107 protein-coding genes and 1 tRNA gene (1 of these 108 cut by a window edge) are annotated in these 112,852 nt (G+C 71.1%); 61 read left to right on the top strand and 47 right to left on the bottom strand.

Going from position 1 to position 112,852, the window contains the following annotated elements:
* Positions 1-1,398, top strand: partial view of a sensor histidine kinase gene (locus tag Raf01_RS00540; protein ID WP_203915661.1) — the 3' portion only. It extends 1,218 nt beyond the left edge of the window; 1,398 of the gene's 2,616 nt are visible here — the last part of the coding sequence; its start codon lies beyond the left edge, outside the window; the stop codon is at positions 1,396-1,398.
* A complete protein-coding gene (locus Raf01_RS00535; RefSeq protein ID WP_203915673.1) occupies positions 1,398-2,084 on the top strand; it encodes a response regulator in 687 nt (228 codons plus the stop codon). Before Raf01_RS00540 ends, Raf01_RS00535 begins: the two co-directional genes overlap by 1 nt.
* Positions 2,085-2,101: 17 nt before the next feature.
* Here the strand turns inward: Raf01_RS00535 and Raf01_RS00530 are convergent, their stop codons facing one another.
* Positions 2,102-2,374 carry a DUF2795 domain-containing protein gene (locus Raf01_RS00530; protein WP_203915660.1) on the bottom strand — a complete coding sequence of 91 codons (273 nt, stop codon included), beginning with the start codon at positions 2,372-2,374 and terminating at the stop codon, positions 2,102-2,104.
* Positions 2,375-2,621: 247 nt separating this feature from the next.
* Between Raf01_RS00530 and Raf01_RS00525 the strand changes: the two genes are divergently transcribed.
* Positions 2,622-2,999 carry a DUF2267 domain-containing protein gene (locus tag Raf01_RS00525; RefSeq protein ID WP_203915659.1) on the top strand — a complete coding sequence of 126 codons (378 nt, stop codon included), beginning with the start codon at positions 2,622-2,624 and terminating at the stop codon, positions 2,997-2,999.
* A gap of 18 nt (positions 3,000-3,017) precedes the next feature.
* On the opposite strand, the gene Raf01_RS00520 is transcribed toward Raf01_RS00525, so the two are convergent.
* On the bottom strand, positions 3,018-3,434 hold the full coding sequence (locus tag Raf01_RS00520) for an RpiB/LacA/LacB family sugar-phosphate isomerase (RefSeq protein ID WP_203915658.1): 417 nt from the start codon (positions 3,432-3,434) through the stop codon (positions 3,018-3,020).
* 197 nt (positions 3,435-3,631) lie between these two features.
* On the opposite strand from Raf01_RS00520, the gene Raf01_RS00515 reads away from it, so the two are divergent.
* Positions 3,632-4,852: a M20 metallopeptidase family protein gene (locus Raf01_RS00515; RefSeq protein WP_203915657.1), complete on the top strand. Its 1,221-nt coding sequence runs from the start codon at positions 3,632-3,634 to the stop codon at positions 4,850-4,852.
* 183 nt (positions 4,853-5,035) lie between these two features.
* Here Raf01_RS00515 and Raf01_RS00510 read toward each other — a convergent pair whose 3' ends face one another.
* Together Raf01_RS00510 and Raf01_RS00505 are read right to left on the bottom strand one after the other, a co-directional pair.
* On the bottom strand, positions 5,036-5,554 hold the full coding sequence (locus Raf01_RS00510; protein ID WP_203915656.1) for a DinB family protein: 519 nt from the start codon (positions 5,552-5,554) through the stop codon (positions 5,036-5,038).
* Positions 5,555-5,647: 93 nt separating this feature from the next.
* Positions 5,648-6,334 carry an ArsR/SmtB family transcription factor gene (locus Raf01_RS00505; RefSeq protein WP_239133266.1) on the bottom strand — a complete coding sequence of 229 codons (687 nt, stop codon included), beginning with the start codon at positions 6,332-6,334 and terminating at the stop codon, positions 5,648-5,650.
* Positions 6,335-6,592: 258 nt separating this feature from the next.
* On the opposite strand from Raf01_RS00505, the gene Raf01_RS00500 reads away from it, so the two are divergent.
* From Raf01_RS00500 to Raf01_RS00490, 3 genes are all read left to right on the top strand, one after another.
* A complete protein-coding gene (locus tag Raf01_RS00500; RefSeq protein ID WP_203915654.1) occupies positions 6,593-7,639 on the top strand; it encodes a cytochrome P450 in 1,047 nt (348 codons plus the stop codon).
* A gap of 81 nt (positions 7,640-7,720) precedes the next feature.
* A complete protein-coding gene (locus Raf01_RS00495) occupies positions 7,721-9,082 on the top strand; it encodes a M20/M25/M40 family metallo-hydrolase (protein WP_203915653.1) in 1,362 nt (453 codons plus the stop codon).
* Positions 9,079-10,953, top strand: coding sequence for a prolyl oligopeptidase family serine peptidase (locus Raf01_RS00490; RefSeq protein WP_203915652.1), 1,875 nt, complete (start codon positions 9,079-9,081; stop codon positions 10,951-10,953). Before Raf01_RS00495 ends, Raf01_RS00490 begins: the two co-directional genes overlap by 4 nt.
* Before the next feature lie 52 nt (positions 10,954-11,005).
* On the opposite strand, the gene Raf01_RS00485 is transcribed toward Raf01_RS00490, so the two are convergent.
* Positions 11,006-11,764 (bottom strand): AraC family transcriptional regulator, encoded by a 759-nt coding sequence (locus tag Raf01_RS00485; RefSeq protein ID WP_203915651.1) that lies wholly within the window; start codon positions 11,762-11,764, stop codon positions 11,006-11,008.
* A gap of 54 nt (positions 11,765-11,818) precedes the next feature.
* Here Raf01_RS00485 and Raf01_RS00480 point away from each other — a divergent pair, with 54 nt between their 5' ends.
* Both Raf01_RS00480 and Raf01_RS00475 read left to right on the top strand, forming a co-directional pair.
* Complete coding sequence (locus tag Raf01_RS00480; RefSeq protein ID WP_203915650.1) at positions 11,819-12,391, top strand: class I SAM-dependent methyltransferase; 573 nt, start codon at positions 11,819-11,821, stop codon at positions 12,389-12,391.
* Positions 12,392-12,439: 48 nt separating this feature from the next.
* Positions 12,440-12,808, top strand: a complete 369-nt coding sequence (locus Raf01_RS00475) for a VOC family protein (protein WP_203915649.1) — start codon at positions 12,440-12,442, stop codon at positions 12,806-12,808.
* Between the two features lie 19 nt (positions 12,809-12,827).
* Here the strand turns inward: Raf01_RS00475 and Raf01_RS00470 are convergent, their stop codons facing one another.
* Both Raf01_RS00470 and Raf01_RS00465 read right to left on the bottom strand, forming a co-directional pair.
* Positions 12,828-13,274 (bottom strand): protein-tyrosine phosphatase family protein, encoded by a 447-nt coding sequence (locus tag Raf01_RS00470; RefSeq protein ID WP_203915648.1) that lies wholly within the window; start codon positions 13,272-13,274, stop codon positions 12,828-12,830.
* Entirely contained in the window at positions 13,271-14,455 is a 1,185-nt protein-coding gene (locus Raf01_RS00465; RefSeq protein WP_203915647.1) for a hypothetical protein, read from the bottom strand. The genes Raf01_RS00470 and Raf01_RS00465 overlap by 4 nt, the downstream gene beginning before the upstream one ends.
* Positions 14,456-14,692: 237 nt before the next feature.
* Between Raf01_RS00465 and Raf01_RS00460 the strand changes: the two genes are divergently transcribed.
* Entirely contained in the window at positions 14,693-15,622 is a 930-nt protein-coding gene (locus tag Raf01_RS00460; protein ID WP_203915646.1) for an ADP-ribosylglycohydrolase family protein, read from the top strand.
* An 84-nt stretch (positions 15,623-15,706) separates the two neighbouring features.
* On the opposite strand, the gene Raf01_RS00455 is transcribed toward Raf01_RS00460, so the two are convergent.
* Together Raf01_RS00455 and lipB are read right to left on the bottom strand one after the other, a co-directional pair.
* Complete coding sequence (locus Raf01_RS00455; protein WP_203915645.1) at positions 15,707-16,561, bottom strand: RNA polymerase sigma factor SigF; 855 nt, start codon at positions 16,559-16,561, stop codon at positions 15,707-15,709.
* A gap of 252 nt (positions 16,562-16,813) precedes the next feature.
* On the bottom strand, positions 16,814-17,521 hold the full coding sequence (lipB, locus tag Raf01_RS00450; protein ID WP_203915644.1) for a lipoyl(octanoyl) transferase LipB: 708 nt from the start codon (positions 17,519-17,521) through the stop codon (positions 16,814-16,816).
* Positions 17,522-17,689: 168 nt separating this feature from the next.
* On the opposite strand from lipB, the gene Raf01_RS00445 reads away from it, so the two are divergent.
* The gene (locus Raf01_RS00445; RefSeq protein WP_203915643.1) at positions 17,690-18,130 is read left to right on the top strand and encodes a hypothetical protein; all 441 of its coding nucleotides are present in this window, start codon (positions 17,690-17,692) and stop codon (positions 18,128-18,130) included.
* A gap of 36 nt (positions 18,131-18,166) precedes the next feature.
* Here Raf01_RS00445 and Raf01_RS00440 read toward each other — a convergent pair whose 3' ends face one another.
* From Raf01_RS00440 to Raf01_RS00430, 3 genes are all read right to left on the bottom strand, one after another.
* Positions 18,167-19,270, bottom strand: a complete 1,104-nt coding sequence (locus Raf01_RS00440; protein ID WP_203915672.1) for an RNA polymerase subunit sigma-70 — start codon at positions 19,268-19,270, stop codon at positions 18,167-18,169.
* Complete coding sequence (locus Raf01_RS00435; RefSeq protein WP_203915642.1) at positions 19,176-19,952, bottom strand: SDR family oxidoreductase; 777 nt, start codon at positions 19,950-19,952, stop codon at positions 19,176-19,178. Before Raf01_RS00435 ends, Raf01_RS00440 begins: the two co-directional genes overlap by 95 nt.
* 85 nt (positions 19,953-20,037) lie before the next feature.
* Positions 20,038-20,508 carry a hypothetical protein gene (locus tag Raf01_RS00430; RefSeq protein ID WP_203915641.1) on the bottom strand — a complete coding sequence of 157 codons (471 nt, stop codon included), beginning with the start codon at positions 20,506-20,508 and terminating at the stop codon, positions 20,038-20,040.
* A 133-nt stretch (positions 20,509-20,641) separates the two neighbouring features.
* On the opposite strand from Raf01_RS00430, the gene Raf01_RS00425 reads away from it, so the two are divergent.
* From Raf01_RS00425 to Raf01_RS00415, 3 genes are all read left to right on the top strand, one after another.
* On the top strand, positions 20,642-21,331 hold the full coding sequence (locus Raf01_RS00425) for a response regulator transcription factor (protein WP_203915640.1): 690 nt from the start codon (positions 20,642-20,644) through the stop codon (positions 21,329-21,331).
* A complete protein-coding gene (locus Raf01_RS00420; RefSeq protein ID WP_203915639.1) occupies positions 21,328-22,611 on the top strand; it encodes a sensor histidine kinase in 1,284 nt (427 codons plus the stop codon). The genes Raf01_RS00425 and Raf01_RS00420 overlap by 4 nt, the downstream gene beginning before the upstream one ends.
* A gap of 106 nt (positions 22,612-22,717) precedes the next feature.
* Positions 22,718-23,215, top strand: coding sequence for a PepSY domain-containing protein (locus Raf01_RS00415; protein ID WP_203915638.1), 498 nt, complete (start codon positions 22,718-22,720; stop codon positions 23,213-23,215).
* A 54-nt stretch (positions 23,216-23,269) separates the two neighbouring features.
* Here Raf01_RS00415 and Raf01_RS00410 read toward each other — a convergent pair whose 3' ends face one another.
* Together Raf01_RS00410 and Raf01_RS00405 are read right to left on the bottom strand one after the other, a co-directional pair.
* Positions 23,270-24,121, bottom strand: a complete 852-nt coding sequence (locus Raf01_RS00410; RefSeq protein WP_505973659.1) for a DUF72 domain-containing protein — start codon at positions 24,119-24,121, stop codon at positions 23,270-23,272.
* A 385-nt stretch (positions 24,122-24,506) separates the two neighbouring features.
* A complete protein-coding gene (locus Raf01_RS00405) occupies positions 24,507-25,286 on the bottom strand; it encodes a TetR/AcrR family transcriptional regulator C-terminal domain-containing protein (protein WP_203915636.1) in 780 nt (259 codons plus the stop codon).
* Between the two features lie 67 nt (positions 25,287-25,353).
* Between Raf01_RS00405 and Raf01_RS00400 the strand changes: the two genes are divergently transcribed.
* The 5 genes from Raf01_RS00400 (at position 25,354) to Raf01_RS00380 (ending at position 30,655) form a co-directional block, all read left to right on the top strand.
* Positions 25,354-26,934 carry an MFS transporter gene (locus Raf01_RS00400; RefSeq protein WP_203915635.1) on the top strand — a complete coding sequence of 527 codons (1,581 nt, stop codon included), beginning with the start codon at positions 25,354-25,356 and terminating at the stop codon, positions 26,932-26,934.
* 242 nt (positions 26,935-27,176) lie between these two features.
* Positions 27,177-29,051 carry an ABC transporter ATP-binding protein gene (locus tag Raf01_RS00395; protein ID WP_203915634.1) on the top strand — a complete coding sequence of 625 codons (1,875 nt, stop codon included), beginning with the start codon at positions 27,177-27,179 and terminating at the stop codon, positions 29,049-29,051.
* Between the two features lie 108 nt (positions 29,052-29,159).
* Positions 29,160-29,372: a ferredoxin gene (locus tag Raf01_RS00390; RefSeq protein WP_203915633.1), complete on the top strand. Its 213-nt coding sequence runs from the start codon at positions 29,160-29,162 to the stop codon at positions 29,370-29,372.
* Between the two features lie 42 nt (positions 29,373-29,414).
* Complete coding sequence (locus tag Raf01_RS00385) at positions 29,415-29,873, top strand: MarR family winged helix-turn-helix transcriptional regulator (protein WP_203915632.1); 459 nt, start codon at positions 29,415-29,417, stop codon at positions 29,871-29,873.
* 128 nt (positions 29,874-30,001) lie between these two features.
* On the top strand, positions 30,002-30,655 hold the full coding sequence (locus Raf01_RS00380) for an SDR family NAD(P)-dependent oxidoreductase (RefSeq protein ID WP_203915631.1): 654 nt from the start codon (positions 30,002-30,004) through the stop codon (positions 30,653-30,655).
* A gap of 75 nt (positions 30,656-30,730) precedes the next feature.
* Here Raf01_RS00380 and Raf01_RS00375 read toward each other — a convergent pair whose 3' ends face one another.
* The 7 genes from Raf01_RS00375 to Raf01_RS00345 form a co-directional block, all read right to left on the bottom strand.
* Positions 30,731-32,191: a tryptophan 7-halogenase gene (locus Raf01_RS00375; protein WP_239133263.1), complete on the bottom strand. Its 1,461-nt coding sequence runs from the start codon at positions 32,189-32,191 to the stop codon at positions 30,731-30,733.
* A 20-nt stretch (positions 32,192-32,211) separates the two neighbouring features.
* A complete protein-coding gene (locus Raf01_RS00370; RefSeq protein WP_203915630.1) occupies positions 32,212-33,447 on the bottom strand; it encodes a cytochrome P450 in 1,236 nt (411 codons plus the stop codon).
* The gene (locus tag Raf01_RS00365) at positions 33,444-35,276 is read right to left on the bottom strand and encodes a non-ribosomal peptide synthetase (protein ID WP_203915629.1); all 1,833 of its coding nucleotides are present in this window, start codon (positions 35,274-35,276) and stop codon (positions 33,444-33,446) included. Before Raf01_RS00365 ends, Raf01_RS00370 begins: the two co-directional genes overlap by 4 nt.
* Positions 35,277-35,306: 30 nt before the next feature.
* Complete coding sequence (locus Raf01_RS00360) at positions 35,307-36,863, bottom strand: AMP-binding protein (RefSeq protein WP_203915628.1); 1,557 nt, start codon at positions 36,861-36,863, stop codon at positions 35,307-35,309.
* A gap of 22 nt (positions 36,864-36,885) precedes the next feature.
* Positions 36,886-37,128, bottom strand: coding sequence for an MbtH family protein (locus Raf01_RS49325; protein ID WP_239133262.1), 243 nt, complete (start codon positions 37,126-37,128; stop codon positions 36,886-36,888).
* A gap of 177 nt (positions 37,129-37,305) precedes the next feature.
* The gene (locus Raf01_RS00350) at positions 37,306-37,950 is read right to left on the bottom strand and encodes an HAD family hydrolase (protein WP_203915626.1); all 645 of its coding nucleotides are present in this window, start codon (positions 37,948-37,950) and stop codon (positions 37,306-37,308) included.
* A 2-nt stretch (positions 37,951-37,952) separates the two neighbouring features.
* Positions 37,953-39,056, bottom strand: coding sequence for a polyprenyl synthetase family protein (locus tag Raf01_RS00345; RefSeq protein WP_203915625.1), 1,104 nt, complete (start codon positions 39,054-39,056; stop codon positions 37,953-37,955).
* A 326-nt stretch (positions 39,057-39,382) separates the two neighbouring features.
* On the opposite strand from Raf01_RS00345, the gene Raf01_RS00340 reads away from it, so the two are divergent.
* The gene (locus Raf01_RS00340; RefSeq protein ID WP_239133261.1) at positions 39,383-40,558 is read left to right on the top strand and encodes a cytochrome P450; all 1,176 of its coding nucleotides are present in this window, start codon (positions 39,383-39,385) and stop codon (positions 40,556-40,558) included.
* Between the two features lie 32 nt (positions 40,559-40,590).
* Positions 40,591-41,523 carry a polyprenyl synthetase family protein gene (locus Raf01_RS00335; RefSeq protein ID WP_203915623.1) on the top strand — a complete coding sequence of 311 codons (933 nt, stop codon included), beginning with the start codon at positions 40,591-40,593 and terminating at the stop codon, positions 41,521-41,523.
* Between the two features lie 63 nt (positions 41,524-41,586).
* On the opposite strand, the gene Raf01_RS00330 is transcribed toward Raf01_RS00335, so the two are convergent.
* Positions 41,587-42,024 (bottom strand): hypothetical protein, encoded by a 438-nt coding sequence (locus Raf01_RS00330; protein ID WP_203915622.1) that lies wholly within the window; start codon positions 42,022-42,024, stop codon positions 41,587-41,589.
* Position 42,025: 1 nt separating this feature from the next.
* Positions 42,026-43,456 (bottom strand): cytochrome P450, encoded by a 1,431-nt coding sequence (locus Raf01_RS00325; protein WP_203915621.1) that lies wholly within the window; start codon positions 43,454-43,456, stop codon positions 42,026-42,028.
* A 240-nt stretch (positions 43,457-43,696) separates the two neighbouring features.
* Between Raf01_RS00325 and Raf01_RS00320 the strand changes: the two genes are divergently transcribed.
* The 10 genes from Raf01_RS00320 (at position 43,697) to Raf01_RS00275 (ending at position 55,276) form a co-directional block, all read left to right on the top strand.
* Positions 43,697-44,299, top strand: a complete 603-nt coding sequence (locus Raf01_RS00320) for a hypothetical protein (RefSeq protein WP_203915620.1) — start codon at positions 43,697-43,699, stop codon at positions 44,297-44,299.
* Between the two features lie 30 nt (positions 44,300-44,329).
* Positions 44,330-45,778 carry an aldehyde dehydrogenase family protein gene (locus Raf01_RS00315; protein WP_203915619.1) on the top strand — a complete coding sequence of 483 codons (1,449 nt, stop codon included), beginning with the start codon at positions 44,330-44,332 and terminating at the stop codon, positions 45,776-45,778.
* A complete protein-coding gene (locus Raf01_RS00310; protein ID WP_203915618.1) occupies positions 45,775-46,818 on the top strand; it encodes an LLM class flavin-dependent oxidoreductase in 1,044 nt (347 codons plus the stop codon). The genes Raf01_RS00315 and Raf01_RS00310 overlap by 4 nt, the downstream gene beginning before the upstream one ends.
* A complete protein-coding gene (locus tag Raf01_RS00305) occupies positions 46,815-47,837 on the top strand; it encodes an NAD-dependent epimerase/dehydratase family protein (RefSeq protein ID WP_203915617.1) in 1,023 nt (340 codons plus the stop codon). Before Raf01_RS00310 ends, Raf01_RS00305 begins: the two co-directional genes overlap by 4 nt.
* Before the next feature lie 115 nt (positions 47,838-47,952).
* A complete protein-coding gene (locus Raf01_RS00300) occupies positions 47,953-49,317 on the top strand; it encodes a condensation domain-containing protein (protein WP_203915616.1) in 1,365 nt (454 codons plus the stop codon).
* A 2-nt stretch (positions 49,318-49,319) separates the two neighbouring features.
* Complete coding sequence (gene rfaE2 / locus Raf01_RS00295) at positions 49,320-50,687, top strand: D-glycero-beta-D-manno-heptose 1-phosphate adenylyltransferase (RefSeq protein WP_239133260.1); 1,368 nt, start codon at positions 49,320-49,322, stop codon at positions 50,685-50,687.
* Between the two features lie 101 nt (positions 50,688-50,788).
* Complete coding sequence (locus Raf01_RS00290; RefSeq protein ID WP_203915615.1) at positions 50,789-52,354, top strand: carbamoyltransferase C-terminal domain-containing protein; 1,566 nt, start codon at positions 50,789-50,791, stop codon at positions 52,352-52,354.
* Positions 52,351-53,355 (top strand): GNAT family N-acetyltransferase, encoded by a 1,005-nt coding sequence (locus Raf01_RS00285; protein WP_203915614.1) that lies wholly within the window; start codon positions 52,351-52,353, stop codon positions 53,353-53,355. Before Raf01_RS00290 ends, Raf01_RS00285 begins: the two co-directional genes overlap by 4 nt.
* Positions 53,355-54,563: a radical SAM/SPASM domain-containing protein gene (locus Raf01_RS00280; protein WP_239133265.1), complete on the top strand. Its 1,209-nt coding sequence runs from the start codon at positions 53,355-53,357 to the stop codon at positions 54,561-54,563. Before Raf01_RS00285 ends, Raf01_RS00280 begins: the two co-directional genes overlap by 1 nt.
* A 20-nt stretch (positions 54,564-54,583) precedes the next feature.
* Entirely contained in the window at positions 54,584-55,276 is a 693-nt protein-coding gene (locus Raf01_RS00275) for an SDR family NAD(P)-dependent oxidoreductase (protein WP_203915612.1), read from the top strand.
* Here Raf01_RS00275 and Raf01_RS00270 read toward each other — a convergent pair.
* From Raf01_RS00270 to Raf01_RS00255, 4 genes are read right to left on the bottom strand one after another with little or no spacing between them, the layout of a single operon-like run.
* Positions 55,236-55,649 carry a hypothetical protein gene (locus Raf01_RS00270; protein WP_203915611.1) on the bottom strand — a complete coding sequence of 138 codons (414 nt, stop codon included), beginning with the start codon at positions 55,647-55,649 and terminating at the stop codon, positions 55,236-55,238. The genes Raf01_RS00275 and Raf01_RS00270 overlap by 41 nt on opposite strands.
* Before the next feature lie 16 nt (positions 55,650-55,665).
* Positions 55,666-56,286: a class I SAM-dependent methyltransferase gene (locus tag Raf01_RS00265; protein ID WP_239133259.1), complete on the bottom strand. Its 621-nt coding sequence runs from the start codon at positions 56,284-56,286 to the stop codon at positions 55,666-55,668.
* A gap of 38 nt (positions 56,287-56,324) precedes the next feature.
* Positions 56,325-57,227: a glycosyltransferase family 2 protein gene (locus tag Raf01_RS00260; RefSeq protein WP_203915610.1), complete on the bottom strand. Its 903-nt coding sequence runs from the start codon at positions 57,225-57,227 to the stop codon at positions 56,325-56,327.
* A complete protein-coding gene (locus Raf01_RS00255; protein ID WP_203915609.1) occupies positions 57,224-58,558 on the bottom strand; it encodes a hypothetical protein in 1,335 nt (444 codons plus the stop codon). Before Raf01_RS00255 ends, Raf01_RS00260 begins: the two co-directional genes overlap by 4 nt.
* Before the next feature lie 15 nt (positions 58,559-58,573).
* Here Raf01_RS00255 and Raf01_RS00250 point away from each other — a divergent pair, with 15 nt between their 5' ends.
* The 12 genes from Raf01_RS00250 to Raf01_RS00195 all read left to right on the top strand — a co-directional run bounded on the left by Raf01_RS00250 (position 58,574) and on the right by Raf01_RS00195 (position 70,910).
* Positions 58,574-59,887, top strand: a complete 1,314-nt coding sequence (locus tag Raf01_RS00250; RefSeq protein ID WP_203915608.1) for a glycosyltransferase family 9 protein — start codon at positions 58,574-58,576, stop codon at positions 59,885-59,887.
* Complete coding sequence (locus Raf01_RS00245) at positions 59,851-60,399, top strand: phosphopantetheine-binding protein (RefSeq protein WP_203915607.1); 549 nt, start codon at positions 59,851-59,853, stop codon at positions 60,397-60,399. Before Raf01_RS00250 ends, Raf01_RS00245 begins: the two co-directional genes overlap by 37 nt.
* On the top strand, positions 60,396-61,775 hold the full coding sequence (locus Raf01_RS00240; RefSeq protein ID WP_203915606.1) for a condensation domain-containing protein: 1,380 nt from the start codon (positions 60,396-60,398) through the stop codon (positions 61,773-61,775). Before Raf01_RS00245 ends, Raf01_RS00240 begins: the two co-directional genes overlap by 4 nt.
* A complete protein-coding gene (locus tag Raf01_RS00235) occupies positions 61,759-63,207 on the top strand; it encodes an AMP-binding protein (protein WP_203915605.1) in 1,449 nt (482 codons plus the stop codon). Before Raf01_RS00240 ends, Raf01_RS00235 begins: the two co-directional genes overlap by 17 nt.
* A 2-nt stretch (positions 63,208-63,209) precedes the next feature.
* The gene (locus Raf01_RS00230) at positions 63,210-64,700 is read left to right on the top strand and encodes an AMP-binding protein (protein ID WP_203915604.1); all 1,491 of its coding nucleotides are present in this window, start codon (positions 63,210-63,212) and stop codon (positions 64,698-64,700) included.
* 83 nt (positions 64,701-64,783) lie between these two features.
* Positions 64,784-65,206: a hypothetical protein gene (locus Raf01_RS00225; RefSeq protein ID WP_203915603.1), complete on the top strand. Its 423-nt coding sequence runs from the start codon at positions 64,784-64,786 to the stop codon at positions 65,204-65,206.
* The gene (locus tag Raf01_RS00220; RefSeq protein ID WP_203915602.1) at positions 65,203-66,033 is read left to right on the top strand and encodes a phytanoyl-CoA dioxygenase family protein; all 831 of its coding nucleotides are present in this window, start codon (positions 65,203-65,205) and stop codon (positions 66,031-66,033) included. Before Raf01_RS00225 ends, Raf01_RS00220 begins: the two co-directional genes overlap by 4 nt.
* Before the next feature lie 12 nt (positions 66,034-66,045).
* The gene (locus Raf01_RS00215; protein WP_203915601.1) at positions 66,046-67,155 is read left to right on the top strand and encodes a hypothetical protein; all 1,110 of its coding nucleotides are present in this window, start codon (positions 66,046-66,048) and stop codon (positions 67,153-67,155) included.
* The gene (locus Raf01_RS00210) at positions 67,152-68,309 is read left to right on the top strand and encodes a polysaccharide pyruvyl transferase family protein (protein WP_203915600.1); all 1,158 of its coding nucleotides are present in this window, start codon (positions 67,152-67,154) and stop codon (positions 68,307-68,309) included. The genes Raf01_RS00215 and Raf01_RS00210 overlap by 4 nt, the downstream gene beginning before the upstream one ends.
* Entirely contained in the window at positions 68,306-69,265 is a 960-nt protein-coding gene (locus tag Raf01_RS00205) for a methyltransferase (RefSeq protein ID WP_203915599.1), read from the top strand. Before Raf01_RS00210 ends, Raf01_RS00205 begins: the two co-directional genes overlap by 4 nt.
* 2 nt (positions 69,266-69,267) lie before the next feature.
* On the top strand, positions 69,268-69,645 hold the full coding sequence (locus Raf01_RS00200; RefSeq protein ID WP_203915598.1) for a VOC family protein: 378 nt from the start codon (positions 69,268-69,270) through the stop codon (positions 69,643-69,645).
* A gap of 2 nt (positions 69,646-69,647) precedes the next feature.
* Positions 69,648-70,910, top strand: coding sequence for a glycosyltransferase family 4 protein (locus Raf01_RS00195; protein ID WP_203915597.1), 1,263 nt, complete (start codon positions 69,648-69,650; stop codon positions 70,908-70,910).
* On the opposite strand, the gene Raf01_RS00190 is transcribed toward Raf01_RS00195, so the two are convergent.
* From Raf01_RS00190 to Raf01_RS00175, 4 genes are read right to left on the bottom strand one after another with little or no spacing between them, the layout of a single operon-like run.
* Positions 70,818-71,873, bottom strand: coding sequence for a serine hydrolase domain-containing protein (locus Raf01_RS00190; RefSeq protein WP_203915596.1), 1,056 nt, complete (start codon positions 71,871-71,873; stop codon positions 70,818-70,820). The two genes, Raf01_RS00195 and Raf01_RS00190, sit on opposite strands and share 93 nt — an antisense overlap.
* 12 nt (positions 71,874-71,885) lie before the next feature.
* Positions 71,886-73,070 carry a Gfo/Idh/MocA family oxidoreductase gene (locus tag Raf01_RS00185; protein ID WP_203915595.1) on the bottom strand — a complete coding sequence of 395 codons (1,185 nt, stop codon included), beginning with the start codon at positions 73,068-73,070 and terminating at the stop codon, positions 71,886-71,888.
* On the bottom strand, positions 73,067-73,954 hold the full coding sequence (locus tag Raf01_RS00180) for a sugar phosphate isomerase/epimerase family protein (RefSeq protein ID WP_203915594.1): 888 nt from the start codon (positions 73,952-73,954) through the stop codon (positions 73,067-73,069). Before Raf01_RS00180 ends, Raf01_RS00185 begins: the two co-directional genes overlap by 4 nt.
* A 25-nt stretch (positions 73,955-73,979) precedes the next feature.
* Positions 73,980-74,516, bottom strand: a complete 537-nt coding sequence (locus tag Raf01_RS00175) for an SLOG cluster 4 domain-containing protein (protein ID WP_203915593.1) — start codon at positions 74,514-74,516, stop codon at positions 73,980-73,982.
* An 83-nt stretch (positions 74,517-74,599) separates the two neighbouring features.
* On the opposite strand from Raf01_RS00175, the gene Raf01_RS00170 reads away from it, so the two are divergent.
* Together Raf01_RS00170 and Raf01_RS00165 are read left to right on the top strand one after the other, a co-directional pair.
* Positions 74,600-75,331 carry a creatininase family protein gene (locus Raf01_RS00170; protein ID WP_203915592.1) on the top strand — a complete coding sequence of 244 codons (732 nt, stop codon included), beginning with the start codon at positions 74,600-74,602 and terminating at the stop codon, positions 75,329-75,331.
* Positions 75,328-76,650 (top strand): PLP-dependent aminotransferase family protein, encoded by a 1,323-nt coding sequence (locus Raf01_RS00165; protein ID WP_203915591.1) that lies wholly within the window; start codon positions 75,328-75,330, stop codon positions 76,648-76,650. Before Raf01_RS00170 ends, Raf01_RS00165 begins: the two co-directional genes overlap by 4 nt.
* On the opposite strand, the gene Raf01_RS00160 is transcribed toward Raf01_RS00165, so the two are convergent.
* Genes Raf01_RS00160 through Raf01_RS00150 form a run of 3 tightly spaced genes read right to left on the bottom strand, consistent with a single transcriptional unit; the run spans position 76,639 to position 80,322 of the window.
* Positions 76,639-77,655, bottom strand: coding sequence for a Gfo/Idh/MocA family protein (locus Raf01_RS00160; RefSeq protein WP_203915590.1), 1,017 nt, complete (start codon positions 77,653-77,655; stop codon positions 76,639-76,641). The two genes, Raf01_RS00165 and Raf01_RS00160, sit on opposite strands and share 12 nt — an antisense overlap.
* Positions 77,639-79,393: a carbamoyltransferase C-terminal domain-containing protein gene (locus tag Raf01_RS00155; protein ID WP_203915589.1), complete on the bottom strand. Its 1,755-nt coding sequence runs from the start codon at positions 79,391-79,393 to the stop codon at positions 77,639-77,641. Before Raf01_RS00155 ends, Raf01_RS00160 begins: the two co-directional genes overlap by 17 nt.
* Positions 79,394-79,419: 26 nt before the next feature.
* The gene (locus tag Raf01_RS00150; RefSeq protein WP_203915588.1) at positions 79,420-80,322 is read right to left on the bottom strand and encodes a phytanoyl-CoA dioxygenase family protein; all 903 of its coding nucleotides are present in this window, start codon (positions 80,320-80,322) and stop codon (positions 79,420-79,422) included.
* A 113-nt stretch (positions 80,323-80,435) separates the two neighbouring features.
* On the opposite strand from Raf01_RS00150, the gene Raf01_RS00145 reads away from it, so the two are divergent.
* The 3 genes from Raf01_RS00145 to Raf01_RS00135 are packed head-to-tail and all read left to right on the top strand — an operon-like array spanning position 80,436 to position 83,728.
* Entirely contained in the window at positions 80,436-81,158 is a 723-nt protein-coding gene (locus tag Raf01_RS00145; protein WP_203915587.1) for a D-sedoheptulose-7-phosphate isomerase, read from the top strand.
* Positions 81,159-81,170: 12 nt separating this feature from the next.
* On the top strand, positions 81,171-82,580 hold the full coding sequence (locus tag Raf01_RS00140; protein ID WP_203915586.1) for an aldehyde dehydrogenase family protein: 1,410 nt from the start codon (positions 81,171-81,173) through the stop codon (positions 82,578-82,580).
* The gene (locus Raf01_RS00135; protein ID WP_203915585.1) at positions 82,577-83,728 is read left to right on the top strand and encodes a cytochrome P450; all 1,152 of its coding nucleotides are present in this window, start codon (positions 82,577-82,579) and stop codon (positions 83,726-83,728) included. The genes Raf01_RS00140 and Raf01_RS00135 overlap by 4 nt, the downstream gene beginning before the upstream one ends.
* A 57-nt stretch (positions 83,729-83,785) precedes the next feature.
* On the opposite strand, the gene Raf01_RS00130 is transcribed toward Raf01_RS00135, so the two are convergent.
* From Raf01_RS00130 to Raf01_RS00120, 3 genes are read right to left on the bottom strand one after another with little or no spacing between them, the layout of a single operon-like run.
* Entirely contained in the window at positions 83,786-85,216 is a 1,431-nt protein-coding gene (locus Raf01_RS00130) for an FAD-dependent oxidoreductase (RefSeq protein ID WP_203915584.1), read from the bottom strand.
* Positions 85,213-85,677 carry an NUDIX hydrolase gene (locus Raf01_RS00125; RefSeq protein ID WP_239133258.1) on the bottom strand — a complete coding sequence of 155 codons (465 nt, stop codon included), beginning with the start codon at positions 85,675-85,677 and terminating at the stop codon, positions 85,213-85,215. Before Raf01_RS00125 ends, Raf01_RS00130 begins: the two co-directional genes overlap by 4 nt.
* 3 nt (positions 85,678-85,680) lie before the next feature.
* The gene (locus Raf01_RS00120) at positions 85,681-86,697 is read right to left on the bottom strand and encodes a GDP-mannose 4,6-dehydratase (protein ID WP_203915583.1); all 1,017 of its coding nucleotides are present in this window, start codon (positions 86,695-86,697) and stop codon (positions 85,681-85,683) included.
* A gap of 202 nt (positions 86,698-86,899) precedes the next feature.
* Between Raf01_RS00120 and Raf01_RS00115 the strand changes: the two genes are divergently transcribed.
* The gene (locus tag Raf01_RS00115) at positions 86,900-88,120 is read left to right on the top strand and encodes a DegT/DnrJ/EryC1/StrS family aminotransferase (protein ID WP_203915582.1); all 1,221 of its coding nucleotides are present in this window, start codon (positions 86,900-86,902) and stop codon (positions 88,118-88,120) included.
* 3 nt (positions 88,121-88,123) lie between these two features.
* Here the strand turns inward: Raf01_RS00115 and Raf01_RS00110 are convergent, their stop codons facing one another.
* Positions 88,124-89,326 (bottom strand): glycosyltransferase, encoded by a 1,203-nt coding sequence (locus tag Raf01_RS00110; protein ID WP_203915581.1) that lies wholly within the window; start codon positions 89,324-89,326, stop codon positions 88,124-88,126.
* Positions 89,327-89,549: 223 nt separating this feature from the next.
* Here Raf01_RS00110 and Raf01_RS00105 point away from each other — a divergent pair, with 223 nt between their 5' ends.
* Positions 89,550-91,637: a B12-binding domain-containing radical SAM protein gene (locus tag Raf01_RS00105; RefSeq protein WP_203915580.1), complete on the top strand. Its 2,088-nt coding sequence runs from the start codon at positions 89,550-89,552 to the stop codon at positions 91,635-91,637.
* Between the two features lie 47 nt (positions 91,638-91,684).
* Here the strand turns inward: Raf01_RS00105 and Raf01_RS00100 are convergent, their stop codons facing one another.
* From Raf01_RS00100 to Raf01_RS00090, 3 genes are all read right to left on the bottom strand, one after another.
* Positions 91,685-93,028, bottom strand: a complete 1,344-nt coding sequence (locus Raf01_RS00100) for a UDP-N-acetylmuramoyl-tripeptide--D-alanyl-D-alanine ligase (RefSeq protein WP_203915579.1) — start codon at positions 93,026-93,028, stop codon at positions 91,685-91,687.
* 143 nt (positions 93,029-93,171) lie between these two features.
* Positions 93,172-93,633 (bottom strand): nitroreductase family deazaflavin-dependent oxidoreductase, encoded by a 462-nt coding sequence (locus Raf01_RS00095; protein WP_203915578.1) that lies wholly within the window; start codon positions 93,631-93,633, stop codon positions 93,172-93,174.
* A 1-nt stretch (position 93,634) separates the two neighbouring features.
* A complete protein-coding gene (locus Raf01_RS00090; protein WP_203915577.1) occupies positions 93,635-94,600 on the bottom strand; it encodes an RNA polymerase subunit sigma-70 in 966 nt (321 codons plus the stop codon).
* 577 nt (positions 94,601-95,177) lie between these two features.
* On the opposite strand from Raf01_RS00090, the gene Raf01_RS00085 reads away from it, so the two are divergent.
* Entirely contained in the window at positions 95,178-95,471 is a 294-nt protein-coding gene (locus Raf01_RS00085; RefSeq protein ID WP_203915576.1) for a hypothetical protein, read from the top strand.
* Here Raf01_RS00085 and Raf01_RS00080 read toward each other — a convergent pair.
* Complete coding sequence (locus Raf01_RS00080; protein ID WP_203915575.1) at positions 95,468-97,741, bottom strand: SEL1-like repeat protein; 2,274 nt, start codon at positions 97,739-97,741, stop codon at positions 95,468-95,470. The two genes, Raf01_RS00085 and Raf01_RS00080, sit on opposite strands and share 4 nt — an antisense overlap.
* Before the next feature lie 294 nt (positions 97,742-98,035).
* Here Raf01_RS00080 and Raf01_RS00075 point away from each other — a divergent pair, with 294 nt between their 5' ends.
* Positions 98,036-98,797, top strand: a complete 762-nt coding sequence (locus tag Raf01_RS00075; RefSeq protein ID WP_203915574.1) for an SDR family NAD(P)-dependent oxidoreductase — start codon at positions 98,036-98,038, stop codon at positions 98,795-98,797.
* Positions 98,798-98,817: 20 nt separating this feature from the next.
* Positions 98,818-99,189 (top strand): MerR family transcriptional regulator, encoded by a 372-nt coding sequence (locus tag Raf01_RS00070; RefSeq protein ID WP_203915573.1) that lies wholly within the window; start codon positions 98,818-98,820, stop codon positions 99,187-99,189.
* A gap of 125 nt (positions 99,190-99,314) precedes the next feature.
* Here Raf01_RS00070 and Raf01_RS00065 read toward each other — a convergent pair whose 3' ends face one another.
* The 5 genes from Raf01_RS00065 to Raf01_RS49320 form a co-directional block, all read right to left on the bottom strand.
* Positions 99,315-100,637 (bottom strand): serine hydrolase domain-containing protein, encoded by a 1,323-nt coding sequence (locus Raf01_RS00065; RefSeq protein ID WP_203915572.1) that lies wholly within the window; start codon positions 100,635-100,637, stop codon positions 99,315-99,317.
* Positions 100,638-100,777: 140 nt separating this feature from the next.
* Positions 100,778-101,272 carry an ArsR/SmtB family transcription factor gene (locus tag Raf01_RS00060; RefSeq protein WP_203915571.1) on the bottom strand — a complete coding sequence of 165 codons (495 nt, stop codon included), beginning with the start codon at positions 101,270-101,272 and terminating at the stop codon, positions 100,778-100,780.
* A 634-nt stretch (positions 101,273-101,906) separates the two neighbouring features.
* Positions 101,907-101,978, bottom strand: a tRNA-Arg gene (locus Raf01_RS00055).
* Between the two features lie 134 nt (positions 101,979-102,112).
* A complete protein-coding gene (locus tag Raf01_RS00050) occupies positions 102,113-102,751 on the bottom strand; it encodes a DUF305 domain-containing protein (protein WP_203915570.1) in 639 nt (212 codons plus the stop codon).
* A 3-nt stretch (positions 102,752-102,754) separates the two neighbouring features.
* Positions 102,755-103,726 (bottom strand): thioredoxin-like domain-containing protein, encoded by a 972-nt coding sequence (locus Raf01_RS49320; RefSeq protein WP_239133257.1) that lies wholly within the window; start codon positions 103,724-103,726, stop codon positions 102,755-102,757.
* Between the two features lie 120 nt (positions 103,727-103,846).
* Here Raf01_RS49320 and argS point away from each other — a divergent pair, with 120 nt between their 5' ends.
* The 8 genes from argS to Raf01_RS00005 form a co-directional block, all read left to right on the top strand.
* Positions 103,847-105,505, top strand: a complete 1,659-nt coding sequence (gene argS / locus Raf01_RS00040; protein ID WP_203915569.1) for an arginine--tRNA ligase — start codon at positions 103,847-103,849, stop codon at positions 105,503-105,505.
* A 59-nt stretch (positions 105,506-105,564) separates the two neighbouring features.
* A complete protein-coding gene (gene lysA, locus Raf01_RS00035) occupies positions 105,565-106,950 on the top strand; it encodes a diaminopimelate decarboxylase (RefSeq protein WP_203915568.1) in 1,386 nt (461 codons plus the stop codon).
* Between the two features lie 21 nt (positions 106,951-106,971).
* On the top strand, positions 106,972-108,249 hold the full coding sequence (locus Raf01_RS00030) for a homoserine dehydrogenase (RefSeq protein ID WP_203915667.1): 1,278 nt from the start codon (positions 106,972-106,974) through the stop codon (positions 108,247-108,249).
* Positions 108,250-108,333: 84 nt separating this feature from the next.
* Positions 108,334-109,383, top strand: a complete 1,050-nt coding sequence (gene thrC / locus Raf01_RS00025) for a threonine synthase (RefSeq protein WP_203915567.1) — start codon at positions 108,334-108,336, stop codon at positions 109,381-109,383.
* A gap of 104 nt (positions 109,384-109,487) precedes the next feature.
* Entirely contained in the window at positions 109,488-110,339 is an 852-nt protein-coding gene (locus Raf01_RS00020; protein WP_203915566.1) for an SPFH domain-containing protein, read from the top strand.
* A 10-nt stretch (positions 110,340-110,349) separates the two neighbouring features.
* The gene (locus tag Raf01_RS00015) at positions 110,350-110,565 is read left to right on the top strand and encodes a type II toxin-antitoxin system antitoxin (RefSeq protein ID WP_203915674.1); all 216 of its coding nucleotides are present in this window, start codon (positions 110,350-110,352) and stop codon (positions 110,563-110,565) included.
* Positions 110,566-110,611: 46 nt separating this feature from the next.
* Complete coding sequence (gene thrB, locus Raf01_RS00010; RefSeq protein WP_203915565.1) at positions 110,612-111,562, top strand: homoserine kinase; 951 nt, start codon at positions 110,612-110,614, stop codon at positions 111,560-111,562.
* Positions 111,563-111,846: 284 nt separating this feature from the next.
* Positions 111,847-112,852 (top strand): Rho termination factor N-terminal domain-containing protein (locus Raf01_RS00005; protein ID WP_203915564.1); only part of this gene is annotated, 1,006 nt, incomplete at its 3' end.

Here is a 112,852-nt window from a genome sequence, read left to right as displayed (position 1 = left end):
CCCAGCGACATCCTGCTGTACCTGGCGTGGGTCGTGGTCGTGGCGCTGGTCGGCGGCCTGTACCCGGCACTGTGCGCCGCGGTCGCCGGCTTCCTCCTGCTCAACTACTACTTCACTCCGCCGATCCACCTCTGGACGATCAGCCAGGGGGAGAACATCCTCGCGTTGTTCGTCTTCCTCGCGGTGGCGGTGGCGGTCAGCGTGACGGTGGACCGGTCCGCCCGGCGTACCCGCGAGGCGGCCAGCGCCCGGGCGGAGGCCGAGACACTGTCCACATTGGCCGGTAGCGTCCTGCGCGGCTCACGTCCGCTGCCGGCACTGCTCGATCAGCTCAGGGAGGCGTTCGGGTTCACCGGCGTGACCCTGCTGGAACGGCGTCCCGAGGCGCCGTCCAGCCCGGATCTGAGGCGGGACAAGGATTCCTGGCGGATCGCGGCGGCCACCGGCGACCAACCCTGCCTGACTCCGTCCGAGGGTGACGCGGACATCCCGGTGAACCAGGACATCGCGCTCGTCCTGCGCGGCCATCCGCTGGCCGCCTCCGACCGGCGCGTGGTTCAGGCGTTCGCCGCCCAGGCCGCCGTCGCGCTGCGACAGGAGCGGCTGGCCGAGCAGGCCGCCACCGCCGGTACCCTGGCCGAGGCCGACAAGCTGCGCACCGCGCTGCTGTCCGCGGTAAGCCACGACCTGCGTACCCCGCTGGCCTCGGCCCGCGCGGCTGTCACCAGCCTACGCAGCCACGATGTGGTGTTCGACGAATACGACCGGGACGAACTGCTCGCCACCGCCGACGAGTCGCTCGACCGGCTGGTGCGCCTGGTGGAGAACCTGCTGGACATGAGCCGGCTCCAGGCCGGGGTGCTGGGCACCGCGGTGCAGGCGATGAGCGTCGCGGAGGCGGTCGCGAAGTCGGTCGAGGACCTGGGGCAGGCCGGCCACGACGTCGGCATCCGGGTACCGGACGACCTCGCCGAGATCACCGCGGACCCGGCCCTGCTGGAACGGATCCTGGCCAACCTGCTGGCCAACGCGCTGCGGTACAGCCCGCGGGGTCGCCCGCCGCTGGTCACCGCGAGCGAGCACGGCGGGTACGTGGAGATCCGGATCGTCGACCACGGCCCGGGCATCCCGGTGGCGGACCGGGAGCGGGTGTTCCTGCCGTTCCAGCGGCTCGGCGACCGGGACAACGACACCGGAGTGGGGCTTGGCCTTGCCCTGTCCCGGGGGCTGGCCGAGGCGATGGGGGGCGACCTGTTCCCGGAGACGACGCCCGGCGGCGGGTTGACGATGATCCTGCGGTTGCCGGTAGCCGTACCGCCCCCCGCGGAGAACGCGGCGGATCCGGCCGCACTGGCCCGGATCGAGCAGTGGCGCCACGGTGGGGAGGAGACAGCATGATGACCCGGGTGCTCATCGTGGACGACGAACCGCAGATCCTGCGGGCGTTGCGCATCAATCTGACCGCCCGGCAGTACGAGGTGGTCACCGCGGCCGACGGCGGCGAGGCGCTGCGGGTGGCGACCGAGCAGCGTCCCGACCTGATCGTCCTCGACCTCGGCCTTCCCGACATGGACGGCGTGGACATCATTCACAGCCTGCGCGGCTGGACGCCGGTGCCGATCGTGGTGCTGTCCGGCCGCACCGACAGCCGCGACAAGGTCGACGCGCTGGACGCGGGGGCCGACGACTACGTGACCAAGCCGTTCAGCGTGGACGAACTGCTGGCGCGAATCCGCGCGGTGACCCGGCGCAAGGCGGGATCGGAGGAGGCCGGGCCGGCCGTCCAGATCGGCCGGTACACGGTGGACCTGGCCCGGTACAGCGCGTACCAGGCCGGTGAGCCGGATCACGGCGTGCACCTGACCCGTACCGAGTGGCAGCTGCTCGACATCCTGGTGCGCAACCCGGGCAAGCTGATCAGCCAGCGGCAGCTGCTGCAGGAGGTGTGGGGGCCGACGTACCTGGGGCAGACCCAGTACCTGCGGCAGTACATGGCGCAGCTACGCCGCAAGCTGGAGGACGACCCGGCCCGGCCGCGGCACCTGCTGACCGAACCCGGCATGGGCTACCGTTTCTCGCCCTGACGGCCGGTCTCCGCCGGTTACTGCTGGCGCAGGGGTTCCGTCACGTTCTGGTGCGTCTTGTCCCGTGCCTTGATCGCCCGCTCAGCCACGCCGACCTCCGGGTGCAGCTCGGTACCGGCGGACTTGAGCACCTCGTTGCGGTTGCCGTACTCCACCGGCGGCATGGCCCGCAGGGCACGCAGGACCTCACCGGGCGCGCCCTGGCGTTCGGCTTCCGCGACGATCGCGTCCTTCTCGGCCGGAAAATCGACCGTCTCCAGGTACTTGAAGACTTCCGCGTTGGTCACCATGTGTCCCGGCTACCCGTGGGGCTTTCGGTCAATCGCCTCGGGCCCTGTTTCCCCGCCCGAGCGCAGCCGGAGCCGGTTTGGTGGCGGAGCCCGTTTCCTCAGCCCGAGCGCAGCCGGAGCCGGTTTTTGGGCGGAGGCGAGCACGGGCACCGTCTCGCAGCCTCGGGCGCCCGGTCTGAGCGCGGCCCGAGCCGTTTCCGGTATCCGGCCGGGGGTAGGCAGCGGTTGTGGGCGAAGGGAGTCCGGCATGAAGTACGACGAGTTCGTGGACGCGGTAGCGATCCGTGCCGGGATGTCCCCGGCTGAGGCGGAAGTCCTGACTCACGCCACGCTCCAGACGCTCGCCGACCGGCTGACCGCCGGCGAGGCGCGGGACCTGGCGTCGCAGCTGCCGCGAGGGCTGCAGGAGTTTCTCCAGCCGCGCTACGAGAAGGCCGAGCCGTTCGGGCTGGAGGAGTTCGTCCGGCGGGTGGGCAACCGGGCGGGCGTGGACATGTCGATGGCCTGGCACGGCATGCGGGCGGTTCTCGCCACGCTGCGCGGCGGGGTGTCGGTGGGCGAGTTCCAGGACGTGATCGGCCAGCTGCCGAAGGAGTACCTGCAGGCTCTCCAGCCGACCCGCTGACCGGGCACCGGCAGCGACTCAGATGGCGTCGAGTGCGGCGATGTTTTCGGCCTCGTCCGGGTCCGCCTCCGCGGTGTCCAGGAACGCCGCGGTCACCTCGACGGCGACGTCCGGGGCCAGTCGCTTGAGGCTCATGGCGAGCACGTTGGCGTCGTTCCACAGCCGGGCACCCCGGGCAATCCACGGCTCCCAGGCCAGCGCGGCCCGTACGCCGGGCACCTTGTTGGCCGCGATCGCCGTACCCGTGCCGGTCCAGCACATCACCACGCCGTAGTCGGCCTCGCCGCCGGCAACCGCGCGACCCACCGCTGCCCCGATGTCGGGCCATTTGTCCGACGCCGTCGCGTTGACCACTTCGTGGCCCTGCCCGGTCAGGTACGCCCGGACGGCCCGGGTCGTGTCGTTTTCGTCGTCGGCCCCGTACGCGATTCTCATGGCACCCCTGCCCTCCCGGCGTCCGGCCTTGATCAGCACGCCGGCCGGCCTCGATCAGCACCGCCAGCCCTAGGCTACGTTGGGATGGCATCCCGGACCTGCGGCGGCGACCCCGGCGAGCGCCGGGATGCCGGACGTGGGTGGACCGAATCCACTCGGTACATGGTGGGAAGGTGCCAATGTCGCTTGACGAGGCCATGCGGAATGACACACGGGAAATCGCGCGGGAACTGACTGACCTGCGCCACCGGCTGCACCAGCATCCCGAGATCGGGCTCGATCTGCCGATCACCCAGCAGACGGTCCTGTCCGCCATCGACGACCTGGGTCTGGAAGTCACGCTCGGCAAGTCGGTTTCCTCGATCACCGCGGTGCTGCGCGGCGGGCGTGCCGACCAGCGGCAGGGACCGGTTCCCGCCGTGCTGCTGCGCGGCGACATGGACGCCCTTCCGCTGGCTGAGAAGACCGGGCTGGAGTACGCGAGCACGGTCGACGGTGCCATGCACGCGTGCGGACACGATCTGCACACGGCGATGCTGGTCGGCGCGGCCCGGGTGCTTGCCGCTCACCGAGAGTCGTTGGCCGGCGACGTGGTGTTCATGTTCCAGCCCGGTGAGGAGGGCTGGGACGGCGCGGGCGCGATGCTCAAGGAGGGCGTGCTGGACGCCGCCGGTACCCGGGTGAAATCGGCGTACGGCATCCACGTCATGGCGAATGAGATCAAGCCGGGCGTGTTCACCACCCGGCCGGGCACCTTGATGGCTGCCAGTGACGGGCTGTTCGTGACGGTCCGGGGCGCTGGTGGGCACGGCTCCGCGCCGCACATGGCCAAGGACCCGGTGACGGCCGCGGTGGCGATGGTGAGCGCGTTGCAGACGTTGGTCACCCGGCGGTTCGACGTGTTCGACCCCGTGGTGATCACGGTGGGTCAGTTCCACGCCGGTACCCGTCGCAACATCATCCCGGACGACGCCATGTTCGAGGCGACCGTGCGCAGCTTCTCCCCGCGGGCGCAGGAGCGCTTGATGGAGGAGACGGTGCGGCTGTGCCAGAGTATCGCCGCCGCCCACGGGCTGGAGGTGGACGTGCGGTACGAGGCGGAGTACCCGATGACCGTCAACAACGCGGAGCACGCGGCGTTCGTGGACACAGTGGCCGCCGACGTGTTCGGCGCGGAGCGCTCGGAACCGTTGGCGTTCCCGGTCACCGGTGCGGAGGACTTCTCCCGGGTGCTCGCGGAGGTCCCCGGCTGCTACACCTTCCTGGGCGCCGGTCCGGCCGACGGGTACGAGACGGCTCCCGACAACCACAGCCCACTGGCCACGTTCGCCGACTCGGTCATGCCGGACGGTGCGTTGCTGCACGCGCAGCTCGCGGTCCGCGCGCTGAACCGGGACTCGGCGGCCATGGCCGCCTGACCCGCGGCGGCCCGACGCATGCCGGCCTGACGCGTGCCAGCCTGACGCGCAGCGGCCCGATGCGTGACGGTCTGATGCGTAACGGCCTGACGCCTGACGGCCTGACGCGTGACGGCCTGACGACGGCCGGGTGTCCGGGTTCGGACGCCCGGCCGCGTCTGTCCATGATGGACGAACGAGCGGTCAGCCCATGGTCTTCTGGCCGTCGATGGCCTCACGGATGATGTCGGCGTGGCCGGCGTGCTGCGCGGTCTCCGCGATGACGTGCAGCAGCACCCGGCGCACCGACCAGCTGGCGCCCGGCTCGAACCACGGCGCCTGCGGAAGCGGGTGGGACGCGTCGAGGTCGGGCAGCGTCGCGACCAACTCGTCGGTCTCCCGGGCGACCTTGTCGTATGAGTCGAGCAGGCCGGCCAGCGTCTCGCCTTCGAGCATGCGGAACAGATCGGCCCAGTCGCCGAACTCGGCCGACCTGGCCTGCATGGCCTCGGCGCCGCCGACCGCGAAACCCAGCCACGCCGCCTCCGTGGCCGCCACGTGTTTGACCAGACCGCCCAGGGTCAGAGCGCTGATCGTGGTGCGCTGTGCCGCCTGCTCATCGGTCAGGTCGCGCACCGTGTAGCGGAGAAAACCGCGATGCCTCCCGAGGGACGCCAGGAGATCGGCGCGCTCACCGGTCAGGATCTGCTGGGTCATGCTCATGCGTCTGCCTCTTCTGCCAGCCCACTGCCCGGGCAGGTCGATGAGGAGAGACTACGGCCGACCACTGACAATTCCGGTGCTCGATGGTGGCGTTCAGGCGATGGCGGCGGGGTCGATGCCGAGCAGGTCCGCCAGCGCGACCTCGCCGGCCCGGGTGACCCGGACTGCCCGGCCGCTGCCGATCCGGTCCACCCAGCGGTGCTCCATCAGGTACCGGCAGATCCGCGCGCCCGCGACGCCGGCCAGGTGCGGCCGGCGCTCGGTCCAGTCCAGGCACGCACGGGCCAGCGGCCGGCGGGACTCGCGCAGCTCCGCCGCGGGGATGTCCAGCGTCTCCGTCAGCCAGGCCAGCCCGGCGTCGGTCAGTGCGAACCCGGTGCGCTGCTGCAGCAGGCCGGTGCGGGTCATCGCGCCGGTGATCTCGACGCCGAGACGGCCGGCCAGATGGTCATAGCAGGTGCGGCCGCGGGCGAGGGCGGCCGACGCGGTCGCCTGGCGCAGTGACCGGGCCGGCGGTCGGGGCGGGTCGAGGTGCGCGGTCAGCTCCTCCAGCAGCTGCGCGACGTCCGGGCTCGCCAGCTGGACGTACCGGTGCCGACCCTGCCGCGCCTCGACGAGCAGGCCGCCGTCGATGAGCCGGTTGATGTGCTCGGTGGCGGTGGACGGGGCGACTCCCGCGTACCGGGCCAGCTCGCCGGCGGTCCACGCCTGACCGTTGAGCAGGGCGAGGCAGAACGTGGCCCTGGTGTCGTCGGCGAGCAGCCTGGCCAGGCGGGCCAGGTGACTGCCGCCTCGGTCGGCCGAGCCGTCGCCCGGGGAGGCCGGGCCGCCGCCGAGAGGGGTCGGGTCGGCGCCCAGGGGGGTCGAGGCGCCGCTCGGGGAGATCGAGGCGGCGCCGGGGGAGTCCGGGCCGCCGCCCAGGGAGGTCGAGCCGCTGAACCGGGAGATCACGGCTCCCTCCTGCCGAAAGGTCATCTCACCATTGTTCCAGGCGTCCTTTCGGCGCCGGCCGAAGCGACGGCGCCCTAGAGTCGCCGCATGCCCGTCGCCACCCGCATCACCGTCCGCCGGCACGCAGAGGTCCGGGCCGTGCTGCTCGACCCCCGGTTCGGGGTACCGCCAGTCCCGCGCACCGCGGCCACCTCCGGGATCGCCTGGCTCCGGGCGCACGTCTCCCGGTTCAGCGCCGGCGCCGACCATGAGCGGCGGCGCGCCCTGGCAATCGACGAGCTGGTCCGGATCGGTACCGGCACCCTGCGCCAGCGAGCCGCACAGCGGACCGCGGCCGTACTGGCGGCGACCGGCGTACCGGTCGACCTGATGGCCACGGTGGCCCGCACGGTACCGGTCGGGGTGCTCGCCGAGGCGCTGGGCGTCACCGATTCCGACCAGTCTGGCTCGGCGCGTCTGGCGCCGCGCGACGACCCAGACCAGTCGGCCGACAAGTCTGGCTCGGCGCGTCTGGCGCCGCGCGACGACCCGGACCAGTCGGTCACCGCGGACGTGGCGCTCGTGTCTGGTGCGTACTTCCCGGGCAGCGACGCCGGCCCGTTGGTGGACGCCGCCGTCGCCCGGCTCGTCGCGTCGTTCGGCGGTGTCGCCGACGAGGCGACCGCGGCCCGCATCGGCCTGCTCGTCCAGGCGTGTGACGCGACGGCAGGACTCATCGGCAACACCGTGCTGGCGCTGTCCCGGCACCGGTACCCGGATCCGACCGACGCCGTGGTCGCCGAGACCCTGCGGTACGACCCGCCGGTACGGGCGATGAGCCGGGTGGCGCTGGCTCCGGCGTGGATCGACGGCCGGCAGGTACCGGCGGGCACAGCGGTACGGCTGGACATCGCCGCCGCCAACCGCGACCCGGACGTGTTCCGCGACCCGGATCACTTCGACCCGGCGCGCCCGGAACGGGCCCGGCACCTGACGTTCGGCGAGGGGCTGCGGCCGTGCCCGGGCAGCGGGCACGCGTTCGCGCTCGCGGTCGGCGTCGTGGACGCGGTACGGAATCACCAGCTCATCGAGGCCGGGGTGGACCTCGACCCGTCGGCGAACCTGCGAGTTCCGGACCGCGTCGTGATCACCTGAGCGGGCCGGGGCCCTTGACACCTGCGCCCGATGCGATAGCTCTTGAGGAGAGGATCGGATCGGCTCAGGAGGGGGAACGACGTGGATGTCACCGAAACGGCCGGTATGCGGGATACCGTGTACGGCCGTCAGGGCGAACTGCTCGACCTGCTCATCGACTACCTGCGGCAGCCCAGCGTCAGCGCGACCGGTGAGGGTTTCCCGGCCGCCACCCAGCGCGCGATGCGGGAGCTGGAGCTGGCCGGGTTGCGTGCCGAGGTGTGGGAGACGGCCGGCCGGCCGTGCGTGTTCGGCCGGGCCGACGGCCCGCCGGGTGCGCCCACGGTTCTCATCTACGGCCACTACGACGTGCAGCCGGTCGGGCCGTCGGACCTGTGGCGCACCACGCCCTTCGAGCCGGTCATCGACGCCGGGCGGATCTGGGCGCGCGGGTCGGGCGACAACAAGGGCCAGCACTACGCGCACCTGCAGGCCGTCCGGCTGCTGCGCGAGGCGCGCGGGGGCCTGCCGGTCACCGTCAAGATCATATTGGACGGTGAGGAGGAGGTCGGCAGCCCGAACCTGGAGGAGCTGGTCAGCCGGCAGCGGGACGCGCTCGCGGCGGATGTGGTCATCTACAGTGACGGGCCGGTGGACAACTCCGGGCAGTGGTGCGTGAAGCACGGCGTACGCGGCGTGCTCGGCATCGGGCTGCACGTGCGGTACGCCGACCGTGCGGTGCACTCGGGCAACTTCGGCAACGTGGTACCGAATCCGGCATGGACACTCGTGCGGGCGCTGGCCTCGATGCGCGACGACGACGGCAAGGTACTCATCGACGGCTTCTACGACGACGTCGTACCGCTGGGTGAGGCCGACCGGGAAGCGTTGCGCGGCCTGCCGCCGGACGACAGTACGCTCGCCGACTTCGGTGTGGCCGAGATGGACCCGGCGTACGGCGACCTCTCGTTCCAGGAGCGCCTGGCCGCGCTGCCGACGCTGACCATCAACGGGCTGCACAGCGGCGACCCGCAGCGCACCATCATTCCGCACGAGGCCCGGGCACGCATCGACATCCGGCTGGTGGACGGCCAGCGGCCGGAGGCCGTGCTGGAACGGGTCCGCGCGCACCTGGCCCGGCACGCCCCGGACGTGGTGATGACTCAGGAGATGGGGGTACCGCCGGCGCGTACCCCGATCGACAACCCGTTCACGCCGCGGATCGCCCGCGCGATGGCGGCGGTCACCGGCCAGCCGCCGCTGCTCGTCCCCGCGATGGGCGGCACGCTGCCGGTGTACGTGTGGAACCAGGTGCTCGGCGTTCCTGCGCTGGGCATCCCGTTCGCGAACGTGGACGAGAACAACCACGGGCCCAACGAGAACCTGGAGGTGAGCCGGTACCTCGACGGCATCGCCATCTCGATGGCCGTGCTGTCGGAGCTGGCCGGGACGGTGGCGCGGTGACCGCCCCCACGAGCCCGGTGCCGGAACGGATCGCCGCCGTCCGGCCGGCGCCGGGGCGGCTCGACCGGTTCGCGCTCACCGTGCTGCGGTCGGACGGGTACGAGTTCGCGACCTGGGACGGCCGGTCGGAAGACATCCGGTTCACCGGTATCGGCACCGACGGGTTCGGTCAATCCAGCTGGGTCTCCAGCGACGGGACCGCGATCCTGCGGCTGGTCGACGACAAGGGCGACGAGCTGGGGCACATCCACCACGTCCCGCTGGACGATCCGGCCGGAAGCCGGGACCTGACGCCGGGCTGGTCCCGCTACGTGGTACGTGGCGGTGAGGCCAGCGTGGCGAGCGACCGGCACGCCGTCGCGGTGGTGAACGCGGACGGGTTCTTCCTGCTGGTACTGCGGGCGGACGGGAGCGAGCCGGTGGTCGCGTACCACAGCCGGTCCGAGGCGTGGTACGGGCGCATCTCCGCGGACGGGACGCTGGCCGCCGTCGACACCACCGACCACAACCCGGGGTACCGGCGGTACGCCGTCACCGTCGTCGACGCCGCCACCGGTGCCGTCATCGGCGTACGGCGGGCGGCTGCCGGCGGCACCGTGACGTCGGTGCGGTTCTCGCCGGTACCGGGCGACGACCGGCTCCTGCTCAGCGAGCAGGCCGGCGACGCGGAGCGCTCGCGCCCGATCGTCTGGGACCCGCGCACCGGCTCGGTGGTGGAGATCCCGGCCGCCTCGACCGACTGGCCGGAGGGACAGCTGATCGGGCTCGACTGGCACGAGTCCGGTTGGCTGCTGCTCGGCGAGCAGGACACCGGCCGCCAGCGGCTCCACGTCCACTCCCTGGCGACCGGCCAGACGCATCGGGTGGAGGTACCCGATGGCAGTTTCTGGAGCGAGCTGGGGCGGACCTCCTGCTTCGACGCGGACGGCGACGTGCTGGCCTGCCGGGAGACCACCGCCGAGCCGTTGCGGGTGTGGCGGTGGCGGCCGGGGCATGTGGCGCACCCGGTCCTGGCGCTCGGCTCGTCCGGCGGGCGGCCGGCTCGCCACGTGACGTTCAGATCCGGCGGCGGCGCGCGGATCCAGGCATGGCTCACCACACCCGAGGCGCTCACCACACCCGGCACGCTCACCACACCCGAGGCGCTGGCCGCGCCGGACGCGGCGGCCCGCGGCCCGGCCGTCATCGAGGTGCACGGCGGCCCGCACGTCTACACCTCCGACGCGTACAGCACGAGCGCCCAGGCATGGTCGGCGGCCGGCTTCGCGCACCTGAACGTCAACTACCGCGGCTCGACCGGGCGCGGCCGGCAATTCGCCGAGCAGATCTGGGGCGACGTCGGGCGGCTGGAGTTGGAGGACATCGCCGCGGCGCACCGGTACCTGGTCGAGGAGGGCATCGCCGATCCCGGCCAGATCTTCATCTCCGGCGCCTCGTACGGCGGCTACCTGACGCTCTACGCCGCCGCGCGCCTGCCGGAACTCTGGGCCGGCGCCATCGCGTCGGTCGCGGTGGCCGACTGGACGCTGTCCTACCGCGACGCCGCCGACGCGCTGAAGGCGGCCATGCGGATCTGGTTCGGTGGCTCGCCCGACCAACGGCCCGAGCTGTACCGTGACCGTTCACCGCTCACCCACGCCGCGGCGATCCGTGGCCCCGTCCTGATCAGGCAGGCGCGGTACGACTCCCGCACCCCGCCGGCCCAGCTCGCCGCGTTCGTCGAGCGGCTCACCGAACTCGGTGTGGAGCACACGGTCAGCTGGACGGATGGCGGACACGCCGGTTCGGGCACCACCGCGAAACAGAAGCACCTGGACGACTCCATCGCGTTCGCCCGGGCGGTGCTCGACCGGAGGCCAGCCGGCGAGTAGCGGCCCGGAGGCCGTGTCTCGAAGTGCTGGACCGACCACTTCGGGACACGGCCTACTCAGGGTTCCGGAAGTAACCGCCGGGGGTGAGTCCCGTCTCCCGGTGGAACGCCGCGACGAAGGCGCTCGGCGTGCCGTACCCGACCCGCCGGGCGACCCTCGCGACGGACTCACCGGCGGCGAGGTGGGGCAGGGCGGCCTGGAGCCGGACCGCGGTGCGCCACCGGCCGAACGGGATGCCGGTGTCGGCACGGAACGCGCGGGCCAAGGTGCGCGCGCTCGCCCCGACGTGGCTGCCCCACTGCGCGAGGCTGCGCGCGTCGGTCGGATCGGCGCGCAGTGCGCGGGCCACGTCGCGGGCCCGTTCGTCGGTGGGCATCGGTGCGTCGATTGTGGCCCGGTTGACCGGTTCCAGGACGTCGATGAGAACCGCCTCGGCACGCGCGCGGCGCTGCGGATTCAGGTTGGTGTCGGCCAGGTGGTCGATCAGCCCGGCCAGCAGCGGTCCGGCGGACAGCGGCTGAGGTGCCGGCCAGGTGACCGGGCAGGACTCCGGCCGCAGGTACAGCGACCTCATGGTGGCCCGGCCTGACGCCATGACCTCGTGCGGTACGCCGGCCGGTATCCAGAGCGCGCGGGTCGGCGGCAGTACCCAGGTGCCCGCCTCGGCCGCCACGCTCAACACCCCGCTGCGGGCCCAGGCGAGCTGGTGTTCGCCGTGCGTGTGCCGATCGATCCGGTTGCCCGGCGCCAGGCCGCGCGTCTTGACCAGGATCGCGGCGGACGCCTTGGGTGCGTGTCCGTCTCGCGACATGATTTGGAAGCCTACGTCCTGGAACCAGGGCGGCGCACTTCCTAGCGTTGAGCCATGAACGAGAACCACGCGAAGCGCTGTTCCAGCCCGGAGTGGGCGGAGTACCTGCAGACCGAGGTCCTGCCGTGGCTGGTGTCCGGTGTGGACCTGGGGCAGGGAATGCTGGAGATCGGGCCGGGACCGGGTGCGGCCACCGACTGGCTGCGGCACCGGGTCAAGCGGCTCGTGGCCGTGGAGGCCGAGCGGCCGGCCGCCGACGCGCTGACCGCGCGGTACGCGGGAAGCAACGTCGAGGTCGTCCACGGTGACGCGACCGACCTGCGGTACGCCGACGGGGCCTTCGACTCGGTCGGCTCATTCACGATGCTGCACCACGTGCCCACGGCGGCCTTGCAGAACGCGCTGCTCTCCGAGGCACTGCGGGTCCTGCGACCCGGCGGCGTGCTCATCGGTTCGGACAGCCTCGCCAGCGACCGCCTGCACCATTTCCACGAGGGCGACACGTACAACCCGATCGAGCCGAGTGTTCTGCTGGTGCGGCTGCAGACGCTGGGCTTCGCGCGGATCACCGTGCGGGTCGACGATCGGGTGCAGTTCGTCGCCCAGAAGCCCGAGGTGTCCGACTGACCGTCCACTGTGGACGTCATGGGTCGCGGGCCGGGTATATTCGCCGGCATGGCCTTTGTGTTCACCCGGATCCACCACGTGCAGCTGGCTATCCCGCCCGGTGGTGAGGAGGTAGCCCGCGGGTTCTACGGCGACGTCCTCGGGATGACGGAGCTGCCCAAGCCGGCGGTGCTGGCGGCCCGCGGCGGCTGCTGGTTCGCCGCCGGCGGGTGGGAAATCCACCTGGGCGTCGAGCAGGAGTTCGTACCGGCGCGTAAGGCGCACCCCGGCGTACTCGTCGACGATCTGGACGCGCTCGCGCAGCGCCTGGAGGCGGCGGGCCGCCCGGTCCAGTGGGACCCGCACTTTCCCGGGCACCGCCGCCTGTACTCGGCGGACGACCACGGCAACCGCCTGGAGTTCCTGCAGCCGCTGTGAGTCCCGCGGCGGTCGGCGGCTACCGGAACCGGGTCACGTACCAGCGCTGCCAGGGCGTCTCCACGGCGTGCGCCGAATAGTGCTCACGCACATAGGCGACCGCTTCCCGGTTGGGCACTCCGTCGAGCACGGCGAGGCAGGCCAGCGCGGTGCCGGTGCGCCCGCGCCCACCGTGGCAGGCGACCTCGACGCGCTGGGTCGCGGCGCGCTCCCACGCCTCGCGCAGCGCATCCCGGGCGTCCTTGCGGTCGGCCGGCAACCGGAAGTCGGGCCAGCGCACCCAGCGGGTCTCCCACGCGACCGGCGGAGGTTCCTGGCCCAGCAGATAGAGCCCGAACTCGGGCGCCGCCCCGGCGGGTTCGGGCCGGCCGAGCCCCCGGCCGCGAATCAACCGGCCCGAGGGCAGTCGCAACACACCCGCCTCGGTGGGCTCCCACAAATCCGTCACGCCCCTCAACCTACTCATTGCAGGCCGCCGAACAGATTCGACAACCGCTCCCAGAACGAGGTTTCGCCAACGGCGTATCCGGCGAACGGCAGGAGCAGGCTGAGATTGCGCAGGGTGAACCGCCGCCGGATGGTGGCGTCGACCGGCCAGGTCGGGGTCGCTTCCAGCGCCTCGAAGCGGCTGACCAACGCGGCGAGTTGCCCCTCCTGGTCCTTGCGGTCAGGGACGTGGGCGTCCTTGAGCCGGCCGCGGATGTCCTCGATCTGCCGGGACAGCCGATCCGATTCGCGCCACAGTTCGCCCTCCTTCTCGGCGCGCATGATCTCGTGAATGGACCGCATCGGAGCCACGAACGCCAGCACCTCGGTCGCCACCGCCGCCCCGAACAGCCACCGGTACTGCGGCACGTACGAGCCGTACCTGGCGCCCAACCCGTGGTCTCCGGAGATGGCGATGAGGAAGAGCCAGACGACGAAGAAGGCGGCGGGTACCGCACCGACGAGCGACTGGTACATGTAGAACGCCCCGAGGGGTCGCAGCCCGCCCGCGCCGTCCGGGTGATCCGGGATGACCCGCAGCCTCAGCCGGTGCCGGCGCAACTGATTGCCGAGGCGTCCGTGCGCGGCCATCCGCCCGATCCAGGCACCGGTGACGAGGGCGGCCAGCAGCGCCGGTACGAAGTATCCGGCGAGCAGGCCGGCGTGCCGCAGGCTCATGCCGCTCACCGTCTCGATGCCGATCCACGGCCCGGACACGGCGAACGCCAGGAGGATGACCCCGCCGCCGACCGCGGCCCAGTGCCGCGCGACCCGCTCGAGATCGGCCGACAACCTCCGCGCCGCGTCGCCCGGCGCGCCGTCGATGGTGTGCCGGTCGTCGAGCCGCCCCAGCATCCGGCGCATCTTCAGCGGGGTGCCGCGGACCAGCGACCAGGCCACGGCGACGGCGAGCCAGGCGGACACCCACATCGTGTCCCAACGCCGGGGGTCCAGGCCGTGCCACCAGATCGCCTGCGACGTCGCGGCGACCGGCATGGACCAGGCCAACCACCGCAGGTACCGCGGGGGATGGTCGTCGTGGAGGCGGAACGCGTCCCCGGCCAGCAGCGCGCAGACACCGGCGATCCAGGCGCTGTCCAGCCAGGTGTCACGGCCCAGTCCGGTCGCGGGCACGATGATCGCTCCGGTCGCGACCGCCACCCCGACTCCGATGGCGGCGTGGCGCGACGCTCTGGTCCCGTGGTGCGACACGGGGCGGGCGCCCGCCTGTGGCGGGGCAGTCAACAGCGGCTTGGTAGGACCCATCACCAGTCCGGGAGATCGGGACGCGGGTCGGCCCGGTCGGAACCGTCATCCGTGACGGAGCGTACGTCGGTGATCTCGAACTGTCCGTCGGGTACCCGACCGGGCCGGCGGAGTGGCAGGATCGCGGTCGACATGACCACTTGGCGACTCTGCTTCGACAGTTTGAACGGGCTGTCCGTGGGCGACGCGGTGGGCGCCCAGTTCTTCGTACCCGGAACCTGCGTAGCGGACGTCGACGGCGACCACGAGCCCGCACAACCCTGGCCCTGGACCGACGACACCGAGATGGCTTGTTCGATCGTCGGGGAACTGCGTGCCCGCGAACGGATCGATCAGGACCGGCTGGCCGCCGCGTTCGCGCGACGGTTCGAACCGTACCGAGGCTACGGTGGCGGCGCTGTGATGCTGCTGCGCCGGATCCGGGACGGCGTACCGTGGCGCGACGCCTCCCGGGCGGCGTTCGGCGGCCAGGGATCGATGGGCAACGGAGCCGCCATGCGGGTCGCGCCGCTGGGCGCGTTCCACGCGGGCGACTCCCGCACCGCGGCGCTGGAGGCGATGGCGTCGGCGGAAGTCACGCACGCTCACGCGGAGGGCATCCTCGGTGCGGTGGCCGTGGCGGTCGCCGCCGCCGAGGCGGGCTGGGCACGCCTGATCGGAGACCGGCCCGAGCCCGCCGAATTCCTCGACGGGATCCTGCCGTACCTGGTCGACAGTCGGGTGAGGACAGGCGTCGAGCGTGCCCGGCGGCTGATCGGCGCGAGCGTGGCGGAAGCGGCCTACGTACTGGGCAACGGGTCCGGTGTACTCGCGCAGGACACCGTGCCGTTCGCGCTGTGGGTCGCCGCGACGCGCATCGGCGATTACCGCGCGGCGATCCTCGCCTGCGTCGAGGCAGGCGGGGACGTCGACACCACGGCGGCGATCGTCGGCGGCATCGTCGCCGCGTACACCGGCGAGGAATCGGCCCGCGCCACGGTCGCCGGCACGAGAGTCGCCGGCACTCCGGCGGCGTGGCTGCGGCGGCGCGAGCCGCTACCCCCGCTCCTGCCGGACACCTGAGCCTCGCCCGCGTTGTGGGCCCGGCCCGCTCTGACACGCGTGAGCGCGGCCCGGCTCGCCGGGCCGCGCTCACGTTCGCCGCGCTCAGGCCGGATTGGCCAGGTGGTCGCGCATGGTGGCCAGAGACTTGGCCAGCATCCGGGACACGTGCATCTGGGAGATGCCGACCCGCTCCGCGATCTGGGTCTGTGTGAGGTTGCCGAAGAACCGCAGGATGACGATCTTCTGCTCGCGCGGGCTCAGCGCCTCCAGCGCCGGACCCAGCGACGCACGGTGCTCGGCCAGCGCCAACTCGTGGTCCTCGACGCCGAACAGGTCGCCCAGTTCGGTGCCGTCCTCGCCGTTGCCGACCAGGCTCTGCAGGGACACCGCGCTGTAGGCGCGGGCACCCTCGAGTCCTTCGAGGACCTCGTCCTCGCTGCGCTTGAGGTGCTCGGCGATGTCGGCCACGGTGGGGGACCGGCCGAGCCGCTGCGACAGGGTACTGGTCGCCTCGTTGATGTCGAGCTTCAACTCCTGCAGCCGGCGGGGTACCCGGACGTCCCAGGTACGGTCCCGGAAGTGCCGCTTGATCTCGCCGACGACCGTGGGTACCGCGTACGCGGCGAAGTCGTTGCCGTACTCCGGGTTGAACCGGTCGATCGCCTTGATGAGCCCGACGGTCGCGATCTGCACCAGGTCGTCCAGCGGTTCGCCGCGACCATTGAAGCGTTGGGCCAGATGCCTGGCCAGCGGCAGCCACGCCTGGATGGCCCGGTCGCGCACCGTTGCCCGGCGCGCGTCGTCGGCCGGCAGCGCGGCGAGGTCCTTCAGCAGGGCGACGGCCTTGACATCGACGGGCGGCTTGCGGGTGTCCCGCGCCGCTGGGCGGTCGAAGTGGGCGTCGGTCGGGTGCTCGTCGTGGCGAGCGATGGACTGGGTTGCGGTCAGCGCGGTCATGGTGTTCCTTTCACACCCATCCCACGTCGATTCCACCCGCGCAGCGATCCGCTGAGGGTAAGTCACGGATGGACACGACACGAAGGTCGTATACGGCAGGGGCGCCCACGCCTTGAGCGCCACCAACAACCCGGCAGGGTCGTTCGCCCGGGCCCCGGTCGGAGGAACCTCACGACCAAGCGATCAACCGAGCACTGTGACCATACACCCGATGGGTGGCTGACCGAAAGTACGATCGCCGAAAACGGGTGATCAGCGGATCTTGGCGACGGTGGACCTGCCCAGAGCGGACCCGTCCACAGCGTCGGTGCTGCCCAGGGCGGTGCTGCCCAGAGCGGCAGCCACGGCGTCGCGCACCTCGTTCTCGGCCGGAACCGGCCGCCCGCGCTCCGCCGCCAGCTCGGCCAGCGACGTCATCGCCACGTCGGGCAGGCCGCACGCGGTGAACTCGGAGAACGCCCGCAGGTCCGGCGCGATGTTCAGGGCGAAGCCGTGACTGGTCACGCCGCCGCGGATGCGCATGCCGATGGAGGCGAGCTTGCGGTGGTCCGCCGTCCACACGCCGACGAGGCTCTGCGCCCGGGGCGGGGTGTCCCGGCGGATCGTCGGGAATCCGAGGGCGTCGACCGCGCGGATGAGGCCGTTTTCCAGCCAGCGCACGACGTCCGCCGGCCCACGTTCGCGCAGGTTCATGACCAGGTAGCCGATGAGCTGTCCCGGGCCGTGGTATGTCGCCTGGCCGCCCCGGTCCACCTCCACCAGCGGGATCGAGGTGTGCGTGGGCAGCTCGTACTGGGGAGTCCGGCTGCCGTACGTGATGACGGCGGGGTGGTTCAGCAGGACGAGGCGGTCTGTGATCAGGCCGGCCTGCCGCTGCCGTACCCACTCGGTCATGTCCGCGATCGCCTCGGTGTACGGCACCTCGCCCAGATCGATCCGCTCCAGCGCCTGCCCGTCCATGCCGTACCTCCGGCCACCCGCGCACCGTCGACAACAGCTCAACACTACTGAGCGTGCGGGTTCCCGGGCCGGGAACGGAGCGTGATGGCCGGCACACCGCCCGCGGCGCGGAACGCGCCTTGCTCGGTCCACCTACGCTATGCCTCACCACTGGGTGAGGGGCAGCCGATGAGTGTTCACCACACGCGAGCCATCTTCTATCGGGGCGAAGGCCGCTCATACCAGCGGACGTACGGCGTCCGGCTCGACGGCGAGGTCGTCGCGTTGCTGGAGCGCAACGAGACCCGCAGCGTCCCGATCAGCCCCGGATACCACGTCGCCCAGGCGTTCGTGAAGGGCGGCAGAGGCACGCTGGTCGGCAGCCGCAGGCTCGAGTTCCAGGCGCCGGAGGGCTCGGGGGTCCGGATCCGGGTGGAGTACGCCGGGAGCTTCCTGATCGGACTCTGGCGGGCCTTCACCACGAACCGGTGGCTACGGCTGGTCGTGGAGACCGAGGGCGTCGACCACCATGAGCAGCCCGGCGCCATCGCGGCCGCGGTACTGCGCCGCCGCGCACGCTCCGGCCAGAGGCGCGAGAGGCGCCAGGAAGGTCCGATCCGACCGTTCTGAGGCCGGTCCGCCGTTCGCGTTGTCGCGCCTCGCCGTTCAGGTCGCGAGTGTGGGCGCGATGCCGAACACGGGTACCAGGCTCGGGTCGTTGAACGAGGTGATGCGGCCGATCCCGGGTCCGGCCAGGGTCAGGACCTGGACGCCGTACGCCGCGAACCGGCCGTCGTCACCACGCCGGTACACGACGGCCGCCGGCTGGCCGTTGGCGCTGGTGGGCACCATCCGCCACACGTTCCCGCGGAGCACCCGGCTGGCCAGGAACCCGACGACCGCCTCCCGGCCGGTGAACCAGGTGCGGATCGGCGGCATCTCCAGTTCGACGTCGGCCCGCAGCAGGCGAACCAGCGCGTCGGGGTCGGCCCGGGTGAACGCGTCGACATAGCGGTCGAGCAGAGCCCGGCGAGTCTCGTTGTCCGGCTCGGCCAGCTCGCCCTCGGCGGGTCCGGCCTCGGCCATCCGGGCCCGGGCGCGGCGCAGCGCGCTGTCGACGGCCGCGGTCGTCATGCCCAGCATCTCGGCGACCTCGGCCGTCCGGAACGCCAGTACGTCGCGCAGCGTCAGCACGGCGCGTTGCCGGGCGGACAGGAACTGGAGCGCGGCGATGAAGGCGAGCCGCAGCCCGTTCCGCCCGGCGACGACCGCAGCCGGATCGCCGGCACCGAACGCCGCGTCGGGGGCCGGCTGCAGCCACGGTACCGACGGCTCGCGGACGGTCACGACCTCCCGGTGATCGTCCGAGGGGGCGCCCAGCCCCGAGGGGAGCGGCCGCCGGGCGCGACTCTTCAGCGCGGTCAGGCAGTTCGCGGTGGCGATGGCGTAGAGCCACCGCCGCACCGAGGAGCGGCCCTCGAACCGGTCGTACGCGCGCCACGCGCGCAGGTAGGTCTCCTGCACGAGGTCCTCGGCGTCGTGGATAGAGCCGAGCATCCGGTAGCAGTGCGCGAGCAACTCCGGCCGGAACGGCTCGGCCAACGCGGCGAACTCGGTCTTCGGGGGCACGGCTTCTCTCCGGGTACGGTGATGTCCACTGTAGGCGGCGACTCTTCTAGGCGACCGGACGCGTTCCGTCGCCGGCGATCCGGTACTCCGGAGCGCTGTCGGGGTCGGTGGCGAGGTCCACGACCGCCTTGGCGACCTGATCCGGGGTGAGGATCGGTTGCATGCCCTCGACGAAGGCGTCCCGCTCGACGCCCTGGCGCGCCGCGTAGCCGGCCACCCCGGCCGAGCCGAGGTCGGTGGCCGGGGTCAGCTGCGGAAGCAGCGCGAGGAACCGGATGTCCAGGCCGGCCCGCGCCGACTCGTCGGCGGCGTACCCGCGGAGGTAGCGGATGGCGGCCTTGGCGCTGGCGTACCCGCCGCTGAGCGGGGAACCGGCCAGCGCGGCACCGCTGGACATCGCGACGACCACGCTGCCCGGTGCCAGCGGCTCCCGGAGCGCGGCCCGGGTCCAGGCGAAGACGTGCCGGGTGTCGGTGTGCCAGTTGCGGCTGAAGGTCTCCCAGGTCTGCTCGTGCACCGGCGCCATGTGCGGGGTGGCCCCGGCGTTGAGGACCAGCAGCCCGGGACGGTACTCACGGATCACGTCTTCGGCGACGGCCTCGTCGGTGGCATCGGCGGCGACGGGGATGAAGCCCTCGCCGAGTTCGTCCCGTACGGCACCCAGCCGTGCCTCGTCGCGGGCGATGCCGACAACGCCGGTGCCCCTCGCGACGAGCGCGGCGGCGATCGCGTGCCCGAAACCGCGGCTGGCGCCGGTCACGACGGCGGTGGAAAAGGAAATGGACATCGGGCTCTCCGGGTGGTCGTCGGATTCGGTCCCCATCGAGACCAGCGGCCGGAGGGGAATCCGTCGACCCAGTCGGGGTCGAAGCAGTGAGCTTGGTCACACTCGGGGGCTCCGGTGACCGTCAGCGGTCGGGGGTCTCCGTCGCCTGCGGTACGCCGTCCCGGCAGACCACGGTGACCCGGTACTCGTCGGCGTGGCCGTGTTCGACGTCGACTTTGAAGCGCACCCACGCCGTCTCGGCCGGGCCGGCGCTGGATCCGTCGAGCCGGTATCCGGATCGTGGGGTCATGGTGTCCAGAGTCGCCGTGCCGCCGCCGCAGGTGGCCCACAGGCTCCCGCCCGTGGTCGGGAAGTACCGCCGGACCGGGCTGGAGGCGGCCGGGCCTGACGCGGACGGCGGTGCGCCGGACCGCGCCGGGCTGGCTTGCTCGTCCGGCGACGGTGAGGTTCGGGCGAGCCGGTTTTCGACGTCGTGCTGACTCAGCGGCTCGCCACCGGTGCCGCCGAGCGTGCTGACGCTGGCCACGCCGGCGATGGTCGCCCCGGCCAGGGCGGCGACCCAGACGGCCGCGATGACAATCCCTCGACGCACCGGTCCAGTGTCCGCCCGCGAACGCTAAGAAACGGATAAGAGCGGGCTAGCAATGCGGAAAGAACGCCGCTGGGCGCCCTGACCAGGCGTGCGGGCCATAGTCGGGGGAGGGTCGGGCGGTTAGCGTGAGTGCGTGGCGAAGGTGTTGATCGTGGAGGACGATCCGGCGATCCGTACCGGTGTGGTCCGGGCACTGAGCGAACGCGGGCACGCCGTGGCCACCGCCGCCAATGCCTTGACCGGGTTGCAGCTCGCGGTCGCCGAACGTCCCGAGATCGTGCTGCTCGATCTGGGCCTGCCCGATCTGGACGGCCGCGAGGTGCTGCGGATGCTGCGGGCGGTCAGCCCGGTGCCGGTCATCGTGGTGACCGCCGCCGGCGCGGAGGCGGAAATGGTACGGGCACTGGACGCCGGTGCCGACGACTACATCGTGAAGCCGTTCGGGGCACAGCAACTGGACGCGCGCATCCGTGCGGTGCTGCGCCGGGTCGGCACCGACGAGCGGGACGCGACGGTCACGGTCGGCGGGCTCTGGCTGGATGCCCGGGCGCGGCGGGCGACGCTGAACGGCCGGGATCTGGATCTCACGCCCCGCGAGTTCGACATGCTGCACTACCTGGCGCTGCGCCACGACCAGGTGGTCGCCAAGGGCGAGTTGCTGACCCACGTGTGGCAGATCCCGTACGCGAGCGCCGACAAGACCGTCGACGTGCACCTGTCCTGGCTGCGTCGCAAGCTCGGCGAGACCGCGCTGGAACCCAGGTACCTGCACACGGTGCGCCGGGTCGGCATCCGGCTGTCCGCCCCGGCCGACCAGCCATGAGGCTGAGGGAGGCCGCACTGCTGGTCGCGGCGATGACCCTGGTGCTGGCGGCGCTGCTGGTGCCGCTGGCCCGCCTGGTCCAGGTCTCGGCGCCCGACCGTGCCGTGGGTGCCGCCACCGACAAGGCGCGCAACCTGGAGTTCCTGGTGGCCACGTTGGGACGGGCCGACCTCGACGTGGCGGTGACGCAGGCCAACAGCGACGTGCCCCGATACCCCGCCACGGTGTACCTGCCCGGTGGCGTGGCGCTCGGCGCTCCGGCACCGCGTACCCCCGCGGTGGAACTCGCCTCCCGCGGATCCAGCTTCACCGCCGCGGGGCGCGGCGGCTGGGAGGTGGTCGCGGCGGTCGCCGCCAGCAGCTACCACGGCGCGGTCGTGGTGCGGGTGTTCGTGAGCGACGCCGAACTCACCCGGGGTGTGCACCGGTCCTGGCTCATCCTCGCCCTGCTCGGATTCGGTGCGCTGGTTCTCTCGGTACTGGCCGGGGATCGGCTGACCCGCGCCACCGTGCGCCCGATCCGCGAACTGGCCGACGTCTCTCACCGGCTCGCCGCCGGCCAGTTGGACGCGCGCTCACCCGTGCACGGACCGGCCGAGATCCAGGCGGTGGCCGCCGGGCTCAACCACCTCGCCGGGCGCATCCAGGACCTGCTGCGCCAGGAACGCGAGTCGGTCGCCGACCTGTCACACCAACTGCGGACGCCGCTGACGGCCCTGCGGTTGGAGGTGGACGCCACTCCGGGTACCGCCGCGATCGCCGAACACGTCGTGACGCTGGAGGCCGCGGTCACCCGGGTCATCGAGCAGGCCCGGCGGACGGGTACGCCACCCCCGGCCGTGTGCGACGCCGCCGAGGTCGTGGCGGCCAGGTGCGCGTTCTGGCACGCGCTGGCCGAAGACCAGCGGCGCCCGTCGCGGGTCGCGGTGCCCGGGCAACGGCTGCCGGTCGGTGTCACCGAGACCGACCTGCGCGCCAGCCTCGATGCCTTGCTGGGCAACGTTTTCTCTCACACACCGCAGGGCATCGGGTACACCGTCTCGGTCACCGCGCGATCCGGCGGTGGTGCGCGGGTGGTGGTCGAGGACACCGGGCCGGGATTTCCCGCGATCGACGCCGTGCGGCGCGGCGCGAGCGGTGCCGGCTCGACCGGACTGGGCCTGGACATCGCCCGGCGTACGGCCGTCGCCAGCGGAGGGAGCCTGGCGATCGGTACCGGTGGTGGCGGGGGCGCCCGCGTCGTGGTCGAGTACGGCCCGCCACCGGACCCCCGCACCTGACGTCTTTGCCGTTCCTTATCGCGCGCACTGCCCGCCGATAGCCGCCGTACCCGCACTGTCGAAGTCAGCCGCACACGACGCGGGTCAATCCTCAGCGGAGGGCATCATGCGCAAACTGCTTATCGTCCCGGCCGGAATCGCCACCGCCGCGATCCTCGCCGCCGCGGGAATCGGCGTGGCCAACGCGGCCACCGCCGGTTCGGCCGAGTCGCACCCGACCCGGCAGGCCGCCACCACCCCCACCGCCTCCGTCGGGATCAGCCGGAGCGACGCCGAACGGGCCGCAGTGGCCGCGGTACCGGGCAGCACGGTCATCGAGACCCGGCTGGACACCGACAACGGCCGTACCGTGTGGAATGTGCATCTGTCCACATCGGACGGTGTGCTCGAGGTGAAGGTCGACGCCCGGTCAGGTGCCGTACGCCTCGACGGCGACGCCCCGGGCCGGGCCGGCGGGGCTCCCAGCCGGAACGACGACCGCGGCGATCGGGCCAACGACGACCCGGCGACGCACGATGCGGGCGACGACCACGGGCACGGCGGCGACGACGTTCACGGAGGCGGCCACGGTCACGGCGGCGACGACGGCCCGGGGCACCACTGACCGCATGCCGGCGACGGTGGGTACGGGACCCGTGCCCCCGCCGCCGGTTTGCGGTCAGAACAGAGTCAACGGTTCGTCCGCGATCGGCTCCGGCAACGCGTCGAGTTCCGGTACCCGTGCCCGTACCTCGTCGTGAAAGCGACGGGCGAGCATGGGCGCCTCGGCGTTGTCCGGGGTGTGGATGAAGACGGTGGGCGAGCGACCCTCACGCAGCCACTCGACGACGATGTCGACCCAGCGCCGCCAGCCCTCGACCGTCTGCGCGACGGCGTCCCGTCCGAGGTACCGGACGATCGGCCGGTCGGTGCGCGCCAGCGACCGGAACGGCATGTGTGGTTTCTTCGTCCACGCGTCCCGCTCGGCGTCGCTGGTCGGTGGGCTCCGGAAGAACGCGGTGGTGTCGAACGGGATCCATTCGGCGGTCGCGGCGGCGAGCGCCTCTTCGAGCGCCCGGGTCGCGCGAGGGTCCTCGAAGAAGGCAGCGTCGCGGACCTCCACGGCGTACCGGTGGGACCGGCTAAGGCCGCGCAGGAAACGGGCCAGCGTGGGGACGTCGGTCGGGCCGAATGAGCCCGGCAACTGGATCCAGAGCGCGTCCGCCCGCGGGCCGAGCGGCTCGACCGCGTCCAGGAACGCGCGAAGCGCGTCGTCGACGCCGGTCAGGCGGCGCTCGTGCGTGATGAGCTTGGGCAGCTTGATGACGAACCGGAAGTCGGGGTCGGTCTGCCGCGCCCACGAGGCCACGGTGTCCCGGGCCGGGGTCGCGTAGAACGTGGTGTTCCCCTCGACCGCGTTGCACCAGTGGGCATAGTGGCGCAGGCGCTCATCGGACGGCAGCGGGTGCGCCAGGAAGCGGCCCTGCCACGCCTTGTGCGTCCACATCGCACACCCCACGTGAAGACGCACGGCTCCGCCCCCTTCTCTGGACTCGGCGTCACTCTCGCCGCATCGTATCGACCGCTGGTCTGAGCTAACCTGCTGTCATGCCGGTTGATTCCAGGCGCGCTCGACCCGACGACCAGCGCGCGGGGTCGGGAAGGCACCCAGTCGCATAGTGACCGTGCGGTTCCTCAACCGGCCGAAGGTCTCCTACGCCACGGGCGCGCTCCTGATGGCGGGGTAGGCGATCGCCGCCGCGATCACCTGGCCTCCGTCGTTCGCCGTGCTGCGACCGTTCGCCGTCGGGGTTCTCCTGATCCTGCGTGGCGTGGTGCGGCACCTGATCCTGCGCCGGAGGCAGCGGCGGCTGGTGGCCAAGCAGGTCGCCGGCTCCTGAATACCCGAGCCGGGCTCAGTCGGCCCGGTGCGGTCCGGCGTCCGGCTCGAGGCTGGCACCGATGCCCGCCAGGAGCCAGTCGAGCCCGAGGTTGAAGTACCGGTCGCGATCGGCCGCGGACGAGGGCTCCGGCGGGCCGACGCTGGACAGCTGCGGGAACTCCCCGGTGGCGATCAGGTCCCGCTGGTACTGGCTGACCGCCTGCCGCGACCGTGTCGTGGATCGGTGCTCCGTCTCGGCCGAGCCCTGCTCGTCCAGGGCGAAGGTGATCTGGCCGACCACGTACGTCTCCACCGTGACGCCCACCGCCTGCTTGGTCTTCGGGTCGGCGTCGAGCGTCCTGACCGCGGCCAGCAGCTGCTCCTGGTAGCGGGTCCCGTGCGGACCGAGGAGGACGTTCCGGCCGATCAGCTCGACCCACCAGGGGTGCGCGAGCAGCGCCGCCCGGGTCCGGGTGGCCACGGCCCGCAGGGCCGGCCGCCACGGATCGGGCAGGTCGGGGACCAGCATCTCGGCGCAGACCTCGTCGACCATGAGGTCGAACAGCTCTTCCTTGGACTCGATTCGCGCGTACGAGTAGATGCTCATCGGTCTCGCGTCGAGTTCGATGGCCAGGCGGCGGACCGAGACGGCCGCGAGGCCCTCGGCGTCGGCCACGCGGATGGCGGCCGCCACGATCGCCTCGCGCGTCAGCGCCGCCCGGCGCGTGGTCGCCGGGCGTGTCCATACCAGGCTCGGCTCCGGGGTTTCGGCTGTGGATCCGTCCTCGGCCGGAAGCGCAGATCGACGCGGCATCAGGTCGGGATCGTACCCGGAGCATCCGGCCTGGCGCAGAAAACCACGAACCGATACAGTGTCTCGCATGCGAGACGCTGTATCACTTTCATCCGCGCGCGCCCCGTCGCTCAAGTGGTGGGCCCTCGGCGCCGTCTGCCTGAACGTCCTCGCCATCGGCCTCGACGGCACCGTCCTGTCCGTTGCCCTACCGACGCTCGGCAGGGCGCTGGACGCGTCGGCATCCGACCTGGAGTGGTTCCAGGCCGGATACCTGCTGTTGCTGGCCGCCGGCGCGATCCCGGCCGGTCTGATCGGCGACCGGTTCGGCCGGAAGAGGCTGTTCCTGGGCTCCCTGGCCGTCTTCGGGCTGGGGTCGGTGCTGTGCGCCGAGGCTCCCACCCCCTCGGTGTTCCTGGCCGCCCGGCTGATGATGGGTCTGGCCGGGGCCGGCAGCACGGTCATGGCGCTCTCCGCACTGACCGTGCTGTTCGACGACCGGGAACGGCCCAGGGCTGTGGGCGTCTACGAGGCGGCCACCTTCCTGTCGCTCCCGCTCGGGCCGATCCTCGGTGGCTGGATGCTCTCCCGGTTCTGGTGGGGCTGGGTCTTCCTGCTCAACGTGCCGGTCGTGGTGCTCGGCCTGATCATCGGAATGGTCCTCGTCCCCGAGTCCCGGGCCGAGCAGCGTCCCGAGCTGGACCTGGTCGGCGCCGTGGCTTCGGTGGCCGGCCTGGTCGCGCTGACCTACGGGCTGATCGAGGCCGGCAAGAACGGCTGGGGCGACGTCGCGGCCGTGACGCTCATGATCGCGGGCTTGCTCATGCTCGGCGGCTTCGCGCTCTGGGAACGCCGGCTCGGCGCCCGCGGAGGACATCCCATGATCGACCCGGGACTGCTCCGCTCCGCCTCGTTCACGGTTCCCGCGGTGCTGAGCGGCGTGGCCGGCCTGGGCATGATCGGCCTGTTGTTCGTCATGCCGCAGTACTTCCAGGCGATCCGCGGCGTCGACTCCCTGGGTTCGGGCCTGCGACTGCTGCCCTTGGTGGCTGGGCTCATCGTCGGTGCCCTGCCCGCCGGCGCGCTGGCCAAGCGGCTGGGGCCGAAGCTCACCGTCGCCCTCGGCTTCGTCCTGCTCGGCCTGGGCGCGGCGCTCGGCATGGCGACCCGTGCGGAGTCGAGCACGGCTTTCGTCGCGGTCTGGATGTTCCTTCTGTGCGCCGGCACGGGCCTGGTCCTGACCGCGTCCACCGCCGCGGCGCTGTCCCGGCTGTCGCCGGACCGCAGCGGGATCGGCTCCGCCGTCGTGCAGGCGTTCCAGAAGACCGCGGGACCTCTCGGCACGGCCATCGTCGGCAGCGTGCTGACTGCCGGCTATCGGTCCCGCCTCGGGCTCGGCGGCCTCCCCGAGACCACCGCGGCGCTCGCCCGCCAGAGCGTGTACCAGGGCGTCGCGGTCGCCCGCCAGTCGGGCTCGGCCGCGCTCGCGCGGTCGGTCCGCACGGCGTTCGTCGGCGGCGTCGACATGTCCCTGCTGGTCTCGCTCGGCACGGCGGTGGCCGGGGTCGCGATCGCCCTGGCGTTCCTGCCCTCTACCCGCCGCGAGGCCGGCGCGACTGAGCGCTCGCGGGCGACGGAGGACGACGGGCTTGTGCGCCTTGACGATTGACCCGCACACCGTGCGACAGAAGGGCAGGGGCCCCGCGTCGAGGCTGGTTCCGGTGGCACGAACGGACGATTGCGAGGTCAGGTGAACCGCTTGCGTTGAGACCTACCCGAGGTCGCGTGTGGTGCGATCCAGGCGGTTCCCAGCTTTTTCCGAGGTTCTGTCATACCAGGACAGTACGCAAACGCGAACTAAATTGATTGCGAAATTGGCTTACTGTCGGGTCAAGTACTACGCTGCAGTGTATGACTCTGGCAACGGAGACCGAGCCGACGGTATCGGCGCGCCGGATTATCGGCCTGTTCCGCCCGTACCGCTGGCTCATGCTCCTGTTGCTCTCGTTCGTTGTGGCGCAGTCCGCCGCGGCGATGGTCGGTCCCTTCCTGCTGCGCGGGATTATCGACCACGGCCTGCCGGAGCGCGATGCCTGGATGATTTCCTGGCTGGCTCTGGGCATGGTGGCCTCCGCGGTGACCGCCGGCGTCCTCGGGGTCACGAGCTCTCGGCTGGCCAACGTGATCGGTCAGCGGGTCATGAACGATCTGCGCGTTGCCGTGTACGACCACCTGCACGGTATGTCGCTCGGCTTCTTCACCCGCGCCCGGGGCGGCGACCTGCTGTCCCGGGTCATCAACGACATCGGCGGGGTGGACACCGTGCTCACCACCACGGCCACCTCGACCGTGCAGAGCGCCACGTCGGCCACGGCGATCGCCGCCGCCATGCTCATCATGGACTGGCGGCTCGCCCTGCTGGCACTGTTGGTGGTGCCGGCGTTCCTCCTGGTCACGTTCCGGCTCGGCCGGCAACTGCGTAGCCTGGCGCGCGGCCGGCAGCGCCGGCTGGCCAGGCTCACCTCGCTCATCCAGGAGTCGCTGTCGGTCTCGGGCGTGTTGCTCGTGCGCACCATGGGGCTACGCGACGAGTTCCGCCGGCGGTTCGCGGAGGAGTCGCGAGAGATTTCCAGGCTCGAACTCGCGCAGACGATGGCCGGCCGGTGGCGCACCGCGAGCCGGCGGATGGCACTGACCATCGTGCCGGCGGTCATCTACTGGCTGGCCGGGATCGAAGTGGCGAACGGGGCGTCGCTGGCCAGCATCGGCACAGTCGTGGCGTTCACCAGCATGGTGAACCGGCTGACTGGGCCGGCCGCCACGGTGCAGGGCGTCGGGCAGACCGTGCAGACCTCGATGGCGCTGTTCGCGCGCATCTTCGAGGTGCTCGACCTTCCGGTACAGGTGATGGATCGGCCGGACGCCATGCCGTTGCGGGTGACTCGGGGCGAGGTCGCGCTGCACGGGGTCACCTTCGGATACGAGGAGAGGGCCGGGGCCGAGCCGATCCTGCGGGACGTGGACCTGGTCTGCCGGCCGGGCTCGATCACCGCGATCGTGGGGGCGACCGGCTCCGGTAAGACCACGTTGGCCTATCTGGTAGCCCGGCTGTACGAACCGCAGACGGGGACGGTCACGATCGACGGCGTGGATGTCGCGGGCGCGACGCGGGCATCGGTCGCAGACGCGGTCGGGTTGGTGGCTCAGGAAACGTACCTGTTGCACGCGACGATCCGGGAGAACCTGCTGCTGGCCAAGCCGTCCGCGAGCCAGGAGGAGCTGGAGGCCGCGGCCCGGGCGGCGCAGGTGCACGACCTCATCGTGGCGCTGCCCGACGGGTACGACACCGTGGTCGGGGACCGGGGAAACCGGTTCTCCGGCGGCGAACGGCAGCGTCTCGCGATCGCCCGGGTGTTGCTGCGCAACCCGCCGGTACTGGTGCTCGACGAGGCGACCAGCGCGCTGGACACGCGTACCGAGCGGGCCGTGCAGGAGGCGCTGGACCGGTTGGCGGAGGGACGGACCACCATCGTCATCGCGCACCGGTTGGCCACCGTCGAGCGGGCCGACCAGATCGTGGTGTTGGAACACGGTCAGATCGTCGAGCGGGGGACGCACGCCGACCTGGTGGCGCTGGCCGGACGGTACGCCCGATTCCTGCGCCCGGATGGGACGGACAGCGAGTCCGCCGGGTCGTCCGGGTCGCGGCAGATGCGGCTGCCAGTGGTTGGCCGGGAGGGGGTGCATCCCGTGGTGCACCGAACCTCTCCCGAGTCAATCGGATGACCGCAATGGTTAGCATTTGGTAACTGTTCGTTCCGGTCCTTGGCGGGGCTGGCGCGATCCGGCGCCACGTAGGACGATGGCTCGGTACTCGTCGTCGCGGGGGATGCCATGCGCGTGGTCGTTGACCCAAATCTCTGCTGCTCGTCCGGTCTCTGCTCGCAGTCCTCACCAGAGGTGTTCGACCAGGATCCCGACGACGGTGTCGTGCGACTGCTGCTCGCGGAGCCGCCCGCCCACACCCACGCGGATGTCCGGTTCGCCGCCCACGGCTGCCCGTCGGGTGCGATTGAGATCTTGGAACACGACACCACCGGTTCGTGACCAGTCGATCCAGTCACAGGTTCGACGGACTATGGTGCTGCCATGGCATCAACGGTGGACCTCGAACTACTGGACACGGCTCGCCAGTTGCGGATTGCCGTGATCTCGCTGGCGCGACGGCTGCGCGCGGAGCGGCAGGAGACCGGGGTGAGCCCGTTGGGCATCTCGGTCCTCATTCGGGTCCGCCGAGAGCCCCGGTTGACCCCGAAGGCTCTCGCCCGGGCGGAGAACGTCGCACCGCAGACGCTCACCAGGGTGCTCGCCTCGCTGGAACATCAGGGCCTGTTGTCCCGGCGCCCGGACCCGTCCGATGGGAGGCAGTCGCTGCTCGAGCTGACCACCGCGGGCCGAAAGTTGCTCCGTCGGGACAGTGCCCGGCGAGAAGCGTGGCTCGCCGGGGCGATGCAGGAAGCCCTGGCGCCGAGCGAGCGGCAGATGCTGCGAGTGGTGGCGCCGTTGCTGGAGATTCTCGCCGAGTACAAGCCGGCGGACGACCGTTGACCCGCTAGGGGACGGCCTGTTTTGGGCCTTGCCGGCCCGCTTGCCCAGATCGTACGCGTTGACTTTCTATCTGGCCTCGGGCATTTTGACTCCGGATCCAGGTCGGCGTCTGGGGCGGGGGAGCTTTGGTGACGCGTGTGGCGGTGGTGACCGGAGCGGCCCGTGGCGTGGGCGCGGCGGTCGCGGTCGGCTTGGCCGCGGCGGGCCTCGACATCGCGGTGGTGGACGAAGACGACGCCGCGTGCGGCCCGACTGTGGAGGCAGTGAGTCGGCTGGGGCGGCGGGCGGTCGCTACGGGCACCGGCGACGGGTGGGATGCCGCGCTGCACCGGGTCGCGGAGCGGCTGGGCGAGCCCACGGTACTGGTGAACGCCGTGTGTCCGGAGGCCGGACCGGCCCTGTCGGGCTGGGCGCTGGCGGACTGGGCCGCGCGGGTGGAAACCGTCCTCTATGGCGCCTTCGCGGCCAGCCGCGCGGCCAGCGAGTACATGATGCGGGAATGGTGGGGCCGGATCGTCACGGTGGCCGTGGGCACCGCGCCGACGACCACCGAGGCGTTGCTGGGCCTGACCCGTACCCTCGCCCTGGAATGTGAGCCGTTCGGCATCGCGGTGAACGCGGTCGCCAGTCACCTGCCGGCGGTACCCGTGGAGCTGTCCGTACCGAACCCCGCGCCTACGGCACCGGGCGGCGATCCGTTCGCCGCGGCGGTCCGGGCGGTGTCCATGCTTGCCGGGCCCGATGCGTCCGGCCTGTCGGGTCAGGTGCTGTATGTCGCTTGACCCGAACGCTCGCGGCGTCTGAGGACCGCGGCTGGTCAGCCCACGGTGATCGTGCGCTGACCAGCCGATGCCGGATCAGTCGGGCAGCTCCCAGTGCAGGCTGTCCGCGGACGCGACCAGCCGGCCCGGGCGGTCGCGCCAACTGGTCTCGATGCTGGCCAGGAGCCGCTCCTGGTCCGGGCCCTGAAGGCGGGCACGGGTGCGACCGCGCCACTGCCGGTTCATCGCCTCGTCCTCGTCCGTGTGCACCGCCGGCCGGGTCGCGAGCCCCACGCCGCCGCTGCCCGTACCCGCGGTCCGCTGCCGGGCCGGGCCGTCCAGCTCCGGCAGGTTGAACTCGCCGGCACCGAGTCCCGCGGTCAGCTCACTGAAAGCGTCCGCGTCCGACACGGGGCTGTCGGTGAGCTTCCGGGCCGTCCAGAAGTATGACCCCTCGTCCACGTGCGCGTGGTACATCATCCGCAGGAACTCGTGGTACAGCTGGTACTCGCGGCGGTGGCGGAACTCCGACTCGGCGAACACGGTCGCCTCGTCCAGCCGGTCGGCCAGCACCGTGTTGATGGACCGGGCGGCGAGCAGCGCGCTGTAGGTCGCCAGGTATACCCCGGTGGAGAACAGCGGGTCGACGAAGCAGGCGGCGTCGCCAACGAGTGCGATGCCCGGCCGCCAGAACCGTGTCGTGTGGTACGAGTAGTCCTTGCGTACCCGGATCTCCCCGTATGTGCCCTCGGTGACCCGGTGCGCGTTTGTCAGCAGCCCGCTGATGAGCGGGCACTCCTCGATCAGCCCGGCGAGCGCCTGCTCCCGGTCGCCGCGCACCTTGTCCGCCATGCTGGACGGGACGACCGCGCCCACGCTGGTGAGCGTGTCGCTCAGCGGGATGTACCAGAACCAGCCGTCCCGGAACGCCGCGCAGACGATGTTCCCGCTGCGGGGCTGGGGCATCCGGGCGCCGCCCTCGAAGTATCCGAACAGCGCGATGTTGCGGAAGAAGTCGGAGTTGACGCGGGTGGCACCGGCCGCGGTGTAGAGCCGGCTCTGGTTGCCGGACGCGTCCACCACGAACCTGGCGGCCACCTCATGCCGCTGGCCGTCCGCGTCGACGTACCGCACCCCGCGGACCCGGTCCCCGTCGTCGTACGCCTCCTGGACCGCGCAGCGCTCCCGGACCTCGACGCCGTGCCGGCGCGCGTTGTTCAGCAGGATCTGGTCGAATTTCATCCGCTCGACCTGGTAGGCGTAGCGCTCACCGTGCGAGGCCGTAGTGAAGTTGAACGACCACGGCTCGGAACTGGTGCCCCACAGGAAGGTGCCACCGGACTTTCTCGTGAACGAGGCCGCCGCCAGCTCCTCGGTCACCCCGAGCAGCCCGCAGATCCACTGCGTCGTGGCCGGCAGCAGGGACTCGCCGATCTGGTACCGCGGGAACTCCTCGCGCTCCAGCAGCAGCACCCGGTGTCCCCGCATGGCGACGAACGACGCCACCGTGGAGCCTCCCGGGCCGCCGCCAACCACCACCACGTCGTACTGCTCCATCGGGTCCTCCCTGTCGTGCGTCATGAGCGAGCCGGCTCGGGCTCGAGTACCACCGGCAAAGAGCTGAGTCCACTGAGGACACTTGAGTAGATCCGTTGCGCCGGACCGGTCTGGCGCACCGAGCGCACCCGGCGACGCAACCCCTCCAGTACCGCCTCGACCTCCATCCGGCCGAGCAGGTGGCCCAGGCAGAAGTGTGAGCCAAGCGCGAACGTCAGGTGCTTGTTGGGATCGCGGTTGAGGTCGAACCGGTCAGGGTCCGGGAAGACCGTCTCGTCGCGGTTGGCCGAGGAGATCCAGACGCTGACCGCGTCGCCCGCGTGGATCTGCTCGCCGCCCACCGTGACGTCGACCGTCGCCGCCCGTCCACTGTGGATGGACGGTGTGGTCCACCGGAGCACCTCCTCGGCTCCCGAGGCCAGGCCGGCCTCACCGTCCTTGAGGCGCCGCCACTCGTCCGGGTGGTCGAGGAGAGCCTGTAAGCCACCGCTGATCGCGTGCCGGCCGGTCTCGTCGCCGCCGATCATCAGGCCGTAGCAGTTGGCCACGAGTTCGGCGTCGCGCAGGTTGTCCCCGCCGATGGTGGCGTTGGTCAGCAAGCTGACCACGTCGGTGCGGCTGCTGCGCTGCCGCACCTTGGACAGGTCGGCGAAGTACAGCAGGATCTCGTTGCGTGCCGACCAACTGTCGATGGGCGGGGCGTCGGCGTGATCGGAGCTCCACGCGTGCGCGGTGAGGCTGAGCAGGTACCGGCGGTCGTCCTGAGGAACATCGAGCAGGTCGCAGATGGCACCGAGGGGAACGTTGCCGGCCACGTCCCGGGCAAAGTCGCACTCGCCCTTGTCGATGGCCTCGGTGAGCAGCCGGTCCACGGTGCGGCGCAGGCTTTCCCCGATCGCCGCCAGGGCGCGGGCGGAGAAGGCCCGCTGAAGAATCGCCCGGATCTCGTGGTGCCGGGTGCCGTCAGTGACCGCGAGCATGACGCCGGCCGCGGAGTCGCCACCGTGCAGGATGGTACCGAGGGCGTTGCCGCGCTCGGTGGTGAACCGATCCGAGTCGCGGTACACGGACAACGCGTCGGCGTACCGGGTGATGGCCCAGAACCCCGGCTGCGTCCCGCGCAGCGGCTGCCAATACACCGGCCGGGTGGCCCGCAGGTGCCGCCAGATCTCGGACAGGTCGTGCTCGGCGTGCAACTTAGGGTCCGCGAGGTCGATGGTGTCCAGCGACTCGGGAGCGACTGTCGTGGCGGTCATCGCCGGGGCCCTTCGCCGGTCCGCGTGTCGGTGTCCGAGCCTCCGGTCGGTCGGGTGGCGCCCCCCGTCCGGGCGGCGGCCACCGCAGCCAGCCCCCGTACGGTCGGCTGCGCGTACAACTCGCGCGGCGTGAACGACAGCCCCGCCTCGCGGGCGCCGCGGATCAGGTTCACCGCGAGCATGCTGTCGCCGCCCAGCTCGAAGAAGTGGCTGTCGAGGTCCACATCGGACACTCCGAGCACGTGGCCGAACAGTGCGCAGAGCGTGCGTTCCGGGTCGGTGCGCGGCGACTCGCCGGCCGCCTCCGGGCCGGCCGGTGCCGGCAGGGCGCCCCGGTCGACCTTGCCGGACGGGGTGCGCGGCAGCTCGTCGAGGACCGCCACGACGGCCGGTACCAGGTATTCGGGTACCCGGGACCGGGCGTGCTCGCGAACCTCGGCCGGCGTCGGCGCGCTACCCCGATGAGGCACCACGTAGCCGACCAGCCGCGGGTTGCCCGCCGGGTCGGGACGCACCACGGCGACCGCCTCGCTCACCGACGGATGGCTACGCAGGATCGCGGCCACCTCGCCCAGCTCCACCCGGTATCCCCGAATCTTCGTCTGGTCGTCGAGCCGGCCGGCGAACACCAGGTCGCCGGTCTCGGTGCGGCGCACCAGGTCTCCGGTGCGGTACATCCGGGAACCGGGCTCCCCGAACGGGTCGGCCACGAACCGCTGTGCGGTCAGGCCGGGCCGGCGCAGGTATCCGCGGGCCAGCCCCGGCCCGGCGAGGTACAGCTCACCGGTCTCGCCGGGAGCGGCCGGTCGCAGCGCACCGTCCAGCACGTAGGTCGCCACGCCCGGAATCGGCTGGCCGATCGGCGGGATCCCGTTGCCGGACAACGGGTCGGTCATGGTGGCGCACACCGTCGCCTCGGTCGGCCCGTACGCGTTGATGAGCCGCCGGCCCGGCGCCCACCGCGCGGCGAGCTCGGCCGGGCACTCCTCGCCGGCGACCACGATCGTCCGCAGGTCCGGCAGGTCGACCCCGGACAGGCTGCCGAGCGCCGATGGCGGGATGACCGCGTGGGTGACCCGGCCGGCGCGCAGCGCGTCGCCCAACTCGTCGCCGGCGAGCGGCCCGGGCGGCGGGACCACCAGCGTGGCGCCGGCGGTGAACGCCGCCCAGATCTCCGTGATCGAGGCGTCGAAGCTGGGCGAGGAGAGCTGGGCCATCCGGTCGCCCGCCGACAGCGCCAGCCTGTCGACCTTCGCCGCAGCGAGACCGGCCAGGCCGGCGTGGGTGATGACGGTGCCCTTCGGCCGGCCGGTCGAGCCGGACGTGTAGATGACGTAGGCGGTGTTGGCCAGGCGCAGCGACGCGGTGCGGTCCCGGTCGGTCGGGTCGGTGTCCGACAGCTCGGCCGGTGCGTCGCCCAGTTCGGCGGAGTCCAGCGTGTCGAGGATCAGGTCGGGTGCCGCGTCAGCCAGTACGTACTCGACATGGGCGGCCGGGTACGCCGGGTCGACGGGCAGGTATCCTCCGCCCGCCTTGACCACCGCCAGCATCGCCACCACCATGTCGACCGACCGGGGCAGGCGCAGCGCCACCAACCGCTCCGGCCCGATCCCGCGCCGGATCAGCAGCCGTGCCAGCCGGTTTGCCCGCCGGTTCAGCTCGCGGTAGGTCAGCGTGCCCGTGCCGTCGGCCAGCGCGTCGCCGTCCGGTGTCCGGGCCACCTGGCACTCGAACAGTTGCGGCAGCGTGGCCGGCGCTACCCGAGCCGGTGGGTCCGGCGGGTACGGGCGGGAACGCGGCTCGGTGTCCGCAGCCTCCAATGTCGGCATAGCAGAGCCCTTCCGGTCACTGGGATCGACTCACTGAGGATCGGTCGTGGCTAGCAGGGCCTGCGCCGCCGCGCGCAGCCGCTTCTTGTCGAGCTTGTCGAGACCGGCAAGCGGCATGTCCCCGCGGATCTCCACCCGGGCTGGCGCGTGGTTGGCCGACAGCCGGGTCGTCACGAGCGCACGCACCTGATCGCCGGTCAGCGACGTCCGCTCGCGGGGAACGACCACGGCATGGATGCGCTCGATCCGGTCCGCGTCCTCGACGCCGAACACCGCGACCTGTGCCACGTCGGGGTGGTCGAGCAGCACCTGCTCGACCGCGGACGGGTAGACCTTGATGCCGTTGGCCTTGATGACCTCGCCGAGCCGGCCGTCCAGGCGGAGGTATCCGCTGGCGTCCAGCCGTCCGAGGTCCCCGGTGCGGATCCAGCCGTCCCGCAGCACCCGCGCGGTCGCCTCGGGTTCGTGCCAGTACCCGGCCATCCCCCACGGGGTGCGCACACACACCTCGCCCGGCTCGCCCGCCGGCACCTCGCGGTCGCCGTCGGGCTCGCGGATCGACACGGTCACTGGCGGTACCGGTCGGCCGGCCGTGTCGCGCAGTTCCATCCGGTCGTGCTCGGCCGGGTTGAGCCAGCTGATCTGCCCGCACTCGCTGCTGCCGTAGAGCTGGAACAACCGGGGACCGAACGCCTCGGCGGCGCTGGCGAGGCGCGAGGGTGACGGCGCGCAGCCCGTATACATCAGAGACAGCAGGCTGGACAGGTCGGCAGAGAACCGGTCGGGGTGGTCGGTCAACGCGTACAGCTGGGGGGCGGACAGGAACACCCGGTTGATCCGGCGAGTGCCCACGTCTGTCAGCACCCGGCCGGCGTCGAACCCGTCGTGCAGCACCACGGTGCCGCCGACCGCCAGGAAGTTGTCCGCCATCTTCCCGGTCGAGTGGGTCAGCGGCGCGGTCACCAGCAGGGTCTGCGGCCGGGGCGAGCGCGGGGTGCGCGCGACCATCTGGTTCTTCACCGGAAACGACCAGCTCACCCCGAGCGGCTTGCCGGTGGAACCGCTGGTGTATGTCACCACGGCGAGGTCGCCGCACGCGGCCTTCGCCTCGTCGAACGGCTCGCCGGTGGCGAGGTCGGGGATGTCCGCCGTGCCGGCGAGGTCGAAGCCGGCGAGCTGGACCGGCCGGTCGACCCGGGCGCACAGATCCCGGCCCCGGGACAGGTGCGCGCGATCCACGATGAGCATGGTCAGGCCGGCGGTGCTGAGCATCTCGACCTGGTCGTCGGCGGAAAGCGAGTCGGCAGGGTTCACCGCGTTGGTCGCCCCGGGGTGAACCACCGTGGCGCCCAACAGGTTTGCCGCGTATCGCAGGATCAGCGTGGCCGGACTGTTGGCCTCGGCCAGCACGCCGACCACCGACCCGATACCGACGCTCTGCGCGACCATGGCACCGGCCGCCACCCGTACGGAATCGGCCAGCGTGCCGGCCGTGACCGGTCGGTCGCCCCACCAGACGGCGACCCGTTCGGGGTTGCGGTCCAGGGCGGTGAGAATGAGACGTACGTAGTGGTCGTCGGCGGGCATCAACGGCTCCCTCGTCAGGTCGTCAGCCTCGGTCGGTCACGTCGGGACCCTCGGCCGCACCGGCCGGCTGGCGCACCAGGCTCGCCGGCCGCAGGTCGGTCCAGGTCCGCTCGATGTGGTCGAGGCAGCCGTCGCGGCTGTCCGCGCCGTGCGCGACCCGCCATCCGTCCGGCACGTTGACCTCGGCCGGCCAGAGCGAGTATTGACCCTCGCCGTTTACCAGAGCGACATATCGCGAGTCAGGGCTGTCGAACGGGCTCGTCACGCGCGCCGCCCATCCGGAGAAAGTATTACGCAGATGCGTTCTAACATCACGGCCCCCGAACCGAAGAAGACGCTTGTCTGTCACATGATCGTCAAGCGTCGACAGGTAGAAACAGTAAACCAACGCGTGCGAATCTGTCGACCCCCGTACCGGCACGGCCATCCCTCTCCCGCCTCGCTACCTGGCCGGATGCGGTGCCGGCTCGGGGCCCGCGACCAGCGTCGACAGCGACGACACGATCATCCGTGCGCCGGCCGCCCGGAGCCGGTCGGCGGTCGCGTATCCGGTCGTGACGCCGACTCCGAAGACACCCGCCGCCGCGGCCGCGGTCATGTCCAGCGGATGGTCGCCGAGATACACCTCCACCCCGTGCCGCCGCAGGTGGCTGACCTTCTCGGGCCCGGCCGCGCCGCCTACCAGCAGGTCGACGGTCAGGCCGGCGGCGCGCAGGTAGGCCGCGGCGGTCTCCGGTCGCCGGCCGGTGATGACCACGGCCCGGCCCCCGTGCCCGCGCACCCGGGCCAGCGCCTCGGCCGCGCCGGGCATGGGCTGCGCCTCGGCCACACCCTCGGCATCGGCCGCCGCGCGGTACCGGAGCAGTGCCTCCTCGATCCGCCGCTCCGGCAGGTGCCGGCTCAGCTCGGCGCGTAGCTCGGCGGCGGATGTCAGGCAGCGGCCCAGATCCACCGCCGCGGGCAGTTCGGGATCGATGGCGCGCAAGGCGACCAGCGCCGCCTCGCGGGTGTCGAGCAGCGTCAGGTCGAGGTCGAAGCCGACCACCGAGCCGGACAGCGGCGACCACTCCGGTGCGTCTTCGGGCACCGTCATCGCCTTCGGTTGCCGACGACGTCCGCGAGCAGTTCCAGGGCACCCCGGGCCGGCACCTCGGGCAGGACCGGCAGGCATGCCCGGGTCTCGTCGACATACCGGCGCAGGTCAGCGCGCGCCAGGTCCAGCGCGGGGTGAACCCGCAGCAGTTCCAGCGTCTCCTGCAGCGCAGCCGGGTCGTTGAGGTCGCCGTCGAGCAGCTCCAAAAGGCGCGCGTCCTGCGGCCGCGGGTTGGCCCGGACGTGCAGGACCGGCAGCGTCTCCACGCCCTCGCGCAGGTCCGTGCCGGGTGCCTTGCCGGTGCGCCCCTGCGGCTCGGTGATGTCCAGCAGGTCGTCGGAGATCTGGAACGCGATGCCGACCAGCTCGCCATATCGCAGCAGGGTGTCCACCATCCAGTCGGGGCACCCGGCGGTTATCGCGCCGAGGCCGGCACACGCCGCGGTCAGCGACCCGGTCTTGTCCCGGATGACCGCGAGGTAGTGCTCGACCGGGTCGTCGTCGGGCCGCGGCCCGACGGTCTCCAGCGTCTGCCCCATCACCAGCCGGTGCGCGGTCTCCGTCTGCAGTTTCACCGCGCGAAGACCGAGCGTGGCCATCAGCTGGGCCGCCGCGGTGAACAGCAGGTCGCCGCAGAGCACCGCGGCGGAGTTGCCATACCGGACGTTCGCCGACGGCACGTTGCGGCGGACGGTCGCCTCGTCCATCACGTCGTCGTGATAGAGCGTCGCGATATGGGTCAGCTCACAAGCCGCCGCCGCGGTGGTGACCTCGGTCCGGGCCGGGTCGCCGAACTGGGCGGCGAGCAGCGTGAGCAGCGGCCGGAACCGCTTGCCGCCGGCCTTGATGAGGTATCGGGCCCGAACGTCGATGTCCGGGTAGACGTTGCCGGCCGCGGCGTGCAGCACCTGGTCGACGGCGCCCATGCCCTTGACCAGCGAGGCCGACATCTCCCGGTTTTCGATGCGCAGGCCGAAGGTGGTCGCCGCGGCGGCCGCGGCCTTCTCTTGCCGCGCAAGGGCGGCGACCTCGGAACCGAACGCGGCACCAACCGCGCTCGGGGTGACAGTCGCCGTCGTCGTGTTGGTCTGCTCTGGCATCAGCCATCCTCGGCTCGTCGCTGTCGAATGGAGCCCCCGCGTTGCCTGGTGCCACGGTAGCCGGAAGCGGCGGCTACGAAAAGAGTTTCGTCGCAAGTGAGAAAGTAAACTTCCGCGAACGAGTTGACGATTGTCACACATACATCGATATCGAACCCTACACGCTGTCGAGCGCGTTACACCTAGTCATCGAGCTTGCCGAGATCTACGGCGTCGGTTAGCCTGGTCTCCGATTTACACCGCTGATGCTGACGATATTGCGCGGCATTTGGGTGCCGGCCTGTTTCACCATCGACCCGATCGTCGGCCCGGAAGGTGGAGGCCCGGTGGACAACCCGTTCGCGGCCGAGGCGCGCGAGGATCCGTATCCGATCTACCGCCGGATGCGCGAGGCTGCCACGGCGCACGACACCATGTTCGGGGTGCCCGCCTACCTGCGGTACGCGGACTGTGCGGCGATCCTTCGGGACGGCCGGTGGGGGCGGGGCTCGGGCAGCGACCGGTTGCGCGGCGCGGAGGACAAGGGCAACCGGCGTTCGTTCGTACGTCAGGACCCTCCGGAGCACACCCGGCTGCGTGGCCTGGTGGCCAAGGCGTTCTCGCCCCAGGTGATCGCGGCCATGCGCCCCCGCATCGAGCAGCTCGCCGAGGGTCTGATTGACGACATGTTCGCCACCGGCGGCGAGGTCGAGCTGCTGGCCCAGTATGCGTACCGGATCCCGGTGACGGTCATCTGCGAGATGCTGGGCGTCCCCGCGGAGGATCAGGTGACGTTCTCCAGGTGGGCCCGGTTCCTGGCCCGCGGGCAGGACCCGGAGGAGGTGTTGACTCCGGACGAGGCCCGCCGGCGCAACGGCGCCATCCGCAACTTCCGCGAATACTTCCGGGAGCTGATCGCCAAGCGCCGCGCCGAGTCCACGACCGACCTGCTGGGTCGGCTCATCGAGGCGCGCGAGGCGGGTGACTCGCTCAGCGACGCGGATCTGTTGGCGACCTGCGTGCTGCTCCTGTTCGCCGGGCACGAGACCACGGTGAGCCTGATCAGCAACGGCATCCTGGCCCTGCTGCGCAACCCCGATCAGTTGGCCCGGGTGCGGGACAACGACCTGCCCGAGCAGTCCTCGTTCATCGACGAGCTGGTGCGCTACGACGCCCCGGTGCAATTCGTGTCCCGCACCGCCCTGCAGGAGCTGGAGCACGACGGCCGGCGGTTCGCGAAGGGTGAGCATGTGCTGCTGATCCTGGCCGCCGCCAACCGGGATCCGGAGGCGTTCGACGATCCGGAGCGGCTGGACGTGGCGCGGCCGAACAGCCGGCACCTCGCCTTCGGGCTGGGCATCCACTTCTGTCTCGGCGCGCAGCTCGCCCGCCTGGAGGGTGAGATCGCCATCCGGACGCTGCTGCGTCGCGCGCCCGCGATGGCGTTGACTCCGGAGCCCCTTACGTACAAGCCGAACATCATCATGCGAGGTCTGCAACGGTTGCCGGTCCGGCTGAAGTGACGCAGGCGCCACGACGATCGGGGGAGAGCGTCATGCTGGTGGGTACGCGGGTCGGGTTGAACATCGACGACATCGACGTCGCCGAGCAATTGGTGGCGGAGCTGTCCGCGGCCGACGCGGCGCTGGACGCGGCGGCGCGCAGCGGGTATGGGCTCATCGACGACGCGACCGGGCACCGGCAGGAGACCGCCGGCCGGGAGCTGCGGTACCTCCTGGTGCTGCTGGCGGCCCGCTACGGCCGGGCCGGACACGACGGGGTGATCACCGCGGCGGTCGCCTGCGAGCTGAACCATCTCGCGACGGTGCACCACGACCGCATCGTGAACGAGCCGGAGATCGCCGAGTTGGCCGAGCCTGAGCCGGCTCGCTGGGCCAACTGGGTCGCGATCCTGACCGGGGACTTCCTGTTCACCGCGGCCGCCCGGCTGGCAAACGGATTGGGCATCGAGGCGGTCGAGTTGCAGGCGCGCACGGCGGCCCGGCTGGTGACCGGCCAGTTGCGCGAGGAGTTGGAGCCGACGCCCGACGACGACCCGGTCACCCACTACCTGTCCGTGGTCGCGGACAAGACCGGCGCGCTGACCGCCACCTGTGCCGGGCTCGGCGCGCTGGCCGGTGGGAGCGACCGCCAGGTCATCGACGCGATGCTGCGGTTCGGCGAGGAAATCGGGGTGGCTCACCGGATCGCGGAGGAGTTGGCCCGCCTGTCGGACTCCGACCAGCCCGACACCACGGCGCTGGCCGACGACGCGCTTGCCGCGCGCTATCTGCGGCGTGTGGCGGCGGGGCAGCCGGCCACCATCGAGCTGGCCCGCCAGCACGGAGTGGATGCGCTGGTCGTCGAGGACCTGACGGCTCAGGTGGCCCGGGCGCAGGAGACGCTACGGCACACGCCGGACACGCCGGCCAAGAAGATGCTGGGCGAGCTGTGCGAATGCCTGCTGGCCCCGGCGGGAGCGCGATAGTCCCGACCAGACAGGTCGGGCACGGTCATCCGTGCCCGACCTGTCTGTGGGGGAGTGTGTTGGTCAGACCGACGAGGGGCCGGCCAGGGCGCCGTCCGGCGCCACCGCCTCGTCGAGCAGCGTCGCGTCGTCAGAAACCAGGGCCCGGGCGAGCAACCGGACCTCGGGCGAGGTCAGCGTGGGTATCAGGATGAACAGCCGGCCGTGGTCGCCGGCCACGTCGACCCGGCCGGTCATCAGCACGTCGAACATGTCGGCCTCACCGCGCATGACGGCGAGTTCGTCGGCCCACAGGTTGGTGATGGTGACGTCGGGCTCGTCGATGCTGCCGAGGCCGGACCGGACGAGTATGCCCTCGCGGACGTCGTCGTAGTAGTGGACGGTGCCGCGCGGTCCCTCGGTCACCACGTGCTGGATGCGGATGTCCGTGTCCGGGAGCCAGCGCGCCGAGGTGGCGAGGCGGAACCTCTGCACCATCCACTCTTCCGATAGGAACTCCACGTCAGCGGTACCTCTCCGGAAGGTCGAAGTCGAACTGTTGCCCGCTGCGCTCACCCGGCGTGAACCGGACCTGCAGGCCGCGCTGGGTGCGCTCCTCCCAGGGCAGGTTGCCCTGTGCCGCACCGGCGGTGGTGGGACCGCCGTCCGTGGCCCGCTCCTCGACAGCCGTGTGCATCACCGGGCAGCCGGCGGCCGCGGCCCGCATGGCCTCCTCGATGGTCCAGTCCTTGATCCCCGAGCCGCCGTTGCCGTTGGCCGAGATGCCGCTCGAACCGCCGCTGGCCGAACCCTTGCCCGCCGAGCCGTGATCGGCCTCGGCCACCGGTGACGCGTCGCGTACCAGTTGGTAGTCCGGCATGCGGGCGAGCACCTGCTCGATCATCACGGTCGCCTCCATCCGGCCGAGGTTCGCGCCGAGACAGAAGTGCACGCCGTGGCCGAGCGCGAGATGCCGGTTGGGGCTGCGGTCGATGAGGATGTCGTCCGGCCGCTCGAAGACCTTCGGGTCACGGTTGGCCGCCGCGTAGCCGAGCACCACCCGGTCGCCCGCCTTGATGTCCTGACCGCCGAGACAGGTGTCGGTCACCGCCGTGCGGGACAGGAACGGCACCGGGCTGTAGTAGCGCAGGAACTCCTCGATGGCGCTGGCCATCAGGTCCGGATCGTCCTTGACCCGGTCGCGCTCGTCCGGATGCACCGCGAAGAAGGACAGCCCACCCAGGGCCAGCCTGGCGGTGGTGGCCATGCCGCCGATCACCATGGTGAAGCAGATCTCCATGATCTCGTGATCCGCGAACCGGTGGCCGTCGACCTCGGCGTCGAGCAGGTACGAGATCAGATCGTCGGCGCGCTCCTTCTTGCGCTTCGCGATCGCCTCGGTGGTCAGCTTCATCAGCAGCGACCAGGCCGCGTTGAGGTTGAACCGCTCCTCGCTGCGGTTGTGCACCGCGTCCGCGATGATCTCGGAGTGCTCGACCGGCAGGCCGATGAGCTGCATGGTGACCATCGCCGGTACCAGCTTGGTCAGGTCGTGGAACAGGTCGATCTGCCCCGACTCGATGCGCCGGTCGAGGCACCAGGTGACGAACTCCAGCACCCGCGACCGCATGACGCGCACCACCGTCGGCGAGAACCGGCTCTGGAGCATCCGCCGGTAGTCGATGTAGCCGGGCGGGTCCATCTCGATGGGTACCGCGCGGATCGGTGTCGGCGGCACCATCACGCCCGCGTACGGGCTCGTGCCGTTCGGCATGTCGTGGCGTGACGAGAAGGTTTCGGTGTCGCGTGCGGCGGCGGTAACTTCGTCGTAACCGGAAACCATCCACCGGCCGTTGTGGTAATCCCACCAACTGACCGGGGTGCCTCGCTGGTGAAATCTGCTGTACCGGTTGTCGCTGGCGAAATCCAACGTCTCGGGCGCAATGTCGTTCACAGGTCCCCGTCCCCGGATCGAACCCCGTCGCTTCCAGCCGCCAACATATCGAAAGCAAATGCGTAGGACAAGGGTACGGAGTCGCCGTCGGAAGTGTGACTCACATGCTCACCAAGCGTTCATCTGGCACGGGTACCGCTCGCGGCGGTCGAAGTGGCCACATCAAAAATCGTACGCAACAGCAAACTACCGCGCACCGACCCATTGAGATCAGCCGCGCCGCCGTGGAACATGGTGGGCATGTTGGGTACGGCGTTCGCCGCGGGCGGTAACGGTCTCGGTCAGCTGGATGTCGGCGCGATCTTCGGCGTCCTGTTCTTCGGCTACCTGCTGTACCGGCAGGTGCAGGCCCGGCCGGTTCCCCGCGAGCCACGCCTGCAGCAGCAGGGCCTGTTCCTCATCGTGGGCCTCATGCTCGCGGTTCCCCTGCTGTCCGGGCACGGCAAGTTGTCCGGTGCCGCGCTGGGCATCCTCCTGGCCAGCTTCGTGGTCGGCGCGACGCTGGCCGTCGCGCGTGCCCACACCGTCAAGTTGTGGTGGGACGGCCAGCGGCTGATGCGCAAGGGCGGAGCGTTGAGCATTTCCCTGTGGCTGGTCTCCGTCGCCCTGCACATCGGGGCCGGGGTGCTCAACCACGTGGTGGGCGGCCCGGCCGGCGCCGAGTCGGCCACCGCCATGCTGTATCTCGCGGTGGCGTCGACGGTTCAGCAGGTGGCGTTGGTGCAGCGGGGCAAGCGGCGCCGGATCCGGGCCCGTGCGGCACGGCAGGAACGTGAGGCCCAGGCGGCGCGGGCGGCCCAGGCGGCGCCGGAAGGTCTCGGCCCGTCCACTGTAGACGGATGACGCGGGCGGCTGAGCAGAGAGGCGGAGCAGTTGGACAGCGAGGTCGTCTACGTCGCCGGTGAATGGCGTCCACCGCGCGGCGCGGGCCGGATCGCGGTGGTCAACCCGGCGACCGAGGAAGAACTTGCCGTGGTCGCGGACGGGTCGGGCGCGGATGTGGACGACGCGGTCGCGGCGGCCCGGGCGGCACTGCCGGAGTGGTCCGCGCGGCCGGCCGAGGAGCGGGCCGCCTTCCTGCGCCTGATGCGCCGGGAACTCCTGGCACGGCGCGAGGAGTTCGCGGCCACCGTCACCGCCGAGATGGGCGCGCCCATCGCCCTGTCCCGGCACGTGCAGACCGGCCTGCCACTGCGCGCGCTGGGCGGGCTGCTCGACGCGCTGACCGAGGTGAGCACACCGGAGCGGCTAGGCAACTCCGTGGTGCTGCACGAGCCGGTCGGTGTGGTGGCGGCGCTGACCCCGTGGAACTATCCGCTGCACCAGGTGGTGGCGAAGCTGGCCGCCGCGATCGCGGTCGGCTGCACCGTGGTGCTCAAGCCGAGTGAGCTGGCTCCGCTGTCGGCCATGCTGCTGACGCGCGTGCTGCACGAGGTCGACCTTCCGGCCGGCGTGGTGAACCTGGTCACCGGCGGGGTCGCCACCGGCGACGCGCTGGTCGGGCACCCGGGTGTCGACCTGGTGTCCTTCACCGGCTCGGCCGCGGTGGGCGCCCTGGTGGCGGCCCGGGCCGGTGCCCTGGTCCGGCCGCTGATCCTCGAACTGGGCGGCAAGTCGGCCAACGTCGTGCTGCCCGACGCCGATCTGCCCGCCGCCCTGGAATACGGCGTGACCCGCGCGCTGGCCAACTCGGGCCAGACGTGCACCGCCCTGAGCCGGATGCTGGTACCTCGCAAAGATCTCGATGAGGCGCGGCAGCGGTGCACCGAGTTCGCCGCCCAGTATGTGCCGGGAGACCCGACCGACCCGGGCACTCTCCTGGGACCGTTGGTCACTGCCGATCACCGCGACCGGGTCCGCCGGGTGTTCGCCGACGCGGCCGCGGAGGGGGTCGACCGGATCGATCCGCTCGGCGACCGTCCGCTGCCCGAGCGCGGCTACTATCTGGCGCCGTCGCTGTTCGTGACCGACGACCCGGACCTGCCGATCGTTCAGGACGAGATCTTCGGGCCGGCGCTGTGCCTGCTGCCCTACGACACCGAGGAAGAAGCGCTGGCCATCACCAACAACTCGCGCTTCGGCCTGGCCGGCGCCGTGTGGTCGACCGACCGGGATCACGCCGTCGCCTTCGCCAGGGGCATGCGGGTCGGCCGGGTGGACATCAACGGGGCGCCGTTCAACCCCGCCGCGCCGTTCGGCGGCCGGGGACTGTCGGGCTACGGCCACGAACTGGGCCGATTCGGACTCCGCGAGTACCAGGTGGCGAAGGCGATAGGGCTGCCGGACGGGCCGGCCGCGCGGCCCGGTGGAGTTGCCGGGTGAGCGTGCAGCTGTGGCTGTCTACCCAGGCGAGCCCGCTGGCACGCAAGGCCGAGGAGTTCGAGCGGATGGGGTGGGACGGAGTCGCGTACACCGACTCCCAGAACAGGGCCGGCGACTCGTACGTGGCGCTGACCGTCGCCGCGTTGACCACCTCGCGCATCCAGCTCGCGGTGGGGGTGACCAACCCGCAGACCCGGCACGCCGCCGTCACCGCCTGCGCGGCCGCCTCGATCCAGGTCGAGTCCGGCGGCCGGATGTCGCTGGGCATCGGCCGGGGCGACAGTGCCCTGGCCTTTCTCGGACTGCGTCCGGCGTCCGTCGACACGCTTCGCGGCTACGTCCGGTCGGTCCAGACCTACCTGCGCGGCGAGGCGGTCAGCATGGCGGAGGCACGGGGCGACGCGACCCAGGTCATCGACGACCGGCTCCCGCTGGCCGACACCCCCACGGTCAGCCAACTGCTCTGGCTGCGCAAGGGGCCGCCGGTTCCGAAGGTGCCGGTCTTCGTGGCGGCCAGCGGCCCGCGCGCGATCCGGGTCGCCGCCGAGCACGCCGACCGGGTCATGCTCGCGGTCGGTGCCGACCCGGAGCGGGTGCGCTGGGGCATCGGGCTCGCCCGTGCGGTCCGGCCGGATGTCAAGATCGGTCTCTTCGTCAACGTCGTGGTGCACGAGGACCGGGCGGCCGCGCTGAGCATGGCCAGCGGCCGGATCGCCACCTTCGCGCGGTTCTCCACCATGCACGGCACCGTGAACGGGCCGGCTTCCGACTCGCAGCGCGCGGTCTTCGCCGCGTTGACCGCCGACTTCCAGATGACCCGGCACGGCCGCCACGGCACGCAGAACGAGCGGTTGACGCTGGGGTTCGCCGAGCGGTTCGCGGTGCTCGGGCCGGCGCCGTACTGCCTGGACCGGCTGGTGGAGCTGGCCGATCTGGGGGTGGACCGGTTCCACATCATCGGCCCGGTGCCCCGGTTCGAGCGGGCGGCCCGGCAGCGGTTCGTCGACGAGTTGATGGGGCCGCTGAGGGACAAGACGTGACCGGCGACACTGTGTCAAACCTGCCGAGGCAGGCCGACCGACGGGGGCGCGGGGTCGTGGTGAACGAGGTGCTGGTCACCGGATCGAGCGGCTTTGTCGGCCAGCATGTCGCGGCGGGGCTCGCCGCCGGTGGTTGGCTGGTGACGGGCGTGGACTTGGTGCCGCCGGCCGGCACCGTCGAGGGAGTGCGGCACGTGACGGCGGACGCCGCCGATCCGCGGGTGCTGGCCGAGGTCGCGGCCGGCCGGTACGCCGCCGTGGTGCACCAGGCGGCGATCACAGACACCCTGGAGTCGGACTGGGCGCGGCTGCGGTCCGTCAACGTGGATGGCGCGCTCGCGCTGGCGAGGGCCTGTGCCAGGGCGGGTGCCCGCTTCGTCTACGCCTCCTCCCACAGCGTGTACGGGACGGTGCGCCGACGGGTACCGGTGGCGGAGCACGACGTGTACGACACCGCGCTCTGTTCCGGGCCGCTCAACCCGTACGCGCGGTCGAAGCTGCTGCTCGACGAGCGGATGGCCGACGGGTTCGGGTCGACGCTGGCGTGGGCGGGCCTGCGGTACACCAACGTGTTCGGCGATGGCGAGCTTCCCAAGGGCCGGATGGCGTGCATCCTGACCCAACTCGTCCGCGCGACCGCGTCCGGGGAGCGGCTGACCCTGTTCGCCGACTCGTTGACCGCGGCGCGCGACTACGTACCCGCGGCCGTGGTGGCCGACGCGGTACGGCGCCTGGTCGAGGCGCCGGAGGCGGTCGAGTCCGGCGTCTACAACCTCGGATCCGGCCACGCCGTCACGTTCGCGACAGTCGTCGAGTGGTGCGCCCGGTTCGGTGACGGAAAGCTCGACGTGCGGCTCGTGAACAACCCGAATGCCGCGGCGTACCAGTACTGGACGTGCGCCGACAACGGCCGGCTGGACGCCGCGCTGCCGGACCGGTCGCGGGTCGCCCCCGGCGACATCATGGCCGAAGCGGAGCGGCTGCACCGAGGCTTCCGGCTGGCGTCCACGGCCTACTAGACGGTGGCCGGAGCAGTGAGGCTCGCCAGAACACTTCGCATCTGTGTATGATCTCAGGGTGACGCACGGGGCGCTGGGTCCGCTGATTCCGCTGTCACTTGAGCAAATTTCGGCGGTGCGGCCACACACGATCCGCAGCTGGAAGTACCCCATTACTTACGAGATCGCCCCGGACGTCGACGTCGACCTGCTGGGTTTGGCGCTGGCCGCCGTGGTCAACCGGCACGAACCCTTGCGGCTGCGGCTCATCGCCGACCGGTCCGCGCCGGGACAACGGATCGCGCCGCCGGTGGACACCTTCCCGATCGCTCAACTCGACGACGGGCCGTCCACACTCGCCGACTTCTTCGCCGAGAGTTTCGACCTCGCCGCCGACGGCCCGCTGCGCGCCGCGCTCGTGCGGCGGCCCGGCGGTCGGTCCCGGCTGCTGCTCGCCGTGCACCACCTGGCGTGGGACGGCATGTCCAGCGCGCCGTTCACCCACGACCTGTGGGCGGCCTACCGCAACCTGCGTGCCTGCGGGGAGTCGCGGCTGCCCGTACCGCAGATCAGCTACTCGGACCACGTGCTGGCGCAACGTGCCGCCGGACCCCGGCTCACCCCCACGCAGGCCGCCTACTGGGAAGAGGTCTTCGCCGGCTGGCGGCTGCCCGACTTCGAGCCGCCCCCCTCGGCCAGTCCCGTGGAGTGGAGCCGGCGGATCACCGGATCGGTGCCGGACCCGGCGATAGCCGGACGCGTCCGCATGCTGGCCCGCGCCGTCCGGGTCACCCCGCCGGTAGTGTGGCTGGCCAGCGCCCTGGTCGCACTGTGGGGGACCGACCAATCGGGGCGGGGCAGCCACGTGTCGGTCTACTGGGTGCACCACGGCCGCGACCGCGCCGAACTACGCGACCTCGTCGGGTTCTTCAACCGCAGCGTGCCGCTGCGCCTGGCGATGGATCCCGGCGAGCGGTTCGACCGGTTCTGTGCCAGGGTCCTCGGCCAGGTTCAGGCGGCGGTACGCGAGTCACGCGCGCCGTGGAGCATCCAGCGGCTCGCCGCCCACCTGTCTGGGCCGAAGGCTCCCGGACAGCGGCGGGAACGAATGTCCCGGATCACGGTCAACATCCAGCTCGACGACTCGGCGGAGGGGACGGGCCCGGCCGGTGACCTGGCCGCGTTCGTGTCCTACGATCCGCCCTCCGAACAGGCGTGGACCCCGCGGCTGGGGCAGTTGTGGTTGCAGCTGACGCTGGGTCCCGCACCGACCAGCTTCGCCGAGTATGACCAGCGGTATTTCCCCGACTCGACGGTCGGTGCGTGCCTGAACGGCATGCCGGCGATCGTTGCGGCGGTGCTCGACGGCGGAGCCGGCCGCTCCGTGAGCGAGCTGGCCGGGTGCGTGCCGGAGCCGGTCGACTCGGGCGCAGGCGCGCTCGGCGTCCCCTTGCCGGCGCCGCCGTCGGCGTACGCGACGCCCAACGGGTCGGCGGTGTGACGGTGACCGCTGAGCGGCGCGCGGTACACCTGACCGTGGTGGGCGACACGCTGCTGGATCGCGACGTGCTCGGCGCTGCCCAGCGCGTCTCGCCCGAGGCCCCGGTCGTGGTCGTGGGTGACCTGCGGCGTGAGTTGTCGCCAGGTGGCGCCGGACTGACCGCCATGCTCGCCGCTCGGGAAGGGCACCGGGTCACTCTGGTGACCGCGCTCGCCCGCGACGACGAGGCACGCGAGGTGCTCGCCGCGCTGTGCGCCGCCGGGGTGGCCGTGGTCGATCTGGGCGCCGCGGGACGCACCCCGGTGAAGACCCGGGTCCGGGCCGGTGACCAGACGGTCGTCATGCTCGACGAGGCGGAGCCGCCGGCGGTGCCGGGACCGTTACCGGAGGCCGGCCGGGTCGCCCTGCGGTCCGCGCAGGCCGTGTTGGTCTCCGACTACGGCCGGGGCGTCGCCGCCGCCGACGACGTGCGAGGCGCCGTGGGCGCGGTGGTGGGTCGGCTGCCCGTGGTCTGGGATCCGCACCCGCGCGGCCCGGCGCCGGTGGAGGGACTCACGGTGGTCACTCCGAACAGTCGCGAGGCGGCCCACTTCGCGCCGGGTGGCGAGACCGATCTGGCCGGCGACACCGCCCGGGGCCGCTGGTTGCGGCAACGGTGGGGCGTGGGCTACGTCGCCGTGACCAGGGGCGCGGACGGCGCGGTGCTGGTCGGCGACGATCAGGTCCCGCCGCTCGTCATCCCACCGCCGGAGGCCGTCCGGGGCGACGTACGGGGAGCCGGCGACCGGCTGGCGGCCACCACCGCGGCCCGACTCGGCTCGGGGGCCACGGTGTCGGCCGCGCTCGCCGAGGGCGTGAACGCCGCGACCGCCCACGTGGCGGGCCGCGAGGCCGCCCGGGTGTGGACGCACGGGCCGGCCGAGGCGATGGCGCTCGCCGACCGGGTGCGCCGTGCCGGCGGCACGGTGGTGGCCACCGGCGGCTGCTTCGATCTGCTGCACCGCGGTCACATCCTGCTGCTGGAGCATGCCCGGCGACTGGGCGACTGCCTCATCGTGTGCCTGAACAGCGATGCGTCCGTGCGGCGGCGCAAGGGCGAGGGGCGCCCGCTGGTGACCGAGGAGGACCGGGCGGCGGTGCTGCGCGCTCTGGCGTGCGTGGACGCGGTGGCGACGTTCGAGGAGGACACGCCCGTCGAGATCCTGTCCCGGTTGCGCCCGGACATCTGGGTGAAGGGTGGCGACTACGCGATCGGGGATCTGGCGGAGCTCGGAGTGGTCGAGGGCTCGGGGGGTCACGTGGTCCTGGTGCCCTACCTGGACGGGCGGTCGACCACGTCGCTGATCGAGCGGGCGGTGCGCGGCCGTTGACAAGCTACGCTGAAGCGTACCGTTCTGTCGCTCTATCGGGGCGACGGCGCGATCCGGTACAGTCACTAGTACGCATTGGCTTATAATCGGGGAGGACGCCGATGCTGGTGATGGCGATCAAGCCTGGGCACGACGGGTCGATCGCGGTGGTCGAGGACGGCCGCCTGCTGTGGTGCCTGGAGTCGGAGAAGGACACCTTTCCGCGGTACTCCCGGTTGACCCCGAGCACCCTGCTGCACGTCGCCGAGCGGCTGCCCCGGATGCCCGACGTGGTCGCACTCGGCGGCTGGTCGAAAGACCAGGGCATCGGCAAGATCGCGGCCGGCTACATCGGCGAGCACACCGTGCAGCGCCGCCCGATGAGCTTCTTCGGCAGCCAGGTGGAATACTTCAGCTCCACGCACGAGCGCTCGCACATCATGATGGCGCTCGGCATGGCGCCACCCGAGGAACACGAGCTGGAGACCGTGCTGGTGTGGGAGGGCATCACCGGCGCGTTCTATGTGGTCGACCGCGACTGGCGGGTGGTCCGCTCCGAGCCCGTGTTGAACGCACCGGGCGAGCGTTATTCGTTCCTCTTCTCGCTGGCCGATCCCACCTTCCCCGACCGCGGCCGGGCACCGCGGCCGGAGGGCAGCGGAAAGCTGATGGCCCTGGCGGCGTACGGCGACCCGAAGGACGCGGACAAGGACATCACCGCGACCGTTGACCGGATCCTCGCGCTGCCTCACCTCTTCATGGCGCCCAAGCACGAGTTCCGGGACACCCCGCTCTACAACGCGGGCGTGCAGTCGCAGGCGTGCAAGGTGGCCGCGGCCCTGCTGAGCCAGCGGCTGTTCGAGCGCTTCGCCGATGTCGCGGTGAACCGGCTGCCGGCCGGCACGCCGCTGCGCATCTCCGGCGGCTGCGGGCTGAACTGTGACTGGAACGCGGCGTGGCGTTCGCTGGGGCACTTTTCGTCGGTGTTCGTCCCGCCGTGCACCAACGACTCCGGTTCGGCCATCGGCACCGCCATCGACGCCATGGTCGCTCACGAGGGCCGCCGGCACCTCGACTGGAATGTCTACAGTGGACTCGAATTCGAGCACAACCGCGCGCCGAACCCGGAGGTCTGGCGGCACCGGCGGCGCGACGACGCGGCCATCGCCGAGGCGCTGGCCGCCGGCCGGGTGTTCGCCTGGGTGCAGGGCCGGTGGGAGATCGGGCCGCGCGCGCTGGGGCACCGTTCGTTGCTGGCCGAGCCGTTCAGCACCGCGACCCGCGATCGGCTCAACGACATCAAGCAGCGCGAGGGTTACCGGCCGATCGCGCCGGTCGTGCGGATCGAGGACGCCGCGGACGCGTTCATCGAGGATTTCGAAGACGAGCACATGCTCTATTTCCGGCGGGTCCGGGACAGCCGGCTGGCGGGCGTCACGCACGTTGACGGGTCGGCCCGCGCGCAGACCGTGAGCGCCGAACAAGAGCCGGTGCTGCACGGTCTGCTCACCGCGTTCGCCGAGCGGACCGGGATCGGGGTGCTCTGCAACACCTCGCTCAATCTCAAGGGGCACGGTTTCGTCAACCGGATGTCCGACCTGGCGCGCTACTGCCACGAAAACGAGGTGCGCGACATGGTGGTCGGCGACGACTGGTACAGCAGCGAACCGGAACAGCAGGGGACGTGACCGCGTCGGCCAGCATCGACGTGCGCGCCTACGAGGCCGAGCGGTCCGTGGCGCTGTTCACCGACGGCTGGGACGAGCTGGTCGCGGCGAACCCGTGGGCCACGTCGTTCCAGCGCGCCTGGTGGTACCGCACGTGGGTGCGAGTGGTGGCAGCCGCCGAGTCGTGTACGCCGGTGGTGTTCACCGCGGAGGCCGGCGGGGTACGCGTCGGCTGCGGCTTCGGTCTGTACGCCACCGACAGCGGCACGGTGGCCCGTCCGCTGGGCTGGCCGTGGTCGGACTACCACGACGCGGTCGGCCCCGACTCGCCGCTCGGTGTCGACCTGGTCGCCACCATGCTGACCCGGCTCGGCGCGGATCATCCCGTGGAGCTGCGCGAGCTTCGGCCGCACGGGCTCCTCGCGCGGGCCGGGCGGAAGCTGGGTTGGACGGCGGCACCGGACAGCGAGACGGTCGCGGTGAACCTGCGGGACGCGGCGCACCTCCAACGGGTCACCGGACGCCGGGAGTACGCGATGAAGCGCCGCCGGCTGGCGCGGCTGGGCGAGCTCCGGCTCACCCAACTCGGGGACCCGGACGACATCGCGCGCCTGCTGCCGGCGTTCATCGAGATGCATCGCGCGCAGTGGGCCGACCGGGCGGATGCGGTGGCGCCGTTCGACGGCGGCGTGGTGGACGAGGCGTTCCACGCCTTCGGTGCCGCCGGCGGTCGCGAGGGTGGTGTGCTGCTCACCGTTCTCAGTCACGGGGACGAGCCGCTGGCCATGTACTTCGGCTTCCGGCACGGCCGGTGGTATGGCGGCTACCGCACGACGTACCGGCTCGACGCCTGGCGATACTCGCCGGGTCACCTGCTGCTGCAGGAGATGCTGCGCGACTTCCACCGGGCGGGGCTGGCCGAACTCGACCTCATGCGCGGCGGATACGCGTACAAGCTGGCCTACGCCTCGACCGTGACCCGCAACACGAGCCTGACGCTGGGGAGCCCGACGTGTACGTGATGCCGTTCTGGAGCTGGCGGCCGGTCGGGGACGAGATCGTGCTGCACAACTACCTCGAGGGTGCCAGCGAGCGGGTGCCTCGCGCGGTGCTCGACGAGCTTGAGGCGGCCTACCGGGGCGGGCCGGCGCCCGAGTCGACCGCGCCCGGCCGGCTCGGCCTGCTGCTGGACCGCGCCGACGAGTTGCCGGAGCTGGTGAGCGGGCTGGCCCGGTCGCGCGAGGTGCCCCTGGTCGACCAGGTGGAGCTGACCAACCGCTGCCCGTACACGTGCGAGATGTGTCCGCGTACCCACTTCATGACGCGGCAGACCGGCGACCTGGATCTCGCGTTGTTCCGCCGGCTCATCGACGAGGTCGCGCCGCACCAGAGCTACCTGGGGCTGCACCACTTCGGGGAGTCGTTGCTGCACCGCGGTCTGCCGGAGGCGGTGCGGATCGGCCGCGAGGCGGGGGTCCGCGCCGGCATCTCCTGCAACCCGCCGTCGCTGCGGCCCGCGCTGGCCCAGGAGCTGCTGGACGCCGGCCTGGCCAACATGGTGCTGTCGCTCGACTCCACGGATCCCGACACGTACCGGTCGATCCGCGGTCGCGCGGCCCGGTTCGACGTGGCCGACCGCAACCTGCGCGAGCTGATCCGCCGTCGGGACGCCGGCGGGTACGAGCTGGCCGTGACGGCGCAGATGATCCGGATGGACGCGAACGACAGCGAAGCCGAGCGGTTCCTCGCCTACTGCAAGGAGATCGGGGTCGACCGCGCCATCGTCGTCCGGCTCGGCCGGTGGGACTTCGAGCCGGACTACATCGACCGGATCGGCACCGTGGACGCGCCCGGATACACCGCGCCGTGCTCGCTGCCGTGGAGCAGCGTCGCCGTGCTGTGGGACGGCCGCGTGGTGCCCTGCGCGCACGACTACGACGGGCTCGTGGTGCTCGGCGACCTCCGGGAGCGGACGCTGGCGGAGATCTGGCGGGACGCGGCGGTGGCCGGGTTCCGGGCCGGCAACCGGACCAGCGAGCTGTGCACCCGGTGCTCCTTCTCGGCGTGGTACCGGGAGGCGCAGCGGGAGCGCGAGGGCTTCGTGGAGTTCCACCGGGAGCGGCGGGCGCAGGAAGTCACCGTGGAGTGGATCAACCCAGAATCCGCCGGATGGCGGGACGGACGCCAGCTGTTCGACCGGTTCGACGTGGTCACTGGGCCGGCGCGCTGATCGGGAGGTAGGAAGCAGTGGTGGATCGGGCGGCACTGGTCACGGGCGCGTCGCGGGGGATCGGCGAGCGCATCGCCGGGTACCTCGCCGGGGCGGGGTACGGCGTGTCGATGGTGGGTCGCGGGCTGGACGGCGAACTCGACCGCGCCGCCGCGCGGCTGACCGCGGACGGGCGCGACGTGCAGGCGATCGCGACGGATCTGCGGGACGCGGCCGGTGTGGCCGACGTCATGCGGCAACACCGCGCGCGGTACGGGGACCGCATCGACGTCCTCGTGCACAGCGCCGGCCTGCTCACCGTTGGGCCGATAGCCGAACTCGCCACCGAAGCCCTGGACGACCTGTTCGCGGTGAACGTGCGGGCCGGCTTCCTGCTCGTGCGGGACGGCCTGCCGCTCCTGCGTACCGCGGAGAATCCGCTCGTGTTGTTGCTCGGCTCGGCCGCCGGGCTGGCCGGCACCGCCAACCTCGCGGCCTACGCGGCGAGCAAGTTCGCCGTCGTCGGCCTGGCCGAGTCGCTCGCCGCGGAGCTTGCGCCGCAGGGGATCCGGGTGACCGCGCTGTGTCCCGACCGGGTCGCCTCGACCGAGGAGTTGGTCGGAGAGCCCGATCTCATCGGGCTCTCCGACGTCACCCGCGCGGTGGCGACCCTCGTCGAGCTGTCGCCGGCGGTCAGCGTGCCGGTGCTGCCGCTACGTCTGGCTCGTCCGTGACCGCGGGGCCGTCCGGCGCCGCCCAGCACGCGTAGACCTGCTGGCACTGCGATTCCCAGAAGGCGACCCGGCCCTCCGGCGAGTCGTCGACCTGGTGGCCGAGCGACCGGGCACAGGCGACGTACCCGTCGGTGACGACGCCGCTGATCGAGCTGACCACGAGCGAGGTGAGCATCGGCCGGCCGGCGGCCGACTCGTACCGCTCGATCTCGGCGAGCGCGTCGTGCAGCAGGTCCTCGACCCGGGCCGGTGGCAGGTCCACCAAAGGAGCCAGCTCTTCGGCCAGCTCGACGTGGTGCACCACGCGGCGCCGCCGGGCCGCCGACAGGATCAACCAGAGCCGAAGCTCCCATACGAATGACGCACGGTCCATCGGTGCAGCCGCCTCCTCAGTCTTCGCCGCCCGACCCACCCGGGCCGGCGGACACCTCGAGAATCCGGTAACCACTCTTGGAACGGAGCCGCTCGGCCGGCCAGCCCGACGCGGTCAACCAGTCGTCCAGCGTGTCGGATCCCATGCTCCGCTTGACGACCAGGTATGCCCTGGCCCCCGGCCGCATCCGGGGCAGCCAGCGGGCGAGCAGATCGTGCAGGCTCTCCTTGCCCACTTTGATGGGCGGGTTGGAGTAGATGGCGGCGAAGGACAAATCGGCCGGAACGTCGTCCGGCTCGTAGGCGGTGACGTTGCCGAGGCCGAGCCGTGCCGCGTTGCCCCGGGTGAGCTCCAGGGCGCGCCGGTTCACGTCGACCGAGACGATCCGCGCGTCCGGGGCACGCAGGGCCGTGGCGACGGTTATCGGCCCATATCCGCAGCCGAGGTCCAAAATGGCGCCGGTGGCGGGTGGGCGCGGCGCATACCGGATCAAGATCTCGGTGCCCAGGTCGATCCGCTGCCAGCCGAACACACCGCTACCGCTGGTCAGCTCGAGCTGGCGGCCGTCGACGGTGAGTGGCACCGTGCGGGTCTGCATCGGTGTGGTCGGTTCAACGTCGAAGTATTGGCTGCCCACGACGGTGAGCTTACCGACCGGGCGAGTGCCGGCGGCCGTCACTGGCGGACCCGCGCCACGGTCGGCGGCGGAGGCCGCCAGGCGTTGACCAGCCCGCGGGCCACCCCGCGGAGGTATGCCGCGCCGCGGTGCGGCGCCCGGCCGCCGCGCACCGCCTCGGGGTCCAGCACGTGGTGCACCAGCAGGTAGCCGAGGAACGGCGCGAGCCAGACCCGCTGGCGCTGCCGCAGGAAGAAGACGACTTCGTTGTGGTACAGCTGGGCCTGCTCGGACAGCGGGCGGTCGCCGCGACAGCCGCCGGACGGCGCGTGCAGGTGGGTCACCTGAGCCTCCGGGGTGTACCGGAGCTCCCAGCCGGCCCGGTGCAGCCGCCGGCACAGGTCGGTCTCCTCACGCAGGGCGTTGCCCGCGTAGACGGTGTCGAACCCGCCAACCTGCCGGACCGCCGCCGACCGCAGGGCCATGTTGCAGCCCTGCACCGTGTAGACCGGCCCCGGCGCGTCGACGTCGAAGCCGCCCCGGCTCGCGCCGTACGGCAGCAGCCGGTACGGGCCGTCCGAGAGGCCCGCTCCGGGTGTGACGACCCGACCGGCCACCGCACCGACCCGGGAATCGGCGAACGCCTCCCGGAACCCGGGCAGCAGGCCCGGACCGACGTGCACGTCGTCGTCGAGAAACACGATGATCGGGCCGGTGGCGTGGGCCAGCGCGAAGTTGCGGGCCGCGGTCAACGACGGCGGGTCGACCTGGAAGTGCCGGTAGCGGTCGCAGAGCCGCTTGCGGGCCCCGGCGTGTTCCTCAACCGGGCCGTCGCTCTGGTCCACCACGAGCAGCTCGACGCCGAGGTCGTCATCGATGCTCTCGACGAGGCTGTCGATGGTCTGGGCCAGCGACTCCGGGCGGCCATAGGTCGGGATGGCGACCGTCACGTCGACCGTCATGGCCGCCCGCTCCGCACCACGGGCCGTCCGCCGGCCGCCAGCAGCACGTCGGCGACCGAGCTGACGCCCACGTCGCCGCCCAGGCCCGCGCAGAGCTTGTCCTGGTGGGCCCGGACCGCGGCCGGCTCGGTGAGCGCGGACCGTACCGCGCCGGCGACCTCCGTGGCGAGTGTCTCGATCGCCGCCGGCTCGTCGAGCAGCCGCCGGTACGCGCCGGCCAGCGCCACGTCCTGCGGGTGTTCCAGGCCGAACGGGTCCATGTCGAGCTCCGGTGTCAGACACGTGAGGGTGTGACTCGTTCCGGCGAGCCGGGCGTGTTCCCAGTGACGCAGATGGAACCACTGAGTGAAGTTCTGGGGCGGCAGCAGCACGGTGGGCCGACCGCGCAGCATGGCTTCGTAGGGTGAGTGCAGCGACGGCTGGGTCACCGCGACGGCCGCCCGGCCGAGCAGGTCGAGGAACTCGGCCCGGGGTAGCGAGCGGACCCGTGCACCGTCCACTGTGGATCCGAGTGCCGTCGCGGCGGAGGGGCCGCAGCAGAGGTGTACGGGCAGCCCGGGGGCGGCCCGGCGCAAGGCGGCGACGGCCACGGTGGCGAGCAGGCGGGTGCCGGCGTGCGGATCGGACAGCCCGGGCACCCTGCCGCCGCCGAGCGTCACGATCGCCACGGGCTCGTCTCCGGTCTCCTCTTCTTTCGCCCGGCCGGCGGCCGTTTCGGGCGCGGCTTCGATCATCGGTCCGGCCCCGGTGACCCGGCCGACCGCGGGCGGTACGAAGTCGTCGTGGTCGGCACCGAAACGTGCCGCGTCCGCCTCGAACCCGGGGTACCGCTCGTAGAGGGTGCGCGCCTGGGGGACGTGAAAAGTCACCGCCGGGGCTTCCTTCACCCGCCACGCGAACATGTTGACGTGTACGTAGGGCACGCCGGTGTCGGCGGCCAGCCGCCAGCTGCGGCGGTCGTCGGTCTGGAAGTCACACCACGCGTCCGGCTCGGCCGGAAGCAGGGCACGGAGGTCGGCGGCCGGGTCGGAGCAGTCGGCGACGATCCGGAACAGGCCGCTGGAGCGCAGCTGGGCGACGGCCTCGCCGCGGCCCAGAGCGACCAGGTGGGCGGCCGGCTCCCGGTCGCTGTCGGTTCGGTCGTTTTCGCTCCGGCCGCTCTCGTCCGGGGCGCTCTCGTCCGGGGCGCTGTCTTTCGGGCCGCTGTCGTTCGGGACGCTGTCGGTTCGGCCGAGGATTTCGGCGGCCACCGCGAGCGCCATGGACACCGAGCCATACCCATAGGAACCCACGTCGAAGACGATCGTCGGGCGAACAACATCCTTGGCCATCTCGGCGATCGTACTGTGGGGGATCCGTCCACGGGTACACGAAATGGAAAACATCTGCGTACCACTTTATCTGACCGAGGCGGCATTGGGGCTAGCGGCGACCGCGCGCTGACGGTAGGTTCGGTCTGGCAATCGGCCGTGTCGGCGCGCTTGCCGGCGGCCCGACGGGGGGAGGGTGCGGAAGCCGTGCTGGGCAACGAGGTTCGAGCGGATGCGCCCTCGCGCCGGCGGGCGCTCGTCGTGCTCAACTCCGGCATCGGCAACAACGTCATCGCCGCTCCCCTCCTGGAAAGCGCCGACGCGTCCGGCCTTTTCGCCAGCTATCACGTGCTCTGCTACCAGCCGTTCCTGCCGCTCGGACTGGCCGATCGGGTGCGCCTGCCGGGCTTGCGCACGGCGGGGTTGCCGCCGCTGGTTCGGCGGTTCCGGCCGGCCGACTGGGCGGAGATCGTCGCGTACGTGGACGCCGAGCGGCTCGACCTGATCGTTAACCTCCGCTTAGAAATTCCCGAGCTGGATGGGGACTATCTGGCTTTCCGTGCGGAGGCCGAGCGGCGCGGCATCGAGTGCTGGGACCTGCACGAAGACGGCATGTGGGAGGCCGGCAGCAGCGGCGAGCGCGCGGTCGCGCTGTTCCGCCGGCACGGCGAGCTCCCGGTCGCGCCGCGCACCCGGTGGTTGGCCGACCTTCGCACGCCAGCCAGCGAAGCCGGGCCGGTCGGCTGTTTCGTCGGGGCCAGCCGCGGAGTCAAGCGGTGGCAGGCCGAGCGCTGGATCGAGACCGTGGGCCTGCTGCGCGCCCGGGGTTGGCCGGTCGAGCTGGCGGCCGGGCCGGGCGCCGAGGAACGGGCCCTGTTGCGGCGGTTGGCGCGCGACCTGGGTGCCGCCGTGACCGTGGCGCCGGCCGGCGATCTCGACGCCTTCGCGCACTGGATCTCCGGGCTCGGCGCGCTGGTGGGCAACGACACCGCCGCGATCCACCTGGCGGCCGCGATCGGCACGCCGGTGGTGAGCCTGCACCTGGCGACCGACGGCCGGGTCTGGCGGCCGGTGGGCGAGCGGGTGCGCCCGCTGCAGAGCGCGCTCGCGTTGCGCTGCCGGGCGATGAAGCGCGACGGCACATGCACCCGGCTCTACCGGGGCTGCCCGGCGCCGTGCCGCTCCGGCGTCACCCCCGAGCAGGTGGCCGCCGCGGTCGACGAGCTGCGGGTGGAGCGCGTGGAGAAGGCCGATGACCTGCGGGTGGAGCGCGTGGAGAAGGCCGACGATCCGCGCGTGGAGAAGGAGGAGAGATGGAGCACACCGGAGACGTCGCACGCGACGAGGTGATCCTGCGGGCCCTGCGCGCCCGCGAGGATGTCGCCGAAGCGGTGGTGTGTGACGTCGAGCTGGCCGGCGGTCCCACGACCGTGATCCTGGTCCGGTCGGAAGACTTCTGCGCCGGCGCGGACGTGCGCGACGACGTACTCGACGTGCTGGGCACCGCCGGGCCGCCGGTCGTTGTCGTCGCTCCGGACGCGGGGAGCTTCGCCGAGGCGGCCGGCGACCAGGGTGCCCTGCGCGAGCTGGTGGAAGGTTCGCCGTACGCGTACTCGTGGGTCGCCCCCGACTCACCGCGAGACGAGTTGGTGGCCGAGGTCGTGGCCCAGGTGCTCGGCCGGAGCCGGGTCAGCATGACGGACAACTTCCTCGACCTCGGCGGCGACTCCGTACTCGCCCTGGAAGTGGTCAGTGAGCTGGAACAACGTACCGAGCAGGCGCTGCCGGTGGAGGCGTTGTTCGAGACGGCCACGGTGGCCGAGTTCGCCGCCCGGACCGGGGAGGGTGTGGCGCACCGGTGACCGCCGCGCTGGCCGCTCCGGGAGGCCGGGAGGACCGGGTCGGCGACCCGGGCCCGCTGCCGCTCGCACTGGAGCAGGCCGCGTTCACCGCCGACGGGATACCGGGATCGTGGAAGGAGCCGCTGGTCTACGCGCTTCCGGGCGGCACCGACCGCGCTGCGCTCGGCGGTGCCCTGGCGCGGGTGATCCGGCGGCACGAGGCCCTGCGGCTGCGCCTGGTGGAGCGCGACGGCAGGTGGACGCAGGACATCGCGCCGCCCCCGGAAGACGTGGCCGTCCCGGAGTGGCCGGCCGGGCTGGCCGACTTCTTCGCCGCCGACCTCGACCTCACCCGGACGGGGCCGGTACGCGCGGCCCTGCTGCCCGGCCGCGACGGTCCGGACCGGCTCCTCGTCGCGATCCACCACCTCGCCTTCGACGGGCTCTCCCAGGCGGTGTTCGACGAGGAGCTGTGGGGCACGACGGGACATCCGTCGCTCGGCACCACCTGGAGCCGGTACGTTGCCGCTCAGCGGGACGCGGGTGACCGGCTGCCGGCCGCGCAGCTCGCCCACTGGGCCGGGGTGCTCGCCGATCCGCTGCCGCCGTCCGTGCCTCCCGCGCTGCGGCCCACCGAAGGGGCCGGTCGGCCCGAGCCGCGCAGTGGTTTCCAGGTCGCGGCGATACCCGTCGCCGACGCGGGCGAGCGGCTGCGGCGTCTGGCCCGGGCGGTCCGGGTCAGCCCGGCATCGGTGTGGCTGTCGGCCTTCATACTCGCCGCCGGCGCGCGCCAGCGCGATGACGTGTATCTCAACTGGTTCCACCACGGCCGCGACCGGCCCGAGCTGGCCCGGCTGATCGGCTGCCTGCACCGGGTCGTACCGCTGCGCGTGCGCGCCGAAGCCGGGGACCGCTTCGCTGCGCTGTGCGCCGCGGTGTTCGCGCGGATGCGTGCCGGGATCACCCACTCGGCGGCCCCGTGGACCTGGCCCAGGCTCGCCGCGCAGCTTCCCGGGCTCCCGCCCGCCCCGGCCGCCGTGACGGTCAACGTCACGCCCGAGGCGCCCCGGGCAGCGGGCGCCCGCATGCCGTACGACCCGTCCCGCAGCTCGTCCTGGACGGTCCGGCCGGGGCAGCTCTGGGTCAAGCTCATCGCCGAGCCGCGCCCGGTGGTGTGCGCCGAATACGACCGGTGGTCGTTCGCGGACGCCGCGATCGGCGTGCTCCTGGCGGACGTGACGCGACTGGTGGCGGCCGTCGCCGGCAGCGGGAGCGCCGCCGGCCACCGCACCCTCGACGAGACACGGGCCGACCTGTCCGGCTCGGCGCGCCTGACGCCGCGCGACGACCCGGACCAGTCGCTGATGGCGGTGGAGACGCGTGCCGGACTCGTTTGACGCGGCGATCGCGGAGCACGCACGCCGGCGCGGTACCGCCACCGCGCTGGTGGCCGAGGAACGGCCCGGCGCACCGGTCGCGCTCGACTGGTCCACGGTGGACAGTGTGACAGCGGCTCTCGCGGAACGGCTCCTGGCGGCCGACCCCGGGCTCGCCGCGCTGGCCATGGACAACACGATGGGCAGCGTGCTGACCCTGGTGGCGGCGGCACGCACGGAGCTTCCGCTGTGGGTACGGCCGACCGGGCGCGGGACTGACGCGCACCGCGCGGCCGCCGAGCGCGCCCTGACCGACCGGGGGATCGCGGTGTTGCCGGTCGCCGCCGCCGGACGCGACCTGGTCACCGGGCCTCCGGTGCCCGCGCGGGGCACGGCCAGGCTGCCCCCGCACGCCCTCGTGCTCGGCTCCGGCGGCTCGTCGGGTCGTCCCAAGTGGACGGTCGACACGGTGATGCGCCGGAGGCCGCTGCGCCCGCTGAGCACCCGGCCGGTGCACCGGCTCAACTGGCAGCCCGGGCGGGCGCAACTGGTCACCGGGCCGCTGGAGCACGCGGCGACGTTGACGTTCTTCCTGGAGGGGCTGGCCGACGGCAACCCGCTGGTGGTGCAGCGCCGGTTCGACCCGGACGCCGCGGTGGATCTCGCCGCGCGCTGGGACGTCCGCTGGCTGCAGACCACGCCCTATCAGCTGGGTCGGCTGGCGGCGACGGCGGCGCAGCGGCCCGACGCGCTGGCCGGCGTGCGCGGCCTGCTGCACACCGCGGCCCCGTGCCCGGAGCGGGTACGGCGGTTCTGGCTGGACCGGCTGGGCGCCGAGTCGGTCTTCGAGATGTACGGGGCGAGCGAGGGCATCGGTGTGACCCTGGCGCGCGGCGACGAGTGGCTGGCGCGGCCGGGCACGGTGGGCCGAGGGTTCTGGACCGAGATCCGGATCCTCGACGAGCGCCGCCGCCCGGTGCCCGCTGGCGTGGTCGGCGACGTCTTCATGCGTACCGGCCGGCCGGCGCGCCGCGACCCGTGGGCCGGCCTGAACCCGTCGGTGGTCGCGACCCCGGACGGCTTCCGAAGCGTCGGCGACCGGGGTCGGCTGGACCCGGAGGGATATCTGTTCCTGGCCTCGCGTGAACTCGACCTCATCAACGTCGGTGGGGAAAACGTCTACCCGGCCGAGGTGGAGCAGGTGCTGCTGGAGCACCCGGACGTCATCGACGCCATGGTGGTCGGCGAACCCGACCCGGTGTTCGGCGCCCGCCCGCACGCCTGGGTCGTGCTGCGCGACGCCGTACCCGGGGACCGGCGCGACGGGTACGAGCAGCGGCTCAAGGCGCACTGCCGGGCGGCGCTGCCGCCGTTCAAGGTACCGGCGACGGTGCGGTTCGAGACGGAGCTGCCCCGCACCGCCGCCGGCAAGCTCCAGCGGCGGGGCGGTTAGCCGTGCGGTCGTTGTCGCTGACCGGGTTGGCCGGTGCGCCCGACTCCGCGCCGGCGGTGAGCACCGAGGCGGATGGCCTGCTGAGCTACGGCGAGCTGGCCGGCCTGGTACGGGCGGCCACGCCGTTGTTCGACGAGCCGGGATCGGGCAAGAAGCTCGTGCTGCTGCGCCTGACCCGGGACCTGGCCGGCCTGACCGCCTACCTGGCCGGCCTTGAGCTGGGCCACTGCCTGTTGCTGGTGGAGGACGCTCCCGCCGAGACGGTCGAGGGTCTGATCGCGGCGTACCGCCCGGACCTCGTGCTCGGCCACGCGCCGGAGTCCGGGTACCGCACGGGGACCGCGTCGCTCGCCGGCCGCGCGGTGCCGGTCGGGGTGCGCGACGACGTCCGGGGACTCGCGCCGGTGCATCCCGAGACCGGGTTGCTGCTGCGCACCTCCGGCTCGCTCGGTACGCCCAAGGTGGTCCGGCTGAGCTACCGCGCGATCGCCGCGAACGCCACCGCGATCGGGGCCGCGTTGCGCCTCACTCCGGCCGACCGGGGAGTCACCGCGCTGCCCGTCGACTACAGCTTCGGGCTGTCCATGGTGAACTCGCACCTCGCCGTCGGCGCGTCCGTGGAACTGTCGGCGCGCCGGCCCACCGCCCACGCGTTCTGGCGCCGGATCGCGGCTGCCGGCGTCACCGAGTTCGGCCTGGTGCCGACCGGGTACCGGCTGCTGCGCACCCAACGCTGGCGGGCCGCCGACCACGCCCACCTCCGGCTGCTGTACCAGGCCGGCGGCGCGCTGGATCCGGACACCATTCGGTATTTCGCCGGTGAGCTGGCCGGCATCGGGGCCGGGTTCGCCGTGATGTACGGGCAGACCGAGGCGACCGCCCGGATCGCGTGCCTGGACCCGTCGCTCACGGTGGCCGCGTGCGGTTCGGTGGGCAAGGCGATCCCGGGTGGTCGCCTGTGGACGGAGGATCCGGAGGAGCCGGGCCGGGCGATGCCCGAGGGGGCCGTCGGCGAGGTGGTATACGAGGGCCCGAACGTCATGCAGGGGTACGCCACCGGCCGCGCCGACCTGGCCGACGGCGACCGGTGCGGAGGCGTGCTGCGCACCGGGGATCTCGGCGTGCTCCGGGACGGCCTGCTGTATCTGCACGGTCGCCGGGACCGGACGGTCAAGGTGCTCGGCCGGCGGATCAGCCTCGACGAGGTGGAACGCGCGTTCGCCGTCCCGGGCATCGATGTCGCCGTGCTGCAGGGTGCCGGCGCCGACGCCGTGGACGTGTGTCATGCAAGTGTCAAATGCTACGCCAACGCTTGCGATCTGCTCCGCGAGCGGCGGCGCGACGTGGCCGCCGCGCTGTGCATCCCGGCGGCCGCGATGCGGCTCGTCTGCCTGGAAAACATCCCACGTACCGGCTCAGGCAAGGTGGATTACGCGCGGCTCGCCACGCGAGTGACCGGTGAGCAAAGTGGTACGTCGGAGCTAACGATCTGACCGGATTCTCCGCTAGCACGAAGGCACCGAGTCTTGTTACTGTTCAGCATTGACGGCGACCGCTCGAACGGGGGAGGGCCGAGGTGCCTGCCGTACAGACCGCCGACCGCTCGGACGCTATTTCCTTGCGGCTATGTGGATGGTGCCTGACCGACGAGCCGGAGGCAGTGGTGCGCGCACTGCTGGGTCCGGCGCGGTGCGCGGCGCCGGAGGGATTGGGCGACGGAGACTGGCAGGCCCAGCCTGCGCTGGCTGACGAGCCGGTAGGGCCGCCGATCGCGCTGCTGGGTGTTGCGGGTCCGGCCCGCGGCACCCTGGATTTCGTGCCCGGCTCACAGGGCATGGGCCGACCGCCGGTCGGGCTGCGGCACGTGGTCCGCGACCTGTCGCCGCGGGGTGACGAGTGGCTGCTCGTCGATGCCCGGTGCTGGACCAGGTTCCAGGCCGCCGACTTCCGGGAGGCCGTGCTGTGGCAGGTCGACGTGGCGTTGGAGGTGGCCCGGTGAGCAGCACGGTGAGCAAGCCCGCGAGCGGTCGCCGGGAGCTGAGCGACGAGCCGCCGATGACCGTCGACGAGCAGGTCTACAGCCTGCGCACGCTCGGCTATGCATACTTCCGCCAGGCCATCGCGCCCGACCTGCTGCGGCGGGTCCGCGGGGTGATCGCCGACCTGGTGGCCGAGGAGGAGCGCACCATCGGGGCCGACGTGCTCGACCGGATCGACCAGCGGGGCGCCCTGCGCAACCTGGCCGACCGGCACGAGGTCTTCGCCGAACTGGCCGACAGCATGCCCATCTACCCGGTGGTGGACCGGGTCGCCGGCGAGGTGTCCATCGCGGCGTTCGACGCGCTGGGCCTGCCGCCCGGCAGCAGCCGGTTTCCGTGGGACTTCCACACCGACCTGAGCCCGTTCAACCGCTCGGCCAACCCGCCGACCGGCACGTTCGGCGCGACCTGCCTCTATTACCTCGACGACGCGGGTCCGGAGACCGGGGCGACCTGGATCGTGCCGGGCAGCCAACGGTGCATGCTCGACAAGCCGCCGACCGAGGTGCTTGCCGAGCATGCCGAGCAGGTGGTGGTGCGGGCCGGAGACGTGGTGCTGTTCGATCCCCGCCTGTGGCACTGCACCAGCTTCAACAACGGCGCCAACACTCGCTGGATCATCAAACAGATGATGATCTGGAAGTGGCTACGACCGATGATGGACTACACCCGGGCGGTCCGGCCGGAGGTCAAGGAGCGGTTGCCCGAACGGGTGCGGCAGTTGCTCGGCACGGCCCCGCCGACGTCGATTCCCGAGCTGCGCGGGCTCAAGCCCGCGGCCAGCTGACGGTCGCCGCCGATGAGCTGGCTGAACCGGCGTTGGATCTACCGCCGGGAACTCCGGCATGCGCTGGCGGAGGAGTTCGTCATTGGCGAACCGACCGTGGGCGATGGCCGGCTCTCCACGACGGTACGGTTCGGCGCGGAGCGTTGGGACGTATGGTTCGCGGGGGACGATCTCGCGGTCGACGCGGCGGGTGACGCGTTCGCGACCGCGCTGCTGCTGCCGGCGATGCGTCGCGCGCGGCGGCTCCGGATCGAGGCGCCGGTTTCCGCGCGGCTGCTGGACAACCTCGCGGTCGTTCAGTCCACTGTGCACAGTTGGGATCCGCGGTACCGGCCGGTGACGGTCGACGCGGCGGAGGTCGCCGGTGGCGGGCGGGCGCCCGCGCCCCGGCCCGCGGCCGCGTTCTTCTCCGGCGGCGTCGACTCGTGCTATACGGCGGTGAGGCAAGAGGACAGGGTCGAGGCTCTGGTGTTCCTCAACGGCTTCGACGTGGCGCACTGGGACGTCAAGATGGGGCCCAGCATCCGCGACGGCGTGGCCTCGGCGGCCAAGGCACTCGGCAAGCCACTGATCGTGCTGGACACCAACATCCGGGATCCGCTCGAGTCGGTCGCTCCCTGGACGGCCCTGCACGGCGGAGTCCTGGCCGCGGCGGCTCACCTGCTGTCCAACCGGTACGCGACGTTCTACCTGCCGGCCACGTTCTGGTGCGCGGCACTGCAGCCGCACGGCTCGCACCCGGTGCTGGATCCGTGGTGGGGCAACGACTCCGTCGCCCTGGTGCACGACGGCGCGGAGCGGCACCGACCGGGCAAGGCGTTGGTGCTGGCCCAGCGTCCCGAGTTGTTGCGGTGGCTCCGGGTCTGCTGGCGCAACACCGAGGGCCGGTACAACTGCGGCCGGTGCGTGAAGTGTCTCAACACGCTGACCGCGTTCCACGAGGCGGGAGCGTTGCCGTTGCTGGAGAGTTTCCCGCCCCGTCGCCGGCCGGAATTGCTGGGCGCCGAGCTGCGGTGGCGGAAGCTGCGTTCCAACGAGGAACGCAATCCGGCGTTCGGGCCGCGCAGCGCGGGCACCAACCATCCCGACTGGGGCACGCGGCGCACCGGGACCGTCTCGTGAGGATCGGCATCTCGGGCTCCTACGGCGGGCTCAACCTCGGCGACGAGGCGATCCTCGCGGTGCTCCTCGGGGAGCTGGGCCAGCGCGGCGTGGGCGACGAGTACGTCATCTTCTCCCGGGAGCGGGACTTCACCCAGAAGCGTTACCCGTCCGCACGGGTGGTCGCGGTGCGCGAGATCGACCGGACCGCCGCACACGCCGAGGTGGCCCGGCTCGACGCGCTGGTCCTCGGCGGCGGGGGCGTGCTCTTCGACGGCGAGGCGACGACGTTCCTGCGCGAGGTGGAGATCGCCCAGGAGTTGGGCATCCCGACGCTCGCGCTGGCGGTCGGCGCCGGACCGTTGGCCGAACCGCCCGAGCGCTGGGTGGTGGGTCAGGCCGTGGGCGCGATGACGAGCGTGAGCGTCAGGTCCCGGCGCTCGGCCAGCCTGCTCCGGGACTGCGGGGTCGGGTCGCCGGTCGAGGTGGTCGCCGACCCGGCCTGGCTGCTGCCCGCGCACGCCCCGGCACCGGTACCGCTCGAAGCGCTCGGCCTGCCAGAAGACCGTCAACTCATCGCGGTGTCGGTACGCGAGCCCGGCCCGGCGGCGCCCGTGCTCTTCAGCGTCGACTACCACACCTACCTGGCCGCCGGCATCCGGCACGCCATCCGGCGGTACGACGCCCACGTGGTGTTCGCGGCGATGGAACACGGCGATGTCGAACACGCGCACCGGGTTGCCGAGCAGGTCGGCGTGCCGGGCGGGTGCACCGTTCTGGGCCGGCCGGGTGACCCGCTCGATGTCTTCCAGGTTCTCCGGCACACGAGGCTGGCCCTGGGACTGCGGTTCCACTTCCTGTTGCTGGCCGCCAGCGCCGGGGTACCGATCGTGGTGCCGCCGCTCGTGGAGAAGCTCGACGGCCTGGCCGATGAGCTGGGCCTGCCCGCCGAGCATCGGCCGGAGGCCCAGATACCGTCGCTCCAGTCCGCCCTCGACGCGGCCTGGCACTGCCCCGCCGCCGCGAGGGAGGCGGTCGCGGTGGCCGTGCGGGAGCGGGTGCGTAGCGCCCGGCGCGGCGTGGATCTGCTGATGGCCGAGCTGCTCGCGGTGCCCGAGCGGCCGCGCGCCTCGACCCGGGCACCGGCCGGCGATGTCCTACACTCGTCGCTGTGACCGGATCGCCCGGGCGTTGGCTCGTCGCGCTGCCGGCCGACCGGTGGCCGGGGGTCGATCCGGCGGGCGACGGCGTGGTCGCGCTGACTGCCGAAGAACTGACCGAGGCCGGGCGCCGGGGAGTGCACGCGGCGGCCTTCCATGAGGTGGTCGCTGGCGACGCGCGACCGGCCGGGTCCACGGTGGACGTGTTCCTGCCGGCCTACCGGGGCAAGCGGTTGGCGCTGCTGCTCGGCTGGCTGGTGGCCGCCCGGTTGCACCGCGGCGGGGTCAGGGTCGCGTGGCACCTGGACAAGCGCCAGGGTCCCGACTCGGTACGCAGGCTCCTCGTCGAACACGGCTGGCGGTTGGACGCGGGCCGCGAGGGACGTGGCGTCGTGCTGACCGGTGAGCCGGCCGGCCCGATCGCGGCCCCCGAACCTGAGTCGTTCTCGGCGGAGGTGGGCGACCGGCGCCTGGACTTCGCGGCCGACTTCGGGGTGTTCTCTCCGGGGCACGTCGACGAGGGCACCCGGCTGCTGCTCGAGGTGGCGCTGCGCGGCCCCGCGGCACCCGTGGTGGCGGACATCGGCATCGGATACGGCCCGCTGGCGACCGGAATCGTCGCCAACGGCGTCGCGGAGCGCGCGGTGGGCACCGACATCGACGCGCTCGCGCTGTGGCTGGCCCTGCGCAACGCGGACGCCAACGGGGTACCGCTGTCCGTCGAGTGTTCCGCCGACCCCGGCGCCGTCCCGCCCACGCCGCTGACCGTGTGCAACGTGCCCACCCACATCGATGCCGCCCGCAGCGCCGCGCTGATGACCGGGTTGCTGGCCCGTGCTCGAAGCGGCCGGCTGCTGGCGGTGGTGCACGCGAGCCTCGCCGAGCGCTACGCGCGTTACTTCGCGGACGCCGGCCTGTCCCCGGTGCGCCATCCCGGACCGCAGCACGTGGTGTTCGACGCGAGGGGGTAACGATGGACGGCATCGAGTTCAGCCACCTGCGGCTGGACGTCGCCGATCTCGACCGGTCCGTCGACTTCTACCGCCGGGTCGTGGGGCTGGATGTCGTCGTCCGCTACGACACGCCCACCCACACCATCGTCCAGGTCGGTGTCGGCGGCCGGCTGCCCGGCATCGAGCTGTGGCACGAGCCGCGGCTGGGTCCGCCGCCGCCGTCGCTGGTGCACATCGCGTTCTTGGCGGACGATGTCGACGCCGCGTTCCAGACGGCGGTGGCGCGGGGTGCGCCGGTGCACCTGGAACCGTTCACCATCGGCGGCGAGCGCATCGCGATGGTGCTGGACCCCGACGGGTACCCGGTCGAGTTCCACAACCCACACGCCGGCGGCTGACCGTGCGGCTGCTGTTCGTGTGCAAGACCTACCGGCCGCTGCTCGGTGGAGTGGAGCGGCACGTGGCCAGCCTGGCCGAAGAGTTGGCCGGCCGGCACGAGGTGACCGTGCTCGCCATGCGCACCGCCCCGCGCCGCGATTCGCCGCTGGACGGGAACCTGTGGCCCAGCCCGCGGTTCGCGCCCTTCGTCGCCGGTGGTGTGGCGGTGGAGCAACTCGTCGCGCGTCCCCGGCTGCCGGTGCGGTACCTGCCCTTCGCCGTCCGCACCGTCCCGGGGCTGCGTCGGCTCTGCTACGGCAGGGGTCGCCTGGCGCTGGCGGCCATTTGGGTGCCCGCGCTCATCCGGGCCATCGAGCCGCACGCGGCGCGCGCCGAGCTGGTGCACGTGTTCGCCGACGAGTTCCTCGCGCTGGCCGGCGTGCTGGCCGCCCGGCGCGCGGGCCGCCCGGTCGCGGTCAACGGTTTCGTCCACCCGCGCGCCTGGGGCGACGACCTCGTGTCCCAGCGCGCCTACCAGACGGCCGACGTCGCGGTGGCCAACCGCGCCGAGGACGCCGCGCATTACCGTGCGCTCGGGGTACCGGCCGATCGGGTACACATCGGTGGCGAGGGGATACCGGCGCCGCTTCCGCCCCGGGTACCCGCACATCCCGGGTACCGGCCGGACGAGCGGTACGTGGTGTTCCTCGGCCGGCGGCAGGCGTACAAGGGTTTCGACCTCATGGTGGATGCGGCGGCCCGGCTCGCGGCCACCCGTTCCGGGGTGCGGGTGGCGTTCATCGGACCAGGGCCGCGCCTGCCCGAAGACGCGCCCGGAGCGCTCGACCTCGGCGTGGTCACGGACGACGAGCGCGACGCCTGGCTGTCCCGCGCCGAGGTGCTCTGCCTGCCGTCGGCGCACGAGACGTACGGCCTGTGCCTGCTGGAGGCGTGGGCGCACCGGGTACCGGTGGTGGTCTCCGACATCCCGGTACTGGCCAACCTGATGCGGGAGAGCGGCGGCGGGCTGGCCACCGCACGCGATTCGGCCGCGATCGCGGATACGGTGGGTGGGCTCCTCGACGATCCCGCGCTGCGGGGCCGGCTGGGCGAGGCGGGACACGCGTTCTGGCGTGCCGAGGCGTCCACGGCGGCATACGCGGAGCGGCACCTGACGATCTACCGCGGGCTGTCAGTCGCGCCCGTCGACCCCGAGGTCGAGGTACACCGCACTGCCGAGGCTGCGCACGGCGTGCACGGTACCGGCGTCCACGTTGTTGACTAGGATCGCGACCGCGACATCGACAACCGGGTCGGCGTACCCGGCCAGCATGGTGGCCGCGTTGAGCCCGGCGACGTGCCCGAAGCTCCACGCCGAGCAGTACCGGCCGGCCAGGTATCCCCGCATGCCGACCATGAACCCGACGCCGAAGCCCTCCGAGCACACCTCGACACCCGAGCCGGTGGGCGGTGTCAGCTTGATGGCCCGACGCAACGTGGGGCCGGGCAGCACGCCGGCCTGCCCGTCGAGGCAGCGCAACAGCCCCTCGTAGAGGTCAAGCAGGTCGACCAGCCGGCCGACCAGCCGGGCCGACGGGTCCCCGGCGGGCAGCGGGAGCCGGCTCGGCGGCACCCAGGCCCGGCCGCTGGGAGACGGTACCCGGTAACGCAACCAGTCACCCGCGGACCGCACCGGTACCGGCTGTGCCGGTGCCACCTCGACCTGCTTCAGCCCCAGCGGGGCGAGGACCCGGTCGCGCAGCGGCGCCTCGGTGTCGCCGCCCAGGACCGCGGCGGCGATCCGGTTGAGCAGCAACCAGTTCAGCCGCCGGCTGTACCGCCAGTCCCAGCCGGGTACGAAGCCGTCGGCGATGTCCCACTCGGTGTCCCAGCCGGCCGGCGCGCCGCCGTCCGTCTCGGGCTCGGCGAGGCCGGCCGTGTGGGTGAGCAGGTGGCGCACCGTCACCTGGTCGGCGCGCGACCCACCGGCTGGCAGGTAGGCGGTGACCGGCGCGTCCAGATCCAACCGACCCTCGTCGGCGAGTTGCAGGAAGAGCACGCCCAGCGTCGGCTTCCCGGCGCACAGCCAGGCGACCGCAGTCTCCTCGTCCAGCGGTCGCTCCGGTCCGGCCAGGCCGTGCGACAACACCGTCCGCTCGCCACCGGGCGCCCGGACCGCCACCTGTGCGCCGGCCGCCCCGTTGGCGCAGACCCGGCGCAGTACCTCTTCCGTCTGGGCCAGCCGCATCGGCGGAGCCCGTCAGGCCGGTCCGACGAGAACCGGCTGCGCCTGCGGGCAGCGGGCCGGATCGGCCACCCGGTCCAACTCCAGGAAGCCGTCCTCAAGCTGGCGGCACGCTTCGAAGAACCGGACCACGTGCCAGGCGTCGCCGAGGTGACCGACCGCGACCGGCCTGCCCTCCACTATGGACTGCGTGAAGTGGATGAGTTCCGGCGTGTACCCCTGATAGAAGTGGTTCATGTTGTACGGCTGCCCGCTGTAGCCGTCCTGGGCCCAGCGCAGCGGTGCCTCCCCGGCGGCCGTGCTGTAGTCGGCGCCCTGCCCGTACGGCAGCCCGGCACCCCGGTGCCCGGGCCGGTAGTACGTGATGTGCAGGCCCGCCTCGGCGACTACGTTGGCTCCCTCGCCCACCACCTCGAGCCGTTCCATCGGGCTCGTGCCGGACTGGCCCCACGGCATGTGCAGCGAGCCCACCGGGCCGCTGGCGAAGGACATCAGGAACACGGCGCCACCGTTCGGGGCCCGCTCCACCGCGACCCGGCGCACCGGCCCGAACAGCCGGTGCAGCAGCGAGACCGGGTGGACCAGGTGGTCGAGAAGATACGTCAGCTTGCTCAGGTCCGCCATGTCGGCGCGAGTCGGCAGCATCTCCGGGTCGCGCAGGGTCACCGTGGTGGGCGCGCCGAACTCGGGTCGCTGGATGACCTCCCGCACCGTGGTGGCCACAGTGGAGAACATCTTCATGAGGCCCACGGCGATCTGCCGGTCGTGCGTGCGTGCGGCCGCCGCCATCCGTTCGATGTCCGCGGTACGGGCCGCCGGCGGCTTTTCCAGCCACACGTGCCGGCCCGCCTCGACCGCGGCGACGGCCTGGTCGGGGTACCGGGGCGAGCCGTCGGGGAGGTAGCCGGTGCACAGCAGCACGGCCTCCACCTCGTCGTCGGTGAGCAGCTTCTCGTAGTCGCTGTACCAGCGGGACGCGCCGGCGTGCCGGGCGTAGGACTCCGCCCGCTCGGGGATCACGTCACAGGTCGCCACGACCTCGGCCGGCGCCCAGCCCAACGCGGGCAACAGGTTGCGCAGCGCCTGGCCGCCACAGCCGACCAGGCCGACCCGCAGCCGCCGGGGCCACTCGAAGGCGGGCCGCGCGGGTGCCGCGAAGATCTGGGTGACCGGGTCGGTGCTCGTCGGGTCGGTGCTCATGAGGCGACTCCCAGTGCGGTGCCGGCGGCGAGCCGGCGGAAGGCGGACAGCGCCTGCGCGAAGGCCGTGCGGCGCAGGGCCGGTTGGGCGTGCGGTTCGAGGGTGGCGGCCACGACCTGCGGGGCGAGCCGGGGCAGGAGGTCGGGCCAGGGGACTACGCCGGTACCCAGCGGGCAGGTCGCGTACCACCGGGCCCCGTCCCGGTAGGCGGTCCAGCCCTCGGGTGCCTCGTCGGGTCCGCTCACCGGCAGCACGTCTTTCACGTGCGCGTACCGGACGGCGTCCTCGAGCAACTCCAGGGCGCCGACCAGGTCGGTGACCCCGGCACAGGCGAGGTTGGCGGCGTCGAAGTTCAGCCCGAAGTGCGGGTGCCCGACGGTGTCGACCAAGCGCCGCAGGCTCTCCGGCCGCCGCGTCGGGTCGCCGTGCTCCGGGTCGTGGCCGAACGCGTCGAACTCGTTTTCCAGCACCACGGTGACGCCGAGTTCGGCGGCGTGGTCGAGGCAGCTGGCGATGGCCTTGGCGTACCGGTCGATGGCGGCCGCGTCGTCGTACCGCCCGGGCGGCCCGAAGTACGTGTTGGCCAACGGCGCGCCCAACCGGTGCGCCACGGTGATGGCCGCCCGAAGTAGGTCGGCCTGCGGTTCGGGATCCGGGAGACCCAGCTCGCTGCCGGACGCCACGCACGCGACCCGCAGGCCGCTGGCGCGCAGCGCGGCGAGCGCGCTGTCCGGGTCGGGCCCGAAATTCTCCGGGTACCACACCTCGAGGCTCTCCGCCCCGACCGCCCGGGCCGCGTCGAGCAGGCCGGTCAGCCCGTCCGGTTCCTTCACGAACTCGGTGCCGGAGATGCCCACCGGTGGTGGAGTGCCGCGCGTGTCCACTGCCGTTCCCCCGTTCGTCGCTTGGTCAGCGGGCGCTGTCGGGTGCGGCCGGCGGCGGGCCGACCAGCTCCCGCAGCGCCGCCATCACCGCCGGCGTGTTGGCCGGATCGTTGCCGGGCACGTGCCGCCAGGTCTTCTGTTCCAACCGATCCAGCCGAAGCAGGGGCTGCTCGCCGGTGACCACCATGGGGCGCGACGTGTCCAGCGCGAGCGCGATCTCGAACAGCGTGCCGAACCCGCCGTCGAACGCGATGATGGCCGCGCCGGTCCAGTTGAGCGACACGCTGCGGGCCAGGTCCATTCCCGTGGGTACCGCCCAGGTGACGTGGTCCGAGCAGTTGTCCGGGTGCGTCTCCTTGAGCAGCGCGACGGTGGTGCCGCCGGCCTCGGTGGCGCCGCGGCAGGCCGCCCCGCCCACCCCGTCGTCCCCGCCGGTGACCAGGCCGTAGCCCTGGCTCGCGAGTTCCCCGCCCACCGCCTCGGCGAGCCGGAGAGTACGCGGGTCACGCACGTTGACGCCGCGGCCACCGATGATGGCGACCATCGTCCGCGGACCGGTCATCGAGCCATCCTCTCGTCGCCGATTGCCAGGTACTCTGGCCATCAAGATAGTACGCAATGGTTCACAACTCGTCGAGGAGACCGATGCCTGATCTCGCGGAGTACACGTGGCAGCAGGTGGACGAGCGGCTGCGGGGGGACACCCGCATCGTCCTTCCGCTGGGCGCCACCGAGGAACACGGTTATCTCAGCCTGTTCACCGACAGCCTGTTCGTCGACCGGGTCACCGACGCGGCCTGTCGCAATGCCGACGTGCTGCGCGCGCCGGTCTTCCCGTTCGGCTGCTCGGCGTTCGCGACGATGTTCCCCGGTTCGATCTCGCTGCGCACGGTGACCCTCTGCCACGTGCTCGAGGACGTCATCGACTGCCTTTACCGGCAAGGCTTCCGCCGCCTGGTGTTCGTTACCGGACACGGTGGCAATGAAGTAATCACTGGCGTACTATCTGAAGCGCAGCTCGACCGGCCGCAGCTGAATGTCCACTACGTCAACGCGTGGACCGGGATGGGCCCGCTCATCAAGGAAGTGGAGCACCGGCTTGACCTGCCGCGCACCGAGCACGCCAGCTGGCACGAGGCGTTCGACTTCACGATGGTCGGACCGGTGCCGGGCGGCAGCAAGCCGGCCCCGGCGGGCCCGGACTTCCCGCTGTTCCCGCTCAACCCGCGCACCGCGCGAGCGCACCTCGACGACGGCATCGTGGCCGGCGCCTACTTCATCGACGACCCGGACCTGATGATCCGGATGTACCAGGCTTGCGTCGATCACGTCACCGAGTTCCTGAACTCACTCCCACCGGAGGCAGCGCCGGAATGACCGGATCATCTGACCTGGACCGCGTGCTGGAGATCGTGGGCGACCACGAGCGGAAGATGGCTTCCGCGGTCAACCTCATCCCCAGCGAGAACCTGCTCACTCCGGCTGCCCGGCTGGCCTACCTCTCCGACGCGTACAGCCGCTACTTCTTCGACGAGCGCGAGGTCTTCGGGAAGTGGAGCTTCCAGGGCGGCAGCATCGTCGGCGAGGTGCAGCGCGAGGTGCTGGTGCCGTTGGTGCAGAAGGTCACCGGCGCCCGGCACGTGGACGTGCGCGGCATCAGCGGACTCAACGCGATGACCGTGGCGCTGGCCGCGTTCGGGGCGCGTGACCGGGTGACCATCACCGTGCCGCCGCGGCACGGCGGGCACCCGGCGACCGCCGTGGTCGCCGGACACTTCGGCCACCGCGCCGAGGCGCTGCCGTTCCGCGACGAGGCATGGTGGGAGGTCGACCTGCCGGCGCTGGCCGAGCTGGTGGCCCGCACCGACCCGGCGTTGGTGTATGTCGACCAGGCCACCGCGCTGGTGCCGCTCGACCTGGCCGGGGTGATCCGCACGGTGAAAGAGGTGTCCCCGGGCACTCACGTGCACGCCGACACCAGCCACATCAACGCGTTCGTCTGGTCGGGGCTGTTCGGGCAGCCGTTGGACCTCGGCGCGGACAGCTACGGGGGCTCCACCCACAAGACGTTCGCCGGCCCGCACAAGGCCCTGCTGCTCACGAACGACGACGCGGTGTCCGACAAGCTCACCTCGGTCGCGGTCAACCTGGTCAGCCACCACCACGTGAGTGACGTGGTGGCACTGGCCATCGCGATGGTGGAGTTCGCCGAGTGCGGGGGCGTCGACTACGCGCAGGCCGTGCTCGCCAACGCGGCCGCGTTCGCCCGCGCGCTCGCCGACGCGGGGCCGGGTGTGCAGGACGCGGGCGGGGTCCTCACCCGTACCCACCAGGTGTGGTACGAGCCGGCTGGCGACCCGCACCGGATCTCGGAGCGCCTGTTCGACGCGGGGATCGTCGTCAATCCTTACAACCCGTTGCCCAGCACCGGGCGGCTGGGCATCCGGATGGGGCTCAACGAGGCGACCAAGCTCGGGTTCGGTGAGCCCGAGATGGCCGAGCTGGCCGGCCTGCTGCACGGCGTCGCGGTCGACCGGATCGCGGTGGCGGAGGCGGGCGAGCGGGTGGCCGCGATGCGGCAGGCGGCCCGGCCGGCGTACTGCTTCTCCGAGGACGTGGTCGCCAGCAAGCTACGCGAGCTGACCGGTGCGTCCGGCGCCGGGGTGGACGAGCTGGCGGCCTGGCTATATCGGTGAACCGACCGGGTGGACGTCCACCCGGTTACCGGTCTGGGCCGCGGTCACCGCGGCCCAGCCCAGTTCTAGCGCGCGCAGGCCGGCCGCGGCGGGCACCGGGGGAGCGGCGCCGGCCCGCAACGCCGCGAGCAGCTCGGCGACGTGCAGGTCCAGCGTGGACAGGAAGCTCCGGTCCCGATCGTTGAAGTAGCCCGCCTCCCACACCTCGCTGTGCTCGCTGCCCGTCGGGGTGAAGGAAAACTGCCGCACCGTGTCCGTCACCACGGCACGTCCACCGGTGCCGTAGAGGGTCAGCGAGTGCGCGTAGCTCGTGGCGGCCGTCGACAGCAAACAGCCGAGAACGCCGCCGGGCAACCGGAGGGTCACCGCCACCGTGTCCGGCCGCCCCGGCGTACCGGCATCGGACAGCTCGGCGGACACCGACTCGGCCGAGCCGCACAGGTGCTCGATGAGGTCGAACCCGTGGCACTGGGTTTCGAGCAGGTTGCCGTGTTCCAACCCCCGGGTGTATTCGCCGCTCAGCTGCCACACCGCGAGGCTCAGCCCGCCGAGGCGGCCGTCCGCGAGCGCGGCACGGGCCAGCTGGACCGGCCGGGCGTACCGGTGGTTGAAGTCGATGCCGAAGAACACGCCGGCCCGGTTTGCGGTGTCCACCAGGTCGCGTGCCTGCTCGACGGTGACGCCCAACGGCTTCTCGGCGAACACGGGCTGGCCGCGCGACAGGAGGTGGGACACCACGGCGTGCTGGCTCTGCGGGGCGACGGCGACCGACACCAGGTCGGGCGCCGTCGCGTCCAGCATCGCGTCGAGGTCTTCGAACGGCGGGACGCCGAATTGAGCCGCCAACCGCCGGGTGACTTCCCCGTTCCGGCCGGCGATCGCGACCAGCTCGGCGTCCGGCGACACCGCGTACGCGCGGGCGTGCTCGGTACCCCACCAACCGGTACCGACCACCGCCACCCGTACCGGGCCGCCGGACACCGGTCGGTCAGCGGTGCCCGGCACCGGCCGCCGATCGCCGGGTTTCCGTGCCCGGTTTGGCGTACGGCCGCAGGAACCGGTCCTGCAGCCACAGGCCGTCCAGGTCCCGGCTGCCTGCCAGCTCCACCGCATCCGCGGGCGTCTCCACGATGGGTACCCCCGGGTGGTTCATCGAGGTGTTGAGCAGGACCGCGCACCCGGTGAGCCGCTTGAACTCGGCCAGCAGCCGGGCCAGGAAGGGATCCATTTCAGGATCCACCACCTGCACCCGGGCCGTCCCGTCGATGTGCACCACCGCGGGCGCCGCGTCCCGGCACTGGTCGGTGGCCCAGGCGGTGCGCAGCATGAAGCTGTCCCGGCCGCCCGGCGGCGTGAAGTAGTCGTCAAAGTCCTCTTCGAGGATGACCGGCGCGAGTGGCCGGAACGGCTCCCGGAACTTGATTTCCCGGTTGATCCGCTCGCGCATCCCGGCGCTGCGCGGATCGCCGATGATGCTCCGGCCGCCGAGCGCCCGCGGCCCGATCTCCGAGCGCCCGTTGAACAGGCCGATCACCCGGCCCTCGGCGAGGAACGCGGCGAGCCGCTCCGGGGACCGGATCGTCGTGTCCTCGAAGAGCCTGGGGTGGCCGCCGGCCGCCGCCTTGGCGACCTCGACGCCGTCGTAGAGCCGGCCGGGCCGGCACAGCCACGGGTTCAGCGGCTTGCCGTTGAACGTCATCGGCCGGGTGTCCTCGGGGGAGCGGACCGCCCGGTCCACCCACATCGCGCCGACCGCCATGCCCGAGTCGTGCACGTGCGGGGGTACGAACAGGTTCGGTCCACCGTCGCGTACCAGCTGGCCGTTGGCGACGCTGTTGAGGCCGCAGCCACCGGTCACCACGAACGTGTCGAAGCCGAGCGGGGCAACCAGCTCCCAGCACCGTTGCAGCAGTTCGTCGGCGACCTGCTGGAGGGTGGCGGCGATGTCGGCACGGGTCTGGAAGGCCCGGCCGCTCCAGGTGGGCTCCGGCCCTCGGGCGGGCGCGACGCCGCCGTCGCGCAACCATCGGGTCACCCGGGCCGTGAACGAACCGTCCCGCGGATCGAACCGGAACACGTCGTCCATGCTCTTGCCGATGGTGACGAATTCGTTCAGCTCGTCCCGGTAGCGCGGTTCGCCCCAGGCGGCGAGGCCCATGGTCTTGCCGGAGTCGTGCGGGTGGAACCCGATGAGCGCGGTGATCATCTCGTAGAGCAGGCCGAACGAGGCGGTCACCGCGTTGCCGCCGTCGTATTCCAGCATGGACGTGCCCCGGGTGCCGCCGACCTGCTCGAGGCGGCCGTCCCGGTAGGCGTAGAAGCTGAACGTCTCGCGCAGCCCGGTGGGCGGTTCCCCGGGCTGGACCTCCAGGATCGAGCCCATCCCGTCGTACGCGAGCACCGCGGCGTTCTGCCCGGCAGGCAACATCATCGCGCCGGAGGCGGCGTGGCACAGGTGGTGGTTGTAGAGCGCGGTCGGGATGCCGGCGAGGCTGACCATCGCGCGGTGCGGCAGCAGGTCGCTGGAGACGACCCGGGTGATGGCGGACCGCTCGATGCCGGCCGCCCAGACGCAATAGTCCACAGTGGACGATATCGGGTCCTGGTGCCACCACACGTAGCCGTGCTTGGTGCGGCTGATCCGTTCCTGCTCGACGGCGACCTTGATGTCGCCGTTGTGCATCAGTGCCGCCGAGTATTCGTGTGAGGACCCGCCGAGCCCCAACACCCATTCGTCCGCCATCGGTCACTCCCCCCGCGGTCGATCGATCACTTGGCCAGGGCGGCGCGGTAGGGCTCGACGTCCATTCCCCTGTACCGCTCGGACACCCGCTGCACCATCTCCTCGGTCCAGTACGGGTCGCCCGGCGCGGGGAACCCGATCAGGGACCGCTGCTCGGGCGTGGCCCGGGTGATGAACTCGGTCAGCTCGCGCTCTGGCGCGTCACCGGCCCAGCCCTTCCTGCCCAGCCAGCCGTGGGTCGCCGCGCGGTAGGTGATGAAGTGAGCGAAGCGCGCTCCGCTCGTGGCGCGGAACGCGGTGCCCCGGTGCCAGCTGAGCATCCCGTAGACCAGCAGCGAACCGGCCGGAACCACCACCCGGCGCTCCTGCGCGTAGAGGTGCCGCTTGTTCGTCTCGTCGTGACCGCTGAACGTCCACGTGTCGTAGTCCAGCCGCTCGTCCTTGGTGACCGTGTGGGACAGCACACCGGTCGGGCCGAACTCCTCGGTGACGTCGCTGTAGTAGAGGATCACGGGCAGCGTGCGGTAGGTGTTGTCGTCGCGCGGGTAGACCAGCGTGTGGTCGCCGAAGTCGAGGTGCATCCGCTGGTCGAAGTCGGCCTTGCCGGCATACTTCGCCATCAGCTGCGACTGCTCCAGCACCACGTCGTCGGTGCCGATCGCGCGCCGCGCGAAGTCGACCAGGTCCGGGTGCATCGCGACGTCGTTGAGCGCGTTGCCCAGGAAGAAACCCGGTGCCTCGCAGTCGTGTCCCCACTGCTGCAGATGCTTGTACCGGTGCGGTGCCGCGTATTCGAATTCCTCGGCCGTCGGATAGTACCGGTGGAAATTCTCCTGTGCAGCCTTGAGTTCGCTCGGCGAAAGGAAGCCTTCGATGACGACATAACCGTGTTCGAGGAAGAACGAAAGGTCCCCGTCAGAGATCCGCATGAACCCGAATCCTACGGCGCACCAAGCCCTCTTGCTAGACCTGCGGTGCGCCAACTATGGTGGGCGCGGGCCGCAAACTAGTTAACAACGATGTACGATCCCGGGGGCATCAGATGCGTGACGGCGCGGCCGCGTTCGTGCGCCAGGAGCTCCGCGAGCTGGCGGCCGCGGTCGACCGGTTGGCGGCCGCCGAGCACGTCGCCGCACTCACCGCCGTCGCCGACGCCACCGCCGGAGCGCTGCGCGCGGGCGGTCGGGTTCTCTTCTGCGGCAACGGTGGATCGGCCGGCGACGCACAGCACCTCGCCGCCGAGCTCGTCGGCCGTCAACACTACGACCGCGGTGCCCTCGCCGGCATCGCGTTGACCGCGGACACGTCGGTGCTCACCGCGGTCGGCAACGACTACGGCTTCGATCACGTCTTCGCCCGCCAGGTGGCCGCGCTGGGCCGGCCCGGCGACGTGCTTTTCGGCCTGTCCACGTCGGGCGCCTCCCGCAACGTCATCGAGGCACTGGCCGCCGCGCGGGCCGGCGGGCTCACCACGGTCGCGTTCACCGGCGAGAAACCCGGGGAGATGGCGGACGCTGACTTCGTCGTCGCGATGCCGGCCGGCGGCACAGCACAGGTGCAGGAACTCCACCTGGCGGCGGGACACATCGTGTGCGGCCTGGTGGAGCGCGCGTTGTTCCCCAGAGACGACCAGTCGGGGTTCCCCAAGGACGACCAATTGGGGTGCCACAGGGGCGAGCAGGGGCTCCCTGGGGACGACCAGTCGGGGTTCCCCGGAGACGACCAGTCGGGGCGACCGCCGGTGACGGCGGAGAGGGTGGGCTGACCGTTGGACAGCATGGCGATCTACATCGACGGGACCTGGCGGGCGGCGCACTCGTCCGACCGGATCCCCGTGGAAAACCCGGCCACCGAGGAGATCATCGCGGAGGTGCCGGACTGCGACGCGGCCGATGTCGACGCCGCGGTCGCCGCCGCCCGTGCCGCGTTGCCCGCCTGGTCGTCGGGTTCCGCCCAGGACCGCATCTGCCTGATGCGCCGGACCCGGCGGGACATGCTGGAGCGGCGCGCCGAGCTGGCCGACGTCATCACCGCCGAGATCGGCACCCCGACCAACTTCGCAAACAAGATCCAGGCCGGCATGGCGCTGCGCGCGCTCGGCAGCTTCATCGACGCGCTGCCCGAGGGCACGGAGCCGCAGCAGCTCGACCACTCGATGGTCGTCCCCGAGCCGGTCGGCGTAGTCGCCGCCATCACACCCTGGAACTACCCGCTCAACCAGGTCGTGGCCAAGGTGATGGCGGCCATCGCGGCCGGCTGCACCGTGGTGGTCAAGCCGAGCGAGTTGGCGCCCCTGTCGGCCCAGCTGTTCATCCGGCTGCTCGCGGAGGCCGACCTGCCCGCCGGAGTCGTCAACCTGGTCACCGGGTCCGGTCCGGTGGTCGGCGACGCACTGGTCCGGCATCCCGAGGTCGACATGGTGTCGTTCACCGGGTCCACCGCGGTCGGCACGCGGATCGCCGCGGCTGCGGCCGAGGGCGTGAAGCGGGTCGCGCTGGAGCTGGGCGGCAAGTCCGCCGCCGTGGTGCTGCCCGACGGCGACCTGCCCGCGGCGGTCCTGAACACGGTACGCAGTTGCATGGCCAACGCGGGCCAGACGTGCACCGCGCTCAGCCGGCTCGTCGTGCCCCGGAAGCGGTGCCAGGAGGCGGCCGAGCAGGCCGCCGCGCTGATGGCGAACTACCGGATCGGCGACCCCACCGATCCGGAGACCAAGCTCGGGCCGCTGGTCTCCAGCGCCCATCGCGACCGGGTCCGCGGGCACATCGCCCGGGCCCGGGAGGAGGGCCTGCGGGAGATACCGTGCGGGCCGCCCGACCGGTTGCCCGAGCGCGGGCATTACCTGGCGCCGGCCGTGTTCGTCAGCGAGGATCCCGGCGCGTCACTGGCTCAGGAGGAGGTCTTCGGGCCGGTGCTGTGCGTCCTGCCCTACGACACCGAGGATGAGGCGGTGGACATCGCCAACGGGACGCCGTTCGGCCTCGCCGGGTCGGTGTGGTCGGCCGACGTACCACGCGCCCTCGCCGTCGCCGGTCGCATCCGGGTCGGGCGGATCGAGGTCAACGGGGTCGGGCCCGGGCCGGGCGCGCCGTTCGGTGGCCGTCGCCGCTCCGGCTACGGGTACGAACTGGGCCCGCACGGGCTCCGCGAGTTCCAGGTCCTCAAGTCCCTCGGCGTACCGGCATGACCGCCGACCTCTACACCGACTTCCGGGAGCTGCGCTCCGGCGACGGCTGGCGGATCGGCGCCCGGGGGATGACCGAGTATTACCGCTACCAGGACTGCGCCGACATCCTGCGGGATCCCCGGTGGGGCAAGGGCGAGGGACTGCGCCGCTCGGAACGCGAGGGCTCGCGGTTCCGCAACTCGTTCATGCGCCAGGATCCGCCCGAGCACACCCGGCTGCGCGGCCTGGTGGCCAAGGCGTTCTCGCCGTCGGTGGTCGCCGCCCTGCGTCCCCGCATCCAGCAGATCGCCGACGAGCTGCTCGACGACCTGAAGCCGGACACCGAGGTCGACCTCCTCAGCGCGTATGCCTATCTCCTGCCGGTGACGGTCATCTGCGAGCTGCTCGGCGTGCCGGTCGAGGACCGCGACCGGTTCGGCCGGTGGAGCGCCGCCCTGGCCCGCGGCGAGGACGACGACGAGGAGCTGACCGAGGAGGACCGGCGGCGCCGCCGGGGGGCCAGCATGCGGTTCCGCGAGTACTTCGCCCGCCTCATCGAAGCGCGCCGCCGCAAGCCGGGAGACGACCTGCTCAGCCGGCTGATCGAGATCCGCGACCAGGGCGACCGGCTGGACGACCCCGACCTGCAGGCTACCTGCGTGCTGCTGCTCTTCGCCGGTCACGAGACCACCGTCAACCTCATCACCATGGGCACCCACGCCCTGCTGCGGCACCCGGACCAGCTCGCGATGGTCCGGTCGGAGCGCGCGGCGGAGCTGTCCTGGGTGGACGAGCTGCTGCGGTACGAGTCGCCGGTGCAGATCGCGTCCCGGGCCGCGTTGGAAGACCTGGACCATCGCGGCCGGACCTACCGCAAGGGCGACATGGTGTTGCTCATGCTCGGCTCGGCCAACCGTGATCCGGACGTCTTCCCGGATCCCGAGCGGCTCGACGTGACCCGGCCCAACGTCCGGCACATCGCGCTCGGGCTGGGCATCCACTTCTGCCTCGGGGCGCCGCTGGTCCGCCTGGAGGGCGAGATCGCCATGGGTACGCTGCTCCGCCGGGTACCGGGGCTGGCCCTGGCCGAGACCGCGCCGACCTACCGCAGCAACCGGTCGATGCGCGGGCTGCAGCAGCTCATGGTGCATCTGGGCGGCAAGGTCTGACCGCAGGCGAGGTCTGACCGTAGGCAAGGGTCGGACCGGCCCCGGTTGACCGCCCGCTCAGCCGGCCAACGTGGCGCCCAGGCGGGCGCCGAGGGCCAGGATGGTCACCGCAGGGTTGGCCGCACCGGAGCGCGGGAAGCTGGCCGGGCCGGCGACGAACAGCCCAGGGATCGCGTGCAGCTGGTGGCGGTCGTCGAGCATCCGGCCCAACGGCAGCGTGCCCGCCTCGTGCAGCTCCGACCCCAGCGGGAAGGCATAGGTGAACGGCGGCCCGGGCCGATCGAATCCCTGCGCCGTCACGAGCCGGTCGGCCAGGTCCGGCGAACCGAACTCGGGGGAGTCCTCGAACGGCAGCGGGTGGTGCTCCCCGTACAGCTCGTCGCAGACCCGCTGCAGCTCGGCCCGCTGGCGGGCGACCAGCTCGACATCGTCCGGTCCGAGCCGGCAGTCTACAATGGACTGCCACGGTGCGTCCGGTGCCGGCACACACCGCACCGAGCCGTGGGGGCCGGGTCGCTGCTCGCCGATGAGGTACCCGTCGACCACCACCAGGCCGGCCGGGTTGACCGAGACGTTGAGGTACACGTTGGAGCGCAACCCCTCACCGCCCGGCGCGACGTAGGTCCCGGCGCCCCCGGCGAGCACCGGCGGCAGCCGGTCCGGGGCGAACGTGGCGACAAAGCCCTGCGCCACCTTGTCCACCAGGCCGTCCAGCCGTGGCTCATCGATCGCGCCGGTCGACCGCAGCGCCTGGATGGCGAGCCGGCTGTTCTCGATGGTGCTAGCCGCCAGGACCACCGCGTCGGCCGCGATGTCCCGGGTGGTACCCGCGTGGCGCACCCGTACCCCGCGTGCGCGTCCCCGGTCGAGGAGCACCTCGGTCACGTACCCGTCGCAGAGCACCCGGGTCGTTTCGGACCAGTGTTCCAGCGGGGAGTACGCCTTCCACCGCCCGTCCGGCGCGCGGCGCACCGCGAGCGGGGCCGCTTCGAACCGGTACCCGGCAAGCTTCACCGGATCCTGGTCCGGCCGCAGCCCGCCGCCCGGAGCGCCCACCCACGCGGCCAGGTCGCGTTGCACCCGGGTCAGCAGCGGCTCCCCGCCGTCCCACTCGGTCGCCAGGTCCCGGACCACCGCCGCCGGCCAGTCCGGCTCGCGCAGCGCCCACGGGTCGATCGGCAGCGCCATGCCGTGCCAGTAGAGCGACCGGCCACCGAGGCGCCGGCGCAGCCCCGCCATGCCCGTGAAGGTCACACCCGTCGCGCTGTACGGCCGCCAGAAGTGCGGATCGGCCGGTGGGTCGAGCCATCGTGAGTCCGCCGTCGCGCGGTCCAGTTCCCAGCGGTAGTGCGCGTGGCCGGCGTCCGGTCCGGCCTCCACCACCAGCGGGCGCGGCCCGTCGCGCCGGGCCAGTTCCCCGGCCACCGCCAGCCCGGCGAACCCACCGCCGACGATGACCACCTCCGCACCGGCACAGTCACCCATCATCGCCAACCCATCGTCGCGAACGTGGTACCCAGTCGATAACCCGCCAGCCCCTCCGCGATGTACGGCACCAGCGGCCCGGGCGGCTCGGCCAGCGGATAGAACCCGATGCCGTCGCACGTGTCCGGCTCCGCGTTGCGCGGATCCCCGGTCCACGTCGTCGCCTCGAAGAACAAGGCCAACCGGGTGGCTCCAGTCGCGACCCGGTGGTTGACGAGGTGGACGAACCGGGTGTCCTCGGCCGCGATCCGCACGCCCACCTCCTCCAGCGCCTCCCGGATAGCGGCTTGTACCACCGATTCGCCCTCCTCGACGTGACCGCCCGGCAGTTGCCACCGCCCTCCGGCGGCCAGACCGGCCGCGCGCCGGGTGAAGACGGCCCGGTCGCCGGCACGCAGGATGGTGTGCACCCGTACCAGCATCCGGTGCCGTCGCTCGTCGTCCGGCAGCATGCGCCGTGTCACCGCCTACCGCAGGGGGAGCCGGGCCATGGTCGCGTCGACCGGCTGGCCCATCTTGCGGGTGTGGTATTCGAGAAGGTCGGTGAGGGTCCGGTCGATGGAGATCTCCGGTTGCCATCCGGTCAGGGTGCGGCAGCGGCTGCTGTCACAGACCTGGACCGGGATGTCGATCGGGCGCACCAGTGCCGGGTCGACCCGCTTCTCGACCTGCCCGGCCAGTCCGGTCACGTCGAGCATCCGGTCCAGCAACTCGCCCATGCTGAACGTCTCCTCGCCGCCCACGTTGTACGCGGTGGCCGGCTCGGCCCGCAGCATGAGCGCGGCGTACGCGGCGGCGATGTCCCGCACGTCGGCGACGGTGCGACGGCTCGACAGGGCGCCGACCCGGATCACCGGCTCCTGCCGGCCGTCCAGGATCCGGACGATCTGGTATGCGTCGGAGGCGATGGAAAAGCACCGGGCACGGCGGGGACCGGTGTGCGAGAACGCGCGGGTGACGAAGAAGCCCATCTCGGTCGAGGCGGCCCGTTCCCGCACGTAGCAGTCGGCCGCCGCCTTGCTCGCACCGTACGGGTTGACCGGGGCGATCGGGAAGTCCTCGTTGATGGGGCCGCGCTCGGACGGCGGTGCGCCGTACACCTCCGAGGTCGAGCAGAACAGCAGCCGGCAGTCGGGTGTGGTGGTCCTGATCGCCTCGGCCAGGTTTATCGTGCCGAGGGCGTTGGTGAGGAACGTGCCGCGCGGGTCGAGGAAGCTGGTCGGCGGGTGGCTCTGCGCGGCCAGGTGGAAGACGCCGTCGAAGTCGACCCGGCTCAGCACCTGGGTGCAGGACTCGAACTCGCGCAGGTCGCCGTGGATGAATCGCAGCTCGCCGTAGATCTCGTCCGGTACCACGTCGCGGATGTCTTCCTCGCGACCGTTGGACGAACGGAGCAGGCCGTAGACCTCATGTCCGTCCCGGACCAGAAGGTTCGCAAGGTGCGGACCAACGAACCCGGTGATGCCCGTAATCAGGAACCGCATGTGCCCTCCCGGTGTTGGTGCCACGCCGATCTGGGGTGGTGGTGGGGGCGACGCACACCTGGTGCGCCCGGTCCTTCAGCGTGTCGGATAGTACACCAAGGATTACTTCATTGCCGACCGCTTGCCGGCCCGCGCGGTCGATGAGATCCTCAAGGACGTCATGCGGAGAATGCCGGCGGCAGCCGGGTCGGGGGTGGTCTGAATGCCGGGTCCGGGGCTCGAGCTGGTCGGCGACGAAGAGATCGCGGAGATCGTCGAAGTACTTCGCAATCGCGAACTGAGTCGGTACCGCTTCGACGACGGAGCCGACGGCACCGACGTGTCCAAGGTGCTCACCTTCGAACGGGAGCTGGCCGCGCTGACCGGGGTGCGACACTGCCTGGGCACCAACAGCTGCACCAGCGCGCTGCTGGCCGGGCTGCTCGCCGGCCGGTATGAGCCCGGCGCCGAAGTCATCGTGCCCGGATACACCTTCATCGCCTCCATCGCGTCGATCGGTTATGCCGGGCTGACGCCGGTGCTCGCGGAGGTCGACGAGAGCCTCACCCTGGACCCGGCCGACGTGGCCCGGAAGGTCACCGACCGGACGGTCGGCGTGATGGCGGTCCACATGTTGGGAGCCCCGGCCGACCTCGACGCCCTGCGCACCGTTTGCGACGAGCACGGGCTGGACCTGTTCGAAGACTGCGCACAGGCCGGCGGCGCGACCTACAAGGGCCGGCACGTCGGCGGTTTCGGCACCTTCGGCGCGTTCAGCCTCAACGTCTTCAAGACGTTCACCGCGGGGGACGGCGGCGTGCTGCTGACCGACGACGACGAGTTGTTCGAGCGGGCATTCGCCATCCACGACCACGGTGCGGCGCCGTACCGTGCCGGTGTGCGCGACACCGGCGTGCTACTCGGTCTCAACCTGCGCATGCACGAGCTGACCGGTGCGGTGGCGCTGGCCCAGGTACGCAAGCTGCCCGGCCTGCTCGACCGGCTGCGCGCACGGCAGTCGGCGCTGCGCGCGGCGATCGGCGAGCCGGCCGGCGTGCGGGAACGGCGGCTCCCCGACCCGTCCGGAGACTGCGGCACCACGTTGACATATCTGTTCGACCGGGAAGAACACGCCAAGCGGGTCGCCGCGGAGCTGGGCACCATCACCCTCAGCGGTTCCGGGCGGCACAACTACGTCAACATGGGACCGGTACGGGCCCAGGCGTTGCCTCCGACGCTGCGCGTGCGCCAGCCCGACCTGAGCCGGTTCGCCGCCGGTGTGTTGCCGCGCACCGACGACCTGCTGTCGCGCGCCATCACGCTCAGCGTCGGGGTCAGCGACTCATACCTCGGCGCGTCCTTTGGCATCCGGCCATCGTCCGAGCCCGACGAGATCGCCGCCGCGGCGGAGCACTTCGTGGACGTCGTGGAGCGCCTCCGGTAGGTGCTACAGCCCCGCCGACCTGACCGGCTCTGATTCCCCGAGATCGCTGCCGTTCGCGACTTGGGCGAACAGTTCGACGGCCGCGTCGGTGGTGGGCATCGCGGCCAGTTCCGCCGCGATCGACCGGGTACGGGTCCGGAAGGCCGGCTCGGCGAGCAGCCGCTCCACCGCGTCGCGCACCTCCGTGGCGGTCGGCAGGTTCCCCCGCTCGTCGCGGCGCAGCCAGATGCCCGCTCCGGCGTCGGCGACCGCCATCGCGATAGCCGGCTGGTCGCCGAACTGGGGAACCACCACCAGGGGTGCGCCCGCGCGCAGCGCCTCCAGCGTCGTTCCCGCGCCGCCGTGGCACACCACGGCGGCCACCGTGGGCAGGACCAGGTGCTCGTCGACCCAGGGCTCGACGCGTACCCGTGGCCCGACCGGTGGCCACTGCTCCGGGGCCAGGGTGCGGCCGACACTGACCAGCAGGCGTACCGGCAGCTCGGCGACGGCCGCCACCACGTCCCGCAGTCTCGCCACCGAGGCCGGCATGGCCGGCGTGACGGTGCCGAACGAGACATACACCACGGGCTCGGCCGTCTCCTCCGCGCGGGGAGCCGGTGCCGATCCGGTCGGTCGGAAGCGGTGCGTCACCGGGAGCCGCTCCGCCGGGTCGAGCGACTCGGGCAGGCAACTCACGACCGGGACGCTGGTGATGCGCAGCCTCGTCTCCTCCAGGTCCGAGCCCGGCAGGCCGGCCAGGGTCCGCAGCGGGTCCACCATCGTCGCCAGGCCGAGGAGCATCCGGCGGGAGGCCCTGTGCAGCGTGAAGTTCACCGCCACCTGCGGCACCCCGCGGGCCTGTCCGGCGGCCCACGAGCTGAGCTCCACGATGTCCCGCAGGATCAGATCCGGACGGTACTCGTCGATCGTCTCCAGCATCGCGGGCAGCAGGGCGCACGGCGACACCACGGCGAGGATCTTCCGTACCGCGCGAGCCTTTTCCTTCGGCGGCGCGCTGGCGATGATGTGGTTCAGCCGGTCCATCTCCTCGGCCGGACCGTCCTCGCCGGGCACGAAGGCGAACCCGGATCCAGCGACCTGGGCGGCGAGCGAGCCGGGTGCGATGACCCGGACCTCGTGGCCGGCCGTGGCGCAGGAGGCCAGGAACGGCAGCAGCGGCCGGAAATGGCCGATGCCGGATGTGGTCGCCGCCAGGATCCGCACGGGCCCTCCTCGACGCTCGGGGACCATCCCGACGAATATCGTACGCAAAGGTTAACAGCCACATCGCCCCGGTCGTCGCCTCGCGAGTCCACAGTGGACGAGTACGGCGCGACGAACATCCCGATGGCCACACGACCTGCCGCTGTGCGTGTCGGGTTGCTACGCTGAGCGTACTGGACGTGCATCTATTGACAGATAGTTAACTTAGGCGAAGGTGACACCCATGTCGCAGGTCGTCGGAACCACCGTCCTCATCAGCGAACCCCAGGGCTCGACGGGTGCGCTGCAGTTCGACAACTCCCGGCCGTACCTGCCGTATGTCTCGTCGGTGCTGAAGTCATACTGGGAGCGCCACGGGTCGCCCGACGCGCCGATCGAGTGGCTCGACCCGATCTGGTGGAACGACAAGCCGGAGGTCATGCTCGCGCCCTACGGCGGCAAGAAGATAGATGTCCTCGGGCTGAGCTGCTACACCTGGAACTGGGCGGCACAGTGCCTCGTCGCGGCGCACGTGAAGGCCGAGCACCCGGACTGTCTGGTGGTGGCCGGCGGCCCCGAGCCCGACTACAAGGATCCGACGTTCTTCGCCCAGCACCCGTACATCGACGCGATCGCGGTCAAAGACGGAGAGGTCACGTTCCAGCGCATTCTCGCCAAGGTGGTCGGCGGCGACCGCGACCTCAGCGACGTACCCGGCCTCTACCTTCCCGGCGCCCCGGATGCCGGGCACCGCTACACCGGTCCGCCGGACGTACCCACCGTCTTCGATCACAGCCCCTACCTCGACCAGACCGACTACTACGAGCGCCTGCTAGGCAGCCACCCCGACCTGTCGTTCGGCATGATCTTCGAGACGACCCGTGGCTGCCCATACGGATGCAGCTACTGCGACTGGGGTTCCAGCACCCTGTCCAAGGTTCGCCGGTTCGAGATGGAGCGGATCAAGGCCGAGATCGACTGGATGGGGAGGATGCACATCGACACGGTCATGATGGCCGACGCTAACTTCGGCATCCTGCCCCGCGACGTGGAAATCGCGGACCTGCTCAACGAGTCGCGCCGCCAGCACGACAACTATCCCCAGTTCTTCTTCTACAGCGCGGCGAAGAACAACCCCCGCCGGGCGACCGAAATCGCGCTGAAGTTCGCCAAGAGCGGGATCTGCACCAACCACGCGCTTTCCATCCAGCACACCAAGCCGTCGGTGCTCGCCGCGACCAACCGCAGCAACATCTCGCCGCAGCGACAGGTCGAGGTCGTCAAGACGATGATGGCCGCCAAGGTACCGGTCGAGGTTCAGCTGATCCTCGGCATCCCCGGCGACACCTACGACCTGTGGCAGGGGTGTCTCGCCGACCTGATGGAGTGGGGCATCCACGAGGACTACCTGATGCAGACCTACCGGCTGCTACCCAACGCCCCCGCCGCGGAGCGTTCGTTTCTTGACGAGTGGCAGGTCGGCACCATCGACCGGATCACCTACGATCTGACGTCCCGCCACGTCCAGGTGGTGAGCGACGGCGTTGCCCGCAAGCCGGACCGGATCGTGGTGTCGTCGAAGACCTATACCCGGGAAGACTGGGTACGCATCTCGACGTACTCCGCGTTCGTCAAGGTGCTGCACAACTGCAGCCTCACCCAGCGGATCGCGATGTATCTGCGGCTGACCCACGGCATCTCATACCTCGACTTCTATGCCGACCTCATCGACGAGGCGATGCCGGCCGCGGAGTTGACCGGCTCGTGGGCCCAGACCCTGTCCGACCACTATCGCGGCTTCCTCGAGGACGACGAGGCGATGGACTTCCTCGCCGTACGCGAGCTGCCCAACCTGCCCTACCTGCTGCACCCGGCCCGCTGGCTCTACGTGCAGGCGTGCCTGCACCTCGACGAGTTCTTCGCGGTGCTCACCGATCACCTGCGCCGCCGGTACCCGACCGTCACCAATCTCGCCTCTGCCATCCAGTACCAGAAGGATTTGGTCATCCTCCCCTCCTACGACTGCCGGACCGGCAAGGTGTTTCCGGTCGACCATGACTGGATCACCTACTTCGAGCAGGCGCGCACCCGCGACGGCTCCCAGCCGCTCGACGAACCGACGCCGGTGTCGGGTGCGCTGGTGCGTGCCGGCGACCAGGTGGCCGGGGAGCGGGGGATCAGCGGCGACCTGGAGTATTACAGCAAGCCGCTGGACTGGCACGACAGCGCGCCAGAGCGGCGGTGGCAGGACTGGATCGACCGCACGGTGTTGGGCCGTTCCTCGGCGGCCATGCACAACTTCCAAGACCTGAGCATCATCGGTACCGGCTGAAACGGCGCGACCGCCGACAACGCAGCTTCTGGCTCGCACCCGCCCAACTACGCGAGTGCGGCGGCGACCTCGTCGAGGCGCTCGTCGCGGGATGCCTTGACGAGCACCACATCGCTGGCGGCGAGGTGGCCGCGCAGCCAGTCGACGGCCGCGTCGTTGTCGGCCAGCGCCACCGCCCGCTCTCCCGCGCCATCGGCGATCGGCCGGGCGGCCTCGCCGACCGCGACCACCACGTCGGTCCGGGAGGCGGCGTACTCCCCGATGGCGCGGTGCTCGGCCTCGCTGTCGTCGCCGAGCTCGCGCATCTCCCCGAGGACGGCGATGCGGCGTCCGCCCTCGATAGACGCCAGCGCATCGAGCGCGGCGCGAGTCGAGTCGGGATTGGCGTTGAAGGAGTCGTTGAGCAGCGTCGCGCCGCTGGCGAGGTCGCGCAGTTCCAGGCGCCACTTCGACAGCGAGACGGTGGCCAGCGCCGCCGCGGCCACGTCAAGGCGTACGCCGGCCGCCAGCCCCGCCCCCGCGGCAGCCGCCGCGTTGAGCGCCTGGTGGGCGCCCACGAGGGGCAGCGCGACGGGAGCCGACGCGTCGGCGGTCCGCAGCGTGAAGGACGGCCGGCCGAGCCGGTCCAGCGTCAGGTCGAGCAGCCGTACGTCGGCGTGCTCCACCCGACCGAAGGTCAGCACCGGGCCGTCGGTGAGCGAACGCATCGCGGCCACCCGGGAATCGTCGGCGTTGAGGACGGCGGTGCCACCACGAGCCAGCCCCCGTACCAGCTCGCCCTTGGCCCTGGCGATGCCCTCGCGCGACCCGAACGAGCCGAGATGGGCCTGACCGACGTTGAGGACGACAGCGATGTCCGGCGCCACCAGGCCGGCGAGTTCGGCGATGTCGCCGATGCGGCGGGCTCCCATCTCGAGGACGAGGAACCGGGTGGCCGCGTCGGCGCGCAGCATGGTGAGCGGCACGCCGAGCTCGTTGTTGAGCGATCCGATCGTGGCGCTCGTCGGCGCGACGCTCGACAGCACGGCCGCCAGCAGGTCCTTGGTGCTGGTCTTGCCCTGGGAGCCGGTCAGCCCGACGACGGTCAGCCCGTCGCGCAGCCGGGCCACGACGTGGGCGGCGAGCGCCTGCAGCGCGGCCTGGGCATCCTTCACGACGACGGTGGGCAGCGGCGTGGGCCGGGAGCCGAGCACGGCCACCGCGCCTGCCCGGGCGGCCTGGTCGGCATAGTCGTGGCCGTCGACGTGCTCGCCGGCGAAGGCGACGAAGAGGCCGCCCGGCTCGGCCTCCCGGCCGTCCAGTACGGCCGGCGCGGTCACCGTCACGGCACCGTCGCCCTCGACCGTCCCGCCGACGACCGCGGCGATCTCGCCGAGGCTGAGCGGGATCATGCCCGGGCCGCGCGGGGGCCGGCCAAGGTTGGTTCGCTGTGGGTCATGCCGCCAGTCAAGGCTGCGTGGTGTTGCCAGCACGTATGCGGCTTTCGATACGCCGACGATATGCCGCCTGCCTTCCTCAGCGGTCGAGCGGCTTGTCAGCGCACGGATGCCGTTGCCGATGACGATGCGCTCGCGCTGACTCCGTCGAGCACGACCACGGGGAACACTCGCGTGGTGTTCTGTTCGTAGGCGTTCGGGCCGGGCGCGTCGCCGGTGACGATCCGGTAAAGACGATCGCGCTCGGCGTCTCCGGTGACGATGGCGGTCGCGCGGAACGTGCTTGTCCCGAGCTCGACCGTCACCGAGGGCGCGGCGCGAAGGTTGTGGAACCAGTCCGGGTGTGTCGGCGCGCCCGCTTTGGATGCCACGACGAAGACTCGGTCTCCGTCGACTCCAAATCCCAGCGGAACCGTGTGCGGCCTGCCGGTTCGGGCGCCAGTGGTGGTCAGGAGCAGGATCGGGAAATCCGGTCGGGTGACCGTCCCGCCGTGTGCGCGGAACTCTTCGATGATGCCCTTGTTGTAGGCGATGAACTCTTCGTTGCTCGGTGTTGCCATCTCAGCACTCCTCGGGAAGGTCGAAGTTCGCTACGAGGCCGGGGCCGCCGGGGAAGACCGTGACGCGGGCGATGCCGGCGGAGGTGGCCGTGAGGACGGCGATTCCCAGGGCCTGGCTGGTCGCGCCGGCGGTGTAGTAGGTGGCAGCGGCGGGTTGGCCGTTGGCCGTGGTCGGCCGCATCCGCCAGTCTCCAGGGGATCCGATCACGTGGGCGAGGTAGCGCAGGCACGTCGCTTTGCCGGCGAACCAGGCGCGCGTGCCGACCAGTTCGATGGCGGCGTCGGTGCGCAGTGCCCGCTCGAGAGCAGCGATATCGGAGTTCTCAAACCCGGCGATGTACAAGTCGAGGAGGGCACGAGCGCGGGGCTCGGACGGTTCCACGACGGTATCGAGAGTCGGAGCGACCTCATCGAGACGAGCCCGGGCTCGTTGCAGCATGCTTTTGATCGCGCTGACAGAGGTCTCGAGCATGCTGGCGGCCTCGCTCGCGCTGAATCCGAGGACCTCCCGGAGCAGAAGCACGGCTCGCTGCCGAGCGGGGAGGTACTGCAAGCTCGCGATCAGCGCGAGCCGCACGCTCTGGCGCGCCGTGACGATCGCCGCGGGATCGTATGCCTCGGCCGTCACCCAAACGTCCGGGATCGGACCGAGCCACGCCACATCGGAGTCGGCCTCCACCTGCCCCACATCGGGATCCGCGGCGGGGCTGCCCAAGCCAGAAGGAAGCGCCCGCCTGCCGCGCTGCTCTATCGCGGACAGGCAGGCGTTGGTGGCGATCCGGTAGAGCCAGGTGCGCAGCGATGAGCGGCCTTCGAAGCTGTCGTAAGAGCGCCACGCGCGCAGGTACGTTTCCTGAACCACATCCTCGGCTTCGTCCGCCTCACCGAGCATGCGGTAGCAGTGGGCAAGCAGTTCGCGCCGGAACGGCTCGCTACTCTCCACGAAGTCCCTCGACGGGTCCGCCATGAGCACGCTCCTTGAGGTCGTCTACCGCCCAACAATGAAGACCACCACAAGCGGCGAAAGGAATCGCCCTCTCGGGCAGAGTTCCCGAATGACCGATAGGTACCAGATGCTCGGCGCGCCCTCGACGCTCCGGCGACGTGAGCGGTACTCGCTTTGCCCAGGCGCCGGCGTCTAGGATCAATGAATGCCCGTCGATCAAGTGCTCGTCGACTCACGCACGCACGAGCACCTGGGTGAGGCTGGGGCGAAGCAACTATGCGAACGATTCGGTCCGGGAGACTGTCTCTCGTGCCGCCGTCCGCTGAGTCGACGCATCGTATCCGTGGTAGTTGACGAATCGGGGCAGCTCGCCACGGCGTCGGCTTACCATCCGGAATGTCGCGACCCAGCATGGATCGATACTGGTCTTACAATAGCTCCGACGGATCAACAGGTCACCTACCATTGCCTACCATTCATAGGTCCCGGCCTCTCCCGCACCGGATTTCCCGAGACCGTATGGTTCGCCGTGCATCCTTCTCTGGAAGTCCTCCACCTAGCCCCAGGCGGCGACCGATGGGTGTCTAATGACCTTGGCTTGTACCTGGCGCTGGGGTTCGCCAGCGATCCGGCCGATGAAAAACTCAGTCGCAGTCTCGATCATGCGAACCTTCGGATTCGACGGAAGGCCATAATCGTCGACACTTTGGCTCGCCAATGGCTGTGTCACGGGGACCAGAACTTCACGGATCTGATCCGCCAACAGGGGGGACTGATGTTGGCGGTGACTACCGCTATCGATCCTTCCGATGGATTGACCTTCGAAGTGTTTCACGAGCTTCTCGTCGGCCAACAGTGCGCTCTGGGATGGGTGAAGCTCTCAGACGCCTAGTCCGGACGATGTGGAGCATCGTCGTCTGGCTCGAAGTATGGCGAAAACCAGCGGCCGGCAGCGTCCTCATCGTCGGCCGCCCTGAATAGTGCCGCCCGGTTAGTCAACGAAGCGGGCATGCCGGCCTTCGCTGATCTCCGGTACCACTCGTCCGCCTCGGCCGTGGACCCTTCGCGCGCCCTCAATATCCCGAGGGTATTCATCGCGGACGCCGACCCTGCGGCGGCTCCACGTGATAGCCACTTCTCCGCTTCGTCTGAGCGGCCCAGCTGTGCCAGGAGAAGACCAAGGCTCACAATGGCCGCGAGATGACCTTCGAGAGCGGCGATGCGATAAGCCGACTCCGCCTCCTCAAACTCCTCATGGCGTTGGCACATTGTCCCGAGAGCCCACGCAGCGTCCAGAGATCCTGCTCGATATGCTTCGTGGAACGCAGATTTTGCCTCTTCCGTCTCGCCACGCCTCGCCAAACTCTCCGCGAGAGCAACCAATGAGATCAGTTGGCCCTCGGAGTATGCTTTCCTGAACCAACGGCCTGACTCCTCGAACTCGCCCTCGTTGTCCAACAAGATTGCGAGATTGTGCATCGCCGGTGGAAAGTTGGCCTCCGCAGCGCGTCTGTACCAATATTCGCGCTTATCCGGGTCGCCGTCCGGCGAGGCCAGGTTACCCAAGTTGACCATCGAAGGTGCGAACTCATGCGAATCTGCGAGTTCAAGGTAAAGCGACTCCGCGGCGTCTCGATCGCCTTTCTCCCAATAAAGGTTCGCGAGATTGTGCTTGGCCTCAGGCATCCCCGCGTCGACTGCTCGTAGAAACCATTGCTCAGCCTCGATGGGGTTTTTCGCTTCAAGCAGGATGACTCCGAGGCCATTCATCGACTGAGGTTCGGTCGCAGCCGCACCTCGGCGAAAGGCGATCTCGGTGACATCTGGGCGTTGTTGCGCACGGGCGGCGAGTCCGATCGAGAATACGTCACCGTCCGCCGAAAGTCGTAGGACTTGATCCCAGATCTGATCAGGTATCGGTTCCTTGCCGCGGGGGCCATCGCCAGCAACTGCTCGCTCGAACAAATAATCCGATACGGCATACGACTCGTCACGAATGGCGGACAAGCAGCTGCTGGCGCCTGCGACCGGCTCACACACCCATCGAAGGCATTCGGGGAACGGTTTTAGCGCCGGCGAATGTCGTATGCGCTCCGCGAGGTAGCATACGTGTGCCTCTGCTAGCTCGCCTGCGGGTATCGGCTTCCCGAAACCAGCGCGCCGGAAGTCAGCCGCTGCAGAAATGATGGCACTCGCGGGGCTAAGCTCATAATTCCCGGCGGCGTGCCAACGGAGCAACATTTGAGGTCCGGCTGCAAGATATTCTCCGAGCCCGTACTCTGGGTGTGCCAGCGCCGCGGCTACCCGAGAATCCGTCAGGTGATCCCGCGCATTCATCTTCTCCGCGGGCGACAGCTTAGCCCGGAGTTCTACGCGAAGCGAAGTCTGCGCCAGAACGTCGACGCCTGCACGCATCACTGGCCGAGACCCTTCAGAATCTCTGGTGGCAGTGGGCGCTTCAAGCTCCATGAGTTCGTCGCTTCTCACGGTCGCAAGAATGAGCACATCGGAACGTTGGCGGTCGTATATCCGATCGAGGGCCGCGCGATCCAATCCGCCAGGTCCCAGGAACCGCTCGATGTCGTCGAGCCAGACGACATATGGGCCGGATAAGTCACTGGTTTCTGCTAGCTCCCTGAGCGCTTCGGGCCTTTCAGGGATCAAGACCAGTCTGTTGGCTGGAAGTGTTTTGAGCGCTTGGAAGGCGGTGCGGGTCTTACCAGCCGTGGACGGACCAAAGATGAGGATGAAGCCGCCGTTGTCAACCGCCTCTTGCAGCTGGCTGTCCCGGTCGCGACTGATGTACGGAACCAGCGCGGGCTCGGCATCGGACGCTTTCAGGGCTGGCTTCACGCCGAGATCGTTTTCCGTCAAGGTTGCGACGGTTGGCGCTGCTCCCGAAACAACGCGGAACCCCGCCATGGTTCTGCTCGCAGAGCGGGGAAATTTGTGTTCGAGGGCTGATCGGTGGGCGGCCAACCGCGCTCTCACCTCTTGCGTTATCGCAGAGGCCGCAAGAACCCCTGCGATTGGCCAGGTGAGCCATAGATATCGAACCCAGGCTTTCGGAAGAACGCCGGTGGCGACATTCGTCGCGATTGGCAAGAGCAGGACCGTGATGGTTGCGCTTATGACAATCGAAAATGCCGAGAATCTTCGCATATGTCTCCCCGACAGGCTGAAAGTCTAGCCTTGCAGTATAGATGCGCGGCTCTGGATTGCTTCGAACCTGTGTCGCTGGAGAGTTGCACCGCGCCATGCGGGTGCCGTGGGGCTGGGACTGCTTCGGGAGACTTGGCCGCGCATTTGCCGCGGACGGCCGCCGATGGTCGGATCTTGCCGCGATGCGGGCGGTAGCGGCTGGATCCTGCGAGCCTGGCGAACCGTTGGACGAGTGGTCACCCCGGGGCGCCTACTTGACCTTGCCATTGGCGGCAGGGTTGGACGATGCCCGGCATGGATAGCAGCACCGCATCGAAGACCAGCAAGGTCGTCGCCGTCACTGGGGCCGGCACCGGGATCGGTCGGGCTACCGCCCGGGCCTTCGCTGCCGAGGGCGCTCACGTGCTCGCGGTCGGACGGCGAGCCGAACCGCTCAACGAGACCGCCTCCGGCCACGACTGGATCACGCCTCTGGCCGCCGACATCACCGCGAAGGGCGAGCCCGAACGGATCGTACGGACAGCGTTGGAGGAGTACGGCCGGCTGGACGTACTGGTGAACAACGCAGGCATCGTGCGCGGCGGTACCCTCGCCACCCTCGCACCGGAGACGATCGCGCCTCAAATCGCCACCAACCTCGTAGCCCCCATCCTTCTGGCCCAAGCCGCGTTGCCGCTTCTGGAGGATTCGGGTGGGGTAATAGTCAATGTCAGCACGTCGGTAGGGCAACGGGCCTGGCCGGGTAGCGCGGTCTACGCCGCGACCAAGACCGCTATGGAGTTGTTGACCCGGAGTTGGGCGGTCGAACTGGCACCCCGTGGGATCCGGGTGGTCGCGGTCGCCCCCGGCGCGATCGACACCCCCATCGGCGAGCATCAGGGCCTGACGCCGGAGCGAATGGCCGCCGTGCGGGAATGGCAACTCGCGCACACCCCACTGGGCCGGGTCGGTCGGCCCGACGAGGTAGCCTGGGCGATCACTCAGCTCGCGGCGCCGAGCGCGTCGTTCATCACCGGCGTGGTGCTTCCGGTCGACGGAGGAGCGGTCGTGGCGTGATAGGAGATCCAGGGGGATCTGTGCGGATCGGCGAACTGGCGCACGCGACCGGGGCCACCGCCCGTGCCCTGCGACACTACGAGCAGACCGGGTTGATCTCTTCCGAGCGGACCTCCAACGGCTACCGCAACTATCACGAGCGGGCCATAGTGCGGGTGGGCAACATCCGCTACCTGCTGGCCGCCGGACTTACTCTGGACGACGTGCGTGTCTTCTTGCCATGTCTGGACGGCGACCTCGCTACCGCACGGGCGTCGGATAAGGGCATGCGAGTCGCGTTGGAACGGCTAGCCGTCCTCAATGGACGCATAGCCGCCCAGACCGAAGTCCGCGACCGGTTGGAGGCCGCGCTTCGGCTGCGAGCACGACCCTCGTCAGACACAGGGCACTGAGCACCATGTTGGTCTACTCATCAGCTAAGGCTTCTCAACGGAGCGCAGTGCGAAGAAAGTTGATAGCCGCGCCGGCGGCAGGTGTAGTCATCGAGAGAGGATCCCACCGCGCGTTGGTTTGTTCGTCAGGCGTCGAGCTTGCGGAGCGCGAGATAGCCCAGATACAGGTAGTCGGTGCCGTCGGCCGCGGTGACGAACGCTGTGGGCTGCCACCGGGTCGTTCCCGGGACCTGCTCCAGGAACCGGCCGTCGGCGACGGCCACGAGGTCGGTTTCGTACGGGGGTTGCAGGACGGCGTACACGTCGGTCCGCACCACCCGAGTCTTCAGGCGCCCGTCATGGAAGGACACCTCTGCCCGCAAGCCCATTCGCTCGTATACCCCGACGTGCCGCTCCAACTCCACCTCGACCGGGCTGTCGGGCGGTGCCAGGGGTGCTGGGGTGGTCACACCACATAGTGATTCGAGCAGTTCGGCGAATACTTGCCGGTAGAACGCGCCGAATACGTCGGTGTTGCCCAGCAACGCCACCGCGACGCCAGCGTCGGGGATCACCCGCAACACCGCCGACTGGCCGATGGTGCCGCCGTCATGGCCGTGGACCGGTCTGCCCCAGTCGTACAGGGTCCAGCCCAGGCCCCATGCGGGCGTAGTGCCATCGGTATTGGGTACGGCGACTTGCGGCCGTCGCATCTCGGCCAGGCCCGGCAGGGCTCCGTCGGCGTGCAGCTTGGCGAACGTCACCACGTCGCTGGCGGTGGCGCAGAGCAGTCCAGCCGGGCCGTCGGACCGGGGCAGCCCCCATGACGGCGCTGGGCGCTGCTGGTCATCGTGCCGCAGATGACCCATCGCGGCGCGGAACCGCAGCACGTCCTCCGGTAACGTCCAGGAGTGGTCCAGCCCGGCCGGGTCGAGCACCAGCTCCCGCAACGCCGTATCCCACACGCTGCCGGTGAGCCGTTCGATGACCCGGCCCAGGATGCTGTATCCGGCGTTGCAGTAAGAGAAACGGTCGCCGAGCGGGTGGCACTGAGTCACCTCCGCGCAGCCCTCGACGAATCGGGCCAGGCAGTCATCACCACGTCCGGCATCGATGACCGGATCACCGTTGATCCCCGAGGTGTGCGTCAGCAGGTGCCGCAGGGTGACTCGAGCGCTGACATCAGCGTCGGCGACTCGGAACTCCGGCAGCACCTCGACAACGGGTGTGTCCAGCGTCGTCAGGCCCTGCTCCACCAGCTGCATGACGGCGGTCGCCGTGTAGACCTTCGTGATCGACCCGATTTGGAACAGAGAATCGGTCGTCGCCTCCACGCCGGTCCCGGTGTTCAGTACCCCGGTGGCCAACGCCTGTACCCGCCCGTCTGCCAGTACCGCCAACGACGCCCCCGGCACTCCATGCGCACGCCTGAGTTCTTCGAACCGTTCCCGCCAACCGATGAAATCCACGCTGCGGACCTCCTGACTGCCTCGTTCGACACTTCTGTTGTGCGTCAAGTGCTTCTTGGAACCATCAACTTCTCGGTTGAGCCCGTCGGAGCACGCCTAGGTCTGACAGGTACCGGCGGTCAAACGTCGCGGCCTTCGGGTCAGGGCCGGTTTGGATCGGGGTGCACCGTGACGAACACCGACCACGCTGCGGCCGATGGGTCGACCGGGCGGTCGGCGAAGTCGTCTAGCAGCGCGCGAAGCGCAGTCCGGAACTCGGACATGTCGGCGGGCGACAAGCGCAGGCCCAGCCGCGCGGTGTCCACATCCTCGGCCGGGACCAGCGCCAGTTCCGCGATGAACGTGTCAAGCATTGCGTGGTTCTGCGCCGGCGTGCTGATCCGCCAGGACTTCCCGGTCGCCAGGTACGGAATCTCGCGGCCACCGCCGGGGAGAGTGCGCCTCTCCCGGGGTTCGAGGAAGCCCGTGCGGACCAGCGTCCTGACGTGGTGCAGGATGCTCGCCGGGTCACGACCGAGCAGTTCCGCGATCTCCTTGTTTGTGTGAGCCTCGCTGAGACAGATGCGCAGGATCCGCAGCCGTAGTACGGATGCCAGCGCCTTAGCCTCCTCATCGCTGGCTTCCCTGCGATCCATGAACCAGATCTTACCCACGTAATTGGCAAAACCAAATCACGTGACTCCGTACCCCTTGAGCCAGATCACGATCGATGCGGTCACTATCCGCCAGTGCTGTAGCCCGCGACGCCGCGCGGATTGCCTCGGTCGCCGCTCGGCCGCGTCGCTGCGCGCTGGATCGAGCAGGCCAGATCGTGGCCCATGTGGGCGTCGTTCAGCTCGCGCTGGCTGGACTGCGCCGCCGCGCCGCTACACCGTGCTGGCCGCCAAGGCTCTGGTCTTCGTCCGAACCGCGCTGGCTACCCAACCGTCTCGACGGTCGCCGCGTACCTGGCCTTCCTGACGGCGCTGCCCGCGCACACCCTGACCGATACCGCACTGCCCACGCGCACCCTGACCGACTCGTCCTACGCAGATTCCAGACCGTTCTCGTCCAGATCACTCGGCGACCAGCGCAGGTGACCCGTGAGTAGCCGGCACGGAGCCACGCCCGGAAAGCGGCGAACCGCTCTGTTCAAGGATGTTTAGCCCCGAAACGGGCGGTGCCCTGGTTGATTTCAGGACTCCGCTCGAAAGGCGCTAGCTGATTCGGAAGGTCCCTGCCGCGACCAGTAGTCGATCGATGGCGTTCCGATTTTGCAGATCTGTGAGGTGCCCCCGGCAGGATTCGAACCTGCGCCACCGCCTCCGGAGGGCGGTGCTCTATCCCCTGAGCTACGGGGGCTCAGCGACCAGAGAACTGTAGCAGGCTTCCGGACCGTACCGCTTCCGGCCCACCCCGCCGCGCGGAGCGCCCTCCGGCCGCCGCCCATGCGTTGCTCGGCCGCCGCCGAGGCACCGCGGGAGCGCCGGCCGCGCCTACGAACTCAGTGGCTGTGCTCCCAGCCGGGACAGGATGGTCTGGAACTGAACCACCTCGCCCTGCTGGTTGTTCTTCATCCCCTGAGCCAGGTCCCGGACATCCTGGTCGTGGCTCAGCTGCAACAGTTCATCAATCATGTGGATGCCGCCCAGGTGGTGGCGCAGCATCAACTGGCAGAACAGGATGTCCACCTGCTTGCCCTTCGCCGCGTCCAACTCCTGCAGCTGCGCGTCCGTCGCCATGCCCGGCATCAGGCCGTCCGGAGTCAGCTCCCGGGCGCCGTTCGGCATCCAGGCCATCTTCGGGCGGGTACCGGTGGGCTGCAGGTGCCAGTCCTTCAGCCAGGTCTGCATGATGCCGATCTGGCTCTGCTGCGTCAGGGCGATGTCGTACGCCAGTTGACGCACCTCGGTGTCGGTCGCCCTCGGGTACACCGTCATGGCCATCGTGACCGCCTGGGCGTGGTGCGTCGACATGTCCCGGGCGAAGCCCGCCTCCGGCGAGTTGTCGCCGGGAGCGCGCAGCGACGGCGTCAACCAGCCCGCTCCGAACCCGATGAGAAGCGCGAACACCGCGACGAGCGCGCCGATTGCGGTGGCGCGTCGTCGCTGTGTGGCGAAGAGACCGGAGAACATCGATCAGGAGGCGGCGGTCGGAGCGGCGCTCTGACCCAGGTTCGTCGGGTCGGTGCCGGTCTTGGTGACGTAGTTCTGGGAGTCCTGGCCGCAGGTCGCCCCGGTTTCCATGCTGGCGTTCACGCGCAGGTCCTGGATGAACTGGTCGATCCGCGGGTCGTCCGCGCTGTCCAGCTTGAGCTGGAAGCCCCACGCCTGAAGCGAGATCGGCTTGTCCAGCCCTGGGTACGGGCTCATCAGCATGAAGTCGTTTCCGCGCACCTTGCTGGCCAGCTTGTCGACCTGGTCCTTGGCCAGGCTCGGGTTGTACGTGACCCACACGGACCCGTGTTCGAGCGCGTGTACCGCGTTCTCGTTCGGGATCTGGTCCGGGTAGACGTCGCCCTGGCACCGTTCCCAGTTGGGGTTGTGCACGCCGCCGACCGGTGGGCTCTGCGGATAGTTGACCTTGCCGTATGCGTGCTGCGCGGCCTTGAGCAGGTTGGGCTCGGTCTTCCGGTAGTCGACGACGCCCTTGATCGAGTCCGCCTTGTCCTGCCAGCCCTGGTTGTTTTTCTGCACCTCGTAGACGCCGAAGCCGACGATGCCGGCGGCCACCAGGCCGACGATGGTGAACAGGATGATCGGGCCCCAGTGGCGACCACTGTTGACCTTGACGGGGACGACCGGTGGGCGGTTGCCACCGCCGGACCGGTTACCGCCGCCGGGGCGGCCACCGCCGCTGCCGCCGGTCCGGGTGCCCGGCCGGCCGCCCGGGGCGGTGCGCGCCTTCGAGCCGCCGCCGGCCGTGGTGGTGCCCGACTTGCCGCCGGACTTCGCCGTGGTGGTGGTCTTGGTGGGGGCGTCGGTCTTGGCGGGGGCGTCGGACTCGGCGGAGGCGTCCGACTTCGCCTTGGCGCCGGTGGTGGGCTTTCCGCCTGCCACGGCCTTGGAGGGCCGGCGGTTGCCGCCCGCCTGTGGAGTACTGATGCTCATCGGGCCCTCGTCGGTCGTAACGGGTCAGGGGGGTGGTCCCAGTGGGTTGCGTCCCGCATTGTGACCGGTACGTCGGGTCGCCGCCAAGTCATGCAGTCTACCCCGGCTAGCATTGATCGGGTGACTCCCGAGCAGCTCTCCGAAGTTGTTATCGCCGCCGCCCGGACGGCGTTGACCGGCCGTGGCCTGGACCCGGCCCTCCTGCCTCCGACGGCGACCGTGGAGCGACCCCGCAACCCCGAGCACGGCGACTACGCCACGAACCTCGCCCTGCAGGTCGCCAAGAAGGTCGGCCTTCAGCCGCGCGAGCTGGCCCAGGCGATCGCCGATAATCTCGTACAAATCGCCGGGGTCGCCGGCGCCGAGGTCGCCGGACCGGGCTTCCTGAACATCCGGCTCGACCCGGCCGCCACCGGCCAGCTGGCCCGGACGGTGGTGGAGGCCGGCGCCGAGTACGGGCGCACCCAGCTGCTGAGCGGGCAGAAGATCAACCTTGAGTTCGTCTCGGTCAACCCGACCGGTCCGATCCACATCGGCGGGGTGCGCTGGGCGGCCGTCGGCGACGCGCTGGCCCGGCTGCTGCGCGCGGTGGGCGCGGACGTCGGCACCGAGTACTACTTCAACGACGCCGGCTCCCAGATCGACCGGTTCGCCCGGTCGCTGTACGCCACGGCCAAGGGCGACCCGGTGCCGGAGGACGGGTACCACGGCACGTACATCGGGGAGATCGCCCAGGCGGTGCTCGAGAAGCAGCCGGACGCCCTGGCGCGGCCCGAGGACGACGCGGTGGAGGTCTTCCGGGTCGAGGGCGTGGCGCTTATGTTCGCCGAGGTCAAGTCGAAGTTGACGGAGTTCGGCGTGCACTTCGACCGGTACTTCAACGAGAAGGAGCTGCACGACCGCGGCGAGCTGGCCTCCGCGCTGGAGCGGCTGCGCCAGCAGGGCCGGGTGTACGAGGCCGACGGCGCCACCTGGATCCGCACCACGGACTTCGGCGACGACAAGGACCGGGTGTACGTGCGCAGCAACGGCGCCTATACCTACTACGCGGCGGACTGCGCGTACTACCTGGACAAGCGCCAGCGCGGCTTCGACAAGGTCGTGATCATGCTGGGCGCCGACCACCACGGGTACATCGGCCGGCTCCGGGCCATGTGCGCCTGCTTCGGCGACGACCCGGACCGCAACCTGGAGATCCTCATCGGCCAGCTGGTCAACCTGGTCAAGGACGGGCAGCCGGTACGGATGTCCAAGCGCGCCGGCACCGTGGTGTCCCTGGACGACCTGGTGGACGCGGTCGGCGTGGACGCGGCCCGGTACGCACTGGCCCGGTACTCGGTGGACTCGCCCATCGACGTCGACCTGGACCTGTGGACCAAGCGCAGCAACGACAACCCGATCTACTACGTCCAGTACGTCGCGGCCCGCACCGCCGGGGTGTCCCGGATGGCGGCGGACCTGGGGCTGACCCGCGGCGACGAGTTCGACCCGGCCCTGCTGTCCCACGAGAAGGAACTGGACCTGCTCAAGTCGCTCGGCGACTTCCCCGGAACCGTGGCCACCGCCGCTGAGCTGCGCGAACCGCACCGGGTGACCCGATACCTGGAGGAGCTGTCCGGCGCGTACCACCGTTTCTACGACAACTGCCGTATTCTTCCGCGCGGCGATGAACCGGTGACCGATCAGATGCGCGCCAGGCTCTGGCTCAACGACGCCGCCCGCACCGTCATCGCCAACGGCCTCGGCCTGCTCGGCGTCTCGGCGCCGGAACGGATGTAGTCGATGAACCGCACCCGCGGGGACCGGCGATGAGGAATTGGATCGAGCGAGGATAGGCAATGCGAGCTCATGAGGCCGGGGCGCTTCACGCCGAGGTCGGTCATCGGGGACCGGCATGGCTGCGCAGTCCGGACGACGTCAACGCGCTGCTGCCGCAGCTGTGGCCGCGGACGGTGTCCCGGGACGCCACCGGCGTCCTGACCGTCGGCGGGATTCCGGTGACCGAGCTGGCCGCCGACTTCGGCACCGCGGCGTACCTGTTCGACGAAGCCGATTTCCGGGCACGCTGCCGGGATTTCCTGGAGAGTTTCGGCGACGCGGACGTGTATTACGCCGGCAAGGCGTTCCTGTGCAAGGCGGTCGTGCGCATCCTCGACGAAGAGGGCATGCGGCTGGACGTCTGTTCCGGTGGCGAGCTGGCCGTCGCGCTGGCCGGCGGCATGCCGGGTGAGCGGATCGCGCTGCACGGCAACAACAAGTCGACCTCGGAGCTGACCCGCGCGGTGGACGCGGGGGTCGGTCGGATCGTGCTCGACTCGTTCCAGGAGATCGACCGGCTGACCGCGATCGCCCGTGAGCGGGGGGTACGGCCGGCGGTCATGCTCCGCGTGACGGTCGGCGTCGAGGCGCACACCCACGAGTACATCTCCACCTCGCACGAGGACCAGAAGTTCGGGTTCTCGCTGGCCGGCGGAGCGGCCCGGGCGGCGGTCGACCGGATCATCGGCGACGGGGTGCTGGAGCTGCGCGGGCTGCACTCGCACATCGGCTCGCAGATCTTCGAGGCCGACGCGTTCGAGCTGGCCGCGCGCCGGGTGCTCGGGCTGCAGTCGGACATCCGGGACGGGCACGGCGTCCAGCTGCCCGAGCTGGACCTGGGCGGTGGCTTCGGCATCGCGTACACGAGCCAGGACAGCCCCCGGTCGGCGGCCGAGCTGGCCGACGCGCTGCGCCGCATCGTCAAGGTGGACTGCGACGCGATGGGGCTGGACGTGCCGCGACTGTCCGTCGAGCCGGGCCGGGCGATCGTCGGGCCGTCGATGTTCACGCTGTACCAGGTGGGGACGGTCAAGGACGTCGACGGGATCCGCACGTACGTCAGCGTCGATGGCGGCATGAGCGACAACATCCGTACCGCCCTGTACGGCGCGTCCTACTCCGCCACGCTCGCAGGCCGGATCAGCCCGGCCGCGCCGATCTTGGCCCGGGTGGTGGGAAAGCATTGCGAGTCCGGGGACATCATCGTGAAGGATGAATTCCTGCCCGCCGACGTGCAGCCCGGAGATCTTCTCGCGGTACCCGGAACCGGCGCCTATTGCCGGAGCATGGCCAGCAACTACAACCACGTGCCGCGACCCCCGGTTGTCGCGGTGTGCGACGGGGAAGCTCGGGTGATCGTCCGACGGGAGACCGAGGACGACCTACTGGCATTGGACGTGGGATAAATGATCAGCGATGCGCGTGCGGTGAGGGTCGCTCTGCTCGGCTGCGGCACCGTCGGCAGCGAAGTGGTGCGCCTGTTGCATGAGCAGGCTGAGGACCTGACCGCGCGGGTCGGGGCTCCGCTGGAGCTGGTCGGCATCGCCGTACGCCGGCTGGGACGCGACCGCGGCCCGCTGCCGGTACCGGCACACCTGTTCACCACGGACGCGCTCGGGCTGATCAAGCGCGACGACGTCGACGTGGTGATCGAGGTGATCGGCGGCATCGAGCCGGTACGCGGCTGGCTGGTCGAGGCGCTGCGCAGCGGCAAGAGCGTGGTGACCGCGAACAAGGCGCTGCTCGCCGAGGACGGTGGCGCGCTGCACGACGCGGCCGCCGAGGGCGGAGCCGACCTCTACTTCGAGGCGGCGGTGGCCGGTGCGATCCCGTTGCTGCGCCCGCTGCGCGAGTCGCTGCACGGCGACCGGATCACCCGGGTGACCGGGATCGTCAACGGCACGACCAATTTCATACTGTCCTCAATGGACGCTTCCGGTGCCGGCTTCGCCGAGGCGCTGGAGGAGGCGACCGCCCTCGGCTACGCGGAGGCCGACCCGACCGCCGACGTGGAGGGCTTCGACGCGGCCGCCAAGGCGGCCATCCTGGCGTCGCTGGCGTTCCACACCCGGGTCCGGGCCGAGGACGTATACCGCGAGGGGATCACCGAGGTGACCGCGGCGGACGTGGCCAGCGCCAAGGCGATGGGCGCCACCATCAAGCTGCTGTGCCTGGCCCAGCGCGACAACGACGCGGTCAGCGTCCGGGTGCACCCCGCGATGATTCCGCGCAGCCACCCGCTGGCCGGGGTCGGCGACGCGTTCAACGCGGTCTTCGTCGAGGCGGAGGCGGCCGGGCAGCTGATGTTCTACGGCCGGGGAGCCGGCGGTGCGCCGACCGCGAGCGCGGTCCTCGGCGACCTGGTCGCGGTGGCCCGGCACCGGCTGACCGGCAGCCGCTCCGCGCCCGAGTCGGTGTACGCCGACCTGCGGATCCGGCCGATGGGCGAAGCGCTCACCCGCTATCACGTCAGCCTCGACGTGGCCGACCGGGCCGGCGTACTGGCCGGCGTGGCCAGCGTCTTCGCCCGGCACGACGTGTCCATCGCGACGGTCCGGCAGTCCGGGCGTGGCGCGGGCGCGACGCTGGTGATCGTCACGCACGTCGCCCCCGACGCGGCCCTCGCCGCCACGGTCGAGGAACTTCGTTCACTCGACATCGTGCGTTCCATCGTCAGCGTGCTCCGGGTTGAGGGAGACTCCTGACGGCTCGATCGCCGTCGGCGACCGTCATCGGACACCGACCGTCATCGGAAACCGACCGTCATTGGCAACAAGGGGAGACCAACCATGTGGCGTGGACTGATCGAGGCGTACCGGGAGCGACTGCCGGTCACCGCCGCCACTCCCGTGATCACTTTGCATGAGGGCAACACCCCGCTGGTACCGGCACCCGCGCTGTCCGCCCGGACCGGCTGCGACGTGTACCTGAAGGTCGAGGGCGCCAATCCGACCGGATCGTTCAAGGACCGCGGCATGACCGTGGCGGTGTCGAAGGCGGTCGAGAGCGGCAGCAAGGCGATCATCTGCGCGTCCACCGGCAACACGTCGGCGTCGGCGGCCGCGTACGCCGCCCGTGCCGGGCTCACCTGTGCCGTGCTGGTACCACAGGGCAAGATCGCGCTCGGCAAGCTGGCCCAGGCACTCGTGCACGGCGCCCGGCTGCTGCAGGTCAGCGGCAACTTCGACGACTGCCTCAACCTTGCCTCGAAGCTCGCCCAGGACTACCCGGTGGCCCTGGTCAACTCGGTGAACCCGGACCGGCTGCACGGCCAGAAGACGGCGGCGTTCGAGATCGTCGAGGCGCTCGGCGACGCTCCGGACATCCACTGCCTGCCGGTCGGCAACGCCGGCAACATCTCCGCCTACTGGATGGGCTACCGGGAGGATCTCGCGGCCGGCAACGCGACCCGTACCCCGAAGATGTACGGCTTCCAGGCCAGCGGCGCGGCTCCGATCGTCTCCGGCCAGGTGGTGGCGGAGCCCTCGACGATCGCCACCGCGATCCGGATCGGCAACCCGGCCTCCTGGACGAAGGCGCTGGATGCTCGGGACTCCTCGGGCGGCCTGATCGACGCGGTCACCGACCGGGCGATCCTGGCCGCGTACCGGCTGCTGGCCCGCCAGGTCGGCGTCTTCGTCGAGTTGGGCAGCGCGGCGAGCGTGGCCGGGCTGCTCCAGGCCGCCGAGGCGGGCAAGGTGCCGCCGGGCAGCACCGTGGTGTGCACAGTGACCGGTCACGGGCTCAAGGACCCGGAGTGGGCGATCTCCACCGCGCCGGCGCCGACCACGATCGAGGTCGACGTACTGGCCGCGGCCCGTACCCTCGACCTCGCCTGACCAGTACAAATCTCCACAAGGCCACCCCGGTGACGGGGTGGCCTTGCCGTCTCTTGCGGACCCGCGCTATCTTCGTGATATCACTTTGATAGACGGAGGAAGTCATGGAGCGGAGCGCGTTCCGGTTGCCGGGGTTCCCGATGCTGCTCGTCACCCTCGCCGAGGTCGCGGCGTTCATCCTGATCGCCGGGGCGCTGACCGGCGACGCGGCCGGATGGGTGATCGCCGCCGGCATCGTGGTGTTCGTCCTGCTGGCCTCGGGATTCACCGTGGTGGTCCCGAACCAGGCGCGGGTGATCCTGTTCTTCGGCTGGTACGCCGGCACGATCAACCGGCCCGGCCTGCAGTGGACCCTCCCGTTGTCGGTCAAGCGCCGGGTTTCGTTGCGAGTGCGCAACTTCGAGTCGGCCAAGCTCAAGGTCTCGGACGCGGACGGGAACCCGGTGGAGATCGCGGCCGTGGTGGTCTGGCGGGTGGTCGACACGGCCAAGGCCACGCTGGCCGTGGACGACCACCTGGCGTACGTGGCGGTACAGAGCGAGACGGCGGTACGGCACCTGGCCACCTCGCACCCGTACGACGCGCATGACGACGGGCGTACCAGCCTGCGCGACTCCGACGCGGTCAGCGAGGGGTTGACCGCCGAGCTGCGTGACCGGGTGGCACTCGCCGGCGTCGAGGTACTCGAATCGCGGATCACTCACCTGGCCTACGCTCCGGAGATCGCCCAGGCGATGCTGGCCCGCCAGCAGGCGACGGCGATCGTCGCGGCGCGATACAAGATCGTCGAAGGTGCGGTCGGCATGGTGGAGAACGCTCTGCAGCGGCTGCGCGATCAAGGCGTCGTCGAACTGGACGAGGAGCGCAAGGCGCAGATGATCGCCAACCTGATGGTGGTGCTCTGCGGAGACCGCGCGGTGCAGCCGATCGTCAACGTCGGATCTCTCTACAGCTGAGTGCTCATCTATGGCTGAACGCAAGAAGTTGTTGCTGCGCCTGGATCCCGGGGTCTATGACGCGATCGCCAAGTGGGCCGCCGACGATCTGCGCAGCGTCAATGCCCAGATCGAGTACGCGTTGCGGCTGGCGCTCAAGGGCGCCGGCCGCACGCCGAGACCGGAGCGGTCGGCAGCCTCCGAGCAGCCGGCAGAGCCGGACCGGCCCGGCCCCGAGGGGGACTGACCACCGCCGGAGCCGGCCTCCGGTCATCGGGATCTACGATGTGCCCATGGTGCGCTTCCTGACGGCGCCGGTCCGGGTACGGGTACCGGCGACCAGCGCCAATCTGGGCCCGGGCTTCGACGCTCTCGGGCTGGCGCTCAACCTCCACGACGAGGTGACTGCCCGGGTCGCCGGTACCGGCATCCGGCTCACCGTCGACGGGGAGGGTGCCGGCGAGCTGCCCATCGACGACGCTCATCTGGTCGCGAAGTGCATGCTCGCCACCTTCGACCGGCTCGGCGGCCGGCCCGAAGGACTGGAGTTGGCCTGCCACAACAACATTCCGCAGGCCCGCGGGCTCGGATCATCGTCGGCCGCGATCGTCGCCGGGATCCTGGCGGCCCGTGCCCTGGTGGAGGACGGGCCGCAGCGGCTGCCCGACGCCACGGTGCTGGAACTCGCCGGGGAGATCGAAGGCCACCCGGACAACGTGGCGCCCTGTCTGCTCGGAGGGCTGACCATCGCGTGGCTGGAGGGCGGTCTGGCCCGCGCTGTACGCCTGGAGCCGGCCGCCGGCGTACGGACGACGGTCGTCATTCCGACCGATCAGGGGCTGACGGCCCGGGCCCGGGAGGCCCTGCCGGCCCAGGTGCCGCATCCGGACGCCGCCTTCAACGCGGGACGTTCCGCCCTGCTGGTACACGCCCTGACCAGCGCGCCCCAACTGCTCCTGGCGGCCACCGAGGACCGGCTGCACCAGGACTACCGGGCGGCCGGCATGCCGGAGTCCGCCCAGTTGGTAAGGGGTTTCCGGCGGGCGGGAATACCCGCGGTGGTCTCCGGCGCTGGACCATCTGTACTGGTCTTCGCCACCATGGACGAGATCGCCAAGAGTGAGACCCCGGTCACATCCGGCTGGCAGGTGTTGCCACTGGACGTGGATGCGCGGGGAGCCCTGGTGGAGGTAGACTTACAACACGCCGAGCGGGACCCTGTTGCCGCAGGTCGGGCGAGTTGATTAGGCTTTAGACTTACAACAGCCGCGAGGCGCGCGATCAGTGCGGGGCGGCGCACCCCCGAAACTTCCGTGGCAGATCTGGCCAACGTTGGCTCGTCGTACCGCCCAGCGGATCGACGCAGGCGACTGGCCTGAACCCACAGATATCGGGTGCACCGGTCTTTCGTCGTGGCGCTGTTGAAAGATCATCCCCGCGCCGCCATGCGGCGAGGCGGGTGTAACCGAGGCTCACCCGGCCACCATCGACACCCGGGTGGCTCCGGCCCATCGAAGGAAGGAATCCATTGAGCGACACCACCGACGTGACGTCGGATGTCTCCAGCGTCCAGGCGCCGGAGGAGGCGACGGGCACCGCCCGGCGTCGGCGTCCTGGCAGCGGCCTTGCGGCGATGCTGCTCCCTGAGCTGCAGAGCATGGCCTCGTCGCTCGGAATCTCCGGTACGGCCCGCATGCGTAAGGGCGAGCTAATCGCGGTGATCCAGGAGCGTCAGGCCGGCGACAATCGGGTACCGGGTCCGCGCGGCAACGACGCTCCCCGCGAAGTACCAGCCCGTGTGGAGACACCCCGCAGCGAGGTACGCGCTGAGGTGCGCGACGGCGACCGGCGCGAGGAGACCGCGACCGCGTCGACCCCCCGCTCATCCCGGCGCGCCACGCGCCCGGCCGGACCGCCGGAGCCGCGTGTCGAGGAACGCGCCGAGGGCGGCCAGGTGACCGTGGCGGAGCGCCCGGCCCGGGGCGAGGGCGACAACAACGCCCGTCCCGACAGCGGTGGCGAGCGCGCCGAGCGCGACAACCGCCGGGACAACCGGGCGGAGCGCGGTGACCGCGGCGAGCGCAACGACCGCAACGACCGCAACGACCGCAACGACCGTGCCGAGCGCGTCGAGCGAGCGGACCGCGGCGACCGCAACGAGCGGGCCGACAACGACGACGACGGCGAGGGCGGCGGCCGGCGCGGCCGGCGCAGCCGGTTCCGGGACCGTCGACGTGGCCGTGGCGAAGGCGGCGGCGACCGCCCCGAGCGGGGCGGCGAGCCGCAGGTGACCGAGGACGACGTCCTCGTGCCGGTCGCCGGGATCGTCGACGTGCTCGACAACTACGCGTTCGTGCGGACCTCCGGCTACCTGGCCGGCCCCAACGACGTGTACGTGTCCATGGCGCAGATCAAGCGCTACGGGCTGCGGCGCGGCGACGCGGTCACCGGCGCGGTGCGCGCCACCCGCGACAACGACCAGCCCACGTCCCAGCGGCGCGACAAGTACAACCCGCTGGTCCGCCTGGACACGA

Origin of the sequence: Rugosimonospora africana (assembly GCF_016862975.1) — a bacterium.
GTDB classification, from domain to species: Bacteria; Actinomycetota; Actinomycetes; order Mycobacteriales; family Micromonosporaceae; genus Rugosimonospora; species Rugosimonospora africana.
This window is presented reverse-complemented; position numbering and strand designations above follow the sequence as displayed.

What these genes read in the sequence shown, in the direction of transcription:
- Raf01_RS00090 (WP_203915577.1), bottom strand. Translation starts at nt 94,600, where the DNA reads ATGGCGGACCCGTCGAGGGACTTCGTGGAGAGTAGCGAGCCGTTCCGG.
- Raf01_RS00185 (WP_203915595.1), bottom strand. Translation starts at nt 73,070, where the DNA reads ATGAGCACCGACCCGACGAGCACCGACCCGGTCACCCAGATCTTCGCG.
- Raf01_RS00320 (WP_203915620.1), top strand. Translation starts at nt 43,697, where the DNA reads ATGTTGGGTACGGCGTTCGCCGCGGGCGGTAACGGTCTCGGTCAGCTG.
- Raf01_RS00020 (WP_203915566.1), top strand. Translation starts at nt 109,488, where the DNA reads ATGGAGCGGAGCGCGTTCCGGTTGCCGGGGTTCCCGATGCTGCTCGTC.
- Raf01_RS00530 (WP_203915660.1), bottom strand. Translation starts at nt 2,374, where the DNA reads ATGGTGACCAACGCGGAAGTCTTCAAGTACCTGGAGACGGTCGATTTT.
- Raf01_RS00535 (WP_203915673.1), top strand. Translation starts at nt 1,398, where the DNA reads ATGACCCGGGTGCTCATCGTGGACGACGAACCGCAGATCCTGCGGGCG.
- Raf01_RS00050 (WP_203915570.1), bottom strand. Translation starts at nt 102,751, where the DNA reads ATGTTCTCCGGTCTCTTCGCCACACAGCGACGACGCGCCACCGCAATC.
- Raf01_RS00420 (WP_203915639.1), top strand. Translation starts at nt 21,328, where the DNA reads ATGAGGCTGAGGGAGGCCGCACTGCTGGTCGCGGCGATGACCCTGGTG.
- Raf01_RS00395 (WP_203915634.1), top strand. Translation starts at nt 27,177, where the DNA reads ATGACTCTGGCAACGGAGACCGAGCCGACGGTATCGGCGCGCCGGATT.
- Raf01_RS00245 (WP_203915607.1), top strand. Translation starts at nt 59,851, where the DNA reads ATGGAGCACACCGGAGACGTCGCACGCGACGAGGTGATCCTGCGGGCC.
- Raf01_RS00455 (WP_203915645.1), bottom strand. Translation starts at nt 16,561, where the DNA reads ATGACCGCGCTGACCGCAACCCAGTCCATCGCTCGCCACGACGAGCAC.
- Raf01_RS00375 (WP_239133263.1), bottom strand. Translation starts at nt 32,191, where the DNA reads ATGGAGCAGTACGACGTGGTGGTGGTTGGCGGCGGCCCGGGAGGCTCC.
- lipB (WP_203915644.1), bottom strand. Translation starts at nt 17,521, where the DNA reads ATGGACGGGCAGGCGCTGGAGCGGATCGATCTGGGCGAGGTGCCGTAC.
- Raf01_RS00400 (WP_203915635.1), top strand. Translation starts at nt 25,354, where the DNA reads ATGCGAGACGCTGTATCACTTTCATCCGCGCGCGCCCCGTCGCTCAAG.
- Raf01_RS00130 (WP_203915584.1), bottom strand. Translation starts at nt 85,216, where the DNA reads ATGATGGGTGACTGTGCCGGTGCGGAGGTGGTCATCGTCGGCGGTGGG.
- Raf01_RS00150 (WP_203915588.1), bottom strand. Translation starts at nt 80,322, where the DNA reads ATGCGGATCTCTGACGGGGACCTTTCGTTCTTCCTCGAACACGGTTAT.
- Raf01_RS00080 (WP_203915575.1), bottom strand. Translation starts at nt 97,741, where the DNA reads ATGCGAAGATTCTCGGCATTTTCGATTGTCATAAGCGCAACCATCACG.
- Raf01_RS49320 (WP_239133257.1), bottom strand. Translation starts at nt 103,726, where the DNA reads ATGAGCATCAGTACTCCACAGGCGGGCGGCAACCGCCGGCCCTCCAAG.
- Raf01_RS00135 (WP_203915585.1), top strand. Translation starts at nt 82,577, where the DNA reads ATGACCGCCGACCTCTACACCGACTTCCGGGAGCTGCGCTCCGGCGAC.
- Raf01_RS00385 (WP_203915632.1), top strand. Translation starts at nt 29,415, where the DNA reads ATGGCATCAACGGTGGACCTCGAACTACTGGACACGGCTCGCCAGTTG.
- Raf01_RS00365 (WP_203915629.1), bottom strand. Translation starts at nt 35,276, where the DNA reads ATGCCGACATTGGAGGCTGCGGACACCGAGCCGCGTTCCCGCCCGTAC.
- Raf01_RS00140 (WP_203915586.1), top strand. Translation starts at nt 81,171, where the DNA reads ATGGCGATCTACATCGACGGGACCTGGCGGGCGGCGCACTCGTCCGAC.
- Raf01_RS00405 (WP_203915636.1), bottom strand. Translation starts at nt 25,286, where the DNA reads ATGCCGCGTCGATCTGCGCTTCCGGCCGAGGACGGATCCACAGCCGAA.
- Raf01_RS00200 (WP_203915598.1), top strand. Translation starts at nt 69,268, where the DNA reads ATGGACGGCATCGAGTTCAGCCACCTGCGGCTGGACGTCGCCGATCTC.
- thrC (WP_203915567.1), top strand. Translation starts at nt 108,334, where the DNA reads ATGTGGCGTGGACTGATCGAGGCGTACCGGGAGCGACTGCCGGTCACC.
- Raf01_RS00105 (WP_203915580.1), top strand. Translation starts at nt 89,550, where the DNA reads ATGTCGCAGGTCGTCGGAACCACCGTCCTCATCAGCGAACCCCAGGGC.
- Raf01_RS00390 (WP_203915633.1), top strand. Translation starts at nt 29,160, where the DNA reads ATGCGCGTGGTCGTTGACCCAAATCTCTGCTGCTCGTCCGGTCTCTGC.
- Raf01_RS00165 (WP_203915591.1), top strand. Translation starts at nt 75,328, where the DNA reads ATGACCGGATCATCTGACCTGGACCGCGTGCTGGAGATCGTGGGCGAC.
- Raf01_RS00290 (WP_203915615.1), top strand. Translation starts at nt 50,789, where the DNA reads ATGCTGGTGATGGCGATCAAGCCTGGGCACGACGGGTCGATCGCGGTG.
- Raf01_RS00095 (WP_203915578.1), bottom strand. Translation starts at nt 93,633, where the DNA reads ATGGCAACACCGAGCAACGAAGAGTTCATCGCCTACAACAAGGGCATC.
- Raf01_RS00175 (WP_203915593.1), bottom strand. Translation starts at nt 74,516, where the DNA reads ATGACCGGTCCGCGGACGATGGTCGCCATCATCGGTGGCCGCGGCGTC.
- Raf01_RS00015 (WP_203915674.1), top strand. Translation starts at nt 110,350, where the DNA reads ATGGCTGAACGCAAGAAGTTGTTGCTGCGCCTGGATCCCGGGGTCTAT.
- Raf01_RS00435 (WP_203915642.1), bottom strand. Translation starts at nt 19,952, where the DNA reads ATGGGGACCGAATCCGACGACCACCCGGAGAGCCCGATGTCCATTTCC.
- Raf01_RS00485 (WP_203915651.1), bottom strand. Translation starts at nt 11,764, where the DNA reads ATGTCGCGAGACGGACACGCACCCAAGGCGTCCGCCGCGATCCTGGTC.
- Raf01_RS00470 (WP_203915648.1), bottom strand. Translation starts at nt 13,274, where the DNA reads ATGAGTAGGTTGAGGGGCGTGACGGATTTGTGGGAGCCCACCGAGGCG.
- lysA (WP_203915568.1), top strand. Translation starts at nt 105,565, where the DNA reads ATGCGAGCTCATGAGGCCGGGGCGCTTCACGCCGAGGTCGGTCATCGG.
- Raf01_RS00255 (WP_203915609.1), bottom strand. Translation starts at nt 58,558, where the DNA reads ATGGCCAAGGATGTTGTTCGCCCGACGATCGTCTTCGACGTGGGTTCC.
- Raf01_RS00525 (WP_203915659.1), top strand. Translation starts at nt 2,622, where the DNA reads ATGAAGTACGACGAGTTCGTGGACGCGGTAGCGATCCGTGCCGGGATG.
- Raf01_RS00190 (WP_203915596.1), bottom strand. Translation starts at nt 71,873, where the DNA reads ATGCGGCTGGCCCAGACGGAAGAGGTACTGCGCCGGGTCTGCGCCAAC.
- Raf01_RS00475 (WP_203915649.1), top strand. Translation starts at nt 12,440, where the DNA reads ATGGCCTTTGTGTTCACCCGGATCCACCACGTGCAGCTGGCTATCCCG.
- Raf01_RS00260 (WP_203915610.1), bottom strand. Translation starts at nt 57,227, where the DNA reads ATGACGGTCGACGTGACGGTCGCCATCCCGACCTATGGCCGCCCGGAG.
- Raf01_RS00345 (WP_203915625.1), bottom strand. Translation starts at nt 39,056, where the DNA reads ATGCCAGAGCAGACCAACACGACGACGGCGACTGTCACCCCGAGCGCG.
- Raf01_RS00120 (WP_203915583.1), bottom strand. Translation starts at nt 86,697, where the DNA reads ATGCGGTTCCTGATTACGGGCATCACCGGGTTCGTTGGTCCGCACCTT.
- Raf01_RS00520 (WP_203915658.1), bottom strand. Translation starts at nt 3,434, where the DNA reads ATGAGAATCGCGTACGGGGCCGACGACGAAAACGACACGACCCGGGCC.
- Raf01_RS00370 (WP_203915630.1), bottom strand. Translation starts at nt 33,447, where the DNA reads ATGACCGCCACGACAGTCGCTCCCGAGTCGCTGGACACCATCGACCTC.
- Raf01_RS00170 (WP_203915592.1), top strand. Translation starts at nt 74,600, where the DNA reads ATGCCTGATCTCGCGGAGTACACGTGGCAGCAGGTGGACGAGCGGCTG.
- thrB (WP_203915565.1), top strand. Translation starts at nt 110,612, where the DNA reads ATGGTGCGCTTCCTGACGGCGCCGGTCCGGGTACGGGTACCGGCGACC.
- Raf01_RS00145 (WP_203915587.1), top strand. Translation starts at nt 80,436, where the DNA reads ATGCGTGACGGCGCGGCCGCGTTCGTGCGCCAGGAGCTCCGCGAGCTG.
- Raf01_RS00510 (WP_203915656.1), bottom strand. Translation starts at nt 5,554, where the DNA reads ATGAGCATGACCCAGCAGATCCTGACCGGTGAGCGCGCCGATCTCCTG.
- Raf01_RS00515 (WP_203915657.1), top strand. Translation starts at nt 3,632, where the DNA reads ATGCGGAATGACACACGGGAAATCGCGCGGGAACTGACTGACCTGCGC.
- Raf01_RS00100 (WP_203915579.1), bottom strand. Translation starts at nt 93,028, where the DNA reads ATGATCCCGCTCAGCCTCGGCGAGATCGCCGCGGTCGTCGGCGGGACG.
- Raf01_RS00060 (WP_203915571.1), bottom strand. Translation starts at nt 101,272, where the DNA reads ATGGATCGCAGGGAAGCCAGCGATGAGGAGGCTAAGGCGCTGGCATCC.
- Raf01_RS00445 (WP_203915643.1), top strand. Translation starts at nt 17,690, where the DNA reads ATGAGTGTTCACCACACGCGAGCCATCTTCTATCGGGGCGAAGGCCGC.
- Raf01_RS00480 (WP_203915650.1), top strand. Translation starts at nt 11,819, where the DNA reads ATGAACGAGAACCACGCGAAGCGCTGTTCCAGCCCGGAGTGGGCGGAG.
- Raf01_RS00270 (WP_203915611.1), bottom strand. Translation starts at nt 55,649, where the DNA reads ATGGACCGTGCGTCATTCGTATGGGAGCTTCGGCTCTGGTTGATCCTG.
- Raf01_RS00335 (WP_203915623.1), top strand. Translation starts at nt 40,591, where the DNA reads ATGCTGGTGGGTACGCGGGTCGGGTTGAACATCGACGACATCGACGTC.
- Raf01_RS00460 (WP_203915646.1), top strand. Translation starts at nt 14,693, where the DNA reads ATGACCACTTGGCGACTCTGCTTCGACAGTTTGAACGGGCTGTCCGTG.
- Raf01_RS00075 (WP_203915574.1), top strand. Translation starts at nt 98,036, where the DNA reads ATGGATAGCAGCACCGCATCGAAGACCAGCAAGGTCGTCGCCGTCACT.
- Raf01_RS00155 (WP_203915589.1), bottom strand. Translation starts at nt 79,393, where the DNA reads ATGGCGGACGAATGGGTGTTGGGGCTCGGCGGGTCCTCACACGAATAC.
- Raf01_RS00500 (WP_203915654.1), top strand. Translation starts at nt 6,593, where the DNA reads ATGCCCGTCGCCACCCGCATCACCGTCCGCCGGCACGCAGAGGTCCGG.
- Raf01_RS00215 (WP_203915601.1), top strand. Translation starts at nt 66,046, where the DNA reads ATGAGCTGGCTGAACCGGCGTTGGATCTACCGCCGGGAACTCCGGCAT.
- Raf01_RS00360 (WP_203915628.1), bottom strand. Translation starts at nt 36,863, where the DNA reads ATGCCCGCCGACGACCACTACGTACGTCTCATTCTCACCGCCCTGGAC.
- Raf01_RS00115 (WP_203915582.1), top strand. Translation starts at nt 86,900, where the DNA reads ATGCCGGGTCCGGGGCTCGAGCTGGTCGGCGACGAAGAGATCGCGGAG.
- Raf01_RS00280 (WP_239133265.1), top strand. Translation starts at nt 53,355, where the DNA reads ATGCCGTTCTGGAGCTGGCGGCCGGTCGGGGACGAGATCGTGCTGCAC.
- Raf01_RS00415 (WP_203915638.1), top strand. Translation starts at nt 22,718, where the DNA reads ATGCGCAAACTGCTTATCGTCCCGGCCGGAATCGCCACCGCCGCGATC.